81 protein-coding genes, 7 tRNA genes, 2 pseudogenes and 1 riboswitch are annotated in these 115,343 nt (G+C 42.0%); of the genes and pseudogenes, 47 read left to right on the top strand and 43 right to left on the bottom strand.

Going from position 1 to position 115,343, the window contains the following annotated elements; all coding sequences use genetic code 11:
• Positions 1-156: 156 nt before the first annotated feature.
• The gene (gene rsmF, locus GQA99_RS05470) at positions 157-1,611 is read right to left on the bottom strand and encodes a 16S rRNA (cytosine(1407)-C(5))-methyltransferase RsmF (RefSeq protein WP_160052885.1); all 1,455 of its coding nucleotides are present in this window, start codon (positions 1,609-1,611) and stop codon (positions 157-159) included.
• A gap of 123 nt (positions 1,612-1,734) precedes the next feature.
• Here rsmF and GQA99_RS05465 point away from each other — a divergent pair, with 123 nt between their 5' ends.
• The gene (locus GQA99_RS05465) at positions 1,735-2,961 is read left to right on the top strand and encodes a nucleoside recognition domain-containing protein (RefSeq protein ID WP_160052884.1); all 1,227 of its coding nucleotides are present in this window, start codon (positions 1,735-1,737) and stop codon (positions 2,959-2,961) included.
• Between the two features lie 125 nt (positions 2,962-3,086).
• Here the strand turns inward: GQA99_RS05465 and GQA99_RS05460 are convergent, their stop codons facing one another.
• From GQA99_RS05460 to GQA99_RS05450, 3 genes are read right to left on the bottom strand one after another with little or no spacing between them, the layout of a single operon-like run.
• Positions 3,087-5,729, bottom strand: coding sequence for a PqiB family protein (locus GQA99_RS05460; RefSeq protein WP_160052883.1), 2,643 nt, complete (start codon positions 5,727-5,729; stop codon positions 3,087-3,089).
• The gene (locus GQA99_RS05455) at positions 5,716-6,357 is read right to left on the bottom strand and encodes a paraquat-inducible protein A (protein ID WP_160052967.1); all 642 of its coding nucleotides are present in this window, start codon (positions 6,355-6,357) and stop codon (positions 5,716-5,718) included. Before GQA99_RS05455 ends, GQA99_RS05460 begins: the two co-directional genes overlap by 14 nt.
• 37 nt (positions 6,358-6,394) lie before the next feature.
• The gene (locus tag GQA99_RS05450) at positions 6,395-7,024 is read right to left on the bottom strand and encodes a paraquat-inducible protein A (RefSeq protein ID WP_160052966.1); all 630 of its coding nucleotides are present in this window, start codon (positions 7,022-7,024) and stop codon (positions 6,395-6,397) included.
• A 212-nt stretch (positions 7,025-7,236) separates the two neighbouring features.
• On the opposite strand from GQA99_RS05450, the gene GQA99_RS05445 reads away from it, so the two are divergent.
• From GQA99_RS05445 to GQA99_RS05380, 14 genes are all read left to right on the top strand, one after another.
• Positions 7,237-7,530 (top strand): YebG family protein, encoded by a 294-nt coding sequence (locus tag GQA99_RS05445; RefSeq protein WP_160052882.1) that lies wholly within the window; start codon positions 7,237-7,239, stop codon positions 7,528-7,530.
• A gap of 50 nt (positions 7,531-7,580) precedes the next feature.
• Entirely contained in the window at positions 7,581-8,054 is a 474-nt protein-coding gene (locus GQA99_RS05440; RefSeq protein WP_160052881.1) for a free L-methionine (R)-S-oxide reductase MsrC, read from the top strand.
• A gap of 260 nt (positions 8,055-8,314) precedes the next feature.
• Positions 8,315-8,935 (top strand): RNA chaperone ProQ, encoded by a 621-nt coding sequence (gene proQ, locus GQA99_RS05435; protein ID WP_160052880.1) that lies wholly within the window; start codon positions 8,315-8,317, stop codon positions 8,933-8,935.
• A gap of 21 nt (positions 8,936-8,956) precedes the next feature.
• A complete protein-coding gene (gene prc / locus GQA99_RS05430) occupies positions 8,957-11,002 on the top strand; it encodes a carboxy terminal-processing peptidase (RefSeq protein WP_170293509.1) in 2,046 nt (681 codons plus the stop codon).
• A gap of 168 nt (positions 11,003-11,170) precedes the next feature.
• Entirely contained in the window at positions 11,171-13,729 is a 2,559-nt protein-coding gene (pepN, locus tag GQA99_RS05425; protein WP_160052878.1) for an aminopeptidase N, read from the top strand.
• A 95-nt stretch (positions 13,730-13,824) separates the two neighbouring features.
• On the top strand, positions 13,825-14,040 hold the full coding sequence (locus GQA99_RS05420; RefSeq protein ID WP_160052877.1) for a DUF2835 domain-containing protein: 216 nt from the start codon (positions 13,825-13,827) through the stop codon (positions 14,038-14,040).
• 316 nt (positions 14,041-14,356) lie between these two features.
• The gene (locus GQA99_RS05415; RefSeq protein ID WP_160052876.1) at positions 14,357-16,405 is read left to right on the top strand and encodes a DUF1302 domain-containing protein; all 2,049 of its coding nucleotides are present in this window, start codon (positions 14,357-14,359) and stop codon (positions 16,403-16,405) included.
• Between the two features lie 13 nt (positions 16,406-16,418).
• On the top strand, positions 16,419-17,783 hold the full coding sequence (locus tag GQA99_RS05410; RefSeq protein WP_160052875.1) for a DUF1329 domain-containing protein: 1,365 nt from the start codon (positions 16,419-16,421) through the stop codon (positions 17,781-17,783).
• 52 nt (positions 17,784-17,835) lie between these two features.
• A complete protein-coding gene (locus GQA99_RS05405; protein WP_160052874.1) occupies positions 17,836-18,846 on the top strand; it encodes a WD40/YVTN/BNR-like repeat-containing protein in 1,011 nt (336 codons plus the stop codon).
• Between the two features lie 48 nt (positions 18,847-18,894).
• Positions 18,895-21,201 carry an efflux RND transporter permease subunit gene (locus GQA99_RS05400; RefSeq protein ID WP_160052873.1) on the top strand — a complete coding sequence of 769 codons (2,307 nt, stop codon included), beginning with the start codon at positions 18,895-18,897 and terminating at the stop codon, positions 21,199-21,201.
• 330 nt (positions 21,202-21,531) lie between these two features.
• Positions 21,532-26,376 (top strand): NAD-glutamate dehydrogenase, encoded by a 4,845-nt coding sequence (locus GQA99_RS05395; protein WP_160052872.1) that lies wholly within the window; start codon positions 21,532-21,534, stop codon positions 26,374-26,376.
• A gap of 60 nt (positions 26,377-26,436) precedes the next feature.
• Complete coding sequence (gene pyrD / locus GQA99_RS05390) at positions 26,437-27,456, top strand: quinone-dependent dihydroorotate dehydrogenase (protein WP_160052871.1); 1,020 nt, start codon at positions 26,437-26,439, stop codon at positions 27,454-27,456.
• Between the two features lie 171 nt (positions 27,457-27,627).
• A complete protein-coding gene (locus GQA99_RS05385; protein WP_160052870.1) occupies positions 27,628-28,161 on the top strand; it encodes a cell division protein ZapC in 534 nt (177 codons plus the stop codon).
• A 352-nt stretch (positions 28,162-28,513) separates the two neighbouring features.
• A complete protein-coding gene (locus GQA99_RS05380; protein ID WP_206194567.1) occupies positions 28,514-30,841 on the top strand; it encodes a putative bifunctional diguanylate cyclase/phosphodiesterase in 2,328 nt (775 codons plus the stop codon).
• Positions 30,842-30,924: 83 nt separating this feature from the next.
• Here the strand turns inward: GQA99_RS05380 and GQA99_RS05375 are convergent, their stop codons facing one another.
• The 5 genes from GQA99_RS05375 to GQA99_RS05355 all read right to left on the bottom strand — a co-directional run bounded on the left by GQA99_RS05375 (position 30,925) and on the right by GQA99_RS05355 (position 35,581).
• Entirely contained in the window at positions 30,925-31,674 is a 750-nt protein-coding gene (locus tag GQA99_RS05375; protein WP_160052964.1) for an SDR family oxidoreductase, read from the bottom strand.
• A gap of 73 nt (positions 31,675-31,747) precedes the next feature.
• Positions 31,748-32,449, bottom strand: a complete 702-nt coding sequence (locus tag GQA99_RS05370) for a histidine phosphatase family protein (RefSeq protein ID WP_160052869.1) — start codon at positions 32,447-32,449, stop codon at positions 31,748-31,750.
• Between the two features lie 2 nt (positions 32,450-32,451).
• On the bottom strand, positions 32,452-33,519 hold the full coding sequence (locus GQA99_RS05365; protein ID WP_160052868.1) for a phosphotransferase family protein: 1,068 nt from the start codon (positions 33,517-33,519) through the stop codon (positions 32,452-32,454).
• Positions 33,516-34,349: an SDR family oxidoreductase gene (locus GQA99_RS05360; protein ID WP_160052867.1), complete on the bottom strand. Its 834-nt coding sequence runs from the start codon at positions 34,347-34,349 to the stop codon at positions 33,516-33,518. Before GQA99_RS05360 ends, GQA99_RS05365 begins: the two co-directional genes overlap by 4 nt.
• A gap of 11 nt (positions 34,350-34,360) precedes the next feature.
• A complete protein-coding gene (locus GQA99_RS05355) occupies positions 34,361-35,581 on the bottom strand; it encodes an acyl-CoA dehydrogenase family protein (protein ID WP_160052866.1) in 1,221 nt (406 codons plus the stop codon).
• A gap of 173 nt (positions 35,582-35,754) precedes the next feature.
• Between GQA99_RS05355 and GQA99_RS05350 the strand changes: the two genes are divergently transcribed.
• Both GQA99_RS05350 and GQA99_RS05345 read left to right on the top strand, forming a co-directional pair.
• Entirely contained in the window at positions 35,755-36,699 is a 945-nt protein-coding gene (locus GQA99_RS05350) for a LysR family transcriptional regulator (RefSeq protein ID WP_160052865.1), read from the top strand.
• Between the two features lie 527 nt (positions 36,700-37,226).
• Positions 37,227-38,873, top strand: a complete 1,647-nt coding sequence (locus GQA99_RS05345) for a methyl-accepting chemotaxis protein (RefSeq protein ID WP_160052864.1) — start codon at positions 37,227-37,229, stop codon at positions 38,871-38,873.
• A 102-nt stretch (positions 38,874-38,975) separates the two neighbouring features.
• Here GQA99_RS05345 and GQA99_RS05340 read toward each other — a convergent pair whose 3' ends face one another.
• Positions 38,976-39,290, bottom strand: coding sequence for a hypothetical protein (locus GQA99_RS05340; RefSeq protein WP_160052863.1), 315 nt, complete (start codon positions 39,288-39,290; stop codon positions 38,976-38,978).
• A gap of 172 nt (positions 39,291-39,462) precedes the next feature.
• Between GQA99_RS05340 and GQA99_RS05335 the strand changes: the two genes are divergently transcribed.
• Positions 39,463-39,957 carry a putative 4-hydroxy-4-methyl-2-oxoglutarate aldolase gene (locus GQA99_RS05335; protein ID WP_160052862.1) on the top strand — a complete coding sequence of 165 codons (495 nt, stop codon included), beginning with the start codon at positions 39,463-39,465 and terminating at the stop codon, positions 39,955-39,957.
• A 25-nt stretch (positions 39,958-39,982) separates the two neighbouring features.
• Positions 39,983-41,827, top strand: coding sequence for an AsmA family protein (locus tag GQA99_RS05330; RefSeq protein WP_160052861.1), 1,845 nt, complete (start codon positions 39,983-39,985; stop codon positions 41,825-41,827).
• Between the two features lie 114 nt (positions 41,828-41,941).
• On the opposite strand, the gene GQA99_RS05325 is transcribed toward GQA99_RS05330, so the two are convergent.
• Together GQA99_RS05325 and gloB are read right to left on the bottom strand one after the other, a co-directional pair.
• Positions 41,942-43,495: a lytic transglycosylase gene (locus GQA99_RS05325; protein WP_160052860.1), complete on the bottom strand. Its 1,554-nt coding sequence runs from the start codon at positions 43,493-43,495 to the stop codon at positions 41,942-41,944.
• Positions 43,496-43,644: 149 nt separating this feature from the next.
• Positions 43,645-44,424, bottom strand: a complete 780-nt coding sequence (gloB, locus tag GQA99_RS05320; protein WP_160052859.1) for a hydroxyacylglutathione hydrolase — start codon at positions 44,422-44,424, stop codon at positions 43,645-43,647.
• 111 nt (positions 44,425-44,535) lie between these two features.
• Between gloB and GQA99_RS05315 the strand changes: the two genes are divergently transcribed.
• On the top strand, positions 44,536-45,270 hold the full coding sequence (locus tag GQA99_RS05315; protein WP_160052858.1) for a methyltransferase domain-containing protein: 735 nt from the start codon (positions 44,536-44,538) through the stop codon (positions 45,268-45,270).
• A gap of 37 nt (positions 45,271-45,307) precedes the next feature.
• On the opposite strand, the gene rnhA is transcribed toward GQA99_RS05315, so the two are convergent.
• Positions 45,308-45,781, bottom strand: coding sequence for a ribonuclease HI (gene rnhA, locus GQA99_RS05310; RefSeq protein WP_160052857.1), 474 nt, complete (start codon positions 45,779-45,781; stop codon positions 45,308-45,310).
• 77 nt (positions 45,782-45,858) lie between these two features.
• On the opposite strand from rnhA, the gene dnaQ reads away from it, so the two are divergent.
• The 4 genes from dnaQ to GQA99_RS05290 all read left to right on the top strand — a co-directional run bounded on the left by dnaQ (position 45,859) and on the right by GQA99_RS05290 (position 48,582).
• Positions 45,859-46,587 carry a DNA polymerase III subunit epsilon gene (gene dnaQ / locus GQA99_RS05305; protein WP_160052856.1) on the top strand — a complete coding sequence of 243 codons (729 nt, stop codon included), beginning with the start codon at positions 45,859-45,861 and terminating at the stop codon, positions 46,585-46,587.
• A 70-nt stretch (positions 46,588-46,657) separates the two neighbouring features.
• The gene (locus GQA99_RS05300) at positions 46,658-47,935 is read left to right on the top strand and encodes a TIGR03503 family protein (protein ID WP_229785845.1); all 1,278 of its coding nucleotides are present in this window, start codon (positions 46,658-46,660) and stop codon (positions 47,933-47,935) included.
• Positions 47,936-48,342: 407 nt separating this feature from the next.
• A tRNA-Asp gene (locus tag GQA99_RS05295) sits at positions 48,343-48,419 on the top strand.
• 86 nt (positions 48,420-48,505) lie between these two features.
• Positions 48,506-48,582: transfer RNA gene (locus tag GQA99_RS05290), tRNA-Asp, on the top strand.
• A gap of 355 nt (positions 48,583-48,937) precedes the next feature.
• On the opposite strand, the gene GQA99_RS05285 is transcribed toward GQA99_RS05290, so the two are convergent.
• Positions 48,938-51,001: a TonB-dependent receptor plug domain-containing protein gene (locus tag GQA99_RS05285; protein WP_229785846.1), complete on the bottom strand. Its 2,064-nt coding sequence runs from the start codon at positions 50,999-51,001 to the stop codon at positions 48,938-48,940.
• A 352-nt stretch (positions 51,002-51,353) separates the two neighbouring features.
• A riboswitch (TPP riboswitch) is annotated at positions 51,354-51,453 on the top strand.
• A gap of 209 nt (positions 51,454-51,662) precedes the next feature.
• Here GQA99_RS05285 and thiC point away from each other — a divergent pair.
• The 8 genes and pseudogenes from thiC (at position 51,663) to GQA99_RS05245 (ending at position 60,315) form a co-directional block, all read left to right on the top strand.
• Positions 51,663-53,630, top strand: a pseudogene (gene thiC, locus GQA99_RS05280) (phosphomethylpyrimidine synthase ThiC).
• A complete protein-coding gene (gene thiE / locus GQA99_RS05275; RefSeq protein ID WP_160052854.1) occupies positions 53,630-55,378 on the top strand; it encodes a thiamine phosphate synthase in 1,749 nt (582 codons plus the stop codon). The pseudogene thiC and the gene thiE overlap by 1 nt, the downstream one beginning before the upstream one ends.
• Positions 55,375-56,178: a HesA/MoeB/ThiF family protein gene (locus tag GQA99_RS05270; protein WP_160052853.1), complete on the top strand. Its 804-nt coding sequence runs from the start codon at positions 55,375-55,377 to the stop codon at positions 56,176-56,178. The genes thiE and GQA99_RS05270 overlap by 4 nt, the downstream gene beginning before the upstream one ends.
• A complete protein-coding gene (gene thiS, locus GQA99_RS05265; RefSeq protein WP_160052852.1) occupies positions 56,168-56,395 on the top strand; it encodes a sulfur carrier protein ThiS in 228 nt (75 codons plus the stop codon). The genes GQA99_RS05270 and thiS overlap by 11 nt, the downstream gene beginning before the upstream one ends.
• A 2-nt stretch (positions 56,396-56,397) precedes the next feature.
• Complete coding sequence (locus GQA99_RS05260; RefSeq protein WP_160052851.1) at positions 56,398-57,168, top strand: thiazole synthase; 771 nt, start codon at positions 56,398-56,400, stop codon at positions 57,166-57,168.
• On the top strand, positions 57,165-58,289 hold the full coding sequence (gene thiH, locus GQA99_RS05255) for a 2-iminoacetate synthase ThiH (protein ID WP_160052850.1): 1,125 nt from the start codon (positions 57,165-57,167) through the stop codon (positions 58,287-58,289). The genes GQA99_RS05260 and thiH overlap by 4 nt, the downstream gene beginning before the upstream one ends.
• A gap of 251 nt (positions 58,290-58,540) precedes the next feature.
• Complete coding sequence (locus GQA99_RS05250; protein WP_160052849.1) at positions 58,541-58,825, top strand: chemotaxis protein; 285 nt, start codon at positions 58,541-58,543, stop codon at positions 58,823-58,825.
• A 2-nt stretch (positions 58,826-58,827) separates the two neighbouring features.
• Positions 58,828-60,315 carry a putative metalloprotease CJM1_0395 family protein gene (locus GQA99_RS05245; RefSeq protein WP_160052848.1) on the top strand — a complete coding sequence of 496 codons (1,488 nt, stop codon included), beginning with the start codon at positions 58,828-58,830 and terminating at the stop codon, positions 60,313-60,315.
• 134 nt (positions 60,316-60,449) lie between these two features.
• Here GQA99_RS05245 and GQA99_RS05240 read toward each other — a convergent pair whose 3' ends face one another.
• From GQA99_RS05240 to cmoA, 8 genes are all read right to left on the bottom strand, one after another.
• Positions 60,450-61,352: a LysR family transcriptional regulator gene (locus tag GQA99_RS05240; protein WP_160052847.1), complete on the bottom strand. Its 903-nt coding sequence runs from the start codon at positions 61,350-61,352 to the stop codon at positions 60,450-60,452.
• 141 nt (positions 61,353-61,493) lie between these two features.
• Positions 61,494-62,669, bottom strand: coding sequence for a DUF3541 domain-containing protein (locus GQA99_RS05235; protein ID WP_160052846.1), 1,176 nt, complete (start codon positions 62,667-62,669; stop codon positions 61,494-61,496).
• Positions 62,647-64,425, bottom strand: coding sequence for a hypothetical protein (locus GQA99_RS05230; RefSeq protein ID WP_160052845.1), 1,779 nt, complete (start codon positions 64,423-64,425; stop codon positions 62,647-62,649). The genes GQA99_RS05235 and GQA99_RS05230 overlap by 23 nt, the downstream gene beginning before the upstream one ends.
• Complete coding sequence (locus GQA99_RS05225) at positions 64,388-65,344, bottom strand: alpha-L-glutamate ligase-like protein (RefSeq protein WP_160052844.1); 957 nt, start codon at positions 65,342-65,344, stop codon at positions 64,388-64,390. The genes GQA99_RS05230 and GQA99_RS05225 overlap by 38 nt, the downstream gene beginning before the upstream one ends.
• The gene (locus GQA99_RS05220; protein WP_160052843.1) at positions 65,344-66,852 is read right to left on the bottom strand and encodes an inactive transglutaminase family protein; all 1,509 of its coding nucleotides are present in this window, start codon (positions 66,850-66,852) and stop codon (positions 65,344-65,346) included. Before GQA99_RS05220 ends, GQA99_RS05225 begins: the two co-directional genes overlap by 1 nt.
• An 8-nt stretch (positions 66,853-66,860) precedes the next feature.
• Positions 66,861-67,634, bottom strand: coding sequence for an ATP-dependent zinc protease family protein (locus tag GQA99_RS05215; RefSeq protein ID WP_160052842.1), 774 nt, complete (start codon positions 67,632-67,634; stop codon positions 66,861-66,863).
• A 25-nt stretch (positions 67,635-67,659) separates the two neighbouring features.
• A complete protein-coding gene (cmoB, locus tag GQA99_RS05210) occupies positions 67,660-68,652 on the bottom strand; it encodes a tRNA 5-methoxyuridine(34)/uridine 5-oxyacetic acid(34) synthase CmoB (RefSeq protein ID WP_160052841.1) in 993 nt (330 codons plus the stop codon).
• A complete protein-coding gene (cmoA, locus tag GQA99_RS05205; protein WP_160052840.1) occupies positions 68,649-69,380 on the bottom strand; it encodes a carboxy-S-adenosyl-L-methionine synthase CmoA in 732 nt (243 codons plus the stop codon). The genes cmoB and cmoA overlap by 4 nt, the downstream gene beginning before the upstream one ends.
• A 484-nt stretch (positions 69,381-69,864) precedes the next feature.
• Between cmoA and GQA99_RS05200 the strand changes: the two genes are divergently transcribed.
• The 6 genes from GQA99_RS05200 to ruvB all read left to right on the top strand — a co-directional run bounded on the left by GQA99_RS05200 (position 69,865) and on the right by ruvB (position 77,638).
• Positions 69,865-72,654 carry a transporter substrate-binding domain-containing protein gene (locus GQA99_RS05200; RefSeq protein ID WP_160052962.1) on the top strand — a complete coding sequence of 930 codons (2,790 nt, stop codon included), beginning with the start codon at positions 69,865-69,867 and terminating at the stop codon, positions 72,652-72,654.
• Between the two features lie 177 nt (positions 72,655-72,831).
• A complete protein-coding gene (gene aspS, locus GQA99_RS05195) occupies positions 72,832-74,607 on the top strand; it encodes an aspartate--tRNA ligase (RefSeq protein ID WP_160052839.1) in 1,776 nt (591 codons plus the stop codon).
• 111 nt (positions 74,608-74,718) lie between these two features.
• On the top strand, positions 74,719-75,471 hold the full coding sequence (locus GQA99_RS05190) for a YebC/PmpR family DNA-binding transcriptional regulator (RefSeq protein WP_160052838.1): 753 nt from the start codon (positions 74,719-74,721) through the stop codon (positions 75,469-75,471).
• The gene (gene ruvC, locus GQA99_RS05185; RefSeq protein WP_160052837.1) at positions 75,468-75,986 is read left to right on the top strand and encodes a crossover junction endodeoxyribonuclease RuvC; all 519 of its coding nucleotides are present in this window, start codon (positions 75,468-75,470) and stop codon (positions 75,984-75,986) included. Before GQA99_RS05190 ends, ruvC begins: the two co-directional genes overlap by 4 nt.
• The gene (gene ruvA / locus GQA99_RS05180) at positions 75,983-76,600 is read left to right on the top strand and encodes a Holliday junction branch migration protein RuvA (protein ID WP_160052836.1); all 618 of its coding nucleotides are present in this window, start codon (positions 75,983-75,985) and stop codon (positions 76,598-76,600) included. The genes ruvC and ruvA overlap by 4 nt, the downstream gene beginning before the upstream one ends.
• A gap of 33 nt (positions 76,601-76,633) precedes the next feature.
• Positions 76,634-77,638 carry a Holliday junction branch migration DNA helicase RuvB gene (gene ruvB, locus GQA99_RS05175; RefSeq protein WP_160052835.1) on the top strand — a complete coding sequence of 335 codons (1,005 nt, stop codon included), beginning with the start codon at positions 76,634-76,636 and terminating at the stop codon, positions 77,636-77,638.
• Between the two features lie 332 nt (positions 77,639-77,970).
• Here the strand turns inward: ruvB and gloA are convergent, their stop codons facing one another.
• The 14 genes from gloA to GQA99_RS05105 form a co-directional block, all read right to left on the bottom strand.
• Entirely contained in the window at positions 77,971-78,381 is a 411-nt protein-coding gene (gloA, locus tag GQA99_RS05170; protein WP_160052834.1) for a lactoylglutathione lyase, read from the bottom strand.
• A 542-nt stretch (positions 78,382-78,923) separates the two neighbouring features.
• A complete protein-coding gene (nth, locus tag GQA99_RS05165; protein ID WP_160052833.1) occupies positions 78,924-79,565 on the bottom strand; it encodes an endonuclease III in 642 nt (213 codons plus the stop codon).
• 11 nt (positions 79,566-79,576) lie between these two features.
• Positions 79,577-80,272, bottom strand: coding sequence for an electron transport complex subunit E (locus GQA99_RS05160; RefSeq protein ID WP_160052832.1), 696 nt, complete (start codon positions 80,270-80,272; stop codon positions 79,577-79,579).
• Positions 80,265-80,888, bottom strand: coding sequence for an electron transport complex subunit RsxG (gene rsxG, locus GQA99_RS05155; RefSeq protein WP_160052961.1), 624 nt, complete (start codon positions 80,886-80,888; stop codon positions 80,265-80,267). The genes GQA99_RS05160 and rsxG overlap by 8 nt, the downstream gene beginning before the upstream one ends.
• 23 nt (positions 80,889-80,911) lie before the next feature.
• Positions 80,912-81,964, bottom strand: a complete 1,053-nt coding sequence (gene rsxD / locus GQA99_RS05150; protein WP_160052831.1) for an electron transport complex subunit RsxD — start codon at positions 81,962-81,964, stop codon at positions 80,912-80,914.
• Positions 81,965-81,966: 2 nt separating this feature from the next.
• Complete coding sequence (gene rsxC, locus GQA99_RS05145; RefSeq protein ID WP_160052830.1) at positions 81,967-84,333, bottom strand: electron transport complex subunit RsxC; 2,367 nt, start codon at positions 84,331-84,333, stop codon at positions 81,967-81,969.
• The gene (gene rsxB / locus GQA99_RS05140) at positions 84,327-84,905 is read right to left on the bottom strand and encodes an electron transport complex subunit RsxB (protein ID WP_160052829.1); all 579 of its coding nucleotides are present in this window, start codon (positions 84,903-84,905) and stop codon (positions 84,327-84,329) included. The genes rsxC and rsxB overlap by 7 nt, the downstream gene beginning before the upstream one ends.
• A 2-nt stretch (positions 84,906-84,907) precedes the next feature.
• The gene (rsxA, locus tag GQA99_RS05135; protein ID WP_160052828.1) at positions 84,908-85,486 is read right to left on the bottom strand and encodes an electron transport complex subunit RsxA; all 579 of its coding nucleotides are present in this window, start codon (positions 85,484-85,486) and stop codon (positions 84,908-84,910) included.
• Positions 85,487-85,625: 139 nt separating this feature from the next.
• Positions 85,626-87,524: an EAL domain-containing protein gene (locus GQA99_RS05130; protein WP_160052827.1), complete on the bottom strand. Its 1,899-nt coding sequence runs from the start codon at positions 87,522-87,524 to the stop codon at positions 85,626-85,628.
• Positions 87,525-87,873: 349 nt separating this feature from the next.
• A tRNA-Asn gene (locus GQA99_RS05125) sits at positions 87,874-87,949 on the bottom strand.
• A 28-nt stretch (positions 87,950-87,977) separates the two neighbouring features.
• A tRNA-Asn gene (locus GQA99_RS05120) sits at positions 87,978-88,053 on the bottom strand.
• Between the two features lie 27 nt (positions 88,054-88,080).
• Positions 88,081-88,156, bottom strand: a tRNA-Asn gene (locus tag GQA99_RS05115).
• 24 nt (positions 88,157-88,180) lie between these two features.
• Positions 88,181-88,256: transfer RNA gene (locus tag GQA99_RS05110), tRNA-Asn, on the bottom strand.
• 32 nt (positions 88,257-88,288) lie between these two features.
• A tRNA-Asn gene (locus tag GQA99_RS05105) sits at positions 88,289-88,364 on the bottom strand.
• A 1,872-nt stretch (positions 88,365-90,236) separates the two neighbouring features.
• Here GQA99_RS05105 and uvrB point away from each other — a divergent pair.
• Entirely contained in the window at positions 90,237-92,258 is a 2,022-nt protein-coding gene (uvrB, locus tag GQA99_RS05100) for an excinuclease ABC subunit UvrB (RefSeq protein ID WP_160052826.1), read from the top strand.
• Between the two features lie 147 nt (positions 92,259-92,405).
• The gene (locus GQA99_RS05095; RefSeq protein ID WP_160052825.1) at positions 92,406-93,179 is read left to right on the top strand and encodes an EAL domain-containing protein; all 774 of its coding nucleotides are present in this window, start codon (positions 92,406-92,408) and stop codon (positions 93,177-93,179) included.
• Between the two features lie 56 nt (positions 93,180-93,235).
• Here the strand turns inward: GQA99_RS05095 and asnS are convergent, their stop codons facing one another.
• Entirely contained in the window at positions 93,236-94,636 is a 1,401-nt protein-coding gene (gene asnS, locus GQA99_RS05090; protein WP_160052824.1) for an asparagine--tRNA ligase, read from the bottom strand.
• A gap of 259 nt (positions 94,637-94,895) precedes the next feature.
• Here asnS and GQA99_RS05085 point away from each other — a divergent pair, with 259 nt between their 5' ends.
• Complete coding sequence (locus tag GQA99_RS05085) at positions 94,896-95,231, top strand: hypothetical protein (protein WP_160052823.1); 336 nt, start codon at positions 94,896-94,898, stop codon at positions 95,229-95,231.
• Positions 95,232-95,243: 12 nt separating this feature from the next.
• On the opposite strand, the gene GQA99_RS05080 is transcribed toward GQA99_RS05085, so the two are convergent.
• The gene (locus GQA99_RS05080) at positions 95,244-95,819 is read right to left on the bottom strand and encodes a CoA pyrophosphatase (protein ID WP_160052822.1); all 576 of its coding nucleotides are present in this window, start codon (positions 95,817-95,819) and stop codon (positions 95,244-95,246) included.
• 410 nt (positions 95,820-96,229) lie between these two features.
• On the opposite strand from GQA99_RS05080, the gene malQ reads away from it, so the two are divergent.
• From malQ to GQA99_RS05050, 6 genes are all read left to right on the top strand, one after another.
• Positions 96,230-98,419 carry a 4-alpha-glucanotransferase gene (gene malQ / locus GQA99_RS05075; RefSeq protein WP_160052821.1) on the top strand — a complete coding sequence of 730 codons (2,190 nt, stop codon included), beginning with the start codon at positions 96,230-96,232 and terminating at the stop codon, positions 98,417-98,419.
• 13 nt (positions 98,420-98,432) lie between these two features.
• Positions 98,433-100,658: a 1,4-alpha-glucan branching protein GlgB gene (glgB, locus tag GQA99_RS05070; RefSeq protein WP_160052820.1), complete on the top strand. Its 2,226-nt coding sequence runs from the start codon at positions 98,433-98,435 to the stop codon at positions 100,656-100,658.
• 48 nt (positions 100,659-100,706) lie between these two features.
• Positions 100,707-102,806, top strand: coding sequence for a glycogen debranching protein GlgX (gene glgX / locus GQA99_RS05065; RefSeq protein ID WP_160052819.1), 2,100 nt, complete (start codon positions 100,707-100,709; stop codon positions 102,804-102,806).
• 3 nt (positions 102,807-102,809) lie between these two features.
• Positions 102,810-105,335, top strand: a complete 2,526-nt coding sequence (locus tag GQA99_RS05060) for a glycogen/starch/alpha-glucan phosphorylase (protein WP_170293508.1) — start codon at positions 102,810-102,812, stop codon at positions 105,333-105,335.
• A gap of 101 nt (positions 105,336-105,436) precedes the next feature.
• A complete protein-coding gene (glgC, locus tag GQA99_RS05055; RefSeq protein WP_160052818.1) occupies positions 105,437-106,696 on the top strand; it encodes a glucose-1-phosphate adenylyltransferase in 1,260 nt (419 codons plus the stop codon).
• A gap of 13 nt (positions 106,697-106,709) precedes the next feature.
• Positions 106,710-108,407 (top strand): glycogen synthase, encoded by a 1,698-nt coding sequence (locus GQA99_RS05050; RefSeq protein WP_160052817.1) that lies wholly within the window; start codon positions 106,710-106,712, stop codon positions 108,405-108,407.
• Between the two features lie 96 nt (positions 108,408-108,503).
• On the opposite strand, the gene GQA99_RS05045 is transcribed toward GQA99_RS05050, so the two are convergent.
• The 5 genes and pseudogenes from GQA99_RS05045 to GQA99_RS05025 form a co-directional block, all read right to left on the bottom strand.
• The gene (locus GQA99_RS05045; RefSeq protein ID WP_160052816.1) at positions 108,504-110,897 is read right to left on the bottom strand and encodes a TonB-dependent receptor plug domain-containing protein; all 2,394 of its coding nucleotides are present in this window, start codon (positions 110,895-110,897) and stop codon (positions 108,504-108,506) included.
• Between the two features lie 238 nt (positions 110,898-111,135).
• Entirely contained in the window at positions 111,136-112,857 is a 1,722-nt protein-coding gene (locus GQA99_RS05040; RefSeq protein WP_160052815.1) for a phospho-sugar mutase, read from the bottom strand.
• A gap of 258 nt (positions 112,858-113,115) precedes the next feature.
• The gene (locus GQA99_RS05035; RefSeq protein WP_160052814.1) at positions 113,116-113,793 is read right to left on the bottom strand and encodes a glutathione S-transferase family protein; all 678 of its coding nucleotides are present in this window, start codon (positions 113,791-113,793) and stop codon (positions 113,116-113,118) included.
• Positions 113,794-113,986: 193 nt separating this feature from the next.
• A complete protein-coding gene (locus GQA99_RS05030; RefSeq protein WP_160052813.1) occupies positions 113,987-114,478 on the bottom strand; it encodes an ankyrin repeat domain-containing protein in 492 nt (163 codons plus the stop codon).
• A 210-nt stretch (positions 114,479-114,688) separates the two neighbouring features.
• Positions 114,689-115,219: pseudogene (locus GQA99_RS05025) on the bottom strand (catalase); the annotation flags it as partial.
• Positions 115,220-115,343: the final 124 nt, after the last annotated feature.

The following is a 115,343-nucleotide window of genomic DNA, read 5'->3' as shown; positions in this document are numbered from 1 at the left end:
ACATTATAGTCATGCTTATTTTTTTTGCATAAATGAGATGAAATTTTTTTCAATCGATTTTCTTTAATCTATTCGCTTTAATCTATTCGCTTTAATCTATTCGCTTTAAGTCATTCGCTTTAAGTCATTAGCTTTAATTCATTAGCTTAAATTCGCTTATAAGCTTAAATTTACTTTGTCGCGTACCAGTTCCCTTGGCAAATTATTTTTAAGTCTATGACCTAAATGCTTAACCACGCCTAGCACAACGTCGTGATAACTCACTAACATTTCCCCATGGGCTGTATTGGCTAATTGCTGGTGTAATGTGCCTGTAAAAGAGTCGGTGGCAATATCCCTACCCATTAAAAAGTCTTGTGCTTGAGTGGCTGATAATGTCACCGAGCGAGGCCCAAGTGGTGCAGAAGTCGATAGTGCAATAATGGCTTCATGTTTGGCTTTATAGCCTTTTTTCATCGCATCAGCGAGCTTGAGTCCAATCCGCTGAAAGCGCATCTTGCCGATAAATGGCATAAACATGGCTGGGAATAACCAGTATTCATCGTCACGAAACATAATGATGTCATCTTCGGGCAATGCGATTGCAAAGCTGTCGCTAAAGTATTGTCTTAACTCTGCTTGTTGCTTCTCGCCAGCAGGAGTAAATGGGAAGTTTTTTTGTAACTTGGGCTGTTTCTTTATGCGCTCAACTGACGCTGTTTTACGTATTTTGGCGACAAAAAAACCTTCACTGTCGAATATTTGCGGCCAAACATGCAAAAAACCTTCTTCAGTACACGCTTTGCTCGCGCCATCAAACAGGTTTTTAAGTGAAACAAACTCCACGGCATTAGGGTAGGTTTGCTGTAAATGCTGACAAATGTGCTGGTTTTCTAATTGGCTTAATGTGCAGGTTGAATAAACTAAAGTCCCGCCGGGTTTTAAGGCTAAAAATGCGGATTCTATTAAGTCTTTTTGGGTTTCGCCAATTGCAGTAACATCTTCAATATTCCAATGTTTTAATGCAAGTGGGTCTTTTCTAACTGTACCTTCACCACCGCAAGGTGCATCCAATAAAATAGCGTCAAACGATTCATACAAATATTCGCCAAATACCCGGCCGTCAAAATGAGTCAGAGCAGTATGACTCGCGCCCATTCGCAGCACATTGGCATGAAGCACTTTAACTCTACTGGCAGAATATTCATTGGCTACTAATAAGCCATTATTTTTCATTAGGGCTGCTATTTGAGTGGTTTTAGAGCCTGGTGCAGAGGCCACATCTAAGACCAGCTCAGGTGGTGTTTGGTCTGCAAATAGCGCCGTTGGAGGTAACATCGAGCTGGCTTCTTGAATATAAAATAGGCCTTGGATATGTTCGATGGTATTTCCTAATTGCACATCATCTTTACCATCAATCCAAAAGCCCTCGGCACACCAAGGAATGGACTGCAATTGCCAACCCGCTTGAGTCATTATCTCAACAAATGTAGGGGGCGTGATTTTTAACGTATTAACCCTGATTGATTTGCGCAGTGGAATATCGCAAATGGCGATAAACTCATCCATAGATAAATGAGTTGGTAATTCTTTTTCGATGTGGCTGATAAAATTGGGGTTTAATTGGGCCATATTAATTATGTTAGATTATTTATTGCAAAATTAGCCTGATCATAACACGGAATTGTTGCCACCGTTTCGCCATGATTACTGTATATTAAACAAAAAACTCACTACTGAGTCACGGAGTTATGTGTGCTAAATAGGGTTTGGTTTTTATTTTTTATTGTTGCAGCACTATCAATCATTATTCAAATGATTGGCGGCAACACTGAGGTGTTAAGCGAGTCGGTTACGGCATTATTTGCCAGCGCTAAGCTTGCTGCAGATATTTCACTCGGGTTAATTGGCGTACTGGCTTTATGGATGGGCTTAATGCAGGTTGGCGAAAAAGCCGGCGTTGTCGGGCTATTTGCACGTGTTTTTGAGCCATTGCTGTCTAAACTAATGCCAGAGGTGCCACGCGGTCATGTGGCATATGGCAGTATTAGCATGAATTTAACTGCGAATATTTTAGGCTTAGACAACGCCGCTACGCCTTTGGGCTTAAAAGCGATGCACGATTTACAGAGTTTAAATCCAGTTAAAACGGTCGCGACCAATGCACAGATTCTGTTTTTGGTGTTAAATACGTCGTCGGTAACATTGGTGCCTGTGACTGTTTTTTTATACCGTGCCCAGCAAGGGGCCGCAAATCCTGCTGATGTGTTCTTGCCGATCTTATTGGCGACTAGTGCCTCAACCATTGTGGGATTATTAGTGGTCGCCACAGTGCAAAGGATCTCACTGTTTAATAGTGTTGTTTTAGCTTATGCAGGGTTAATTATTGGTTCGTTAATGGCGGGTGTCGCGTATTTAGTGACCTTGTCTGCAGAGGCTATTGGCCAAATGTCGATGGTACTTGGTAATGGCATTTTGTTGATGTTGATATTCAGTTTTATCCTTGTGGCGGGTTATCGAAAAATTGCCGTGTACGATGAATTTGTTGAAGGCGCAAAACAAGGCTTTAATCAGGCGATAACACTTATTCCATATCTCATTGCTATGTTACTTGCCATTGGTGTGTTGAGAGCTTCTGGTGCATTAGATTATGTACTACAGATGCTAGCATCCGTGGTGAGTGGTTTGGGTTGGGATACACGTTTTATTGATGCTATGCCCACCGCGTTTATGAAACCGTTTAGTGGTTCTGGCGCGCGGGCAATGATGTTAGAAACCATGGACCATCATGGGGTTGATTCATTTGCTGGACGTTTAGCGGCCATTTTACAAGGAAGCACGGAAACCACATTTTATGTATTAGCAGTATACTTTGGTTCTGTTGGTATACGTAATGGGCGTCACGCGCTTAGTTGCGGCCTTGCTGCGGATATGGCCGGTATTAGTGCGGCAATCGGTGTGTGTTATTGGTTTTATGGTTAATTAACTCGATAGTAAGTAATTTACAAATTGCTAATAAGTAATAATGGTTAACTTACTAATAACGATTAAATAAAAAGGCCGATAGTGATATCGGCCTTTTTGTCGTTTATATCAAACTAAACTTATCATTTGGTTTGCGTCGGTTGCCATTCAATCCATTCTTCAAGTTTGTTATGTTGCAATAAAATACGATCATTTTCTGACAGGGTGTTTGTTTCTGTCGTGACATCTCGTGTCGCTATGGCTATCCCGCCTGCCAGAATCGTTTCAAGTGATTGAGTTTCTAATTGTGCGCCAGAAAATAAGCCAACATCTAATTTGATCCCTGATGCATCCCAAAATTGACTGCTTTTGTTTACCAAATGAGCATATTGGGCGTTCACATGTGCAAATAAGGTAATATCAACACCGCTATCCGCTAATTGGTATCCATCAATCTGTCCGATATTAATGCCACGGAAAAACAGTGGTGTACCCACTTTAATTGAACCTAATTGCGTATCTACTAGCTGAAACCTTACAGCATCAACGGGGATGTTAGCATCTAAGCGCGCATGGCTTTTCGCTGTGAAGGCATCAGATGTTGATGTTTCCTTACCAGGAATTACCCCGATGTATGGGCCTGTTAGTAGAGTTTCAGGTGCGTTGATACCTGCAAGAGATATTTGCGCTTCTACAATAAAAAACTCACTGTCTATACGACTAAAGTGCGCTGCATAGTCACCATAAAGGTAAGCTTTAGCGTTAAGTGTTGTTAAAGTAGGGTCAAGTTTAACCTGAGATATTTCACCAATTTGATGGCCTTGGTAACGTATCGCCGCTTTAGGTGTCACTTTAGCGCTGACAGGTAAGGTGAGTTCAATCACTTTCGCCTGCATTAATGCCAACGACTGGTTATCGTATAAACGTAAATTCGTTTGGGTATCGCTTGCAATATTACTGTCCAAATGCCCAAGGGTTATACCGCCATTAATAGCACCTTTAAGTGGCGCGACATCTATATTCACACCAGCAAGACTTGCATTGATGGATACGGCATTATTACGCCAAAAAACAGTATTGGCTTTGATTAGCGGCGCAAACTTTTTGTCGATGTTAATATCGATATTGAACTTGTCTGTTTTAGCCTGCCAATTGATTTTTGCAACGGCTCCAATTTGCATTTTTTTATAGTAAATCGGTGAGCCTTCCAGTAAATCTGCACCATCAATGCTGTTTAAGGTTAGCTGGGTCATTTGTTGTTGTGCGTATAAAGCCTGTGCAGTTTCTAACGACTCATGTAAAGCTAAAATGCTGTTAGCTTTAACCAACTCACTGTTTTTAGACGGAACAAGGCTAATAGCACCTTCTAACATGGTGGTTAAATCTCGCGTTGTCACATTAACCCCATCGAGGGAAGCATTGATGGACAATGCACTTTCAGGCACAAAAAAACTGCCTTGGGTGACGAGGTTTTTAAATTCAGGCAAAATTTCAATTTGATACTCGACCTGAGCAAAATCATCACTTAAGTTGACGCTAAGCACTTGACCAATAGGTAATTGTTTATAACGAATTTGTGCTCCAGTACTGACCCCAGTATGCGTGGCAGCGACAACAGTTAACATCAGTTTATCTGCAATGAGAAGGTCTGGTGCATGTGATGCAAGTTCAAATTGCATTGATTCGGTAGGTGGTTGGGTACCGGGTAACACGCTAATGACACTGCCCGTGATTAAGCGGCCAACATTTTTCATGCCCTTAAGCGACAATTCTGCACCGCTTAACCAGAAACGGCTGTCAGGAGTGATAAGCGTTTTATAGTGATGCTCCACATGTGCAGAAAATTCAACACCATTTTTTGTGAGTTGTTTTTGATCGACATTACCGATAGTGATCCCTCTGTATACCAGGGCTGTGCCTTCACTAATAGCGTCAGCACTCTCGGCTGATAGCGTGAACATCACACCACCTATGGCAGTTTGTTCATCTTGAAATAATGGGTATGTGTCGCCATTGTTGGCTTTGGTGGTTTCTGAGCCACTGTCGAAACTGATACCCCCGGCTAAAATCGAGGCGATACTCTCAGTGTTGACTTTAATGCCCGCCAGTGAAGCATCAATCTTTAATCCAGAGACATTCCAAAAGCGTGAATCTTTGTGTACTAAATGAGTGTATTGTTCTTGTACAAATGCACTAATAATAATTTGTTTATTACCGTCAAGGCGGTAACTGACCACACTACCTACAGGAACTTGGCGGAAAAATACTGGAGAACCGACATCAATCGAGCCGAGTTTAGGTGATTTAAGTTCGACCATAATCCCCTCACTACCCGGCAATATTGCCGGCGCTTCTCGTTGTGCTTCAAACTCGGTTGCTGAGCGGCCATCACCGGGTTGAATGGCAATATAATTACCCGAAAATAAAGTATCTAGCCCTTCAACACCCGTAATGCTTGCCTTAGGTTTTACTAACCAGAATAAGGTATTTTGGTTTAAAAAGGGGTCGGCACGATAATCCATAACCACTTTAACGTTAACGCCTTTCAAATCGTCATCGATGCCAATGTCAGACACTTTACCCACAGTTAAGCCTTGGTATTTGACCAGCGTTTTACCTATGTCGATACCCGCAGCACTGGGAAAGTGAATAACAATCTCAATGCCAGACTCTTTAATGCTTTTAACCCCAAGCCAAGCGCCCAAAATTAACGCGACTACGGGCAATAACCAGATTGGCGAGAATAATTTTTTCTTCACAACTTTAGGTGATTCAATTTGTGTCATGTTTTTTTTCCAAGCGGTCCCAGAGTAAACGAGTATCAAGCACTTTAGCGGCTAATTGAGTGAGTAAAATCACCAAGGCAAAAGCCGTAGCTGCGGGTGCGGGTTTAGCATCAAGCAATTGCCCCATGTTAACAAGTGCAACCGTTAATGAAATAACAAATAAATCGAGCATCGACCAACGGCCAATCCATTCAATAATATGAAAACCAACCATGAGTTTTCTTTTTGAAATAGGCAGGTTAAAACTAATGGCTGCTAAATAAGTCGCGAGGCCAAATATTTTTAACCAAGGCACTAAAATACTGGCGGTAAATACGATAATGGCAATGGGAAACATGCCAGTTTGAACCAAATGACTGATCCCACTAAAGATGGTGTCATTAGTAACCACCCCGCGATTAGTCAGTAGGGTGATAGGGTAGATATTAGCTAACACCAACAAAATAGTGGCAGTAACAAGTAATGCCCAACTTTGTTGCACACTAGCATAATTACGTGTCGACAATGGGCTAAAACAGCGGCGACAATGACTATTACGAGTCACATTAAGCTTTTTACACACGGAGCATAAACATAAGCCTAACTGATTACCTTGCAAGTGTTTAGGAGGATTTTCACTGCGCGGCATTACCTGTGATACAGGTTTATTCGCTGCGGTTGATTGATCAATGCTCATCAACATAACTCCACATGTGTTCTAGATTATATTCTCGTTGTAAAAATAAAATAATGACAAACAACATAGTGAAACTAAATGTGCCCATGCCAAAGAATACATCTGAAAAGTCGGATAGTTGAAAGGCAGATACTAAAAAGCTAATGACATAAATTTCAAGCATGGTCATTTGCGCAATTAGCCCCTGATTTTTAAGCAATGTTGTGTACGTTCGCTGCCAAAAAGATCGTTGTAATTTTAGTTTGACGATAATTACTTGCGCTAAAATGGATAAAATGAGCACCGCAGGCGCGATGACCGCCGCGACTAATACGGCGAGTCCAACGACCCAATACCCTTGTGCCCATACGGCAATGGCAGCTTCGATCACTGTAGTGGTGCGAACACTGCCTAAAAAATGAATTTCTAATACGGGCAATAAATTTGCAGGAATAAAAATAATCAAAGCTGCAAGACACAAAGCAAGCATGCCATTAATAGAACAATAGGGTGAGTCGTAAAGCACGGTATCACAACGCGGACAAATTGCCCGTGCACTAGAGGGCAGTGCACGCTTTGTGACGGCCAAATCGCAAGACCGACATAAGATGATAGAGTCGTGGTCATCTAGTTCATGCATCAAAAGTGTTTAATCCATAGTCATACGCGAAGTGAAATACCATTCGGCAAACGCTTGCCAATTCATCTATTTTATTGATACCACAGTCGATAAAATATCACTGACAATCTATCTCTGTTACTTGATAATATCAGAATAATCAGAACACTTGCATCATAAGTTAATAGTATGAGATTCTATGTACTGTATATAAAAACAGTGAGGATAATATCATGGCAGTGATTACCCAATTTGTCGTGGTCAGAGAAGGGGTGGAAAAGATGACATTCACATCGAAAAAGGAGGCCGATGCCTACGATAAGATGCTTGATATTGCCGATAATCTACTTCCTTTTTTGACGCTAGCAGATTTAGGGCTTGATGAAAATAAGTGCGAACAACTCGCATTTTATCTAGCAAACAATAAAGATGAGCTTTCTAACTTGCTAAAAGGGACTGTACAGGTTAAAACCCCTGCAGCAGCAAAAGTAAAAAAAGCGTCTGCAAAAAATACATCAGCGGAATAACGACGTTTATGCCCATCGTGAGCATGAGACGCCAGAGTTAAGGAACGAGAATGAAAACCGAATTTTACCAAACATTAAACCGTCAAGCCCAGGCTTTATTAGAGGGTGAAGACGATTTAATTGCGGCCATGGCTAACTTTTCAGCATTACTTAATGATAATCTAGCCGATCTTAATTGGGCTGGTTTTTACATTAAGCGTGCAGACCAATTAGTATTAGGTCCATTCCAAGGTAAAGTGGCATGCACACGAATTGATATGGGTAAGGGCGTTTGCGGTACTGCCGCGGCATTGAATGAAACTCAACGTGTTGCTGACGTACATCAATTTGATGGTCATATTGCCTGCGATTCGGCGAGTAATTCAGAAATTGTTATCCCTGTTCGTCGTGGCGAAGAGGTGGTTGCCGTTTTAGATATCGACAGTCCATTATTAAATCGTTTCGATGAAGATGATCAAATTGGCCTAGAAATGATGGTAAAAAGTTTCGAATCTTGCCTATTTGCTCAAATAGCGAACAAATAAGACTAAATCATGGTCGCATTCGCTGTGGCGGGCTTTATAATACGCAGCTGCACGCATTTGTACTGGATTTCAGTGTCAGCGATGATTTAAGCTGATAGTCAATTCGGTTAAATTGTTAAGGTTTGTTTCAATGGCTTTAGCAAACTGGCGGATAGTGATAATTTGTACGTTGAGCTTTAACAATGAAGCTTGGCGAAAGATGAACGACTGCATGGCAATCAATGCCGCTGAACAGTCCCTTTATTAACGTGGAAGTAAAAATGGAATCAACAGACAAGTTGACCGACACCAACGCAATTTTAGCGTATTTATATGAAACCTTTCCTTTATGCTTTATTGCTGAAGGTGAAACTAAGCCACTAAAGATCGGCTTGTTTCAAGACTTGGCTGAACGGTTAGCTGATGATTCTAAAGTCAGTAAAACACAATTACGTGTTGCTCTTCGTCGTTACACAAGCAGTTGGCGCTACCTAAAAGGCGTAAAAGTCGGTGCCCAACGTATCGATTTAGATGGCAACGATTGTGGTGAATTAGAGCAAGAGCATATCGATCATGCTCAAGCGACGCTAAAAGAAAGCCAAGAAAAGGCTAAAGCTAAGCGTCAGGCTCAAGCACCTAAAAATGCCCCTAAAAAGCCAGTGAAAAAAGCGGCACCTAAACGTGCACCAGTGAAAAAAGAACGTCCAGCACCTGTCGCTGCGCCTGTTGTTAAACTTGAGCCTGCAAAGCTTGAAGAATTAAAACAAAAGCAACGAGTGAATGTTAAGTTAGGCGCAACACCGGTTCCTGGTGTTGTCACTGATATTAACAAAGAAGATGTGCATGTTCAGTTAGACACTGGCTTGACCATCAAAGTACGTGTAGAGCACATACTATTATAGAAATTTAAGGAGTACTTGTTGATGCGAAAACTTACCTTGGCCGTGTCGATTGCCAGCATGTTTGTCGGCTTTTCGGCGTGGGCAATATCACCAACGATTCAAATCAGCGAGTTACCCAAACTAGCACAAGAGCCACAACATAAAGTGGCTAGCAAGCGAGTAACGACTTTATTTACTCGCTCGCACTACCATCGTTTTAATCTTGACGACGCTTTTTCTGAACAAATCTACGCCCGTTTTCTCGAACAACTTGATTACCGCCGTAATGTGTTAACCGCTGAAGATATCGCTAATTTTGACCAATACAAAAATCAATTTGATAATATGGTGACCTCGGGTGATATCAGCCCTGCATTCACTATGTATGATTTGGTACAAAAACGTCGCTACGAGCGTTTTGCTTATGCGTTATCGCTTCTAGACAAAGAGTTTGATTTTACTCTAGCAGGTGATGCTTATCAGTTTGACCGCGAAGATGCAGCATGGCCAAAAGATGAAGCCGAGGTTAACGAGTTATGGCGTCAACGCGTTAAGTACGATGCGTTAAACCTAAAGTTAACCGGTAAAAAATGGCCTGAAATTGTTGAAGTGTTAGAAAAACGCTACAACAATGCGATTAAACGTTTAAGCCAAACACAAAGCGAAGATGTGTTTCAAAGTGTGATGAACGCCTTTGCCCGCAGTGTTGAACCTCATACTAGCTATTTATCACCTCGCAATGCTGAACGTTTCCAGATGGAAATGAACTTAAGCCTAGAAGGTATCGGTGCGGTGTTGCAGATGGATGATGACTATACCGTCATTAAAAGTCTTGTTGCTGGCGGGCCTGCTGCGAACAGTGAAAAATTGTCTCCCGAAGATAAAATTGTTGGTGTTGGTCAAAAAGGCAGTGACATTGTAGATGTTATCGGTTGGCGTTTAGATGATGTAGTAGACTTGATCAAAGGCCCTAAAGGCAGTGAAGTCGTGCTGCAGATTTTGCCTAACAAAGGTGGCGCTAATGCGAAACCTTTTGAAGTCACCATTACTCGCGACAAAATACGTCTAGAAGATCGTGCTGCAACCTCCAAAGTGGTTGAACCTAAAGAAGGTCAGTATGCTAACCGCAAAGTGGGTGTGATTCAAATTCCTGGTTTCTACATGAATTTATCCCAAGATGTCGCCAAAGAAATTGCCAAACTTGAGCAAGATAATGTTGAAGGCATCATTATTGACTTACGTGGTAATGGCGGCGGCGCATTAACAGAAGCCACATTATTAACGGGTTTGTTCATTGATATGGGGCCGGTTGTTCAGATCCGCGATGCCAATGGCGGTGTGAATCAGAATCGTGATAACGACGGTAAGAGTGCTTATAATGGCCCACTGACTGTGATGGTTGACCGTTACAGTGCCTCTGCTTCAGAAATTTTTGCAGCAGCGTTACAAGACTACGATCGAGCGCTGATAGTGGGTGAGTCAACATTTGGTAAAGGCACAGTGCAACAGCATAAAAGCTTAGGCCGAATTTATGACATGTACGAAAAACCAATCGGCCATGTGCAGTACACGATTGCTAAGTTTTATCGTATCAATGGCGGCAGCACCCAGTTAAAAGGTGTTACTCCAGACGTGCGTTTCCCAAGTGCCTTAGAGCCTGGTGAATATGGCGAGTCTGAAGAAAAAAATGCATTGCCATGGGACAAAGTACCTGTAGCGCAATACAGTACCTTAGGTAATATTACCCCTAGCTTAATCAGTAATCTCGATGCAAAACACAAAGCGCGTATCAGTACTGATACTGAATTTAGCTATATCTACGAAGATATTAATGAATTTAAAAAGCATCATGATGACAAAACGATTTCGCTGGTTGAAAGTGAACGTATTGCGTCACGTGAGTCTGATGATAAACGCGTTTTAGATCGTGAAAATGCACGTCGCACTCATCAAGGTTTAGCGGTTGTAAAGTCTCTTGACGATATAGAGACTACTGATGACAGTAAGATACCAGATGCATTTTTAGATGAGACTGCTTACATCACTTTAGACATGGCCGATGCTGAAAAACTGGCTAACGCTAAATAAACTGCAACATGACTAACAAAAACGCGCTTTAGGCGCGTTTTTTCTTAATCAAATTAATATCGTTTAGTTTTACTGTATATCTGACTGTGTCTATAGTTGGTTTTGTTGAACAGTGAACTGGACGATTCACACTGCGATATCAATGAGTTTGTTCGAAAAGGATCCTGTATGAGCCAAGCACAAGAAAAACACTTAAAAGATTATGCCAAGCCTGCATTCACTATTACCCATGTTGATCTTAATGTCATTTTAGATGGCAAAAACACCAAAGTGACGGCGACAAGTCACGTCACCCGTAATGGTGATCACCAACACGAGTTGGTATTAGAAGGTGAGCAAATATCATTAAGCTCGGTTAAATTGAACGGTGTGGCTGCAAATTATCGCCAGCATGATAACCAGTTGTTTATTACCACAGATCAAGCTGAGTTTGAGCTTGAAGTGATCACCTTGTTAGATCCTGAAGCCAACTCAAGCCTTGAAGGTTTGTACATGTCTGATGGTGCTTATTGTACTCAATGTGAAGCTGAAGGTTTCCGCCGCATTACCTACTTTTTAGATCGTCCTGACGTGCTAGCCATTTATACCGTTCGTATTGAGGCCGATAAATCAGCGTTTCCTTTTTTATTAAGTAACGGTAATTTGGTCGACAAAGGCGAAATGCCGCGCTCTGGACGTCACTTTGTTAAATGGCATGATCCATTTCCGAAACCGAGTTACTTGTTTGCCCTTGTTGCTGGTGATTTCGATGTATTAAATGACAGTTTCACCACGCAGTCAGGTCGTGAAGTAAAATTACAAGTCTTTGTTGATAAAGGTAACTTACACAAAGCAGATCATGCGATGGCATCATTGAAAAAGTCGATGAAGTGGGATGAAACTCGCTTTGGCCTAGAATATGATTTAGACATTTACATGATTGTCGCTGTTGATTTTTTCAATATGGGCGCGATGGAAAATAAAGGCCTAAATGTCTTCAATACTAAATATGTATTAGCAGATAAAGCCAGCGCTACTGATGATGATTATCACGGTATTGAGTCGGTGGTTGGCCATGAGTATTTCCATAACTGGACGGGTAATCGTGTTACGTGTCGTGACTGGTTTCAATTAAGTTTAAAAGAAGGCCTAACGGTTTTTCGTGACCAAGAATTCAGTTCAGATGTTGGTTCACGCGCAGTGAACCGTATTCAAGCGATTCGTGTCATGAAAAACCAACAGTTTGCTGAAGACGCAGGGCCAATGTCCCATCCTATCCGCCCAGAAAGCGTAATAGAAATGAACAACTTCTATACCGTGACTGTTTATGACAAGGGCGCTGAAGTCATTCGCATGATGCACACCATCCTAGGCGAAGAAGGTTTTCAAGCAGGGATGAAGTGTTACTTTGAGCGCCATGATGGCCAAGCGGTAACCTGTGATGACTTTGTCAATGCCATGCAAGATGCCAGCGGTAAAGATTTAACCTTATTTAGACGCTGGTACAGTCAAGCGGGTACGCCTGTGGTGACGGTAACTGATAAGTTTGACGCTGACAAAGGTGAATATCATTTAACAGTTGCTCAACAGGTTGTCTCTAAAGGAGTAAAAGGTCAAACGTTACACATCCCATTTAGTATTGAGCTGTTAGACAATGCTGGGGCATCAATAGTTAATAAAGTATTGGATGTCACTAAATCCATTCAAACATTTGTGTTCGATGAAATTAGCTCTGCGCCAACACCTTCTTTGCTACAGGATTTCTCTGCCCCTGTTAAATTAGTTTATGATTTTACCATTGAACAGTTAGTGCATTTAATGCGCTATGCAACAAGTGAAGTTGCGCGTTGGGAAGCATCGGTGCAATTAGTCAGTCAAACGATTTGGGCTAACATTACCCAGTTGCAACAGCAGCAAGTGATGACCGTCGACAGTCGAGTTATCGAAGCATTTAGAGGAATTATTTTAGATGTTAATATTGATAAAGCGCTTGTAGCCGAAATCTTATCTATCCCATCTGCTTCAGCGCTAATAGAACAAGTTGATAGTGTCGATTTAGACGCCCTGGCAAAAGCCAGAGAGTTTGTCGTCGAAGAATTAGCAACTGCCTGTGAAGATGAGTTTTTAGTACGCTATCGCGAACTGAGTAATATCGATGATGCAGGTGCTCGTGCATTTAAGAATTTAGCGCTAAGTTTACTGTGTCAGGTATCTGATGTGCATGAAAGCTTGGTCGAAAAGCAATATTATGCATCGCAAAATATGACGGATTGTTTAGGAGCGTTAAAAGCGGCTGCTAGTGCACAACTTGCTTGTTTGCCTGCTTTGCTAAGTGATTTTGAGTCTAAATGGCACTCTACGCCGTTAGTTATGGATAAATGGTTAAGCTTACAGGCTCTCGTAAATAGTGATGATGTGATTGAGCATATTAAACAGCTTACTAAACACAACAGTTTTAGCTTTTCTAATCCTAACAGAGTGCGCTCATTAATTGGTGCGTTTGCAGCATCGAATACGTATCAATTCCATCGCGCAGATGGTGAAGGCTATCGTTATTTGACTAAAATCTTAATCAAATTGAATAAGACTAATCCACAAGTCGCCTCACGGATGATCACCCCATTAATTCAATTTGCTAAATTTGATAAACAAAGGCAGGAGTTGATGAAGTTGTGTTTGCAAGAGCTGAAAAACTTACCCGATTTATCAAAAGATTTATATGAAAAAGTCACTAAATCGTTGGCTTAATAGTTGTTGTTTTACTGCTGCCTGATTAAGATGAAAAACGAGTAGTATCGGTGATGTAAAAGGAGAGCTTGCTCTCCTTTTTTGTGGAGAAAACAATGGAATTATACTTTTCTTTGAATGTAAGTTATGACGCTTTTTTACCGTACTACCAAGGGCTTGCTGAAAAAGTCGAAGTGCGTGATCAACAGGGAAGAGTATTGCATATCAATGGTAAGTATTTTAGAGCGTTTTTAACTCCCCAAGGTATCCAGGGGAGGTTTAAATTAATGTTAAATAATGATGGAAGCTTTAAATCACTGAATAAAATTTAGAGTATATACTCCAAACGTTTGATTGATTCATGTTATGGTAAAGTTAATAGTATGATTAATTATAAGTGCATGAAAATAAACTTTTTTCGTTAGAGCTTCATTCTTTGTAACCTTTATGTTTATCTCAATTCAAATATACCTCGCTTTTTTTCATTGTTATTTAGCTGAACATCGTTAATTTTCTTAAACATTTTCTTTTTTTTGACCTTGCTCAATATAGTTAAATGCTGTAACAATGGTGTTGCCTGTGGGCTAACAAGATGTTGGTTTTAATTCCTATAACAACTAATCCAACAGGTTACGGAGATGAACTAAAATGAATATTGTTAAAAAAAGATTTAACAAGTCGGCTATCGCTTTGGGGGTGGTGTCGGCATTATGTTTAGGTATGAGCACTTCAGCCTCAGCAGTTTCGTTTGATTGGGGTGATGTTCAAGGAACATTTGACTCAACATGGACAGCAGGTGCTAGTTGGCGCGTATCTGACCGCGATTGGAGTGGTCAAATTGGTAAGGTAAACCAACCTCAATTTGATTGGTCTGGTTATTCAGCTTTTGGTGGTGCATTTGGTTCAACCAAGTACACATCGGCTCAAATTTGGGACCAGTCAGGTTCATATTCGAGCAACAACGATTTAAGTAACTTATTGTATTCAAAAGGTGATACCACCTCTGAGATCGTAAAGGGTCTTCATGAGTTATCACTGAAATACGAAAATTATGGTTTATTCCTTCGTGGAATGTATTTTTACGACCGTAAACTCAATGACGGTAGCTATGATTTTAATGATCCGTTAACCGGGCAAAAGTTTGACCCGTGTGAAGACAGCGAAGCATCAGAAGTGCAATGTAAAGACATTCGCTTATTAGATGCATTTGTTTATGGCAACTGGGATTTAAATGACGGCGCCAACCCATTAAGCGTACGTGTGGGTAGTCAGGTAGTGTCATGGGGCGAAAGTGCACTTATCTCTCATGGTATTGCTGAAATCAACGCAGTTGATTTAAACATCCTTAATGCGCCAGGTTCAGAGCTTAAAGAAGCATTTCGTCCTCAAGGCATGGTTTGGGCTTCTTTAGGCCTAACTGAAAACCTTAACGTTGAAGCTTTTTACCAATATGAGTGGCAGGGCATTTGGGTTCCAACACCAGGCTCTAACTTTGCAACCAACGACTTTGCTGGTTTTGGTGGCTACGACCAGAATGCTCAGTTAGGATTTAACTCTAATCCTGATATCAACCAAGATTTTTTAATTTCTGAATATTCTCGTTTATACGAAGCGGCAGCAGCGACAGGGTTTAACTCGGCATATGCAGCTTACATGACAGCATATTCAACGAAAGTTGCGTTGGTGCAAGATGCAGCAGATCCAAGTGATGATGGCCAGTATGGTATTAAATTAGGTTATTACTCACCAGAATTAGGCGAAACTGAATTCGGTTTGTATTACATGAACTACCATAGTCGCCGACCTATCATCAGTGGTACTGCGTCAAACTTCACCGCAGAAGCGATTGGTCGTGATTATGGTCGATTAGCAGCGAGTGGTGGTAACATCGATCGCGATTTACTGCTGAGCATGGAAACCTTCACCAAATCACAAATTGTGTATCCTGAAGACATTCAGTTATATGGTTTCAGCTTTAACACATTAGTTGGTGACACATCTGTTGCGGGTGAAATTGCCCATCGTGTTGATGAACCATTACAAATCGATGATGTCGAATTATTGTTTGCTGCAATGCCTCAGCAGTTAGCCAATGCAGGTTTACGTCCTGATCTTGACGGCATATCTCAGATGGATGTTTATCCACCTGGAGAAACGGTTGACGGCTATATCACGCGTGATACCACTCAGGCACAAATGACATTTACTCATTTATTTGGCCCAACATTAGGTTTAGATAACTTAACTATGCTTGCTGAAGTGGGTGGTGTTTGGATCCACGACATGCCAGGCTTTGATGAACTGCGTTTAAGTGGTCCTGGTACGGCTCGTTCTGGCGGTAATCCAGATATGCCAGGTATTATTGAAGCATTACACAATGGTCCTGAAACTAATCCATTCCCAACTGATTTTGCCTGGGGTTATCGTTTAGTGGCGAAAGCTGACTTTAACAACGTGTTTGCTGGGGTAAACATGTATCCACGCATCATTTTCTCTCATGATGTTGACGGTATTACACCTGATCCTATGTTCCTATTTACCGAGGGCAGAAAATCAGTGGCAGTCGGTCTGAACTTTGATTATCAAAGTCGTTGGGGCGCGGACATTTCTTACAACAACTTCTTTGGTGGTGTAGGAACAACAAATGCGATGACAGACAGAGATTACATCTCTTTAAACGTCAAGTATTCGATCTAAAAGGATAATGATAATGAAGAAATTGACGATATTATCGGCAGCAGTGATTATGGCACTCGGTGCACCTGCTGCGCTGGCGAAAGTATCACAAGCTGACGCTGACAAATTAGGTACCACCTTGACTCCTTTAGGGGCTGAAAAAGCGGCGAATGCCGATGGTTCAATCCCCGCTTGGGATGGTGGTATTACTAAGCCTGTTGCCGGTTACACTAAAGGAATGCACCACCCAGATCCGTTTCCTGAAGATAAAATTTTATTTACTATTACCAATGCTAATAAAGCACAATATGCTGAATTTTTAACGCCTGGGCAAAACAAGCTATTTGAGCTTTATCCAGATACGTACCAAATGAATGTGTATCAAACTCGCCGTAGTGCATCTGTTCCTCAGTATGTTTACGATGCAACCAAAAAAAATGCGCTTAGCGCTGAGTTGGTGTCACAAGGTAATGGTATTTCGGGTGCAACAATTGGCGCGCCATTTCCTATCCCAGCTAATGGTTTAGAAGTCATTTGGAACCACATTTTGCGTTATCGTGGTGTGGATGTAGAAACTTACCGTAGCCAAGCAGCACCAACTTCTACTGGTTCTTATACCCTAGTTGAAAATGCTGAAGAAATTCGTTTTGAATATACTCGTCCAGAAATTACTCTAGACAAGTTGAAAGAAACCAATACCTTGTTTTACTTCAAACAAGTGGTTACGCAACCAGCTCGTTTAGCGGGTACGGCATTGTTAGTTAAAGAAACCATGGACCAAGAGGCTTTACCTCGCCAGGCATGGACCTATAACACAGGGCAGCGCCGCGTTCGTAAAGCGCCAAACGTAGCTTTTGATACGCCAGGCACAGTGTCTGACGGATTAAGAACCACAGATGACTTCGATATGTTCAACGGTTCTCCATCGCGTTACAACTGGGAACTCGTGGGTAAAAAAGAAGTTTATATTCCTTACAATGATTATAAGCTGCATTCAGACAAATTAAAGTATGACCAAATTTTAAAACCTGGCCATATTAACCCTGAATATGCGCGTTATGAAAAACATCGTGTTTGGGAAGTGAAAGCAACGTTGAAAGACGGTATGCGTCACATCTATAAATCTCGAGTGTTCTATATTGACGAAGATTCATGGCAGGTATCATTAACAGATATGTACGACAACCGTGACGAGCTATATCGTGTTGGTGTTGCACATACCATTAACTACTATGATGCATTAACAAATTGGAGTACGTTAGAAGTATTCCACGATTTACAATCACGTCGTTACTTAGCAATGGGATTAGACAACGAAGGCCGCATGTACAATTTTGATGCGTCACTTTCAGAATCTAACTTTACCCCAGATGCACTAAGACGTGCCGGTATTCGTTAATTAGCCGTAAAATTGGGGCGCTTAGCGCCCCTTCATTGTTAAGGAAGTTTGTATGACGTTTAGCATGCTTCGCAGTGCAGTGGCAATTGGGATTAGTGCATGTTTATATACTGCTTCAGTTAATGCCCAACTAGACCCACTCACTGTTCAAATTCAGCCTTTAGCTCAATCCTCTTTATTACTTGATATCGCCAATGCAGGCGACCATCTCGTTGCCGTAGGGCAACGTGGCAATGTGTTACTGCTTAAAAATGGTCAATGGCAACAAGTTGCCACTCCAGTATTAACTCAGTTAACCAAAGTGTTTTTTTTCGATGCGAATAAAGGCTGGGCGGTAGGCCATGATGCGACAATTATTCATACCGAAGACGGTGGTGAAACCTGGTCGTTACAAATGCAATCAACTGAGATTGAAAAACCTTTGTTAGATGTGCGTTTTTATACGGCTAATGATGGTATTGCGGTTGGGGCTTATGGGTTATTTTATCGAACAGCAGATGGCGGTAAAACCTGGACTGATGAGTTTCATCAAGAGCTACTCTTCGAAGAAGATATTGCTTATTTAAATGAGCTAAAAGCGGAAGATGAGGCTCTTTATTTATCTGAACGCTCGGCCTTATTGCCGCATTTTAATCGTTTGATCCGCTTAGCTGATCAACGTTTATTATTGGTAGGTGAATTAGGGATGGTTGCCGTTTCAGAAGACAATGGCCACACCTTTAGTAAAGTTGATTTTGATTATGATGGATCAATGTTTAATGCCATTCAGGTGGGTGACAACATCTACGTGATGGGGCTGCGTGGTCATGTGTTTAAATCAGATTTAAGCTTATCAGAATGGCAACAAGTTGACTTGCCCGTTGAATCGTCAATCAATGGGGCGCTTGTTACTGCAAATAATGAACTATACCTTGTGGGAAATGCTGGGGTTGTGTTGTCTGTTGACGATACCAAAGCAGAAATCGTCACTCGACGTCAAGGTGAAAACATTGTGGCAATTGCGAAGGACAGTAAAGGCCAGTTATGGTTTGCCGGTTCTAAGGGACTGTTCCAGCTTAACTAACCTCACGGTTAGATTGGATTATAAAACAACAATAATAGGGCCGATAAGATGTTAGAAAAACTGGTCAATGGATTCGAATCTCATTTATTCCGTAATCGGAAATGGGTCATTATTTCATTTATTTTTATTACCTTTTTTTTAGGTTACCAAGCCAGCCAATTAAAAATGGATGCGGCTTTTAGTAAAAATATTCCGCTAAACCATTCGTATATGCAAACCTACACCAAACACCAAAAAGATTTTGGTGGTGCTAACAGCATCATGGTGGCGGTTGAAGACACGAGTGGCAATATATTTAATCCGGTATTTTTTGATGCATTAAAAAATGTCCACGATCAATTATTTTTCATTCCTGGTGTAGAGCGCTCACAAGTTAAATCGCTTTTTTCACCTTCCACTCGTTTCACCGAAGTGGTCGAAGACGGCTTTGCCGGTGGTCCGGTGATCCCAGCAGATTTTCGTAATGATGATTACAGCTTACAAATTGTTCGCGATAACATTGAAAAAGCGGGCATTGTTGGTCGCCTGATCGGTAATGATTATACGTCTGCAATGGTGTCAGCACAGTTGATGGAGTTTGACCCACAAACGGGGAAGGCCATTGATACCATTGCGTTTGCCAACCAATTAGAACAAGAACTGCGCGGTAAGTTTGAAAACGATAAGATAAAAATCCATATTATCGGTTTTGCCAAAATGGCGGGTGATGTAGCAGAAGGCGCCAAAGGCGTACTGTTGTTCTTCTTAATCGCCATCGTCATCACAGCGGTCATGGTTTACCTGTTCTCTAAATCCATCATGTTAACCGTTTTGCCTTTAGTGTGTAGTTTAGTGGCGGTGTGTTGGCAGTTAGGTTTACTCACTGTGGTTGGGTTTGGCCTTGATCCCATGTCGATTTTGGTACCCTTTTTGGTATTTGCCATTGGGGTGAGTCACGGGGTACAGATGATCAATGCTGTGCGTCGCCGTGTACTTGACGGCCAAACGACTAAAGCAGCTTCAGCGTCAGCATTTAGAAGTCTGTTGGTGCCAGGTGGTGTTGCATTATTATCTGACACGGTTGGCTTTTTAACCTTGTTAGCGATTGATATCGGTATTATTCGTGAGCTTGCTATTTCTGCCTCGTTAGGTGTGGCAGTGATCATTTTAACCAACCTTATTTTGCTGCCATTGGTGATTTCCTATTTTGAATTACCGAATAAGCAAGACAATCCTGAAAAACGCCAGAAGATTGAAAATATGTGGCGTTGGTTATCAAACTTTGCCACGCCGAAATATGCTGTCATTGTGTTGATTTCAACTGCGGTGTTGTACGGTATTGGTTTTCAGCAATCGACAAAAATGAAGATTGGTGATTTACAGGGTGGCGCACCAGCACTTCATCAAGACTCACGCTACAACCTAGATACGTTCTTTATCACCGATCATTTTTCTATCACCACAGATGTGATGACCGTGATAGTTGAAGCAACCCCTGAAGCCTGTACCTACCACTCTGTATTGACTCAAATTGACCAATTTGAATGGATGGTTGCCAATACACCGGGTGTTGAATCAACGGCCAGTTTGGCTTCTGTTGCTAAAAAAGTGAATGCGGGCTTTAACGAAGGCAATCCACGTTGGGAGATTTTACCTCGCACGACCGCAAGTTTAGTGCAAGCTGTGGGACAGGTACCAACCACCTCTGGGTTGTTGAACGGTAATTGTTCAGTAATGCCAGTGTATCTTTTCCTAAAAGATCATAAGGCCGAAACCATTGAAGTTGTGGTTAAGAAAGTGAAAGCCGTTGCGGCGGAGCTTAATAGCGACACATTACAGTTTAAATTGGCTTCGGGTCCTGTTGGTGTTATGGCTGCAACGAACGAAGCGGTGAGTGAAGCGCAGCTTCCAATGATGTTGTACGTTTATGGCGCTGTGTTTGTATTGTGTTTAATTAGCTTTAAATCTCTAAAAGCCACCATTGCGGTCATCATACCTTTGTATGTTGTCTCTACGTTAGCACAAGCGTTAATGACCTTGCTCGACATTGGTCTTGCGGTGAGTACTTTACCGGTTATTGCTCTTGGTGTTGGTATTGGTGTGGATTATGGTATTTATATCCTATCGACCATGTCTAATAAACTCAGCAATGGTATGCCTGTACAACAAGCTTACTTTGAAGCGTTAGTTGAGCGTGGTAGTGCGGTTATCTTTACCGGATTAACACTAGCCATTGGGGTCAGTACTTGGTTCTTCTCAGATCTTAAATTCCAAATGGACATGGGAATTTTGCTTACCTTTATGTTTTTAGTAAATATGTTAGGTGCAATTATTATTCTACCAGCACTTTCGGCTATGTTCTGGCGAAAAAAGTAAACAATACATGCAATTAAAATAAAAAGGGAGCTTAGCTCCCTTTTTTGTTTTGCATAGTTACTCTGTGCAATCGACTTAAATGTCATTTTAAACACTAATCTATGCTGACAACTGGATTTATAGAGGATGTACCACTAAAATTTTCCTCGATATAGCAGCAATTTAGTAATAAACTTTGCAGCAGATCTCAGACATGGGATCCTTTTGTAAAACGCAAAACAGTTATTTACGTGATAAAAAATACCAATGAATCGGACCGACCGAATCAACAAGCCGAAGCATCCATATAATGATAAGAGCGCTGCCATAGACGCTTAAGGAATCTGCAACATGGCCTTGAAAGATGCAATGCCTTCTGTACTACTTGAAAATGTAGTCAATTTAATTCACACAAAAATCCCTAATTCTCAAGCCAAACAAGTTGAGCAATTTGCTAATTGCCTCTATGCCCATATGTCAAAAGACGATCTCAATGCGCGTAATGACAGTGATTTATATGGTGCAGTTGTGAGCCTGTGGAATGCCCTAAATAAAACATCAACAGACAAAACCCATATCCGGGTGTTTAATCCAAGCCAAGCAAAACATGGCTGGCAGTCAACACATACCATTATTGAAGTCATTCAATCTGATATGCCTTTCTTAGTTGACTCATTAACCATGGCGCTAAACCGCATGGGCATTACTGCTCACGTGATGTTACATACGCCATTAGCCGTGATCCGCAACAACAATGCTGTCACCGATGTATCATTTTTAAATGATGCAGCAGAAGACAGCGGTAATGTTGCGGTATTTTTGATTGAGATTGATAAGCAAAACAGCGATACCGACATTAAAATTATAGAAAAAGAAATACAGTCGGTACTTGCAGATGTTGCAGCGTCAGTCAATGACTGGCAGTTAATGACGGATAAATTAACTGACACGATTAAGCAATTGCCGTCACGGCCATTTCCGGGTAATAAAGCAGAATTACAAGAGTCGGTTGATTTTTTAAATTACTTAAACAATCACCATTTCACCTTGCTTGGCTACCGTTATTACGACTTAAAGCGCGTTGAAGGCGATGTTGAGCTGGTGCCTGATTTAGACTCAAGCCTTGGGTTAATGAATCGCTCTAAAGCATCTCACAGCGAACGAGGTCTTTTATTGTCGACCTTGTCTGACTCAGCGCGTAAAGAAGCCTTAGATGAAACCTTATTAGTATTGACCAAGAGTTCAGCTAAAAGCCGTGTGCATCGCCCAGCTTATGTCGACTATGTAGGCGTTAAGCGTTTTGACAAAAAAGGCAACGTGATTGGTGAAGACCGCTTTATTGGTTTATATGCCTCGAACCTTTATAACCGCAGCCCGCGTGAAATCCCATTATTGGGTGAGAAAGTGCAACGTATCCTTGATAACTCTGGGTTAACACCGCGCTCGCACGATTATAAAGCCTTGATGAACATTCTTGAGAATTTACCTCGTGATGAGCTAATCCAAGCTAAAGATCATCAGCTTGCTAATATGGCCCATGGCGTATTAGAAATGCAAGATCGCGACAAGCTAAAGCTGTTTGTGCGCAAAGACGGTTTTGGTCGTTTCTTTTCGTGTTTAGTGTACGTTTCTAAAGACCGTTACAACACTAAGTTACGCCAAGACACACAGCGTATTTTGGCACAACACTTCAAAAGCAATGAAGATGTTGAGTTCACCACGTATTTCTCAGAGTCGACTTTGGCTCGTACTCACTACATTATCAAAGTTGATAATAACGATATGGATGTTGATGTGGCCGCGATTGAAAAAAATCTTATCGAAGCAGCTCGCTCGTGGGACGATAAATTACACACCGCATTAAATAATGCCCTTGGTGAACAATCGGGTACTGGGTTAACTAAACGCTATTTAAATGCGTTTCCGCCAAGTTATAAAGACGATGTATTGCCAAGCTCTGCCGTAGTCGATATGCAACATTTAGAAGCATTAGACGACGACCATAAGTTGGGCATGTTGTTTTATCAGCCACAAGAGTCAGCGTTAAACGACAATAAAGTTCGTTTGAAACTATTCCATAAAGACGAACCAATTCATTTATCTGACGTATTACCAATGCTTGAAAACTTTGGTCTACGCGTGATTAATGAACGTCCTTATGAAGTGAAAACCAATGACGGCGCCACATTCTGGATTTTAGACTTCTTAATGACAGTACAAGGTGCTGCCACTGAGAACCTTGCCGACAGTCAAGACCGCTTCCAAACGTCATTGTTACAAGTGTGGCAAAAGAAACTTGAAGATGATGGTTTTAACCGCATGGTATTGTCGACAGGTCTTAGTGGCCGTGAAGTCTCAATTTTGCGCGCTTATGCCAAGTACATGCGTCAAATTGATGCAACATTTAGTCAATCATACATTGAAGAAACGTTCAGTCGTTATCCAAAATTAGCTGATTTACTGGTGAAAATGTTCATCCGTAAATTCAATCCAAAGTTAAAAACGCGCACGTTGAGTAAGTTTCTTGAACAAATCAATATTCAGCTCGATGACGTTTCAAGCCTAGATGATGACCGTATTATCCGTCGTTACCTAGATTTAATTAACGCGACTTTACGGACTAACTTCTATCAAACTGCCGTTGGCGGATTAGCAAAAGATTACATTTCGTTTAAGTTTGCACCAGGTTTGATTCCTGAGATGCCTAAACCGCTACCGAAATTTGAAATATTTGTCTATTCACCTCGTGTAGAAGGTGTGCATTTACGTGGCGGTAAAGTCGCCCGAGGTGGTTTGCGTTGGTCAGATCGCCGTGAAGATTTCCGTACTGAAGTATTAGGCCTTGTAAAAGCCCAACAAGTTAAAAACACCGTTATTGTGCCAGTTGGTGCTAAAGGTGGTTTTGTTTGTAAGCAATTGCCTACAGAAGGTGGCCGTGAAGCATTCTTTACTGAAGGGCAAGAATGTTACCGTATCTTCATCCGTGCATTGTTAGATATCTCCGACAACATCATTAACGGCGAAGTGGTTCCACCAGTCGATGTGGTTCGCCATGATGAAGACGATGCATATCTTGTAGTGGCAGCAGACAAAGGTACCGCTACTTTCTCTGATATTGCCAATGCCATCGCAATTGAATACAACTTCTGGTTAGGCGATGCGTTTGCATCGGGCGGAAGTAACGGTTATGACCACAAGAAGATGGGGATCACGGCTCGCGGTGCGTGGGAATCTGTTAAACGTCATTTCCGTGAAATTGGCGTCGATTGTCAAACAACCCCATTTAGTTGTTTAGCTATTGGTGACATGGCGGGTGACGTATTTGGTAACGGTATGCTGCTATCTGAACAAACTCAGCTTGTTGCTGCCTTTAACCACATGCATATCTTTATTGACCCAACCCCAAATATTGCACAAAGCTATATAGAACGTCAGCGCTTATTTGCCTTACCACGTTCAAGCTGGGAAGACTACAACGCAAAATTGATCTCTAAAGGCGGCGGAATATTCTTGCGTTCGGCTAAATCAATTAAGCTGACCCCAGAAATAAAGCAAATGCTTGCGACTGACAAAGACAGCATGAATCCTACTGAACTGATGAAAGAGCTGCTGAAAATGCCAGTCGATCTGATTTGGAACGGTGGTATTGGCACTTATGTTAAGTCGAGTAAAGAAACCCATGCAGAAGTGGGTGACCGAGCTAATGACGCATTACGTGTTAACGGTAAAGAAGTTCGCGCAAAAATCATTGGCGAAGGGGGCAATCTAGGTTGTACCCAGTTAGGCCGTATTGAATACTGTGCCAACGGTGGGCGCATGAACACCGATTTTGTTGATAACGTTGGTGGAGTCGATTGCTCAGACAACGAAGTGAACATTAAGATTTTCTTGAACACCTTGGTTGCAGAAGGTGAGTTAACGGTTAAACAACGTAACCGTCTACTGGAAGAAATGACTGATGAAGTCAGCGACATTGTGATTCAAGACTGTAAAGACCAAACTCGCACTATTTCGGTAACTCAAGTACATGGTGTGTCACAGCTTAAAGAGCAAATTCGTTTTATTCAGTACCTTGAGAAAGATGGCAAGCTTGACCGTGCCCTTGAGTTTTTACCTACCGATGATGACTTAGCTGAACGTTTAGCCAATGGTCGTGCATTAACGCGTCCAGAGCTGTCAGTATTAGTCGCTTACGCTAAGATGGTGCTTAAAGAGCAATTAGTGACGCCAGAAATCACTGAAGATGCCTATTTAAGTAAACTGTTAGTAGCGTATTTCCCTAAAAAGTTACAAGCCAAATATGCCGACAGAATGACGGCTCATCCACTGCGCGGCGAAATTATTGCCACTTCATTAGCTAATGAATTAGTTAACGATATGGGCTTTAATTTTGTACAACGTATGCAAGATGAGACCGGTGCAACAGTTGCCGAAGCGGCTATTTGTTATACTATGGCCCGTGAAGTGTTTGGCCTTGATGAATTAACAACATCAATTACAGACTTAAATGGCGTTATTCCTGCACACGTGCAAGGTGAGATGCTGCATCAGTTACGTCGTAATATGCGCCGTGCCTGTCGCTGGTTCATTCGTCATCGTAATCGTGCTCAGGATATTGTGCAAACAGTTGCTTTCTTTAAGCCAGTATTTGAACAGCTTAAAGCTAACGTTGACCAATATATGATTGCGGCAGAAGTGAAAGCCATTTCTACTGAAATCACTGCACTCACTAACCAGAATGTACCTAAAGCTGTCGCGCAAGTGGTGGCAAAAATGAGTACTTTGTTCTCTGCGTTAGATATTGCACAAATTGCTCAACTTGAGAATAAAACCCTTGAGTTAGTCTCTGAAACCTACTTTAAATTAGGTGCAAAAGTTGAATTACATTGGTTCTTAGAACAAATTAGTGCTCAACCTGTTGCAAACCATTGGCAAGCACTTGCCCGTGCTGCATTTAGAGAAGAGCTCGATTGGCAACAACGTGCGTTAAGTTCTGCAGTATTACGAACCTGTACTGATACCTGCGATGCTGACAGTGTGATTAATGAGTGGATGACATTAAACAAGCCATTGCTCGAAAGATGGTACCATATGCTTTCAGACTTCAAGGTCTCACAAACACATGAATTTGCTAAGTTCTCAGTCGCCCTTAGAGAACTGAACTTGCTGATTTTGCATTGCGAAGGTCAGAAGTAGTTTTATAATGTAAACAAGCCCTGGCGATTGCCGGGGCTTTTTTTAGGTCTAGGAGAAACCATGTTTTACACTATCGCACAAAAAGTCATGTTTCAGATGGACCCAGAGTTAGCACATAATGTCGCTATTGGTAGTTTGAAAATGACGGGGAATACACCGTTAAATTGTTTTTATCGCCAACACGTTAAGTCAGCCCCCGTGACCTGTATGGGACTGACATTTCCAAATCCAGTCGGTTTAGCTGCCGGAATGGATAAAGATGGTGAGTCTATCGATGCATTCCATGCGATGGGATTTGGCCATGTTGAAGTGGGCACGGTTACCCCACGCCCACAACCTGGCAATGATCAGCCTCGATTATTTAGGTTAAAGCCTGCTCAAGGGATTATTAATCGCATGGGCTTTAATAACAAAGGTGTCGATAACTTAGTACGTAATCTTATCGCTAAAAAAACTGACATTATGGTGGGTGTTAATATTGGTAAAAATAAAGATACACCAGTCGAGCAGGGTAAAGATGATTACCTTATTTGTATGGAAAAAGTTTATCAATACGCCAGTTACATTGCCGTCAATATCTCTTCACCTAACACACCAGGTTTGCGTTCGATGCAGTACGGTGAATTGTTAGACGATTTACTCAGTTCAATAAAAGCCAAGCAAACACAATTAGCCGAAAAATACGGTAAATATGTCCCTATTGCGTTAAAAATTGCACCTGATTTAACCTCAGATGAAATTCAAGCGATTGCAGACTCGTTAATCAGCAATCAATTTGATGGTGTTATCGCAACGAATACCACCTTAAGCCGAGATGCTGTGACAGGATTGTTACACGCAGAGGAAATGGGTGGCTTGAGTGGTAAACCTTTGACTGATTTATCGACCCAAGTGATCAAACAATTATCGATCTGTTTGCAAGGTAAGATCCCGATCATTGGTGTCGGCGGGATCAATAGTGCTGCTGATGCGCTGGCTAAATTTGACGCTGGCTCAACGATGGTGCAGATATACTCCGGTTTTATATATCAAGGGCCTAAATTGATTGATCAGATCGTCAACGCGTATTGTGTAAAATAACAGCGAAATTGCTAAGTGATTGATCAAAAATCATGCCGCGATCGAAATGAAGATCGTTCGATCGCGCTAACACCATGATACATATGTTATAATTTATAATTAAATTTTGATATTGCGTGAAAATTCATCTATTATGCACTGGTGTTCATTTCAATTTAGGTGCAGACAGCCATGTTATTAATGCCAAACAAGGACTGGCATTGGGAATACAATGAGACTTGCAAGCAGCTGAGTATTTCATTGGGTTCCGAGATGGAGTTCTTAACCCCATATAAGTCAAAACTACTCATTCCAGACGCACTTAATGCAGCTGAATTCAGCATTGAACACGCTAAATTCTATATCAAAATGCTAGATACCCTTCCTAGAGTGCTCCATATATCAGATGCTGGTATTGTGCAAACTGCACTAAATGCAACGGCTGCTCACTTTTTGTTACAATCACAAATGCCTAAATCGTGGTTTTTTGATGTCAGTGATGAATGTGTTTACTGCGAAGTGGGTAAGTTATTTCAATTAAATTGTGGCTATGCAAAAGTGCTAGCCTTAGTTATTGATAATGGCCTACAAGCCGCAACGGTAATGATTTTATCTCAACATTGCCCACTTTCAGACAGTAAATCGTTAGTCCAATTTGACACGATTAAAGTGATGCATAACCGCTTGCACCCCTTACGTAAGGCAAGACAAGTCGTAGCGGCTTAACAGATTGTAGGGCCATGGCTGCTTATCGATTGAAAATGCCATAGCTAACTTACAAGCGCTTCGCATCAGTTATACCAAAAATCTGCAATTTTAATAATCATGTTATCGGTGTTAAGCGAATAATCTGTATAAAGATATCATTGGCAAAAATTATCCAAATACAGATTAGTCCTGATCACTTTATTGACTCATTTCTCATTAACTTACTTGTTCAAAACGCTGAATGCGATCCACATCCTTCTTTTATCGCTATGTTGGGTATAATACTGATTTAAGTTTGATTTACACTGTTAAAAGTAGGGTATTAGCGCAATACTAATAGGGATTTAACTCGAATAGGACAGTCATGACTATGACGATAAAAATGGTTAACCGTACAATTGAAGAAAAAATATTGTTAGCGGTGACGGCAGCTGCAATACTAATTTTATCGCCATTTTTGATTATAAGTGTATTTGAACATAATCATCTGCGCACCCTTATCGATCTTGTTGCCGTTGGCGGCATTTCCGTGATTTTTATTGGTGTTTGGTTTACCAGCAGGGTTAAACTTTTTAGTGGACTGTTTGCTATTATCGCCCATGTGAATATTTTATTTGGTATTTATATTGTCGATAGCGATTTAATTTTCTGGTTGTTTCCGATTATCATCGCCAGTTTTTATTTATTACCGACTTTTATTGCTTGCCTACTCAATGCCTTACTCATCTCTATTGCCGGGGTATTAACCTATCAACAATTTGATGAGTTTTCCTTGCCGCTTATTTTGGCTTCTTTGATAGTCACCGGTATTTTCTCGTTAATTTTTTCAATATTTATGCAACGCAAAAACCGTCAATTATCAGAAAAAGATAAAATAAGTCAGCTACGTAACAATATTTTGGAATTGATAGCCAGTGCTAGCAAATTGTCCAAAGTGCTTTCAGCCGTTGTCGAAGGGATTGAAAATGAACTGCCACGGGCAATGTGCAGTATTTCATTATTAGATGACACAGGTAAGCAGTTAAGATTAGCTGCAGCACCGAGCTTACCTGGTTTTTATATCGAGGCCATCGACCTGGTCAATATTGATGATGGGACCGGTACCTGCACACAATCTGTCACACTCAGCAGAAGAATCATTGTTACGGATATTGCTCGCCACCCTAACTGGTTGCCATTAGCTCACTTAGCTAAGCAGGCTAAATTGGTGTCATGTTGGTCTGAACCCATTATTAGTCATCATGGTAACGTGTTAGGCACGATTGCAATCTATTTCGATAGGCCAACAAAACCGACAGACAATGAAATTAATTTGATTGAACAATTTGTTAACCTGACCCGAATTGCGATTGAGCGAGACAAAGCTGATAACATTATTTGGCATCAAGCGAATTTTGATAATTTAACCAATTTACCAAATCGACACTTATTACACGAACATTTAACCAATGCGGTAGTTAATGCAGAGCGCGATAATAAGCAATTAGTGATAGCGATGTTAGATTTAGATAACTTTAAAGACGTGAATGATTCTTTAGGACATGGCGCCGGAGATTATGTATTAATTGAGTGTGCAAATCGAATCAAAAGTACCATTAGAAGAAATGACATAGTCGCTCGCTTAGGAGGCGATGAATTCATTATTGCCTTTGTCGGTACTTCGGTTCCTGAAGACATCAACAAAATAGGTGAAAAACTGTTAAGCACACTTGCTCAACCTTACATCATAGATCATAAAAATGTTTATTGTACTGCCAGTATCGGTTTAGCGTTTTATCCCAATGATGCTTTGACCATTGAAGAGCTGCTTAGAAATGCAGATCAGGCGATGTACCGTGCTAAATCACGCGGGCGCAATAGCATCCATTATTTTACTGAGAATATGAGTACTGATTTCCTTAAACGTATGGAAATCATGCGTGATTTACGAATTGCCGTTGAACAAAAGCAGTTTTACATGGTTTATCAACCCATCGTTAACTTAACAACGTCACGAATTACCAAAGCTGAAGCGTTAATTCGTTGGCAACATCCTCAAAAAGGGTTGATTTCGCCATTAGAGTTTATTCAGATTGCTGAAGAAATAGGTTTGATTGTTGAATTGAGTGAGTGGATTTTTAACGAAGTTACACAACAGGTCGATATTTGGCGTAAACAATATTGCCCTGACTTAACAATTAGTATTAATACGTCGCCTGTACAATATAAAAATAATGGCGCACAAATTAATGCCTGGGCCGATTCGCTTATTTTACGAGATATTCCTTGTGAGGCGATTTCGCTTGAAATAACCGAACATTTATTAATGGAAAATCAACTTGAAGCGGTTGAGGCTCTAGATAAGGTTCGCCTTCATGGGATGTCTGTTGCCATTGACGACTTTGGTACTGGTTATAGCTCTTTTGCATACCTTAAAGACTTTGATTTTGATTACTTAAAAATTGACCAACGGTTTGTGCAAAACATGTCAGCCGATAATAAAGACACGGCCCTGTGTGAAGCGATTATTGCGATGGCCACTAAACTGAAAATGAGCGTGATTGCCGAAGGGATAGAAACCGAACAACAAAAGCAGTTGCTCATTCAAGCAGGTTGTACTTTTGGGCAAGGTTACTTATTTGCAAAGCCGCTTTCTGCGGCCAATTTCGAAGCGTTACTCATCGAACAAACACGCAATGATTCAATTATTGTAGGCTAGGATGACACTCCATTGTACGAGTTATCGTCAGTGATAACTCGTACAATGGCGGTGTAAAATACTCCGTGTTTGTTGCTACCGAGTTAACTCATTTTTCGAATAATGCTAATGGGGGCGATACGTAACACCCAGTGTAAAAATGCCCAAGGATAACTAGGCACAAAGGCGTTAGCTTTCTCTTTTTGAATGGCATTGACCATGGCTTTACAACCTGTCTCGGTGTCTACAATAAACGGTACCGTTTTGACTTTTTCATTAATTTCACTGCGAATAAAGCCCGGATGAACACAAGTGACTTTAATCGGCGTGTTCATTACATCAATTCGAATACCTTCTGTTAACGAGGTTAGGGCAGCTTTAGTGGCAGCGTAAACGGTCATTGCTCGTCTAAATCCACGCACGGCACTAATGGATGAAATCGTCACTAAATGGCCACTATTTTGTTCACGAAAAATAGCCATTGCCGCTTCACATTGGGCTATTGCGGCAATAAAATTAGTTTGCGCAGTTTGTAAATTAGCCGCAAAAAAGCCGGTTCCAATCGATGCACCTTTACCCATGCCCGCGTTGACGATGACTCTGTCGAGTTGTCCCATTTCTTGCTTAAATTGGCTGAATACTTCAAACACTTGCGGGTGGTCGTTTACATCAAGTGATTTAATCAGCACGGTAATATTGGGGTTGATACTCAATAAGTGATGTTTTAATTCTTCAAGGCGGTCTAGTCGTCTAGCGCACAAAGCTAAGTTATGATTTTGTTTTGCAAACTCAATAGCCATACCGCGTCCTAAACCAGAACTTGCCCCTGTGATTAATATGTTTGTCCGTTTCATCATCTACTCTTTATTATTTTTATGTGTTAATTACTCATGACGCTATTGCATCTCTTTGAGTGTTTATTGAAGGTTAAATTAAACTGTATAAATGTTGTTGTGTACCCTCAAAGAACCCATGTTCGTTTAAGGTTATCACACTCAAACGTTGCCGCTTAATGTGCAATTGTGTCACGCTGCAATTGACTAATTGTTTATTAATATTGAAAAACTGTGATTCAGGTATCGATAATATTTGCATTACAGCCGCACTTATTACCCCGCCAGAGGTATACACAAAGACCGTATCATCATCGTCGGTTTGTTCAATAAGCTGAGTTAACCCGTTTGCAATTCGTTGGCTAAATTGTTGCCAAGACTCACTGTATTGAGCGCTATTGTCAGCATGTTGCCACTGGTTAATCGCTTGGCTAAAGAGTTCAATAAAGGCTCTGGCCGGCGAGGGTTGTTGGCTAAGGTATTGCTTCATTGTGTCTGGATGAGCTAAATCAGGCCGATAAACGGCAATCACTTCTTCATGATTAAACTCATTCCAGTCGGCACAAATCTGTAATGAGTCGTGTAATAACGGGGGGGATAATGCCGCTAAACACGCATTACGAGTCTGTTGATGGCGCGCCATATTGCCACAAATAACATGATTAGGTTGAATACTGCGTTGGTTAAAGTGTTCCGCTAGGTGCCGAGCCTGGCTATGACCAAGAGTCGACAAGTTGTCGTAATTATCAGTACCGAAACTTGCTTGACCATGACGGATTAAATAAATGTTAGCCATGGTTATCCTTGTTGTTTCATTGCGCGATGACAACGCCACATTAAGTAATGTGAAAAGATCCAGAAGTGTTTAAATGCTGGGTTACGCGTTTGCTTGTGGTGATAGCGATAGTAAATTTGTTGCACAATGCCTGCTAAACGAAATAAACCAAACACCTCATAAAAACGAAAATCATTAATAGCGATGTCCATTTTGTCACAGTAATATTCGACCACTTGTTTACGAGTCAACATGCCATCAAGGTGTGTGGGTTGGCGCCGGGTCATTTGGGCTAAAAAGTCATCATCGGTTTCAACCCAGTAGGCTAGAGTATTGCCTAAATCCATTAATGGATTACCTAGGGTTGCCAATTCCCAATCGAGCACGCCATTAACTTTACTGATGTCATCTGGATCGAGTACCACATTATCAAAGCGAAAGTCATTGTGGGTTAAGCAAATCGTTTCTTGCGATGGTTTATGTTGCTGCAGCCAAGCCATGACTTTTTTGCCCGAGGGCACATTCCAGGTTTTAGCTTGGGTGTAGCGAAAGCTCCAACCGTCAATTTGGCGCTGTGTGTAACCTTCACCCTTACCAAGGTGATTAAGGTTCGCTGCGTCAATATCCACTTTATGCAATTCAATTAAACAATCGATGACATTAGTACACAGTGTGTTGGCCTGCTGTTTATCAAGGTGTAAGCCTTTGGGTAAATTTTGTCTTGGAATGATGCCATTGAGTTTTTCCATGACATAAAATTCAGTGCCCAATACGCTTTCGTCTTCGCAATGTGCCAGCATGGCAGGTACATAAGGGTACACAGGTTTTAGCGCTTGTTGTAAGCGGTATTCACGGCCCATGTCGTGGGCGCCTTTGGCTTTGGTTCCCATAGGGGCTCGGCGCAAAATGAGCTCACAGTTATCAAACGTTAGGCAATACGTCCAGTTAGATGCACCGCCGGTGTATTGGGTTATTTTAAGCTTACCTTCAAGTCCGCCGATATGTTGTGTTAACCAAGGACCGATAACATTTGGGTCGAGTTCTTCACCTGTGCGAACGGATTTCGCTTTATCTAAATACTGTTGATTCATTTAGTGTGCTCATCCTTTAACAATTGTCTTAATCTAAGCGTTTGCTTTAATACCAATTTAAAATACCAGCTAAGCGGCAGTAAACGTTTTAACCAATATAAACGTTTGCCCTGTTGGTGCGTTAATAACATAAACTGTTTATTTGTCTCACCTTGATAGGCTATGTCGGCTACTTGAGCAGCATTGATGGGAGACTTATCAAAAAGTTTACCTAACAGTTTTTCCATTGTAGGCAATTGAGTACGTAAGCTACTGCCTAGATTAGTTTTAAAAAAACCTGGGCATAACACACTGACATTAATATTGTCATCGGCAAGTTCAAGTCGTAATGTTTCTGACAATGACACCACAGCGGCTTTTGAGGCGTTATAGCTCGACATAAACGGAATAGGTGTCAAGCCTGCTTGCGAGGCAACATTGAGTATGCTGCCATAACCTTGTTGCTTAAAAAAGGGCACAAATTGCTGGCACATATTTACCATACCAAACACATTGATTTCCATTACCCAGCGCCATTGCAACATTGGCTCTGTTTCTATTTTATCTGCAGTGGCTACGCCGGCATTGTTGACCAATAAATCAATATGCTGCCAACGTGATTGCACGTTTTTCATCAGCGCAGTAATGCTGTCTGTATTGGTGATATCGCAAGGCACAAAAAATGCTTTTCCACCTAACGCGTTTATTTCCTGGCAGACTTGTTCGCCAGCGTGCTGATTAATATCGGCAACGCACACTTCAGCATGCTGACTTGCCCATTTAAGCGCCAATGCTTTGCCTAAACCTGATGCTGCGCCGGTAATAAGCACATGTTGTTGTTTTGTTTTCATTGTCATCACCGTTATTTGTATTTTGCTAATTCTAGGCGTGACACCATGGCCATGTGCACTTCATCTGGGCCGTCGGCTAAACGTAAACTGCGCGCCATTGTGGCAAAACCGGCCAATGGCGAGTCGTGATTCATCCCCGCGCCGCCATAGAGTTGAATCGCCATATCAACCACTTGGGTTAACATATTGGGTACGACCACTTTTATTGCAGAAATATCAGTCATAGCGTGTTTTACACCCAGATTATCGATTTTCCACGCGGCATTGAGGGTCAATAATCGTGCTTGTTCAATGCTCATACGGGCTTGAGCAATTCGCTCTAAATTTCCACCAAGCTTTATAATGGGCTGGCCGAAAGCAACGCGAGATAATCCGCGTTCAATTGCTAAGGCTAAAGCACGTTCTGCGGCGCCGATAGCTCGCATACAATGGTGAATTCGCCCCGGGCCTAAGCGGCCTTGTGCAATTTCAAAACCTTTTCCGAGTCCCATTATGACATTTCTTTTAGGTACACGGACATTAACGAGCTCCATTTCACCGTGTCCATAAGGTGCATCGTAGTCACCATAAGCGGTTAACATTCGAGTGATACTGACACCGGGAGTATTGATAGGCACTAATACCATACTGTGACGTTGATGCTTTGGTGCATCGGGATGAGATAGTCCCATAAATATCATGACATTACTGTTAGGATGACCTAATCCCGTAGACCACCATTTTCGGCCATTAACGATAACATCGTCGCCATCTTCAATGATGGTTGCCTGCATATTTGTGGCATCAGATGAGGCGACATCAGGTTCTGTCATGGCAAACACAGAACGAATTTCGCCAGTAAGTAGAGGCGTGAGCCATTGTTTTTGCTGTTGTTCATCCCCAAAATGATAGAGCACCTCCATATTGCCAGTGTCGGGGGCGTTACAGTTAAAAATTTCAGGAGCTAAAATAGAACGCCCCATTTCTTCTGCTAATGGTGCGTATTCAACACAGGTTAAACCTTGGCCGAGTGTGGCGTCGGGTAAAAACAAATTCCATAATCCAGCCGCTTTTGCTTGTGCTTTTAGTGCTTCTATTTGAGGTAATAACTGCCATTGAGTCCAATCACTACTGTGATTAATGCGTCTGTTTTCGGCGAGTAACTCTGCTTCTATAGGTAAAATCTGCTCATTTATAAACGATTTCACTTTCGCTAAATATTGTTGTGATTTTTCTGTAGCGTAAATATTCATCTTTATACCTTTGTATTCTCAGTGTAAAAGCCACTAATAATGTGATCTGTAAAACATATGTTGTCAGCATAACGTAGTAATCAATGTGAATGAAATGAAAAAATATGTTAGCTTGCGATGAATGGTGCTCATAGTTTTGGCGTGGCACATTGATTTTTCTTCTTGAGGTTAATATGGCGGATACAAAAGCAATTCAACAACTTGATTTAAATCTACTGAAGATTTTTGAAGCGCTGTACTTTGAGCAGAATATGACAACGGCAGCGAAATCGTTATTTGTTACACCATCAGCGGTCAGTCACGCCATAAAACGCTTACGTTTAGTATTAAATGACCCGTTATTTGTACGTCAAGGCCAGCAAATGCAACCTACAGCAGCTTGCCAGCGTATGGCGCCACAATTGATTAATGCGTTGAACCGGATTAGAGAGGTGTTGCAACAATGCGGCGAGTTTGACCCATTAACAACAGAGCAAACATTCACTATTGCTATTCATGAAGCATTAGAAAGCCAAATTATGCCGGCGCTCATTAATCACGTTGCTGAGTTAATCCCGCAAGCTAACATTGCCAGTATTGCACTCTCTAGAGAGCACATCGCACGACAACTTGCCAATGGTGAGGTTGATTTAGCCATTGATGTTGCACGAGCAGTCAATGCTCCTTTAATGCACATACAATTAGTGTCGGATCCATTTTGTGTACTCATTGATCCGCAACATCATCTTTGCAACAACGGCACTTTAACCCAGGAAGATTATTTGCTGGCGCAACATGTTGCGGTGTCAAGTCGTCCGACGGGTAGAGTGATGGAAGATTTATTGCTGCAACAGCAGGGGATTAATCGACATATTAAATACCGTTGTCAAACCTATCAAACAGCAGTCAAAATAGTCAGTAACACGGCACTGATGCTAACGTTACCACGTTCAATTGCTTTGCAGTTTTCGGACTCTAATTTAACAGTAATCCAGATACCATTTGCATTAACCGACATCGATACACATTTATATTGGCACAGTAATACTCAGTCAGACCATGCGCTTATTTGGCTTAGGCAACAAATTGAAATCGCAGTTGAACGATCAAGTTTAGTCAGCATTGAAAATGAACAATGAACTTTATTTCGCAGTGAGAAGGTTAAAATACACACCCTAGTGTTTACATCGTTAACGTATGTTATTAAATTTTGTCTTTTTGTTCATCGATTTTTCAATGAAATGTAAAAAGTTGGCCGATGTTATGGATGAAATGATTTTTTAATAAAAAAAACATAGCTTTAGTGTTAGTTAAGCTAAGCTTGTAGGTGAAAACCAAGTTGCAGTTCATGCAGTTGAAACTTTGACTCTAGGTCAGTATTTTCGATCAATAGCTCATCTCGTTTTACATGGGTATTGAACCGTCACCTACCTTATCAAATCCCTTCATTATTTTAGGCTTTCATGCCAGACCGAATAGCTTAAAAATATCGGGTTGTGAACGTTCAGTTATCACTACATTATCCGATAAAAATTAACCACCTTGATTGACAAATATACACTTAGGCACAACAGTTATTAATGCTTAAACAATATGCGTGTTAAAGAAAAAATTGTGTTGATAGATCAATAAAAAAAATTATAAATCACAAAGAGATGGTGCATGTATGAATACGTTTAATCAGTTGTTCCGTAAGACAACCATTGCCAATAGATTAATGGGCATGTTGGCATTAGCCATTATTGCCACTGTGATTGTGTTTTGGTTCTCATTAAATAGAGTTGAGTCTGTTTTAGTGGGGGAAAAAGAAGCCAAGTTACATGCACTTGTTGATGCAGCTGTCACCATTGTGGATAAATTTTACCAAGATAGCCAATCAAATCTGCTAACAGAAGCTGCAGCTAAAGCGATGGCTTTAGCAGCTATCGATAAACTCCGTTATTCGGGCAACGAATATTATTTTAGTATTGATACCCAAGGCACCATGATCCAACATGCATTTGCCAAACAATTAGTTAATACCTCGGTAAGAGGAATGAAAGATCCTAACGGGGTCGCTTTATTTGAATTGATGATACAAGGTACAGAAAATCAGGATGCTGTTCGTGTTGATTATATGTGGAATAAACCTCAGCAAGAACAACCCAGTCCTAAAATGTCAGTTGTTAAACGTTTTAGACCCTGGGGATGGATTATCGGTACAGGGATTTATGTTGATGATATTCAAACGGATAAACAACAATTTATTAGTGATTATTTACTATTACTTGTGTTGGTTTGGTTGCCTGTTATTGCGCTGTTGTATTTTATCATTCGCAGTGTTTCAGTGCCAATGCGAGAAACCATTAGCGCATTTGAAAACATCGCCAAAGGTGAAGGAGATTTAACATTACGTTTATCAGAAGAGGGCGATGATGAGTTGAAGCAAATCGCCCATCATTTCAACGTATTTACCAGTAAAATTCAAAAAGTCATTAAATCGGTTGGAGAGTCTGTCAACGAATCTGGCAGATTAGCAAAGGACATGGCTATTGTTGCCGAAAAGGCTAATCAAATATCGGTTAATGTACAAGCTGAGACAGAAAACGTCGCCACGGCGATTAACCAAATGTCGATGACGGCGGCAGAGGTTGCATCAAATGCTAAGTTGGCAGCTGACAGCACACATGAAGCAGACAGTGAAGCTGATATCTCTGCGGATGTCGTCGATAAGGCAATGAAAAAAATTACTGAATTATCAAATGAGCTTATCTCAACAGAGGAAGTGGCAAAAGGGCTGCAAGTCAGTTCTAGCAAAATTGGTCAGATATTAGATGTGATAGTAGGTATTGCTGATCAAACTAATTTATTGGCTTTAAATGCTGCAATTGAGGCCGCCAGAGCAGGTGAAGCAGGGCGAGGCTTTGCCGTTGTTGCTGATGAGGTTCGCACTTTGGCGAGTCGTACCCAGGCGTCCACCAATGAAATTAACCAAATTATTGATGCTATTCGTACCGCCATTAATACTGTCAATGCCTCTGTAGCTCGCGCTAAAACCAAATCAACCGAGACAGTAAATGATACCCAACAAGTGGTGGGCGCCTTGAATAATATCAAATTATCCATTGGACAGATTTCACAAATGAACATTCAAATTGCGACCGCGACTGAAGAGCAACATGCAGTGATTGCCGAACTCAATATGAATATCACCCGCATTAGTGATATGTCGTTAGACAACAGAACGCAAAATGAACAGATCAATAAAAGCAGTGTGGCTATTGAAAGGGGATCAGAGCGCCTTGATACTCTTATAGAGCAATTTAAAGTCTAAAGAAGATTGCTAATTGAGGAGGTTTCTCTGTTTTTACATTAGATTTAAGTCGTCATTGTTGTTAATTTGACGACTTAAATAATCTCAATAACAGGTTAATGATTATTGAGATAGCTGTACCATAATATTAATGACGTCTTGATATGAAATATTATATTGACGAGATAAATTAATGATTTTGGTTTTATAGGTTTGGATATATTCTTGTTTAACCAGATCCGATTGTTTTTGTTCTACAATCTCATTAACAGATTCTTGTAAAATCATTAAACGGCGCAAGCTGTAATCTAACGAATTGATGTATGCCGACATTTGTTGCTTATTACGGGCATTTTCAAGATTTGACGTCGTGCGTTGTTCAAAATCTAATTCATCAAACGCATTCATCATTTGTTGTAAATTTAAATCGTTGCTCATAAGTATGATTGTCTACGCTATTTTTTAGGATTATATTCATATTTGATGATTAAGTCACCTTTCGCATTGTTAAATTGTGTAAAAAGCATTCATTAGATTATCGATAATTAACAAAACTTGTTGAACAGTATAATTATCAGTAACCTAAGATTTTGATTCTCAAGGAGGACTCATGTTAGATCTATTACCTGATTTATTCGATCATTATCCCCAAAAACTGACTTTACTGTCTTCGCCTTGGCGCTCTTTTGGTGCAAAGCCGATATTTTTTGGTGAGGTAGTAACGGTTAAATGCTTTGAAGATAATTCAATGGTTAAATCTGAACTCGCAAAACCTGGCCATGGCAAGGTGTTAGTGGTCGATGGTGGTGGTTCAACTCGGCGTGCATTGCTGGGCGACATGATAGCCCTAAATGCGTATAACAACGGCTGGGAAGGCATCATTATTAATGGGTGCGTAAGAGATGCAGGCGCAATCGGAGCGATGCAAATTGGTGTACAGGCGTTAGGTACCACTCCGATTAAAACAGACAAAAAAGATGTTGGCGAAGTCAATGTCACTATTGATATTGCGGGCGTAAGCGTTGTACCTGGCATGATGATTTATGCCGACCTTAATGGTATTGCCGTGAGTCAGCAATCGTTAGATTTGTCTATTTTACAATAGAAAAACAACAGACAAGGAAGCAACAATGAAAGTAGTAAAGTGGTTATTAGCAATTGTGCTAACACTCGTTGTAGGCATTACCGTCTACTTAACAATGTTTTTCGACCTCAATCATTTTAAGCCGCAAATTGTCGACGCTGTGAAAAAACAAACCGGTCGTGATTTAGTGATAACAGATGATCTTAGTTGGAGTGTGTTTCCTTCATTAGGAATTAAACTGGGCGGTATTTCACTTTCTAATCCAGAAAACTTTACCCCAGCATCCATGTTAGATGTAAACGAAGCCGTGGCCAATGTGGCGCTAATGCCTTTATTGAGTCAGAAAATTGAAGTGGATTTATTAACACTCGATGGCTTAACGTTAAATTTAGTTACTCAAAAAAATGGCAAAACCAGCTTCGATGGTTTATCTGCAGAGGGAGCAAGTGGTGAGGCAAATGCCGCTGCAGAAATACCCGCAACAAACCAAAATAGTGACGCACAAGCAATAGCGTTACAAACATTAGATATCGGCGGAATTGAACTCACCAATACCAATATCAACTTAATTGATATGGCGAGCAATACCACTCAAACGTTCAGCTTAAAAAGCTTTACATTAGGGCAATTCAGCTTAGGGCAATTTGCTGATTTTGCTTATGAGTTTTCTGCGACTTTACCAGACATGTCTGTAGCATCTTCGGGTCAAGGCCAGCTTAAGGTTGACCAAGCGTTAACGCATATTACGATTAAAGATTTTACCATGAGCCATTCTGCGCAAGGCGACAGTTTACCAAATAAGTCGGTGAGTGCTGAAATGACAACCCAAATAGTCATGGCGTTAGATGCAAAAACCATTGAGTTACAGCTCACTAAACTTTCAGCGATGGATATTGCCGCAACCGGTGACATAAAAGTCAATTACGCAAACAGTATTCCTAAGATTGCAATGACTTTAGATGTGGGTGATATTGATGTTGATGCACTTTTTCCTAAACAGGAAGCCCCAGTAGAAAATAGCACTAATAACACAGAAACTGTGCCAAGTACTGAGCCGGATTTAACGGCACTAAACACCATTGATTTAAGTGTTAAAATGACGGCGAAGTCGATTAAAGTCAGTAATATGCTAACTCAAAACTGGCAGTTAACTATGGCCGTGAATAAAGGTGTGTTGACGCTGTCGTCATTAACAGCAGATCTATATGAAGGTAAGCTCGCGTTAAGCGCCAAACTCGATGGACGCAAATCAGTACCTACTTATCAATTTGATAAAAAGCTGACAGGGGTAAACATTAGACCATTATTAATGGATGCTGCCGAGATTGATTTACTGTCAGGTCAAGCAAGCCTTGAAGTTAAAGGCAGTGGCGCAAGTTTGATCCCTGATAACCTGAAAAAGAATCTTGATGCTGCGGGTAAATTTGATGTATCTGACGGTTCATTATATGGCGTTAACATTCCGCAAATGATCCGCAGTGCTCAACAAAAGCTGAAAGGTGATTTATCTGCAGACAGTAAAGAAGAGCTAAAAACCGACTTTACCAGTTTAACCGGTAGCTTCACCATGAAAGATGCAGTAGTGACCAATCCCGATTTAGCGATGGCTGCTCCCTTGATCCGCTTAAAAGGAAAGGGGACTGCGAATATTGCCTCTGAAGCGTTAGATTACACATTAACCACCAGTGTTGTCGGTTCGCTCTCGGGACAAGGTGATGCGGTAGATGAGTCACTCAAAGGGGTTGATATACCCTTAACCATTAAAGGAACGTTCCAAAAGCCTAAATTTGGTATTGATACAAAAGCGTTATTGGAAGGCCAATTCAAAGATGAAGCAGATAAAGCCAAAGAAAAACTCAAAGAGGGTTTGTTTAAAAAGCTGGGTATTTAACCCAGTCACTCAACACGAGATAATGAGTTGCAGTGATAAAACGTGAATACAATAATTGCGATAAACAAAAACGGACAAGTCATCACTTGTCCGTTTTTTATTGTGTCATAGCAATTAGCTATTAGTGACAATCAATTTCAAAATTTGCCCAGGTTGGATCAATTTACTGTTTTGTAAGCCATTCCATTCAATTAACTCTGCAACGGTAACATTATACTGTGTTGCAATACGAGCCAATGAATCACCCGATTTAACACGATAGTTAACCGTTTTCTCTTTACCTGTATTGTTGGCGGCGACTTCATTAGGGTAAATAACCAGATTTTTTCCCACCGTTAGCGTTGACTGTTGTTTAAGATTATTCCACTTCATTAGCTGTGCCACTGACACTTGTTGCGATTGGGCAATTTTCCATAATGAATCGCCAGACTTAATAGTGTAAGCCTGTTTATTTGGACTAGATTTGATCACCGCTTTACGTGCCAGTACTTGATCGGCTGTCATGGTCGCTAAATCAGGATCTTTTGCGGCAACTGGGATAATAAGAAATTTACCGGCAATAATGTTGTTACCTTTAATACCATTACTGCTGCGAATTAATGTAGCAGTCGTTTCAAATTGATCTGCAATGCGGCTAATGCTGTCGCCTGCTTTAATTTTGTAGCGTACCCAGTTAATCCGTGAGTCAGGTTCAACGGTTGCTAATGCGCGTTTAAAGGTAGCGGCTTTGTCGCTTGGTACAACTAACTGATGCGGACCCTGCGGGGCCGTCGCCCATCGTTTTAAACCAGGGTTTATTGCTTTTAAATCGACAATATCGACTTTAGCTAAGTCTGCGGCTAAGTTAATGTCGAGCTGACTTTCAATATTCACCACTTCAATCTGTGGTGAATTCTCAATAGGAGTTAAGGTAATACCGTATTTATCGGCATGTTTAATTACATCCGCTAACGCAAGTAATTGCGGCACATAATGCGCGGTTTCTTTTGGTAATGATAACGACCAAAAATCGGCAGGTTTACTGCGGTTTTGATTACGCTTAATGGCACTTAATAAACGGCCTTCACCTGAGTTGTACGCAGCAATGGTATATAGCCAGTTGTTATCCATTTTAGGATACAAGTATTGCAATAAATCCAGCGCCGCTTTCGTTGATGATGCGACATCTTGACGGCCGTCGTACCACCAGTTGGTTTTAACCCCAAATGACTGCGCGGTGGGTGGTGTTAATTGCCATAAGCCTGAAGCGTGGCTACTTGAATAGGCTAAAGGATCAAATCCACTTTCAACGATAGGCAGTAAAGCCAGTTCAATGGGAAGGTTGCGTGCTTCAAGTTGTTCAACAATATAGTATAAGAAAGGACTGGCACGTTGTGTCACAATTTCTAGATGCTTTGGATTGTCCAAATACCACTGTCGATATTGCGCAACCAGCGCATTGTCGGCTACTGGTAGCTGCATTTGATTGCTTATCCGCAACCATAAGTTATTGACTTCGGCAACTTGCTCTTCTATTTCATCGAGGGTGACAGTTGCAGATTTTTTGCTTTTAGCTTTAATGGCAACACTTTGTGGGTCATTGTCTGATTGCGGCTCAGTAGGCTGGAGCGTCTGGCACCCCGTTACCGCCAATATGCTGCCGGCAATAATGAATAAATATGTTTTCATTGAAGATACACTTCCTCAAGTTCTCAGGCCTTAAAATAAGGATCGAACACACCAAATGCCTATGAGACTCTTTTGGTCATGCTTTAGTTCAGTTTGGCATTGTAGATTAAATCATTTGGCTTGTCTTATTAAAGTGTTTTCATGTTCATCTAAAAGTGATTCTTCCACTCTCTTAATAAAGTAAATGTTTGTATTTCATCAATATTAGTAATGTTGTAATGGTTTGAAATTGCGACTTGAGTCTCATTTATATGACAACGTAAGAAGGGGTTTATGGCTTTTTCTATTGCGATTGTGCTAGGGATAGTCGGTTTGTTTTGTGAACGCAATTGATCGACTTTTATTGCGTATTCATTCAATTTTGGGTTGTTGGGGGTGACGTGTTGAGCAAAATCGAGATTGGCACGAGTATACTCGTGAGCACAAAAAACCTGTGTGTTGTCGGGTAAATTGGCCAGCATGTTCAACGATTGCAGCATTTGAGTTGGTGTACCTTCAAATAATCGACCGCAACCACCACTGAATAATGTGTCACCGCAAAATAGCTTGTTATCAATATAATACGCGATATGACCTAAAGTATGCCCAGGTACCGCCATCACTTGGGTTTGGCCTAGGTGAGGGAGTTCAATGGTCGAGGTTATGTCTATGTTGAGCGGTTTTGTAAGCCCTACGATGCCTTCATTGCTTGGGCCGTAAACATCAAGCTTTCCAGCAAAATGTTGCTGCAGTTGTTTAATGCCGCCAGTGTGATCATTATGGTGATGCGTGATTAAAATACCCACCAAATTTAGCTCAGTAGTGGCTAAATAATCGATAACGCTGGTTGCACAACCTGGATCGACAACATAAGCGTCAAAGCTGTCAGTTTGATGCACTAACCAAAGGTAGTTGTCATTAAATGCGGGAATAGTATGAACGTTAAGCATAATCTGGCTCGAGTGATATTGAATTATCTGTTAGGGTAACGGATAAAACCGAATCACATCAAGTGTAACGCAGTGAAAGTCGGTAAGGTTATAGGGATTGAGGAGTGAGGCGTGGCAAACTCAACGTTAGTACCACAACATTGGCATGACTTACCGTTTGGTGACATATTGCAAGCTGAGATTGAAGCCGCCCTTGCGCCTTGGTGGCCGCGTATTTTTGGTTATCACTTATTAAAGGTGGGTGCACTTAGTAGCCAAATCAACAGTTTACAATGTTCTATTGCTCGTCACTTTTCATTATTTGATGGTCATGGTGCTAATATACAAGCCGAACCGCACTATTTACCCGTACAACAGCATACGATTGATGCCGTGGTTAGCTGTTTTTTATTAGAATTTGAACAAAATCCCTATCAAATTTTACGCGAGTTTGACCGCGTTCTTATTAGTAGTGGCTATGTGTTTATTGTTGGTTTTAATCCCGTTAGCCCAGTTTTTGCGGGTAAAATCTTACCTAAATACCAAGGTAAACTGCCCTGGAATGGACAGTTTTTTATGCCGTCACGGGTAAAAGATTGGTTGGGCTTACTTGGGTATCAAGTGCTGGCAGACGAGCGTTTAATGCATCATTCATTATTGGGGCCCGTTGGGCGTCAAGCTGAGCATCAGCCTTGGTGGCAAAAAAGTTTAGCCAATTGGTTGCCAAGTACAGGCAGTGTTTACGTCATTGTGGCTCGTAAACTCACGGTGCCATTAACACCCATAAAAGATAAATCTAAAATCAATGCACCAACATGGTCAACGGCGCCGAGCGCAGGGCGTACTGGCTTGTCAAAAAACAATTAACTGATATGTGGCTAACCAGTCAGTGCTAATGCTTACTTTATTCCGCTTGATAACCGCCATCAACTTGTTTAGGTTTTGCTTCAGCAGCATTTCTGGCTAAGGTATCGCAGCGTTCATTTTCAATATGCCCGGCATGACCTTTAACCCAACGCCAATCAACCTTGTGTTTTTGGCTAACCGCATCTAAGCGTTTCCATAAATCAACATTCTTTACCGGTTGCTTAGTCGAGGTTATCCATCCTTTCTTTTTCCAGCCATGGATCCAAGAAGTGATACCTTGACGCATGTATTGGCTGTCGCTGGTTAAGATAATATTACAAGGTTCGAATAATGCTTCCAGTGCGATGATGGGGGCGAGCAATTCCATGCGATTATTAGTGGTGAGAGCAAAGCCATCGGCCAGTTCATGCGTTTGATGTTGGTATTTCATCACGACGCCATAGCCACCAGGACCCGGGTTGCCTAAACATGATCCATCAGTAAAAATATACAGCTGTTTGAGTTCGGCCATCAAGTTGTTACCATAGCAAAATATTCGCGCCAGTATACTCAATTTCTCTGGGGGCGAGGGCTAAAAGAGTAAAAAATATGAACATTATTTCAAGTGCAAGTCGTCAAGTTATTCTCGATACCGAAACCACAGGTATGAACCAAGCGGGAGGCCCAGTTTTTATTGGTCATAGGATCATTGAAATTGGTTGTGTCGAAGTGATCAACCGCCGTTTAACGGGGAGGACTTACCATCAATACATTAATCCTGGTCAAGCAATTGATCCTGAGGCTATTGAGGTTCATGGTATAACGAATGAACGCGTGGCAAATGAGCCGCGGTTTCATCAAATAGCGCAAGAGTTTATCGATTTTATTGACGGTGCAGAGATTGTTGCACACAACGCAAACTTTGACGTGAGCTTTATGGATCATGAGTTTTCAAAACTCAATCCAGTTGGCCCTAAAACCAAAGACATATGCAGTATTTTAGACAGTTTAGCCATCGCCAAACGATTACACCCAGGGCAAAAGAATAACCTGGATGCTTTATGTCGTCGTTATGGTATTGATAATGGCCGTCGAACCTACCACGGCGCTTTACTCGATGCTGAAATCCTGGCTGATGTTTATCTAATTATGACTGGCGGACAAATTAAGTTTAATTTGTCTAATGAAAAAGCAGGTCAAGAAGGTGGAGGCATAAAAAAAATCGACACTTCAGCGTTTAATCTTAAAGTCGTCGGGGCATCGGCCGATGAAATAGTATTACATGAACAACGACTTGACCTCGTAGCCAAGTCCGGAAAATGTCTCTGGAGAGGGTAAACCCACCTTTATGACTGCTAGCCTTTCACGCCGCACGACCTTTGCTTGTTTATTATTACTATGCCCAATCATGGCATGGCAATCTGTGGTATTGGCCGCACCGGTTAAAGCATCACAAGCTGCAGAGCTTAAGAATCGATTTCGCATTGATTATATGGTCGATCACTTAACCTTGGTTATCCAGCGAGATTATGGTTCAGCGCCTGTCGTTGTAGTGCTACCTGATGGCAGTAAATGGTATTCAACACGCCATCCACAATCGGTAAAATGGGTTGATGGTATTGCCGCTGACATGATTCAAATTGAAAAGCCGATGGCCGGTCCATGGCAGTTACTCGGGCAAGTCACTGAAGGTTCAACCATTCAAAAAGTCTCTAAACTCGACATTGAAGTACAACCTTTACCCCAACCGCTGTTTCAAGGTGAACGCCTTAAGGTTACTGCACGCCTTTTGGGCGACAACTTAACCATGAGAATGCCAGGGTTAGAATACATGGTGGAGTGGACCTCGCGCTTTACCAGTCAGCACATAGCCGGTGATGACAATTTTGCGACGGGTACCATTATTGTTGGCGCCTACAAAGATAACGGCGAAGATTTAGACGAAGCCCCAGATGATGGTGTCTTTACCGGGGCTCAAAACTTAGAACAACCCAGTGGGCATTATATTTTAAATGTGACAGCTCGCAATAATGTGTTTGAACGCGAGTATGTGATGCCGTTTGAGTTGTCTAAACAGCCCATAAAAGCGGAAATGGTGCCCAACAACGACCCATTAAAAGGTATTTGGCAAATCCAGTTATCGGTAGATGAAACTCAAGTCTTGCTTGACGAAACCCATTTTGAATTTGAACTGGTCGGCCCGGCAGGTCTGCAAGTGCCCATAACCTTGCAAGAACTTTCCAGTGCAGATCAAATTTTATATTTACCCAAAGTGACTGAGTTTGGCAGTTATCGAGTGAAGGGGACCGTAGTGTCAACTGCTGTGGGTGGACGTGAAATTGTTTTGAATTTGCCGGAGATGTTTTTTAATTTAATTGAGCCACCAAAGCCAGGGCCCACAGCAGAAGAGCTCGCCGAAAAAGCGGCTGTGCAAGCAGCAATTGAAGAGCAACGCGCTAAAGATGATGCGATATTTTGGATAATCACTGTTAATGGTGTTTTATGCTTACTCGGTATTATCGGTTTTATTGTGTGGCGTAAAAGGCAAGCGTTAGCGAAAGCCATGGCTGCGGCAGAAGAGCGTTTAAAGCAAAATCCACCAAAAGAAGAAAAACAACCAGACAATGAACTTGAAAGTTTAGATCTCGACGATATTGATTTAACAATGCCAGATGATAAAAGCTAATTGATTGTTTTTACCGTCGATTAATACTTTAAAGTGGTCCTTATACCATTGTGCATTAATAAGTCACCACTCAGAATGCGCCCAGCGGTTTTTGATTAAGACGTCGCTATATAGTTATGGTTGTTCCCTTTCAAATAGCGAGAACGCAGTGCAAAAGCGGCTGGGGCTTTCCTTTCAGGCGAGTTTTAAAAGGGCTTACACTGCGTTGCATGACTTCGAAAGAGAACAACTATTCATTCAGTCATACGCCTTGTTTAAGCCCTTTTAAATTCTCGCTGAGAGATCATTTACTAACGCACAATGGTATTAAATACAATTATTGTGCATTTTTTAGCTAATCGAGTTAAAACCGTTAAAAAATAGTTGACGATTAATTATCACAACTTTATTATTCAACGCACTTGTGTGGAGCGGTAGTTCAGTTGGTTAGAATACCGGCCTGTCACGCCGGGGGTCGCGGGTTCGAGTCCCGTCCGCTCCGCCATTCAAGTGACTGTTTACATTTAATAAAATTAATATTTATGCGATTTTTTTCAAGTTTAATTTTATTAAGTGTAAGCAAACCGTTTTGGAGCGGTAGTTCAGTTGGTTAGAATACCGGCCTGTCACGCCGGGGGTCGCGGGTTCGAGTCCCGTCCGCTCCGCCAAATAGATAAGCCCTTACAGTAATGTAAGGGCTTTTTTATTATTTTTAATTTTCAACATCTTCAAAATTCGACCACGGCACTGGTCGCGGGTTCACTTATTCAAGGTCAGCATTCGCTGTGCCAAATAGGTAAGCCCTAATCTATTTGCTTAGTATTTCTATTGCCAAAGCATCCAAGCACTTGAAAATATAAGATTCTAGATAAAGCCTGTCACGCCGCGTATCGCGAGTTCACTCACTCAAGGTCAGCGTCCGCCGCACTAAATAAGCCCTTACAGCAATGTAAGGGCTTATTTTAGATTATGTGTTGCTTATCAGTACAAAAAAGCAATGATCCCTTGGTTGGGCAGGTTGCGTTAAAACGCATAGTTGACACTGAGCTCTACTGAACGGCCGGCGCCATTCATTTGGGTGAAGCCTTGGGTATTATTTTGCTTATATTGCGCAATACTCACCCCACCTAAAGGCAGTTGGTAATATTCATCAAGTAAGTTGTTTACTGCCAGAGTCATGGTTGCACCTTGCCATTCTATACTGCTTGAGATGTTAAGTAGTGAATAACTGTCAGTGGTGTTTTCAAGGCGATTATTGTCGACCCGATCCTTTGTCGCCACCCATTGCCAGCTAATACTATTACTCCAATCACCACGTTGATGCTGAAGTGTTAACTCGCTCTGTAATGGCTTAATTTGATATAGAGGCGCATTAGTATCGTTTCTTTCGCCATGAGTGGCACTGATATTAGCTGCAACAACCCACTTACCATTATCGTTTTCGGTTAACAGGTAACTCGCATCTGCACGACTGCCATAAATTGTCGCATCGACATTGCTAAATTGTAAAATATTACGGCGGTTTAGCTCGATGCTAGTGCTATTAACGCTACCAATAACATCAGCATCAATATAGTCATTGATATCGCTATACCACGCCGTAACAGAGGCCGTGAAATCAGTTTGCACTAAGGTATATGCGGCGCTAAGAGTGCGAGCCGTTTCATGGTTTAAATCCGGATTACCCACATAGCCGTTAGCATCGCCATACCAACCTATCATGGTTGTCGCCATCGTACTTTGGCCCCAGCTGTAGCGTTCATATAAGTTTGGTGCACGGCCTTTTTGAGCTAAACCAAATTCGATGATTTCGGTATCGCTTAATTGATATCGTGCTAATAATGTGGCATCAATAATATGGTCATGTCGTGGTCGATAAAGCTGATTAAACTCGTCTGCTGCCAACGCATTAACGTTACTCATGCCCATCATACTCATGCTGTTATAAGGTTGCACTTCACCAGTAGTGGTCGTGACATATTCATAGCGAACACCCGCTGATATCCACCATTGTGTATTTAGCGTTTGTTGCCATTCTCCGTAAACCGCAGCGCGTTTGCGTTTACCGTCATTAATATTGACGTAATCATTTGGGCCCATCATGGATGAGCCTTCAATAGCAGGCCAGGTATCATCAAGTTGATACAGATAATATTCTTGTCCAAGCAATAACGTACTGTCATTACTCATAGGGAGTTGCCAATGCAATTGGTAGCTAAAATCTTTACCTGTGGTTTCCATCGGCATCATGCCGGTTTTTTCTGGCGTGAAGAAGCCCATATCATGCTCGACACTATGCCAATTCGCTTGTGCACTAAATTGACCTTCGTTTTCAAGCGCTAATTGATAACGCAAAATGGCACCATAACTGTCGTTGTTAGTCATATCCATATATTGATTAGCGAAACCCTGATATGGAATATGTTGATGAGTTAACTTTATGGCAAGTTGTTGGGTATCATCTTGCCATGCTGCAATTAAGGCATGGTTTTGTGCTTGATATAGCGTGTCTAAAACGGTGTCGCCATTTCCATCGGTATAACTGTTGGCGTCTTCAAAAGCGCCCTGGTAGCTAAAACTCAGTGCTTTACTGGCGACGGTGGCATTGACACTAGCTAAAGTGGTATCGCTAACACTTCGATAACCAGCAGACACATTACCGCTATGCCATGTGAGTTGGTCTGTTAAGGAAAACTCTGGGTTAAAACTATTGATTTTAATCACACCGGCAATGTTATCTCCACCAGCACTGACAGGCGACACACCTGCAACCACTTGAGCTGAGGTAATTTGACTTGCTGCCACGTAAGATAGCGGTGGATTCATGTGATTGGCACATGATGAAGTAATGTCATTGCCGTCGATAAGTACTTTAATGCGATCGCCCATCATGCCGTTCAAAATAGGTAAGGCTGAAACACCGCCCGCTTGTGAAAACTCAACACCTTGTTTTGACAGTAAGCGTTCAGCTGAACCTAATAAATCTTTATTGCCGTTTTGTTGGCCGTGAACTTCAACTCTTTCAATGTCTGAATGTGTGTCTTGTGTGGATGGCTGTGCTGCAACAGGTGCTGACAACACTACCATTATGGCGAAAGATATTGATGAGTAAGCAGCGTTAATATTATGATTAGATTTAATGCTTTGTGTTTTTAATGTGGTCAAAATCATCACCGTATTTATTGTATTGTAAATTAGGATGAATATATTTCATCGCTATTTTTTTGTATTAGAAAATTATAACCTACTAATAAATCGATGGAATGCGACATATTGCCGCACCTAGAATGATGACTTTTCTGCAGTGTGGATCAGCTTGTGTGAACTCAGCCGCAGCGTCATGGTTTGGGATATGACAGCTCTGTTTTAGAGTGAATAAAGTGAAAGACGTGCGAAATTTAGTGCTTGTTTTTTTATTGTAAGCTTGCTTATACTGCGAAACATCTTGTCGGAGTGCCATTATGGCTGAGACCGTTTATTCGGGATCCGTTGAACCTGATCAGGCTAGAACCTGCGAAGGAAACAAGCGTAATAATCATTTTTTATTACGGCATCATGTTGATCATTTAGCGTTATGGTTAATGGGTTTGTATCATCCCTTTACTCACTAAATATTAGCCTAAATCGTTACCAACAATGTCATTTTAACCGATTGATTATAATATGAATCACGATATCTCTTTGTGTTCATAGCTTTGCTCAACACCTCTCCTGACAAGCAACTCTACTCTTATTAATGAGGTTGCTAATGTCACATTCAAATCGTCGTCAGACACGAGCGAAAGCTCAACAATTTATCGATACCCTTAAACCGTTACAACACCCAAATTCTAAAAAAGTCTATCTGCAAGGCAGCCGTCCCGATCTGCTGGTGGCCATGAGGCAAATCCATCAAACCAGCACTCGAACGGGGGGCACAGATAAGCATCCTATCACTGAGACAAACCCCGCCATTATGGTTTACGACTGCGCAGGGCCTTATTCCGATCCCCATGCTGATATTGATGTCCGTCGTGGTTTAGTTCCATTACGTAGAACCTGGATTTAAGAGCGTCAAGACACTGAGCAATTAACTCATGCAAGTTCTGGCTTTACTCAGCAACGTTTAGCAGATGATGGCTTAGAACATTTACGATTTGACGGACTTAATGCGCCACGACGCGCCACTGCTGGCAAACGCGTCACGCAAATGCACTACGCTAGGCAAGGGATTATTACCCCAGAAATGGAATACATTGCCATTCGTGAAAATATGGCGCGCGCTGATGTGCATGATAGCGTACTCACACAACACGCTCCCGGTGAAGCATTTGGGGCGCACATTGGCCAACTGATTACGCCAGAGTTCGTGCGTGATGAAGTGGCAAGAGGTAGGGCCATTATACCGCTTAATATTAATCATCCAGAAGCTGAACCCATGATTATAGGGCGGAACTTTTTGGTTAAAGTGAATGCCAATATTGGTAATTCAGCCGTAACGTCATCGATTGAAGAAGAAGTAGAGAAGTTAGTGTGGTCAACGCGTTGGGGAGCCGACACCGTAATGGACTTATCCACGGGGCGATATATTCATGAAACCCGTGAGTGGATCATTCGTAATTCTCCCGTGCCAATAGGTACTGTGCCGATTTATCAAGCGCTTGAGAAAGTTAATGGGGTTGCTGAAGATCTAAATTGGGAAATATTTCGCGACACACTCATAGAACAAGCTGAGCAGGGCGTTGATTACTTTACCATCCATGCCGGCGTGTTATTACGCTATGTGCCGATGACGGCTAAGCGTCTTACGGGCATTGTTTCTCGCGGTGGTTCCATTATGGCCAAGTGGTGCTTAAGCCATCACAAAGAAAGTTTTTTGTATGAACACTTTGAAGACATTTGCCAAATTTGTGCCCAATACGATGTGTCGTTATCGCTTGGTGATGGTATGCGCCCAGGCTCTATTGCTGATGCTAATGATGAAGCGCAATTTGCTGAATTAGCCACTCTAGGGGAGTTAGTCAAAATAGCCTGGCAATATGATGTGCAAACCATAATCGAGGGCCCCGGACATGTGCCGATGCAACTGATTAAAGTCAATATGGAAAAACAGCTTAGTCTGTGCGATGAAGCGCCATTTTACACATTAGGCCCACAAACAACGGATATTGCTCCCGGTTACGATCACTTCACATCTGGTATTGGTGCGGCAATGATGGCGTGGTATGGCGTGGCGATGTTGTGTTATGTCACTCCAAAAGAGCATTTAGGCTTACCTAATAAAGACGATGTAAAACAAGGGCTAATTGCCTACAAAATTGCAGCTCATGCCGCGGATGTTGCCAAAGGACATCCCGGGGCACAGGTTCGTGACAATGCGTTATCTAAGGCGCGTTTTGAGTTTCGTTGGGAAGATCAATATAACCTAGGCTTAGATCCCGACACCGCACGTGCGTATCACGATGAATCCCTACCGCAAGAATCAGCAAAAGTGGCTCACTTTTGCTCTATGTGCGGGCCTAAATTTTGTTCAATGAAAATCACCCAGGAAGTGCGTGATTACGCTAAATCTCTTGAAGATGCTAACACTCATGCCAAAGTGCAACACATTGAATTAACCACGGCGACTGATTATAACACCTTGGCTATGAAGCAAAAATCGGCTGAATTTAAAGCATCGGGTTCGGCTATTTATCATGAAGTCTCTGCGCCAAAGGCTAAAGAAGGGGTTGAGTAATGGCGACAGGTACGCACGCTAAAATCGATAACCTTATGCCTAAACCCATTGTTTGGACCATTGCGGGTTCTGACAGTGGCGGCGGCGCGGGTATACAAGCTGACCTACTGACAATGCACGATCTTCAATGCCATGGTTGCAGCGTGATTAGCAGCATTACTGCGCAAAATAGCGTGAATGTGACTCTCGTTGAAGCCGTTTCTGAGCAGATATTAATTAAGCAGTTAGATACTTTATGGGCTGATTTAACGCCGGTTGCGATTAAAATTGGCTTATTGGCCAATCAACAACAAGTTGATATCGTTGCAAAATGGTTATCGCGTTTAAGCCGGCTTTGCACATTACCTTTTGTGGTACTCGACCCTGTGATGGTGGCCAGCAGTGGCGCGCAATTTTGTCAGCAAGCTATCAATTTTACGCCATTTGCAGGTTTAATCAGCTTGCTCACACCAAATCAGCATGAATTGTTTCGTTTAAGCTCGACATTATTATTGGAAAATACCAATCCAGGTAATACCGATCTCAGTAATAAAAAGCCTAGGCATAGAGATTCTGGTCACACATTAACAAATCAACAAATTTCCAATACCAATACCAATACCAATACCGATATCAACACGGATAACGATGAACTGAGCATGATAATGGCGGCTAAATGGCTTGCTAATCATTATCGTTGTCATGTACTTGCTAAAGGTGGTGATGCTGCTTGGCAGCAGCAACAAGCCACAGATGTTTATGTGACACGAAGTGTGGTGGGGGCGAGCCATATTCATGATAATCAAGTGTTTAAACTCACCAGCCCCAGAGTGAATACTAACAATAATCATGGCAGCGGTTGTACGCTGTCATCGGCAGTAGCGTGTTTTGTGGCGCATCAATTTGTGATTCATGACGCGATTGTGTTGGCAAAAGCTTATGTCAATAAAGGCTTAAGCGGCAGTTATGCTGTTGGCGCAGGGCCTGGCGTATTGGCACGTTCTGGCTGGCCTAACGAATTAAGTATGATGCCGACCATTACAAACGTTAAGGATAATAGTGCTTATCGTAGCAATAAAGCCTTTCATCCTGTGGTGACGCCATTAGGTATTTACCCCGTGCTGGACTCGTTAACCCTGTTACATTCAGTTCTCGAGGCCGGCTGTCGTACAGTGCAGTTTAGAGTTAAATTATCTCAACCTATTAACGAGTTAACGTTACAGGCATTAGAGCAAAATATTATTGATGCGATTACTCTGGGGCGCGATTTTAACGCGCAACTGTTTATCAATGATCACTGGCAATTAGCCATAAAACACCGTGCATTTGGGGTGCATCTTGGCCAGGAAGATTTAGCCAGTGCAAATCTGGAGGCAATAGCTGATGAAGGTTTGGCTTTAGGCATATCGAGTCATAGCTATTTTGAAGCCTTGTTAGCCCACCAATGTAAACCGTCATATATCGCATTGGGTCATATTTATCCCACCACGACCAAGCAAATGCCATCAGTGCCTCAAGGGCTGGCTAAATTAACGCACTATGTGAATTTATTGGGCAAACATTATCCCACAGTAGCCATTGGCGGCGTTGATGTTGAGCGTCTTGAGCCTCTAGCCAGCAGTAAGGTGGGAGATGTTGCCGTTGTCAGGGCGATTACTCAAGCGAGTCATCCCAGTGAGGCATATCGTTTAATGCATCAACGTTGGCTGCAACTCACTCGAGGCCATCAAGTGCCTAAGGTTTTGAGTGCACTTAAGGAGGCGATATGAATGCGTTAACGGATAAGCAATATATACAGTATTCGCGCACCATGTTGCTTAACGATATTGGTGAAACAGGGCAGTTGGCAATTATAAATAGTCAGGTGGCCATTATTGGTTTGGGTGGACTGGGTCAGCTGGTGGTGCAATATCTTGCTGCCGCAGGCGTTAAGCACTTTATGCTAGTCGACCATGATGTGGTGGCGCTCGATAATTTACCAAGGCAATTATTATACAGTGAGGCCGATATTGGTCAGCATAAAGTCAGTGTCGCTAAACGCACACTGAGTCGTTTGTACTCAAATGTTTATGTCAATGCGATTACCGATAAGTTAACCGAAACTAACGTCATTGAGTTTAGCAAGCGGTTAAATACTGAGACATTAGTGTTTGATTGCACCGACAATTTTGTCGCTCGTCATGTGATTAATCAGCTTTGTGTTAATCAAGGTTTAACTTTAATTAGCGCAGCGATCAGTGCGTATCAGGGGCAATTATTCTGTATCGATTTTGGCGCAAAATTATCCCATGAGAAGCAACATGGTTGTTATCGCTGTTTATACCCAGTAGATATCGACATTAAGCAAACCTGTTCGCAGCAAGGTGTACTTGGGCCAGCGGTCGGGGTTATGGCCAGTATGCAAGCGTTAGTCGGTTTGCAGCATATCTGCAATACCTTCACTCAGTACGGCGTGTTACTCAGGTTTGATGCGTTAACGCTACAGTGGCATCAGGCCAAAATGAACCGCGATCAGCAATGTACTTTATGCCAACAGGCGCAATTGCAGGGGTATGCACATGAATGTTAATCAGCCATCTCAATCTATCAATGTGATGATAAATGGCGTTGCAGAAACGTTGAAGGGGCATGTGATAATCTCTGAACTGTTGATATTAAAGCAGCTGCCGATTAACGCTGTCGCTATCGTAGTTAATGATGAAGTGCTACCGCGCAGCCGCTGGAACCATGTTATGTGTCAGCATGATGACTCTATTTGTGTGTTTTCTGCTGTGGCAGGAGGGTAGCTATGTTAACGATTTCCGATCATCAATTTACCTCTCGGTTATTTACAGGTACCGGTAAGTTTAGTCATCAAGACATTATGTTAGCCGCAATCGCGCAGTCTCAATCACAGTTGGTTACATTAGCGATGAAGCGTATTGATTTACATGCTAACCACGACAACCTGTTAGCGCCATTGCAATCATTAGGAGTGAAATTGATGCCCAACACGGCAGGGGCTCGCAATGCCAAAGAAGCCATTTTTGCGGCGCATTTAGCCTATGAGATGTTAGGGACCAAATGGATAAAATTAGAAATCCATCCCGATCCTAAATATTTGATGCCCGATCCTATTGAAACATTACTGGCCGCAAAGCAGTTATGCGATGACGGTTTTGTGGTGTTGCCTTATGTGCATGCCGACCCAGTGTTGTGTCGACGTCTTGAAGATGTTGGTTGCGCAGCTGTTATGCCATTGGGTAGCCCAATAGGCAGCAATCAAGGGCTGGCAACAGAAACCTTTTTAAACATCATTATTGAGCAGGCACAAGTGCCGGTGATTATTGATGCTGGTATTGGCTCACCTTCACAGGCGTGCCGCGCAATGGAAATGGGCGCCGATGCCGTATTGGTTAACACCGCAATTGCCAGCAGTGCCCAACCTGAAAAAATGGCACAGTGTTTTGCTCAGGCCGTTATTGCAGGCAGACAAGCTTATGAAGCGGGGCTGGGACGCGTCAATCGTCAAGCTTTAGCGACCAGTCCTCTAACAGGCTTTTTGGGGCTCAATGTATGACTTCATTTGTTGATGAATTTGTATCACTCAATGCCGATGCCATGTCACTGAAACTGTACTCAACGACAGCGCAAGATGTTGAGCGAGCACTATTAAAGCCCACGGGTAACTTATCGAGTTTAATGGCACTGTTATCGCCAGCGGCAATGGCCTATTTAGAACCCATGGCACAACAAGCCGCGGCATTAACTCGGCAACGCTTTGGTGCTAACCTTGGTTTGTTTCTGCCATTGTATGTATCGAACTTATGTGCAAATGAATGTGATTATTGCGGCTTTAGCATGAGTAACAAAGTTAAGCGTAAAACACTGAGCCAAGATGAGTTAAATCAAGAGATGGCTATTATTAAGCAACGTGGCTTTGATTCTGTATTGTTGGTGTCTGGTGAGCATGAAACCAAAGTCGGCATCGATTATTTTGCAGCCATTTTACCGCAGGTTAAAGCCAAGTTTAGTCACGTGGCTATGGAAGTGCAGCCACTTGAAACGGTTCATTATCAGCGTTTGGCCAAGCTTGGTCTCGACGCTGTCATGGTGTACCAGGAAACCTACCGGCCGTACACCTATGCTAAACATCATACTCGAGGGAAAAAACAAGATTTTAACTACCGATTAGCCACAGCCGATCGAATTGCTAAAGCGGGTATCGATAAAATAGGATTAGGGGTGCTATTAGGCCTTGATGATTGGCGTCTCGATGCACTCTTTATGGGACATCATTTACAGTATCTCGAACAAACCTATTGGCGCACTCGATACAGTATTTCATTGCCAAGGCTTCGGCCATGCACCGGAGGCATAACACCCAAAGTCGAGCTCAGTGATGCCGGTTTAGTTCAGTTGATTTGTGCCTTCAGATTATTTAATCCCCAAGTCGAAATTAGCTTGTCGACAAGAGAGTTGGCCAGTTTACGCGATAATTTATGGGCCTTGGGGATTACTCACTTAAGTGCAGGAAGCTCGACGCAACCAGGAGGATATGTACACCCTAGCAGTCAGCTCGATCAATTTGAGATCAGTGATGATCGCTCAGTTGAACAAGTTGTTTCTCGGCTTAAACAGCTTGGTTTCAATCCTTTATGGAAAGATTGGGAGATGGCCTGGATAAATCAATCTCCTTAACTGTTTGCCTTGCTTAAAAACTGTACATTTAAAGGTGTTTACGCCATAATAAATTGTCAGCTAATTTATAATTGAATTGCATATTTTGGAGCAACGTAAGGCTTTATCTTAGGATTAAGCTTCAGCTTAGGATTAGGGATTAATCTTGCTTTAAGTTAAATGTTTTTCTATACAACGTATTTTAGCTTTTGAATTCAATGCTAATATTCACAATGCACCTTTAGATTACGGTTAATAGCCAGGAGCGTATTATGCAAGTTCAATCAGCGTATGCATCAGGTATGCAGGGATTGCAAAGTGCACAACAAGGTTTAGCGCAAGCTACCACGTCTGTGGCGATACCAGATCAACAAAAACCAGCAGTGCCGACATCAACTCAAGATACAGTTACCTTAAGTTCGCAAGCGGTGGCACCTAACGATCAAGCTTCGGCATTAATTTCGGCTACTGAATCGGTAAATCAAGGTCAAGCGTCAGTCAAAGTGATTGAAGCTGCATCTGAAACCATTGGTAGTTTGATAGATATTGAAGTGTAACAATGAGCGCGGCAATCAGCTCCGCATCAATAAGCGTTGCACCATCCGCGACGCATAAAAGCGGAAGTGGTCACACTTCCGTAGTGAGTTTTCACCGCACAGGCTCACATACCGGTGTTAGTAACAGTGCGGTTAATGTTCAAACAAGTTCACCGTCATTTAACTCGGTAAAATCACTACATTCAAGTACTGCATTTTCTAATGCAGCAATTTCAGACACATCGCTTGTTAACACCGCGCCAGTCACATCATCGGTTCAATCTAATCGCCCATTATCGACAACGGCCTTGTCATCATCTGCAGCATCAGTCACGCCCGTGGTTGGAAGTTATAGCTTAAAAAGTGGTCCGATGAATATTGCGTCGGTATTACAACAAACGTCTGTTTCAAATAGTGGTTCATCGAATTCATCTGCTCATTTAAGAACGCAAACGGCTAATATTCAAGCTAACGCTGTTGAGCCGCAAACCATTTATACGCCTACCAGTTCTCAGCAGGCAACGCCATTTCAACCAGTGGGATTTAATGATGTTAATGATCAATCAAGTACAGTAAACCCTTTTGTTGCCACGACTGAACAACCAACAGATAGCCAGCCGATTGGCAGTGATGGTGTTACAGCGCCCAAGGGGGCTGAAGTCGCGTTAAGTGATGTTGATGTAGAGCAAGCCGCGGATGAGCAGACTCAACAAGATACCGAGGCAGCTAAAGAGCAAATTAATAAACAAATAGAACAAAAACAGCAACAGATTGAACAAGCAGAAGCGCAACAGATCTCTGAACTGACTCAACGTGATAGAGAGGTGAAAACTCACGAGCAAGCTCATGCTGCGGTAGGGGGAAGCTTTGCGCAAAGCCCGAGTTACGAATATGAAAAAGGTCCAGATGGCAGACGTTATGCCGTTGATGGTGAAGTCAGTATTGATGTTGCTCCTATCAGTGGCGACCCACAAGCAACGCTAAACAAAATGCAAAAAGTCTACGCTGCAGCAATGGCGCCAGTTCAACCTTCTATGGCCGATATTCGTGTTGCTGCACAAGCCGTTCAGTATATGAATGAGGCCAAGCAAGCTTTAGTCGTTGAGCGTCAACAGTCAGTGTTAAGTGCACAAGACAGTGAGCATTTGACTGAGTTAGGTAATATCTTTAAACAAGCTGATAACAGCGATCCTCTTGCTCCTTTTATGCAAAAACAATCCAATAGTGACAATACCATTGCCATCGAGGTTGCCTCAGCGACTCCCGATACCAGCTCTATTGAGGCGCTAAACTCCCAATCAATTGCCTCTAAGCCAATTGTTAACGCAACACTCACAGCTTCGCAAATATCCTCAAGTGCTACCTCGAGGGATGCTGATATCCAATCTGATTCGGCAAATGGCATTAATCAACAATCCAATTCCGCTAGTCGTTATAATCCTTATCAAAATCAACTTTTACAACAAACTTCCTCCCAGTCGCAGCAACAAGGTTTTGAATTTTACGTATAATCAATCTTGTATTCATTTGCTGAGGCATGCCGCGGCAGCTTTTGCTATTTGAAAGGCAACAACCACGACTACAGAGTGACCCTTTAATCAATAACCGCTGAATGACCAGAAAATTAATGGAATTGGTATGATTACTAGTGTGGATTCATCGGTAATTTATGCTGCTGCAAAATGAGGTTTTCCAGTAACTTTGATGCTGGGCCTTGTTGATCTCTATTTGGGATGACAAGATTTAAAATGACTTTACGTTGAGTGCTGCCACGTAAATGCAAGCGAGTCAGTTGCCTAGTGGCTAATTCTTGTTCAACCACAAAACTTGGCATCCAGCAAAAACCTATGTTGCGCAGTAAAATCGTTTTCGCTTCGTGAAAGTTAGACACTGTCCAACGCTGTTCTGCTTTTAGCCAACCAATATCATTATTTGATTTAAGTCCGGTGTCTTTTATGACGATTTGCAAGTGTTGGGCAAGTTGTTTGTCATCATCAATATAATCGAGTCGAGCAAGAGGGTGTTCTGGGTGGCAAACTAATTCAAATACCGCTTCGCATAAAGGCTCTGAAATATGGCCTTTGGGTGATGTTGCACAAATGGCGATATCAACTTGATTATTTTGGATTAGCTCCTGGGTTCCGGTGATCACTGAGTCGAGTATGGTGACTCGTGTACCGCGACTTTGGGGTAAAAATGCATTAAGTGCTTCAACGAGCGTGTCTATTGGGTAGATTATCTCGCGAGCAATGGTTAAATTTGGTTCCCAGCCTTGGCCTAAATTCGTTGCAAGTTGCTCAAGTTCGTCAACTGACTGAGTTAAGTGACGTGAGCGACGAAGTAACACTTCGCCCTGTTCTGTGAGATAGGCTTTTCGTCCCTTCACTTCAAGTAAATTAATGCCGAGTTGATGCTGTAATTTTGCTACAGCATGGTTAAGCGATGACTGGCTTTTATTGAGTTGTTCAGCAGCTTGAGCATAACCACCAAAATCAACAACTGCTTGCACGATGCGCCATTGCTCTAATGTTGATTTTGCTCGGCTCATTAATGTGTCCTAATGCAATAATAGAAAGAATATTTTGACATATAAAAAAGGCAAATGCAGTGCATTTGCCTGTGATTTATTACGATGAATGGATTAACCCGTTGGCTTTGTTGCACATCAAACTGTTACATGAACCACAGATTAGTGAACATTCGCCTTAGCTACATTCGTCATAGTTACATTATTCATAGTTACATTGGCCTCAGTTGTAACATCTTTGGGTGTTACAAGCTTAGGCAGATAACGTTTAGTGCTTGAAATATTGTTCAAATATGGCCCTTTATGTAAGGTGTCAGGCCAATGCAGAAGCATCATGGCTAATACGTTTCGGTGTTCGCCAGAAGACAAATTAGCTTCACCTTTTGGTGATGGGATCATCTTAAACTTGGGATTGTAAGCCGCAATCACGTGTTTTTTGACTTTATCAACGACAGGATTATTGCCATTGCCGGTGATTAAGAAACCAATTCCCACTTCAGTAATAATATCTTCTGTGGTGTCTTTTAAAATGCGATCAATGTTTTTTTCAAAATAAGTCAAAATCCATTGATATTCTTTGGCATTGACAGGGCGTTGATAGTATCCGCTGGCGGCAAAAATAAAGTGGGTCATGCCGTATATTTTATTTTTATACTGGCTCTTGTCTAGGCTGGCATCTTCATTATCAGGATAGGCGTTGATAAACGCTTTTTTATAGGCAGAGTAATAATCACCTACGCCCATTTGTTTGGCCCAAAAAACATAGTTAATTAATTGTGCGGCCCAGGCTTTGATCATTTTTTTGTCTGTTAACGCGGGAGCTAAATCGGCATTTTTAAGGGTTTTTATCATTAAATCATGACATGGTCCTTTAAAGCCAAACTCATCCACACGACTTGCGTAGCGCAGTAATATGTCGCTATAAAACATAAATTCAGGGTAGGGGGCAATGGCTAACTTGCGCGCATCGCCTCGTATTCCCGATTTGATTTTTGCCACTTCTTTTTGAGATTCAGCCTTACTGAAACCGGGCTTATCTAAATTACAATTATAAAAAGCTTGTTGTTCGGCAATGGTTAGCAGATCAATTAACGAGCCATTGGCATATTTAGCTTCACCGGTCATACGATATTGACGTATCGCATAGTGGCCTTGTACTCGAGGCGGTAGCGAATAAAGATTGCTTTCTAAGTTTGTCTTAATTCCTTGATAAACCTGGTCTGCGGTTAAATTGTGCGGGACAGTTTCAATCGACTCTTTTGCAAACGCCACACTACTTAATAAGCTAGCTGACAATATTAGATACGAGAGTGTTTTACTCTTGCGCAGTACTAGCATGTTTAAATCTCCAAATAAGTGAATGTGGGTCTATTGGTGAGCCGATAAGCTGTTCAAGTTGATCGTTAAAAGGTAAATACGCTTCATTAACAATCAACAGATTAAAAATATCTAGGCTCGAATGTTGGGCTGCACTTTGGCTAATAATCAATTGCGCCACTGCATCTTGCCATAATGGAAGATAATGGCTAATCCCTTCATTAGCAATAGCTTGGAAGCTATATATTGCATCTGTGGCACTCGGCCACGATTGGCCAAAACTGTCGGCAAACGCTGCTGACAATTCAGTGTTGTATGCTAGCCAATCACTGTTATCTAAATTACCTGAAAATTGATAATAATGGAGCGCGACTTTAGATCTAAACACTCTCATTTGTTGTTGATATTGAAGTGCGAGTTGTTCTCGTTCTGAAGTGGCTGAAAATGGTTGTAATTGAGTCAGATAATGGCTTAACCATAAACTTGCAATCGCGTGCTGTTGTTTATTTTGAGTTTTATGGGCGAGCAAATAAAATTGTCCACCTTGCGCCAAAGACACAATGGCATCGCTAAGTGCTGCAATCAGTTTTTGTTGTTGTTTTTGTGTCGTCAATATTGCAGGGAAACTCAGAGCATATTGGCCAAATTGATGACCGATTACAGTTTGCTTGATGAGCTGGCCGCTAATGGATAAGGCTGATTTCGATGACTGCTGAGGTTGCTGTTGCGAGAGCGGGTAAGTGTATATCTCACCTAACAAACGTTGCTGATGCCATATTCTAATAATATTGATGTTATCGGTTTTTGAATCACTTACAGTGTCTTGCTGAGCAATATATTCAATGCGAATTCCCAGTGGTATTAACTGATCAAATAATTGCGATAAATAATCTTGGCTAGACACCACTTCAATCGGGGCCGCTTTTTGAGTGAGGAATAAAGCCTGCGCTATATCCCAGGGCGCTATGCCGATTGACTTGGTTTGCGTATCCAAAAATCGATTAAGCATTGCAGGCGTGAGATCATAGGGCGCTAACGCAAGTTCTGCCGCGTTTAGATAACCTTGTTCGATTGCTCTTTGCTGCTGTAATTCATGAATGTAAGACATAGCGGTAAGTAATTTGGATTTAGCGCGCAATTGATAAGCAACCCAAGCTTGTTGACGACATTTTGCGTTAGGTTGTTTAAGTAAATATTTAGCAATGTGGATATCAATGTTGGTGCTAGCTTGTTGCGTATTCTCATCAATGACAGACTGACTGGCTAATAAGCATTGTTCATCGTTGAATTGCATCTGTAATTGACGTTCGGACAACGCTTGATTGACGGTAGCCTGGGCGCTGTGCAGTTTTGATTTTTCAGTCAAACTCCACTGGCTGTCTTTGATGTGTTTGAGTTGCTCAGCCAATTGATTATAAGGTGCTGATTGGTATTGCAATACGTCAATAAGCTGTTGAGTTTGCTTGGCTGTAGTTAATTCATAAAGCTCATCGGCTAAATGCAATTGGCACCACAATAAGCCTTGTTTGCTCAATGAGTCAGTAGCAAAAGGGCGGTAGTATTGAATACGGTCGTTAATGTTATTCAGGGCAAGGGTTTGTTTTTCAAATTCGACGGCGTTGACTACACTTGAGGAAACAGGTTCTTGTTTTAAAGAGGTTAAGTCAGGTTTGTATTGAAGGCACTGTTCTACAAACAGTGCCAACGGATTGGCCACAGCATTTGCTGTGGCCAATAAACTAAAACTTAGGATTACTAGAGAAATGCTTTTTAGCATAAGCCACGCGTTCTTCAACTGACATCGCAGGGCCTTTCATGGCTTCTACGTGTTTAAGTCGAGGTAAAATGCCTCTACCGTTAGCAATTTGAATGGTTAACCCTGGACGGGCATTTAATTCAAGTAGTAAGGGTCCTTTGTTTTTGTCTAACACCATGTCGGTACCAAGGTATCCGAGCTCACACATTTCATAAGCACTTGATGCAGTATGAAGCAAGGTTTCCCAATGTGGAACAGTCATGTTCGACAGCGGGAAGTGGGTATCCGGATGCTTATCAACAGGGAGGTCAAACTGCACAGCATGCAAGCTTTTGCCCGTAGCAATATCTAATCCAACGCCCACAGCGCCTTGGTGTAAGTTCGCTTTACCATCTGATGCTGCAGTTGATAAACGTAACATACCCATCACAGGGAAACCTTTAAATACGATTAAGCGAATGTCGGGAACGCCTTCATAACTGAAGCCCTCAAATACCGGGTCGAATTCAATTAAGCCTTCAACAATCGCCACATCAGGCTTACCACCCAGAGAAAACAATCCACTGAGAATGTTAGACACATGTCGGTAAATTTCACTGTGAGTCACTTCGTGGCCATTAGGCTTGTAATAACAGCCATTGTTCACTTTGGTGATCACCAAAATACCTTTACCGCCAGAACCTTTAGCTGGCTTGATAACAAAACCAGTACGGTCACTGACCATGGCTGGAATTTCTTGAATTTTGTGTTGTTCATGGACAACACCAATCAGGTCAGGAACCGCAATGTTATTGGCAAGCGCAAGCTGCTTGGTGATCAGTTTATCATCAACGCGTTTGTAAAATTTACGCTGATTATACCGACCAATATAGCTAATATTGCGCCTGTTCATATTCAGTACACCGCTACGGCTCAATTCCCAAGGCCAGGCGTACTTCATTATTTCTCTCCAACCAATGGTTTAAAGCGCTTTAACTCTGTTAAGCGGTAACCTGTGTATTGGCCCATGACTAATACAAGCGCCAAAATCACTAGGTGAATACCTAAGAAGTTAAATACCCAATGTTGTACTAATTGATTGTCCATTGCTAGGTAGGCTAGGGTTGCAACAAATAAACTGCCGCCACCAGAAACGAATACCTTTTTAGGACCTTCTTCTTCCCACAGGATGGACATACGTTCGATAGTCCATGCCAAAATGATCATCGGGAAGAAGGTAATGGTTAATCCTTCACTTAAACCCAACTTGAATGAAATTAGCGTAAATAAACCAATAATAAATATCACCACAATAATAACCGCGGATATTCGGGATATGAGCAGTAAATTGAGGGTGGACAGATAGGAGCGGATCATTAATCCAAATGCCACAATCAGTAAGAAACCAATCAAGCCAGTCAGTAACGTTGTTTGAATAAAGGCTAGGGCAATAAGAACGGGCATAAACGTTCCCGATGTTTTAATGCCGACGATGACGCGCAAAAACACCACCACTAGCACCCCGATTGGGATTAACAAAATGCCTTTAAATAAACTTTGCTCTTCAAGTGGTAATTGATATAGCGAGAAATCCCACGCGTTATCATTCATCATCATGTCGATTGAGGTCGCTAATGCTGAACGTGTGTCTTGTAGCATAGAGAAATTAACTTGCGAGTTAATACCACCCATTACATCCAATACTGAATGACCTGAGTATTCCCATATCACTAGAGTGTTATCACGGCCTTGTTTGTTATTAGGAACGTCAAATAACACCCATTCGCCTTTGTTGTACACTTGTACATAAGAGGTTAATTGCTGACGACGACGTTGATCTTCTAGTTGTAAGCCGTTAACAATGCGCGCAGGCACACCTTTAGAATGCAGCATGTGTAAAAACAAATCAGTAGACGTGTTTGCCGACAAAAGCAATGCCATGTTTTGGCTTTGCTGTGTGTCATTGATTAACGTCATCAGTTGTTGGGCAAAAGATAAGTTAGTTGCACTGCGGCCCCATACTTCTTCGGTGATCTGTTCTGCGGCTGATTTCTCAGTTGCTGGCCATAAATATGCATCAGGCGCAACAGGTTCCTCAGTTGCTTCAATGTTTAATTTACCGGTAGGGACTAAAGTCACTCGGTAATATAAAGCTTGTGGCCCTGAAGCTTCACGAATTGACCATACAGCACGACGATTAGCCACATCGTTAGAAATGGTTAAGCCGTAACCTGGAGATGTGGCGTTTTCAACAAGCACGTCAAACGCAGGATCGTTAGGTAACGAAAAGTTCACTTCGGCCGGTTGATTGCTACCCACAAAGCTGACTTTGGCGTCTACAGCCCAACTTTGAACCTGTTCACCAGGCAAGAAAGGCACATTGTGCTCAATTCCACGATAAATACTTGTGCTAATGCCAATGATAAATAGCAGTGCAACAAAGATGTAAAACGGTTTACGAGAATGCATTACTGATCCTATTTATTTAACGTGGTGATTTGGTCTTTTGCTTTACCGTGGATATAGATTTGGCCTACATCAACGACAGCAATATCTTTCATAAACTTGCGACCTAGTAATAATGGATAGTCTAGGTGGCTTCGATCAACAAGGTTTAAATCTGTTTCTGCTGAATATTTACCTATTTTTAAATGCGCGTGGATGACTGGGCGACGATCATCTTCTGAATCAACGTCTTGTTTAATACGAACAAATTTTTCTACTTTTGATTCGAAGGTATTAGGCGGTTGGTCAATACCATTGGTCATCACATCATAACGAGCCCATTGTACGCCGTCGCGCTCGAATAATACGATATTTCGTGCATCTAACGAAGATGACTCTGCTCCTGTGTCAATACGGGTAGCAAACTTGGCTTTGACTTCGTCAACATAGACGCTTTCGACTTCACCTAATAAAAACTTTTCACCAATAGTGGCTTCAGAACATTGGTCTGGTATGGCAATGGGTCTGGCTACCGGAGGGGGTGGCATAACGATGGTTTTTGGTCGTTCAGCCATTGCGGTGCTGACTTGCGTTTTTAATTTTCTCATTTCAGCAGACAACGCACTAATCTCAACGCTTTGTTGAGAACATTGAGCATTAATGGCATCAATTACGACAGTTTGTGAATTCACTAAACTGCTATTCAACTCAGCATTAGTCAGTGGTGGTGTCATTGGTTTTTGAGTCGCTGTACAACCTGATATTAAGGCCGCAGCAACGGATAGAACAAGTACCTGCTTTAACATGTCAATTCCTGTTGAATAGTAATCGTTAAACTAAATCGTGATTCGGTTGGTTCTTAGTCGCAATAATGATGGCCCGTTTGGGGGCAGGATAACCTTCGATGGTTAAACTGGCATCATTGGGGTCGAGATAATCGACGAGTGATTCATTTTTCATCCACTGGGTGCTGCGTTGTTCATCTAGTGAGGTCACATCAATATCCACACAACGGATATCAGTAAACTCACATTTCTTTAACCATAACATTAAGGCCGCAACAGAGGGAATAAACCACACATTATTCATTTTTCCATATCGGTCTAACGGCACAAGCACTGCGTTTTCATCGCCATCAATAACCAGTGTTTCTAGCACTAATTCACCGCCCATTCTCAATTGATCACGCAGTTGTAATAAATGATCTATTGGCGAGCGACGGTGGTACAACACACCCATTGAAAATACCGTATCAAATGCATCTAATGGCGGTAACTCTTCTATACCTAATGGTAATAAGTGGACAGGGTGTTGATTACCGGCCAAGCGTTTAATGGCTTCAAACTGGCACAGAAATAAGGGGGACGGGTCAATACCGACCACCCTTGCAGCACCTGCGCCTAACATACGCCACATGTGGTAACCACTACCACATCCCACATCTAATACGGTGCGGTTCTTCAGTGGTGATATATGTTCTTTTACTCTATCCCATTTCCAGTCGCTGCGCCATTCTGTATCAATTTCAATACCATGGACGGTAAACGGACCTTTACGCCATGGTTGAAAAACCGCCAGTAAATTGCTGAGTTTCTCTGTTTGACCTGGACTGAGTTGCTCACCAGTGCCAATTGTTACGCTGCTCGTGAGTTCAACATGATCAGGTTGTGGATAATTGAGCTTATTAAGCACTTTTTCCCACTTAGGTAAATTGCCATGCTTATGGTCACGTTGCCATTGGCCTAATATTGACGGCAAATTTTCTAACCAATGTTGCAGGTTAGAATCGGCGATGTCTTTGTAAAAAGAGCTAAAACTAATCATTTAATCGCTACCATTGATGCAAAATTGAAGCATTGGAACCACACTGAAAAATGCGAGAAACCGTTTGCTGTTAATCGCTGTTGATGGACCGTTAAACTGTCTGGGCGCATCACATTTTCAAGGGCGCTGCGTTTTTGACTAATTTCAAGTTCGCTGTAGCCGTTAGCGCGTTTAAAGTTTAAATGCTGGCTGTCTAATAAGTGTTGAATTTGATTGTCTTCAAAATACAATTTTTCAGATATGACTAATATCCCACCTGGCAACATGCCATCATAAATACGCTTAATTAGTGCGTCTCGATCGCTAATGGGTAAAAACTGTAGCGTAAAATTAAGAACCACCATTGATGCATGTTGAATCTCGATGTCTCTGATATCGGCACATAATAAATTAACTTGGGTGTCGCTGACATAAGCCGCTAGATTTTCTTTACAGCGCTCAATCATTGACTGGCTATTATCAATAGCAAAAATTTGACACGCACGGCCTTCAATTTGACGACGAATGCTCAATGTTGCAGAACCTAACGAACTTCCTAGGTCATAGACATTACTTTTTGGGACCACAAAGCGATCAGCGAAATCACCAATCGTATTGATGATTTGAGCGTAGCCAGGGACAGAACGACGGATCATGTCATTAAATACACCTGCAACTCGCTGATCAAATTGAAAATCTGCGATTTGATCCGCGGCGTGAGCGTAAATCGTATCTTGTTGAGAGTTCATGAGCTGTTATGTGAAAAAATTCAGCCTGTATTTTAGCTAATCATGGTGAATGGCAGCAAGCATCCTACTGGTATTTTGTGAGTTTTTTTTCAAATAGTTCATCATTGTGTTAATACTTTTGGTTTAGGCTGATATTTATTGCTGTTAATATGAACAGCAAACACTCTTTTCTTGCCTTAAGTGATTACAGTGTGATTTTAAATCGCTTATTAAGCATTCGCGCGAGATGTTAAAAACAGCAAAAACATATTTAGTCGAGATAACTAGCGCGAACATCGATTAAATAATGATATTATTTAGTTACGTCACATAAACATAACAATTGGATTGTCGTGACAGTATTCAGAAAAAAAATAAATGGGCATATCTGAGTGAGCAGACGGGCGACTTCACCGCATAACCAGCAAGCTTGTTGAGTGATCAACACAGAAAGTATTAGGGAAAAAACTTGAAATTAATATCTTGGGTGCTGACATTTATCGTCATGCTATTGTGTCAGCCTGCAATTGCAGTGCATGCGGATTCGGAAACAACAACGCATTCTTCTGAGCCATTAGTGATTGTCATGGGCGAAGACACTTATCCTTTTGAGTATTTAGATGAGCATGGTAATGCCGCTGGGATTTTAGTTGATATGTGGCGTGAGTGGTCAACGATCACCAATACCCGAATTCAATTTGTTGCCCGTAATTGGCAAGCATCGTTAACACAGCTAGAACAAAAGCATGCTGATGTACATATTGGCATGGCAGAAACCGCAGAGCGCCAAAGCGTTTTCGATTTCGCAAAACCATTTACAACCTTAAATACCTACCTATACGTGCACAAATCCCTTAACAGTAAAAAACAAATAAGTGACTTAATTCCTTATCAAATTGGTATCGTTGATGGCTCTTCACATGAGGTGATGCTCAAGCAACTTGAACCAAGATTAAGTTTTAAGCGTTATAAAAACCGCGAGCAATTATTACAGGCTACGGCAAATGGTGATTTATTTGTTTTTGCAGGGATTGAAGGTTACCAACGCAATGTGGCATTAGAGCAAGATATTGCCGCTAATTTTTACAGCTCATCTCGTATCCTGATTAAAAAGGTGGGCTTGTCACCTGCGGTGAGTAAAGGCAATCAAGCACTTATCGATAAAATTAATCAAGGTTTTGAACTCATTTCACCTAACGTGATTAAACAAATTGAACGACGCTGGCTTGGGTATCATAAGCAAACCTCTGGAGTGGTCATCGCCATGCAAAATGGCGTAGAGCCCTATGCTGACGTTGGCATTGATGGTATGCCTACAGGTATGTTAGTGGATTTATGGACACTGTGGTCTAAAAAAACTGGCATTAATATCGACTTTATTACTGGAGACATGAATACCACAATTGATGATGTTAAAAACGGTATTGCAGATGTGCATATTGGCTACCCTGAAAGTAAAGAGATGCGTTCTGGGCTGAAACAAGCGTGGCATATTACTTCGGTTAAAAGCCGCTTTTTCAGTCGTAAACAAAATATTGATCATATTGAGCAATCCACCATGCGGATTGGCGTGTTTCCTACCGCACCTTATATTGCCCAGGTCAAAAGTGCATTTCCAAAAGCGCAACTACGTTTTTACGATTCGTTAGATGCAATGGTTAAAGCGGTACATAACGATGAAATTATCGGCTTTGTGTCTTCATCCGCCATGACCTCCCATTATTTACTCGCCAATAAGCTATGGGCTGAGTTTACTCAATATACTAATATCGAATTTAACACCGACATATATACGCTCACGCGCATTGACGACAGTGGCCTAGCTGATCGAATTAAAGCAGGCTTTAATTTAATCTCAATCGAAGAGCAAATCCAAATTGAACGTAAATGGCTGATAAACCCCGACGATAGATTCTTTGCTGCGGGGGCCAGTAAAATCAAATTAACGACTCAACAGAAACAATATATTAGCAGCCTTGGAGCCATTAAAATGGGTTACCTGAAAAACTGGGCGCCGATGGAGTTTCAAGGTAAAAATGGCCAGTTTTTGGGGGTCAATGCCGACATTAAGAATTTATTGGTTAAACAACTTAATCTCACCATTATCCCTGTGGCTTATGATGATTTTGGTCAAATGGTGAATGATTTAAAAAAAGGCGAAATCCATTTGGTTGCCAGTATGGCTCAAACACCGTCAAGGGAAAACTCGCTTCTTTTTTCATCTGCTTATTGGCCATCACCCTGGGCTATTGTGACCTCATTAACTCAGCCGCCTATTTTTAATATTTCTCAAGTCGTGGGCAAACGGCTAGCTGTTGTTGATGGTTATCACATAGTTGATCATTTGCGTCAGCAATACCCAGGTATAACATTGGTCGTAGTAGCCGACACCAACGAGGGTATTAATGCGGTGATTAATGGCCGAGCCGATATGTTTGTTGAACAAGTTGCCACCTTAGCGGCAACTCTAAAAGGTGGCCAATACCCCAGCTTAAAATTGTCTTTGGTGGCGGAGTTAACCGAACAACACAGCAGAATTGGTTTATTTCCTGGTGTTAAAGAGTTGGTGCCCTTGATTGATCGCGTTCTTGCCACAATGGATGAAAACGTACAGCAAAATATTTATCAAAAATGGGTTGCTCTTGACTTAAACAGTGACACGTTGCGCTATGAGCGTTGGTTGAAAATACTCATTGTTGGTTTTCTTATCTTATCGTTTATTGCTCTGGTTATTTTCATGTCTAATCGACGTTTAAATATCGAGATTGATAAAAGAATTAAAGCCGAAGATAACCTTAAATTTATGGCAAATCATGACAATGTGACGGGGTTGCCTAATCGCAGTTTGCTCGATGACCGACTCCAGCAAGCGGTATTAACACATCAGCGAGATAAATTAAGTTTTGCATTATTATTTATTGATTTAGATGGATTTAAAGCTGTTAACGACCTTCATGGACATCATGTTGGTGATAAACTTTTACATCGGGTAGGGATATTATTATCTAAGTGTGTTCGAGAGTCAGATACGGTTGCCCGATTCGGTGGTGATGAGTTTGTATTACTGCTCAATAACATCGACAGTAAAGGCAGTGCACGCCAAATAGCAGATAACATACTGTTAAGCTTAAAAAAGCCAACAATGATAGATGGTATTACTGTCAATATTTCAGCCAGTATCGGTATCGCTTTTTATGCCGACGATGCCGATACGGCTCTGTCGTTACTTAAGATGGCAGATCAACTAATGTATCAAGCTAAAAAAATTGGTGGCCATCAATATAAAATGAATTAGGCTGAAAAGTTTTGTTGATTTTTCAGTCAGTCAAACGGGTTTATTCACTGCAGGTATGGTTAATTCACATAAACTGACTGATACTGCAATGCATAAGTTTGAGTCACGGTATATAATGCCGTTTTTATCGTTTTCGATTTCCAAAAATACCGCTTTGTGGATAAAGGATAGAGTTCAATGCGCAGTCATTATTGTGGAGACATTAATAAGTCTCATCTTGATCAAGAAGTTACTTTAGTCGGTTGGGTTAACCGTAGTCGTGATTTAGGCGGAGTTGTGTTTTTAGACTTACGCGACAGAGAAGGACTGGTACAGGTTGTTTATGATCCAGACTTAAAAGAAGTCTTCGACGTTGCAAGCACACTGCGCAGTGAATTTTGTGTCCAGGTCAAAGGTTTGGTTCGTGCACGTCCCGATAGCCAAATCAATGCCCAAATGAAAACCGGCGAAATCGAAATTCTAGGTAAGCAATTGACCATTATCAATGCGTCAGCACCTTTACCGTTGAGCATGGACAATTACCAAAACAACAGCGAAGAGCAACGTCTTAAATATCGCTACTTAGATTTACGTCGTCCAGAAATGGCTGAGCGTTTAATCTTTCGCGCTAAAGTGACCAGTGCAGTGCGCCGTTTCTTAGATGGTAATGGCTTTTTAGACATTGAAACGCCAATTTTAACTAAAGCGACGCCAGAAGGCGCACGTGACTATTTAGTGCCTAGCCGTACATACAAAGGTCAGTTTTTTGCGTTACCACAATCGCCACAGTTATTTAAACAATTATTGATGATGTCAGGTTTTGACCGTTACTATCAAATTGTTAAATGTTTCCGTGACGAAGATTTACGCGCTGACCGTCAGCCAGAATTTACACAAATCGATATCGAAACCTCCTTTATGTCTTCAGAACAAGTGATGGAAAAAACTGAGCAAATGATGCGCGGTTTATTTCAAGACTTACTCAATGTTGACCTAGGTGAGTTTCCGCGTATGTCTTACGCAGAAGCCATGAAGCGTTATGGCTCAGATAAGCCAGATTTACGTAACCCTCTTGAATTAGTCGATATTGCTGACCTAGTAAAAGATGTAGAGTTTGCGGTATTTAATGGTCCTGCTAATGATGCAGAAGGTCGCGTCGCGGCGCTGCGTATTCCAACTGGTGCATCATTGTCTCGTAAGCAAATTGATGATTACACTAAGTACGCCGGCATTTATGGTGCTAAAGGTTTAGCATGGATGAAGATTAACGATTTAGATGCGGGTATGGACGGTATTCAGTCTCCTGTACTTAAGTTTTTATCTGAAGACATCGCTAAAAACATCATTAGCCGCACCGGTGCACAAACTGGCGACATCATTTTATTTGGTGCCGACAAAGCCAACGTGGTTGCCGAAGCCATGGGTGCATTGCGCTTAAAAGCGGGTGAAGACTTTGATTTACTTGAAGGCCAATGGCGCCCAATGTGGGTGGTTGATTTCCCTATGTTTGAGAAAATCAATGGTGGTTTCCATGCCGTTCACCACCCATTCACAGCACCACGCGGTATTAGCGCAGCAGAATTAGCCGCCGATCCTGCGGCGGCTATTTCTGATGCATACGATATGGTACTAAACGGTTGTGAATTAGGCGGTGGTTCTGTGCGTATTCACAATGCTGAAATGCAAAGTACGGTATTCAGTATTTTAGGTATTGAGGCAGAAGAAGCGAAAGAGAAATTTGGCTTCTTATTGGAAGCATTACGTTATGGCACGCCGCCACACGCTGGTTTAGCATTTGGTTTAGACCGTATCATTATGCTAATGACGGGTGCTACATCCATTCGTGATGTGATGGCATTCCCTAAAACAACCACAGCAGCGTGTCCGTTAACGAACGCTCCAGGTTTTGCTAACCCTGTTCAATTGACTGAGCTAGGTATCGCTGTCATTGAAAAGGCAAAAACTGAAGAATAGTTAATATTGTTCAGCATTACTCGCTCTTAAAGGGCACCACATACCGAGGCTGTTGCCTCGGTCTGTTTTTTACAAGTATGATTTTGTACTTGAATGAAAAGGGAGCTTAATATGGCAGGACACAGTAAATGGGCCAACATTAAACACCGCAAAGCAGCCCAAGACGCAAAGCGCGGTAAATTATTTACTAAATTTATCCGTGAACTCACCGTTGCGGCTCGAGAAGGTGGCTCAGATCCCGATGCTAATCCAAGATTACGCGCCGCCATCGATAAAGCCTTATCAAATAACATGACTCGCGACACCGTAGAACGTGCCATTAAACGCGGTGCGGGTGAAGTCGACGGCCAACAACTTGAAACCATTATCTATGAAGGCTATGGTCCAGGCGGCACCGCCGTGATGGTTGAAACCATGACAGATAATCGCAACCGGACAGTGTCTGGTGTACGTAATGCCTTTAATAAATCGGGTGGTAATTTAGGTACCGACGGTTCAGTAGCGTATTTATTTACTAAATCTGGTGTGATTTCATACGACAATGATACTGATGAAGACACATTGATGGAGCTAGCGCTAGAAGCGGGCGCTGAAGATGTGGTCACACACGATGACGGTGCTATGGATGTATTCACCAGCCCAGAGACGTTTGGCAAAGTAAAAGATGCACTCGACAGCGGCGAACTTGAAGCTGTTAACGCGGAAGTGACCATGGTTGCTTCAATTAAAGCGGAATTGGATATCGATACCGCAGAGAAATTTTTACGGTTAATAGACACGTTAGAAGATCACGATGATGTACAAGAGGTATATCATAACGCTGAGATTTCAGATGACGTCATGGAAGCATTAGATAATCTATGATCATATTAGGGGTCGATCCTGGCTCGCGTATTACCGGTTATGGCGTGATCCAATGCCAAGGTAGACAACAAATTTATTTGGGCAGTGGTTGTATTCGCACATCAGCCGATGATTTACCCCAACGCTTACAACAGATTTATGCAGGTTTAACTGAAATTATCACGCAATACCAGCCTAATGAATTTGCAATAGAGCGAGTATTTATGGCAAAAAATGCCGACTCGGCATTGAAACTGGGTCAGGCACGTGGCGCCGCCATTGTGGCTGCAACCTGTGCTAACTTACCTGTGGCAGAGTACAGCGCGACTCAGATTAAAAGTGCCGTTGTCGGCACTGGTCGAGCTCAAAAAACACAAGTACAACACATGATAAAACAACTGTTAAAATTGCCCGCCGCGCCACAAGCCGATGCCGCGGATGCGTTAGGGGTCGCAGTATGTCATTTTCATACTTATCAAAGTCTTATTGCTATGGGCGGCAAGGCGAGTAGCAGAACTTACGGAAGATACAAATGATTGGTCGTCTCAGTGGGATATTAGTTGAAAAACAAGCGCCAGAAGTGGTGCTCGACGTAAATGGTGTAGGGTATGAGTTACAAGTGCCGATGACCAGTTTTTATGAACTCCCTGAGCTCAATCAGCAGGCGATGTTGTTTACTCATTTTGTGGTGCGTGAAGACGCGCAGCTGCTGTATGGTTTTATTACCAAACAAGAACGAGCATTATTCAGGTTATTGATTAAAACTAATGGTGTAGGCCCTAAATTGGCGTTAACTATTTTGTCAGGAATGACCGCTTCAGAGTTTGTCTCTTGTGTTGAACGTGATGATATTGTGACGTTAGTGAAGTTACCCGGTGTAGGTAAGAAAACCGCTGAGCGATTAGTGATTGAAATGCGCGACAAACTCAAAAGTTTACTCGAAGCATCTGTTGGCTCTGAGCGCGAGTTTATGTTGCAAAGTAATTATAAACCCACACCGATAGCTGACAGTGCAGAAGAAGATGCTATATCGGCGTTATTGTCATTAGGTTATAAACCCGCGCAAGCCAGTAAAGCGGTTTCTGCAGCATATACAGATGGCATGAGCTCTGAAACGCTGATTAAAGCAGCATTAAAGTCGATGTTATAACACCTTGAATAGACAGACTAGGGTATCTACATAATGATTGAAGCTGATCGCCTGATCCAACCGCAAGTACAAGGTCAAGATGAACAAATTGACCGAGCAATGCGCCCAAAAATGTTGGATGAATACACCGGGCAAGACGATACACGCGCCCAGCTGAAAGTGTTTATTCAAGCTGCAATCAATCGCGGTGAAGCATTAGATCATATGCTTATTTTTGGCCCGCCAGGTTTAGGTAAAACCACCCTCGCGATGATTGTGGCGAATGAAATGGGCGTGAATATTAAATCGACATCAGGTCCCGTGCTTGAAAAAGCGGGTGACTTAGCGGCGTTATTAACCAACCTTGAACAAGGCGATGTTCTGTTTATCGATGAAATTCATCGATTGAGTCCGGTTGTTGAAGAAATTCTGTATCCCGCAATGGAAGACTATCAACTTGACATTATGATTGGTGAAGGCCCTGCTGCACGTTCAATTAAACTTGATTTACCGCCGTTTACCCTAGTGGGGGCCACCACTAGAGCTGGAGCATTAACCTCACCACTGCGGGCACGTTTTGGCATTCCTCTGCGGTTAGAATTTTATAATGTAAACGATCTCACCACCATTGTGACTCGTTCTGCCAAAGTGATGGGATTAGAAATTGATCAGCAAGGTGCTATCGAAATTGCTACCCGTTCACGCGGCACGCCACGTATTGCTAACCGTTTACTGCGCCGTGTTCGCGATTATGCTGAAGTGAAACATGACGGCATTGTGACTCAAGAAGTGGCTGAATATGCCCTAGATTTACTTGATGTTGATGAGCAAGGTTTTGATTACTTAGACCGTAAACTCTTATTAGCGATTATCGATAAGTTTATGGGCGGCCCAGTAGGATTAGATAACGTTGCCGCAGCCATTGGCGAAGACAGAGAAACCATTGAAGATGTGCTTGAGCCGTTTTTAATTCAACAAGGCTTTATTCAACGCACGCCAAGAGGCCGAATAGCAACGCAGCGGGCATATGACCATTTTAGTATGGTTAAGCCAGAGTAATACCAATTCCATTAATTATCTGGTCATTCAGCGGGAGTTCTGTGCCTTCTAGGCAAGTAATAGAATTGTAGGCATAGTTGCTCTACGTCAAAATGCTATTAAGCAGCATAGAAGGCACAGAAACCCGCCTTGTAGGAGGCACTCAGACTGTCCATTTCTTTGTTGCATTGCCTTAGAAGGGAATAACCATTATTTCAACAATGCGCCTCAAACTGAACAATCTGAGTGACTCTGATTGGTCACATAATTAACGGAAATGGTATAATAACCTGAGTTTAGATTAAATAACAAAGCCAGCATTTAGCTGGCTTTGTTTTGAATTGATAAGGTGGTTAACCCAACGCAGCAGTCGCTGATTTTTTCTGGATCAATTCAATTTTATATCCATCAGGATCTTCAACAAAAGCGATTTCAGTCGTGCCGCCAGCGACAGGACCTGGCTTGCGAGTCACTTTGCCGCCTGCAGCAGTAATGGCCTCACAACGGGCATAAATGTCTTCTTCACCTATGGCTAAATGGCCAAAACCATTGCCCAGGTCGTAGCTGTCTACACCCCAATTATAGGTTAATTCAATCACAGCTTGGCCAGTGGTTTCTTCACCAAAACCCACGAAGGCGAGGGTGTATTTGTATTCAGCGTTTTCAGACTTGCGCAGTAATTTCATCCCCATTACGTCAGTGTAAAACGTGATGCTGCGGTCTAAATCGCCAACGCGGATCATAGTGTGAAGTAATTGCGACATAATGTTCTCTCTTAAATAAAAATAAATCTGACTGTATCAAGCTCAGATGACAATGAAAAGATGCGCAGCTGTTGATCTGTAACAATTTATATTTTACAAGCTTCAACAGAGTACGATTGAAAATACGCTGATAACTATCTTTATCCAGCAAAAAACGTAATAACATGAGCAAGTAAATAATACGAATAAAATGAATACCGGTAATTTTTTGCTTTAGCTCACATTTGTGATGATATTTTTTGGGTTCATAAGCAAAAGGCGTTATTCTTCTTTTATACCTACATGGAGGCAAGACAATGACAACAGAATTAAAAATGGCCTTAGGCACTACCGTAGTAATCGCAATTTGTTTTAGCGCTTTTTTTGTGGCGATGTTTTAAATCATAAAACACAACGCTGCACTGTAAGCAATATCGCTCCACCAGGGAAGTATTCAATCCTTTCTGAACACGAGTTTATTGCACGTTAGTTGATGAGTTAACGTACAATGAATTGTAAAAAAATGACCAAAGCACATTATGTGTATTGGTCATTTTTTGTTGCTATTCTTCAGGATAAATCTTTTCAGAGAACTCGCACAAATCTTCTATCATGCAACTGCCACAACGAGGTTTACGTGCTAAACAGGTATAGCGGCCGTGTAAAATAAACCAATGATGCACATCCACCTTAAACTCGCTTGGCACCACTTTTAGCATTTTCTGTTCTACCTGATCGACATTTTTACCGGGTGCGAACTTGGTACGATTTGCCATGCGAAAAATATGCGTATCAACCGCAATGGTTGGCCAGCCAAAGGCGGTGTTGAGAACCACGTTAGCGGTTTTACGGCCTACTCCGGGTAATGCCTCTAATGCTTCACGGTTTTCAGGGACTTCGCCGCCGTGTAAATCGATTAACATTTTACAGGCGTTAATGACATTGATGGCTTTATTGTTATATAAACCAATGGTTTTAATGTATTGTTTGAGCCCATCAACCCCTAAATCGTAAATCGCCTGAGCGGTATTGGCTACCGGAAATAACTTGTCAGTGGCCTTATTCACACTCACGTCAGTTGCCTGTGCTGATAATGTCACTGCGACCAGTAATTCAAATGGGCTGGAAAAATTCAACTCAGTTTCAGGCTTAGGATTGTTATCTCGTAATCGCGTTAAGATCTGAATGCGTTTTTCTTTATTCATAATAATGTCTATTAACTTACCTTGGTGATCCGAGCTCGAGTTACCCCAACAGATTCTACTTTAGGTTGTCTGGCTTTAATTCTAGTGTCGATCACATTTTTAAGGGCGATGAGTAAGCCCATGCCGATAAACGCACCTGGCGGTAACATGGCGAGTAAAAACGGAGTATCAACTTGCCACACGTGGATCGTTAATATGCTGGCCCATTCGCCTAATAATAAATCGGCACCATCAAATAACGTACCTTGGCCTAATAGCTCACGGCTTGCGCCTAATACCATTAATACAGCGGTAAAACCCAATCCCATCATCAAACCGTCAAAGGCTGAATGAGCGAGAGAGTTACGCGACGCAAATGCTTCAGCACGGCCGATGATAACGCAGTTAGTGACGATAAGCGGTAAGAATATCCCTAATGAAATATACAAATTATAGGCATAGGCATTAATCAGTAATTGCACACAGGTCACCAAGGCTGCAATGATCATGACAAATACCGGAATACGGATTTCTTTAGGTACATAATCACGCACTAGTGACACTAAAATGTTTGATCCCATCAATACAAGTAGGGTCGCTACACCTAAACCCAAGGCGTTCGTGATGGTTGCAGTGACTGCCAATAATGGACATAAACCCAGTAACTGGACAAGTCCTGGGTTGTTTTTCCATAAACCTTGGCTCGCTATTTCGCGATAGTTACTCATGGCTGCCCTCACATTTCACATGGCTTTTATACAAATTTTGGCGATGTTGTTCTACAAAACTTAAGGCTTTACTAATGGCTTTAACATAGGCTCGTGGCGTGATGGTGGCGCCAGTGAATTGATCAAATTGCCCGCCGTCTTTTTTCACTTTCCACAAGTCAGTATTATCTTTAAACAGTTGGCCACTAAAGTGAGTCACCCAATCTGATTTACGTAATTCGATTTTATCACCCAGGCCAGGTGTTTCTTGATGCGATAGCGTGCGCACCCCCAATACTTGACCGTCGTTATCGATACCAATAATCAGTTTGATTTCACCGTTATAGCCATCAGGGGCAATGGCTTCAATGGCAATTGCGACAGCCTGTTGATTTTTATAGGCTAAATAAGCGGGCAATGCATCTTTACTGCCCAGTAACTCTGGTGAGTGGACTAAAATACATTGTTCAAATAACACATTGTCATGCAAATTTGCTGGGATCACTTGAGTTAAGGTTTCGGTTAATTGCTTTTGTTGTTGCAGCGCAATAGTGTCATGGGTGAGGGTATTAACGAGCGCGACTAGTCCCGTGCAACATAAAGCAAACAAGGCTAACAATAAGCCATTTTTAATCATCGGATTATCATTTATTGGCATGGTTAACTTCCTGTGCGATGACCGTAACTGCGTGGGCGCACATAGTAATCAATGAATGGCGCGCACATATTGGCCAGTAATACCGCAAATGCCACCGCATCAGGGTAACCGCCAAAAGTACGAATAAGGTAAATGAGTACACCAATCATGGCACCAAATAGTAATCGACCTCGCGGGCTCGTTGCCGCGGTAACTGGATCGGTTGCAATAAAGAATGCCGCTAGCATGGTGCCACCACTAAATAGGTGCATTAACGGACTAACAAAGGTATCTGGACTGATTAAAAAGCCGAAACTGGCGCACACAAACAAACTGGCGATAATGGCACCGCTAATATGCCAACGGATCACCTTAAGCTTTAACATGATTAACCCACCAGCAAGATAGGCCATATTAACCCAAAACCAGCCTTCAGCTCCCATGCCTGAGAAAATAGGTTTCGTTAAGCTCTCGGTAGTGGTTAATCCCATGGATAAATCGGTTTTGAGGGTATCTAATGGCGTTGCCATGGTAATGCCGTCGATACCTAAACGAAAATACTCAGCCGCAAAAGATTGATTGATTTCAAAAATAGTTTGCACACTGGTAAACAAAGAGGCGTGATTCATCGCAATGGTTTGCGGTGCAACCCATGAGGTCATTTGAACTGGAAATGAAATAAGCAGTAAGACATATGCCGCCATTGCTGGGTTAAATACGTTATTACCCAAACCACCATAAAGCTGTTTGACGATGACGATGGCAAAAAGGGTCCCGATAACAATAAGCCACCACGGTGCTAAGGGCGGAATCGCAACGGCAAGTAATGATGCCGTGACCAATGCGCTATTATCACTCAACGTCGCTTTAATGTTTTTATGACGTAGCTTCATCACCGCAGCTTCAGCAAGGTACGCCACACTGACAGCCAATAGTAATTGGATTAAGGTACCTAAACCAAAATAATAGCTTTGTACTGCAATACCCGGAATAAGACACAAAGCCACCCGTTTCATCACGGTATTGGTGTGCAAACTGGTACTGACATGGGGTGACGAGGCAATTTTAAATGCCATGATTATTGTTCCTCTTGCTCAGCACTGTTGGCGAGCTTTTTCGCTTTTGCTTTGGCAATCGCCGCTGCGACTTTGGCTTTTTTTATTTGCTCAGGGGATAACTCTGCTGAGTCCGCCGTGGCTGTCAACGCTACGTTTGGCGCTATTTCGGCGGTAGACTCGACACCAACTGTAGGTCGAGACACAGCTTCGCCGATATCGATTTGACTGGCTTGAGCCAGTTTTTTTGCCTTGGCTTTAGCAACTGCTGCGGCAACACTGGCTTTTTTGTCGTCAACTCTATCTGTTGTCGGCTCTACTGCAACAACCGTGTCATCAGTTTGATTAGCTTGAGCCAGTTTTTTTGCCTTGGCTTTAGCGACTGCAGCGGCAACACGGGCTTTTTTGTCGTCAACTGCATCTGTTGTCGGTTCTGTTGTAACAGTCGTGTCATCAGTTTGGCCAGCTTGAGCCAGTTTTTTTGCTTTGGCTTTAGCGACGGCTGCTGCAACACGGACTTTTTTGTCGTCAACTGTGTCTGCTGGCGGTTCAGTTCCTGCTACTGAAGTTTCAGCTGTGTTGGGTGTTTGAACCGTTGATTCAGCATTTACTTGTGCGGCTTTCTTCGCTTTGGCGCGTGCAACAGCGGCGGCAATTTTAGCTTGTTTGTCGTCAACATTAACCTCAGCGGTATTTTTGTCGAACTCATCATCACTAACGGTATTCGCCTGAGCCGCTTTTTTAGCTTTAGCACGTTCAATAGCGGCATTAACAGCCGCTTTTTTCGGGTCAACGACGGTTTGGGGAACTTGTGTCGTACTGCCAGCTGTTGGTGCAGAAGAGGCGGCCGAATCTTGCGCTTTTTTAGCGGCAATCCTTGCCATCGCGGCTGCAACAGCATCTTTATCGGTAGACTTCATGTTTGCTTGACGCTTAGCGGCGGCTTCTTTCGCTTTAGCTTCACGTGCATTCTTTTCGTCTTCTAAGCGTTGTAGGCGTGCTTCGAAGCGTATTTTAGCCTGTTCAGCTTGACGCTTTTCTTCGGCTTCAATTTTTAAGGCCGATTTTGCGACGCGATAATACTCAACAAGTGGAATATCACTTGGACATACATAGCTGCAGCAACCACATTCAATGCAATCTTTTAAATTATAACTGGCGGCTTTGTCGTATTCCTCGGCCTTAGCGTGCCAAAAGAGTTGTTGTGGCAACAATAATGCCGGACAGGCGACTGCGCATTCACCGCAACGGATACAGGCTTTTTCGTCAACATCGGCGGCTATTTCGTTGTGACTAGGCACGAGTAAACAGTTTGTGCCTTTTAAAATAGGCACATCTAACTCCGCTAAGGCGTAGCCCATCATGGGGCCGCCTACGATCACCTTTTGTTCGGCAGATTCGATAAAGTGGACAGATTGCAATGCATCAGCCACTGTAGTCCCTATGGGTAACCAATAGTTGCCTGGTTGGCCAATCTGTTCACCGGTTAACGTGACAACACGCTCAATGAGAGGTTTACCTTGATAGATTGCCTCTTGAATGGCAAAAGCTGTGCCCACGTTGTGCACCACAATACCGAGTTGGGCAGGAATTGCGCCACTGGGAACTTCTTTACCAGTAATAATTTGGATTAACTGTTTTTCGCCGCCAGAAGGGTACTTAGTCGGGATGACTGTGACGCGCGCGACGCCTTTAGGTAGGTTGCTTCTATTAAGCGCCGCTTGCATGGCTTGCGCCGCTTCAGGCTTATTATCTTCAATTGCAATAATGATCCGCTGCGGATTGAGCAAATGGTTAATTACGCCAACACCAGATACAATTTCGTCGCTGTGATCGCGCATTAATCTGTCATCTGAGGTGATATAGGGTTCACACTCGATGCCATTGATAATAACTAAATCGATTTCACTGGCTGGATTGAGCTTTACATGGCTTGGAAACGCTGCGCCGCCCATGCCTGCTATACCTGCTTGCTTGATTTTGTCTAATATCTGCAGCTTTGACAGTTGCTCAAGGCTATTAGGGATTAAATCACACCAGGTATCTTGGCCATCTGACTCAATAATACAACTTAAGGTTGGCAATGAAGAAGGGTGATTCGTTGCGTGCTGCTCTATGGCAACAATTTGTCCAGAGGTAGGGGCATGCACCGGCAAATAGGTGAAACCTGCTCCTTCTGTCAATGACTGACCTTTTAGTACTTTATCGCCCACGCCAACGGATAACGTCGCTTGTTCGCCCACGAGTGGCACAGGTACAATAAAACGCGTTGCTAGGGGTAAGCGCGCAATAGCAGATTGATTAGAAAGTGTTTTTAATTGTGGAGGATGTATCCCGCCAGGAGATTGCCACAACGATCCTTTATCCAGTTGTTCTAATAACGTTAGCACGCTTGTTCCTCTGGCTCAGAATGAATCACCTTGACTGGGATTGTGTTTAATTTCCAATCCCAATTTTGCAGAGTGGTTTCAACAGGGATCATGTCAATACAATCAACAGGGCAAGGTTCTACGCATAAATCACATCCCGTACAGTCTTTTGCGATGACGGTGTGCATAAGCTTACCCGCGCCTAAAATGGCATCAACTGGGCAGGCTTGGATACATTTTGTGCAGCCAATACATTCATCTTCACGAATGTAAGCCACTTTTTTTACAGTCGATTGAGCTTCTGCGTTTAATGGTTCTTGATCAACGCCCATTAATTCAGCAATTTTTTCCATAGTGGCAGTGCCGCCAGGAGGGCATTTATTGATATGGTCACCATTGGCAATTGCTTCAGCGTAAGGCCGACAACCTGGGTATCCACATTGTCCGCATTGCGTTTGCGGAAGTAGGGCTTCGACCTGATCAATAACAGGATTACCTTCGACTTTAAATTTCTTTGAGGCAAACCCTAAAATCACCCCAAACACTAATGCCAGTAAACTGAGTACGGCAACGGCAATAAATATGCTTGTCATAATTAGTTAACCAGCCCCGCAAACCCCATAAATGCTAACGACATTAACCCGGCGGTGATCATGGCAATTGCGCCTCCTTTAAAAGGAACTGGCACATCGGCAGCTGCTAAACGTTCACGCATAGCAGAAAATAAAATCAATACTAATGAAAAGCCGACCGCGGCTCCAAAGCCATAAATTGCTGATTGAATAAAGTTATGGTCTTCGTTGACATTGAGTAACGCGACGCCCAATACTGCACAGTTAGTAGTAATCAGTGGTAAATAAATCCCTAAGGCACGATGCAGTGATGCACTGGTTTTTTGTACGACCATTTCAGTAAATTGGACCACCACGGCAATGACCAAAATAAAACTCATGGTACGCAAGTAGCTTAAGTCGAAGGGCTGTAGTAAAAATTCATTGGTGAGATAGCTTAAAATTGAGGCTAATGTTAATACAAACGTGGTTGCCATTGACATGCCAATTGCAGACGCCAATTTACTCGACACCCCCATAATAGGGCATAGACCTAAGAATTTAACCAGGACGAAGTTATTAACCAGTACTGTACCGATTAATAAAAGAAGGTACTCTGTCATTGCTACATTTTCTTGACCAATAGATCCTAGTATTATCTAAGGTTTAGCGCTGAGAAACAACGGATAAAAAACAAGGTTAAACATAAAATGCTTAACCTTGTGATAAAATGCTCGATTTTACATTTTAATAACCTAATGATTACTGTTTTTTGACTAAAACTTCAGGCTTGGCAATGTAATACCCTTGCAGGCCGTCAACCAGTAACTTTTCTAGGGTGAGCTTTTCGTCTTGTTTTTCCACGCCGGTAGCTATCACCCGAATGCTAATACGTTTAGCGATATCAACCATCATGCGAACAAAAAACTTATTATTATTATCTTGTTCAATATTGTCGCTGTAGCTACTGTCGAGTTTGATAAAATCTGGACGTACTTCTCGGAAGAATTTAAACGAGGTAAAGCCCAAGCCAAAACGCTCAATAGCCACTTTAGCACCGACTTTATGCATTTCGCTGACAAATTGACGGCTTGATATTAAATTTGCTTGCATGCCTGACTCATTGAGTTCGAATATCAATCGAGAAGCTACATGGCGGTGTTTGGTCAATAGGTCTTTTAACCAGGTGGTAAATCCATCTTGTAACGCCGATAATGCACTAATGTTGACACCCATGTTACCGATAATGCTTGGGTTTTCACTCAACACTTTAATCGTTTGAATAACGATCATTTTGTCCAGTTCAATATTCAGCCCATAACGCTCAGCCATGGCAATGACTGTGGTTGTTGGCAGGTATTTACCTTCAGCGTTATAAAAGCGTGCTAATAATTCGCGATAAACATCGGTTTGATTATTACACGGTTGAATAGGTTGCTGATAAAAATTAATGCTGCGGCGATTAATTAAATCGTCAATTGTGAGTTTCCAGTGGTCATCACCAAATTGTTCATCCCCTGAGAGTTTCTCAAGTTGATAATAACGATTAGGGCCCAATGTTTGCGCAATACTGACAGCGGTATCAGCCAATGCCATTAACGCTAACGGTTCACAACCTTCTTTATAAGGCACCATCCCTGCATGGGCGATAGAATCACTTCGGGTACTTTGGGCGTATTCATCAAGGTGACGTTTGAGCTGTTCTAAACATTTCTCACCTTCTTTAAGTGTTATGCCATCAATAAACACCGCAAAATCACCACTTGAAACCCTAAAGCATTCATTTACTCCCAATGATGAAACCGCTTTACGAATACAATTAGCCAGTTTCGCTAAATAATCATCACCGGCCGCTCTGCCATGCAGTTGGTTAATGCTCGCAAGTTCTGCGGCTTTTACCATGATCAAAACGCCATATTGCTGCTTATTTGATTGGCTTAAGTCTTCTAAAAATTGAGTAAAACGTTGCCGAGTAGAGAAGCCACTGACAGGATCTTGATAAGCCGCCTTTGTCAGTAATTCGTTTTCTTTTCGAACATGGTCTAGGCTGAGCTTTAACTGGCCACGGCAGGTTTCAAGGGCATTACCTAATGGGCGCAATACCCCAGGGAAACGGGAGCGCTCAAGTGCTAAAAAAGACAAATCAGGAATGTGTGTGACGTACTCTGCAGCATAACGAATACGTTTTCTGTGTAATTGCACTAATGCGGCAAACAACAACATTAATACAATGTAGGCACCAATTAGCAGGGTGGCAGTTTCTTTTAGATCGGCAATGTTACTAGACAATACGCTAGAAGTATCTAAACGCACTTGTAATCGTGCTTGAGGAAACGACTGAATGTGGCCAAGTTCGATATTGAAAATTTGACTAGCAAAATCATCACTGGGTCGCTGTAAGCTGCCATGAGTGAAGTTTAAATTGCTATCAGTATTGTGAATAAATTGAAAAAACTGAAAAGTAAATTTTGCCGACATTTGTTGATACAGGGCTTCGCCATCACCATCCCATGTGCGATAAGTTTGCACGTATTGCAAATATTGTGCGCGTGCAATTTCACCTTGTTCTTGTACTTCATTATTTTCAACAGACCAGATCCGAAAAATCAACAGGCCGAAAACAATGAAAAGTACCAGCTGAAAGGATTTTGATAAGCCCATAAAACATCCATTCCTTACGAGTTGTCAATATTAGCCATTTCAGCCAGATGCTTGCAGCAAAGGCTGTGCCATCTGAATGGGCATGACGATTAAGGTGTTATCACGATAGTTTATATAATAACCAATAATATCATAGCAGGTATATTATTAAATTATTATTAACCTAAAGCATTATAATTACTGGAAAAATAGATTTGTTGTTAGTGGGTGAGTCAATAAGCATAGCAGACGCAGTAGTGAGTAAAATATCAAGCAACAATTAACTACGGAAATAATAGGGTAGAAGAAAGTGTGTAAACTAATGAATTGAATAATTAGTACTTAGAGGGGAATTTGATGCTAATGATGATGGCTCCCCAGACTGGACTTGAACCAGTGACATACGGATTAACAGTCCGCCGTTCTACCGACTGAACTACTGGGGAATTGATCATTATTTTGGACGGTTTGAAATGGCTCCCCAGACTGGACTTGAACCAGTGACATACGGATTAACAGTCCGCCGTTCTACCGACTGAACTACTGGGGAATTGATCATTTCAAATTGTTATCTCGATGGCTCCCCAGACTGGACTTGAACCAGTGACATACGGATTAACAGTCCGCCGTTCTACCGACTGAACTACTGGGGAATCGATTTCGATAACATTAAGCGTTGGCTCCCCAGACTGGACTTGAACCAGTGACATACGGATTAACAGTCCGCCGTTCTACCGACTGAACTACTGGGGAATTACGCTTACGTTCTTAACAGTATACTAAATTGGCTCCCCAGACTGGACTTGAACCAGTGACATACGGATTAACAGTCCGCCGTTCTACCGACTGAACTACTGGGGAATCGTTTTTAGCAATGTATTGCTGAGAACGGAGCGCATAGTAAAACGCTCTGGTAACTGAGTCAACTCGAGTTAGAAAAAAAATCGCATTTATGTGACTAATTGGTTACCAAATACACATCGTGCACGACTTTTGGGCATTTATGTTGATTTTTGAACAATGAATAGAAAATGAAATACTTAGATAAAATCAAATCATGAACGGTAGAACGGCTCTTTGATAAAAAAGAGTAATACATGATGCGTTTTCTATTGTTGAGGTACTGTCAATCAATTAGCGGCTGCGATTCACTTTGTCATTGAACGCGAGAAAGCATTTAAATATTAATCGGCTTTGAGTGGAACGAATGATTGAATATGCCGGCTCTCAATCAACTTGATGAACGTATTATTGTTTTTTGTTTACCAAGCCCTGTTAAGCTTTCAAAGTCGTTTTACAGAGAATCGTTTCCCATTTCACATATACCCAAACAACCTGAAGATGCTCGATTTCAGCAAGAATTTACACGCGTTTAGGCAAGGCATTGGTTGCGGGTAATGGTTATTCCCCTTCTAAAATCAGCTAAATTAACAAAAGCCGCAGCATAAACGCGTGTAACACTTGCCCCTTGGGAGCTTCATCGTGTTCCCCTTATTATTAAATCAAGAGCGTTGTTGCGTTAATTTATAAGGTACCTACATTACTGCATTAACGCGCCTAGTATTGAAAACACGGTGAAGCTCTGAAACACGTCTCTCCAAGTTGATTGGGTATATACAGCAGCGCGGCAGAGACTTTGATATGTCGTTATGCTAGATAAACTGAGCTAGATAATAAACGCCTCTCAAACAGTCCATTGCCTTGCTTTAATCGACTTACGATAGGCTCGCTTTTGACGCATCAATTCGCCTTGGTTAGCATAACAAACCACAAGCTTGAAAAAGAGGAGGGTTAACATGCTGATTTTAAATCGCATAAGTGTATCTCTTATCCAGAGAACAGGTCAGACAAAAGTCGATAACATCTTAAAAAGAGGGGACTACAGATTCTGTGTGACTGGGTGAGTGACATTGCGTTGATCAAACCAAATATTATCATTTATGCCCAATACTTTATTAGCAACTCATGATCCGATTGTCTTTTTGTTCCGTATTGAATATCAAATGTAATTAAATTTCATCAAAACATTCTTACGTTTTTATGAATCCTGCCATCGCGGTATCCCGCACCCACATTGGAGTTTAGTGACTTATCCACTAAATCTGTGGATAAACTTGTGGACTTCTACTGTAAATTGCCTCCAATCCCTTGCTGAGTATGGTTTGGAGTTAAAATGCACTTATTCATTAGCAATAAATTAACTTGTTTATATTCATATGCATACAAAAATCAACTGTTTTGTTTTTTGACTGTTCTGTGAATTGCAAAATTGTAATTCGATTGCATTGATGATTGTGTATTAAATTGCAGTTTAGTTTAGTTTTTCACCGATTTAAGTGCTGTTTTTAGGATAAAACGGTTTTTGTTAATCTGTTTCATTTCAGGATCGCTCGGTTGTCATCTTCAAGATTAAATGGCCTTAAACGATCGTAATCGTCCGATATATTTTATACATGGCAAACCATGGCTGTGATTAAAAACATGGCATTGATTGTTTACGATCTTGCTCTGGTCACGCTCAAGCATATTCGGGCGCGAATATTCTGCTAAGCGAGCTAAGTAAAAGAGATCATTTTAGTTACCAATGGATAAACAAATATTGCACAGCACAAATGAATTCATCTGTTTGACAGTATTGTGATGACGAATCATTGCACTTCTTCATATTTACTGTCGCAACATATTAGCGTTTAGGTATATCATTAACGGTTCAATAAATAAGGAAACCGCCCAGTGTCAGAGTCTGTTTTTACCTTAGAGTCCAAATTTGAACCTGCGGGCGATCAGCCCACTGCAATTAACCAACTTGTCGATGGTTTACAGTCTGGCATTGCCAGCCAAACCTTACTCGGGGTGACAGGATCAGGTAAAACTTACACTATTGCCAATGTGATCAAACAAATGGGTCGGCCAACCATTATTATGGCCCCCAATAAAACCCTTGCTGCCCAGCTTTATGGCGAAATGAAAGAGTTTTTTCCTCACAATGCGGTTGAATACTTTGTTTCTTATTATGATTATTATCAACCAGAAGCATACGTTCCTGCGTCAAATACTTTTATTGAAAAAGATGCATCTGTTAATGCCCACATCGAACAAATGCGATTGTCAGCAACTAAAGCGTTATTAGAGCGCAAAGATGTGGTACTGATTGCTTCAGTTTCAGCTATTTATGGTCTGGGCGATCCTGACTCATACATGAAAATGCTATTGCACCTACGTCAGGGTGACTTTATGGGGCAACGTGACATCTTGATCCGCCTCAGTGAATTACAATACACCCGCAATGACATTGAGCTGCAACGCGGTACATATCGCGTGCGGGGCGAGGTGATTGATATCTTTCCTGCTGAATCTGAACGTGAAGCCATTCGTGTTGAATTGTTCGATGATGAAATTGAACGTTTAAGCGAGTTTGATCCACTGACAGGACAAATTAATAAGCGCATCGTTAGAACCACTATTTATCCTAAAACGCATTATGTCACGCCACGTGAAAAAATCTTGGCGGCAACAGAAGAGATTAAAGAAGAGCTGAGAGAACGCCGGCAATTTTTGCTCGACAATAACAAGTTGATAGAAGCACAACGGATCACTGAACGCGTTCAATATGACGTCGAAATGATGGTTGAATTAGGCTATTGCTCAGGTATCGAAAACTACTCGCGTTATTTGTCGGGGCGGGGCACCGGTGAAGGACCTCCGACCCTTCTTGATTATTTACCTGCTGACGGTTTGTTAATTATTGACGAGTCTCATGTGACCGTTCCGCAAATTGGTGCCATGTACAAAGGCGATCGTAGTCGTAAAATGAACCTAGTTGAATATGGTTTTCGCTTACCTTCCGCACTCGACAACCGACCATTAATGTTCGAAGAGTTCGAGCGCTTAATGCCACAAACCATTTTTGTATCCGCCACACCAAGCCAATATGAGCTTGATAAAAGTGATGGCGAGGTTGCTGAGCAGGTAGTACGGCCAACTGGATTGCTTGATCCTGTACTTGAGGTACGTCCTGTTGGGATCCAGGTGGATGACTTATTATCTGAAATTCATAAACGCGTTGCGGTTAATGAGCGGGTATTAGTGACCACGTTAACCAAACGTATGTCCGAAGACTTAACTGAATACCTCGACGAACATGGCGTTAAAGTGCGCTACTTACATTCAGATATTGACACTGTTGAGCGAATTGAAATTATTCGCGATCTTCGCTTAGGTCATTTTGATGTACTCGTTGGGATTAACTTATTGCGTGAAGGGTTAGATTTACCTGAAGTGTCGTTGGTGTGTATTCTTGATGCAGATAAAGAAGGCTTTTTACGTTCTGAGAGGTCACTTATTCAGACAATTGGCCGCGCCGCCCGTAATGTTAACGGTAAAGTGATTCTTTATGCCGACAGAATTACCAATTCAATGGCTAAAGCCATGGGTGAAACGGAACGTAGACGCGAAAAACAACACCAGCATAATCTTAAACTCGGTATTGTGCCCCGTGGCGTGGTTAAAAGTATTACCGATGTGATGGATGTTGGCGATCCTAAAAAAGCCAAAGGTCAGCAAAAGCAACAAGGCAAGTATGCACACGTGGCAGACAGCCGTGCTACCTATACCAGTGTTGCCGACTTAAGCCATCAAATTGATGCGCTTGAAAAGCAAATGCACGAATTTGCCAGAAACCTTGAATTTGAACAAGCTGCCGCATTGCGTGATGAAGTGAAACATCTACGCGAACAAATTATTTTAAACAGCTAATTTATCTTACTAGGGCGTGTTTATCTTTGCTGATAAAAAATAAACAAATATACACACGCCCTAGACTACACTTTATGTAAAGTGCTTTAATTGAATAACTTGTGACGCATTGATGCGAAATATACAGAGAATAAACTGGTAAAAAATATGAAATCAGACGATATAAATTGCGACAAAGTAGTGTGTAATCATTGTATCGATGATAATAAGCTCGACTTTGATTTTACCATGGCATTCCAACCCATTATCAATTGTCAAACCATGGACGTTTTTGGTTATGAGGCGTTAGTGCGTGGAGTGAATAATGAGTCGGCTTATTCTATTATCGCTAAGGTTAATGATGATAACCGCTACTTGTTCGATCAACTTTGCCGCATTAAAGCAATAGCTTTAGCTGCAAAGCTGGGTATCGACTCAATGTTGAGCATTAATTTTCTACCCAATGCCATTTATAAGCCAGAGCGCTGTATTCGTACCACACTTGAAGCTGCAAAAAAATATCAATTTCCAACAGAACGCATTATGTTTGAATTTACTGAAGTTGAAAAAATTGAAGACAGTGAACACATCAAAAAAATCGTTAATTATTATCAAGCATTAGGATTCAAAACGGCCACAGATGATTTTGGTTCTGGGTTTTCTGGGTTGAATTTACTCGCAGATTTTCAAACTGATATTATTAAGCTCGACATGGGGCTTATCCGCAATATTAATTTAAATAGTACTCGTCAGGTCATCGTCAACCACTGCTTGAATATGATGCAAGAACTTAACATCACAGTGTTAGCCGAAGGGATAGAAACCATGGAAGAGTATCTTTGGTTAAAAAATGCCGGTATCGAACTGATGCAAGGTTATCTTTTTGCTAAACCCGGTTTTGAATCTTTGCCCGAAATTGATTTTGAGTTGCTCAAGGCATAATAAAAAACGCGCCATCAAGGCGCGTTTTAACATCAATAGATTGGGTAGGTCGGATACTAGAAGTTAGCCGAACGTGGTGCACGTGGGAACGGAATAACATCGCGGATGTTGTTCACGCCAGTCACGTAAGACACTAAACGCTCGAAACCTAAACCAAAACCTGCGTGAGGTACTGTGCCATAGCGACGTAGGTCACGATACCACCAGTAATCTTCCTGGCTTAGTTCCATTTCAGCTAGACGGGCATCTAATACATCTAAACGCTCTTCACGCTGCGCACCACCGATGATCTCACCAATACCAGGTGCTAACACATCCATCGCAGCAACGGTCTTACCATCATCGTTTAAACGCATGTAGAAGGCTTTAATGTCTTTCGGGTAGTTTTTCACTACAACCGGTGCTTTAAAGTGTTCTTCAGCTAGGTAACGCTCATGTTCAGATTGTAAATCGATACCCCATTCAACTGGGAATTCGAACGTCTTACCACAGTTTTTAAGAATTTCGACGGCGTCTGTGTAATCAACCTGAGCGAAATCGCTGCTCACAAACGATTGCAAACGCTCAACTACGGTTTTATCCACTCGTTCGTTGAAGAAGTTCAAGTCGTCCATACGTTCTTCAAGCACGGCGTTAAATGCAAACTTAAGCATTTTTTCAGCAAGCTCAGCCGCATCATCTAATGTTGCGAAGGCGACTTCAGGCTCAACCATCCAGAATTCTGCAAGGTGGCGGGTTGTGTTTGAGTTTTCAGCGCGGAAAGTCGGGCCAAAGGTATACACTTTAGACAAGGCACAAGCATAAGTTTCAGCGTTTAACTGACCAGATACCGTTAAAAATGATTCTTTACCGAAAAAGTCTTTGTCGTAATCGACTTTACCCGCTGGAGTGCGTGGCAGGTTTTCCATGTCTAATGTTGATACACGGAACATTTCGCCTGCACCTTCACAGTCAGAAGCGGTGATTAATGGGGTAGATACCCAAATAAATCCTTCTTGATGGTAGAAACGATGAATTGCTTGCGATAAACAGTTACGCACACGCGCAACTGCACCAATAATGTTGGTTCGCGGACGTAAGTGGGCTAGTTCACGTAAATGCTCGATAGAGTGGCGCTTAGCGGCCATTGGGTAGGTATCTGGATCATCAACAAATCCGGTAACATCTACTGCAGAGACTTGCAGTTCAAATGCCTGACCAGCACCCGGAGATGCAACCACTTCACCCGTCATTACCACAGAGCAGCCGGCAGTCAATTTCAATACATCGTCATTGTAATTGGCTAGGCTATTTGGCACGACACCTTGAATAGGGTCGAAACATGAACCGTCATAAACGGCCAAGAAAGAAATACCCGCTTTAGAATCACGGCGAGTTCTCACCCAGCCACGAACCGTGACTTGCGAACCGATGGCGTGTTCACCTTTAAATACAGAAGCGACAGATGTAATGCTCATTGTTGCTTAATTCTCCAACGTATCGAATTATGAATATAAATTTGGGTTTATCTTACCTTGCTGGTGGCTTTTCTCAAGCTTAAAACGCTATTCTATAATGATTATTGTGTTACTTTTGATTAAGTCGGTTAAATATTTGGCAAATGAGCGAGTTAAGCCAAAGCCGATTATCAACATCACGCCTACCTTCGTTAATTATCTGAGTGAAAAGTTATGGTGAAGGATGAGGGTGCATATTGTGTAAACCAAGGAATAGGACATGTCTCGATTAGGTATTTTGCAAGTCGTGTTGACGGTATTATCGATTTTAGGTTGGAGTTTGGCCATTTATGCATTGATTATATTTGGTGAGGCAAGACCGGATCGTGCAGTAGGGTATTTTTTGAGTAAAGGTGTGTCTGTGCGTCTTTATTGGGAACCCGATCTGACGGTTAAGTTAGAGTATTTAATTTGGTGTTGTGCTGGCGTGAGTTTTTTAAACTTGCTTGTTAATTTTTATGCAAAAACCACCACCAGAATGGGTTTTTGGGTCAATATCCCTTTGCTATTAGTGGTGTCATTATCTGCTGGGTTATACATTCGCTACATTATTTAAGCTATAAAAAAATCAGTTTTGCGTGACATGGCGGCATAATAAATCAATGATTGCTGCCGTTACCCCCCAAATAAAACGGTCTTCAAACGGCATAAAATGAACGTGATAACGTTTGCCATGCCGATAATGAAATACCTGATGCCGATTATCCCTGTCTATAAAAAAACGAAGTGGAACCGTAAAGCAGTCTGCCACTTCGCCAGGATCAATGACTAACTCAAAATGCTGTTTTACAAAAGCCACCACTGGAGTGATTTCAAACCCTGTAAAAGTTTTGTGTGGTGGAAATAAGCCTAATACTTCGACGTTTTCAGCATGTAAGCCTATTTCTTCATGGGCTTCACGTAATGCAGTATGAATGGCGTTTACGTCGTTAGGCTCTACTTTGCCACCCGGGAAACTGATTTGCCCAGGATGATGGCGTAAATGCATTGCTCGCTGGGTCAATACAAGGTGCAGTTGTTGATCTATTTCAATAATAGGGATCAATACTGCTGCTTGACGGCCTAAATATGCCGTGGGTGCAGACGCAATTGCAGCACTCAGCTGATTAAAATTGTAGCGTATTGTAAATTCATGTTTATTCAAAAGGCGGCTCTTTCTCAGAGAATGCAGATAGGTTGATTTATCATAACAGGGCCTAATTAACAGACAAAGCATATTGCGCTTGTAAAGGGCATTTAGGCGTTCGTTTTCTGTTCAATAATCCATTGTTTTTACGCCTAATAATGACTGCGCTATGTTAACGCAACAAAACTGTTTTTATGATCAATTATTGCACTATCTTTGTTTGTTTTGCGCTGATATAGTGCAAGAAGATAGTTTAAAGCGTATGTTTTATATAGTTGTTTTATTGTGTTATATCTAATTAAGATTATGATTTATAATGGTTTATTCTTGTCATTTTTCTGCCATTAATTTGTCGCTATATTGTTACGATTAACTGGCATGATAACTGCTGGAATTAATGCAGTTAATAATCGCGAGGGAAGACAAATATGGGACTGGAGAAGTTGCTGTATTTGCAAGGCGTTGGAGCAGAGTTTATCGATTGTATCGGTAAACTGGTTCACATACCTGCTAAGGATAGGCAGGGTATATTAACCACGATGTTAATACCCACATCATTCAATCAACATCAATGTGATCCGTCCGAATATCCGCATTTACTGACCGAACATAACATGGCTCAACGTATTGAGCAGTTAGATGTCGATCCCTGGTTGGTGCCATTACACCGTTTTCAATGGTGTGAAATCGATAAGCCACACATTGATGTGCAATTACCTGACAATTATCCTTTTGCGTTCAAAGTCACCATTTATGGTGAATGCATAGATACCTTAACGGTGACCGCTCGCTGCCAAGATTGTAATGTCGTCGGTGAATACTATTATGGTGGACAACGTTACTGTCAGTATCGTTTGGTGTTAGACAAACCCAATCTACATTTAGGTTATCATCATATTAGCTTAGCGTTTATTGGTGATTCTACGCGGGTGAACACCTTGTACGGTCAAATTATGCTGGCACCACAAACGGCATATCAAGGTCGCCTCGCGGCGCACTCTCAAGCGCAAAAACAGCTATGGGGCTTAAATGCGCAATTGTATGCCATGCGCAGCGATGAACAATGGGGAATTGGCGATTTTGGTAACCTCGCTGAACTTATTGACTATGCCGCTCACGGCGGAGCCGATTTTATTCTGCTTAATCCACTGCACGCGTTAGACATCAGCCAGCCAGAAAACCCCAGTCCTTATAGTCCGACCGATCGCCGCCGTTTAAATCCTTTGTACATTCAAATTGAAGCGGTTTATGAATATAAAGCGGTGCAAAAAGAGCTCACAACTCAACAGTGGCAACAAAAAAAGCAAGCGTTAAATCAAGCTCAATTGATTAACTATGAAGAAGTACAGCTGCTCAAATACGCAGCGTTTGAAAAGTTGTATCAAATATTTTGTCAGCAACATGTAAAGAATGAAACCGCCAGATATCATGCTTACTTGCATTTTGTTGAACAGGATAAAATTGCATTGATGCAGTTTGTTCATAAAGAGATTGAATTAGCTTCAAAATATTTCACTCAGGAAGAAGGCTTTTATTTGTACTTGCAATTTGTTGCAAGTGAACAATTAGAAGCATGTCAGCTTAACGCAAAACAATGCGGTATGAGCATTGGCCTTATACGTGATTTAGCCGTAGGTGCAGTGAGCCATGGTGCTGAAGTGAGCGCAAATTTAGCGTTGTTTTGTGATAACGCCAGTATTGGTGCACCACCGGATCCCTTTGCAGAGCAAGGGCAAAATTGGGGGTTAACGCCATTTGACCCGGTAAAATTAAAACAACATGATTTTAGCCATTTTATCCAATTAGTGCGCAGTAATATGCAACATTGCGGTGCATTACGCATCGATCATGTTATGGGCTTATTACGTTTATGGTGGTGGCCACTTAATCGCGAGTTAGGCGAAGGCAGTTACGTTTATTACCCGGTTGAAACCCTATTAGCGATTGTGTGTCTTGAAAGCCAACGTGCCCGCTGTGTTGTCATTGGTGAAGATCTTGGCATTGTACCGCCAGAAATTGTATCGCGCTTAGCGCAAGCAGGGGTGTTCTCTAACGAGCTTTTTTACTTTTGCAAAGATTACGATCGCTTTAAATATCCTAAAGATTACAAACATCAAAGTTTAATGATGCTCGCCAATCATGATGTGCCCACCATTAAAGCGTGGTGGACGGGTGATGATCTTAAATTACGACGACAGCTGCAATTAATCGATAACGACGAACGATTACTTCAGGTTTTGCATATTCGTCAGCTTGAAAAACAACAGTTAATTCATTTATTGGTTGAGCTGGGGGCGATTGAACCTGTTGCAGATGACTATATTGATCAAGTTGATTTTGATGTGTTGTTACTGGCGTGGATATCGGTGGCAGCGAGAGGCAATGCACAATTATTCAGTGTGCAATTGAGTGATTTAGTCGCAGATAAACACGGCGTTAATATTCCTGGTACGTGGAAAGAGTTTCCAAACTGGCAACGTCGTTTGCCATTGAGCATTCAACAAATGTCCCAAAGCGTTAAAGTGCAGCAAAGGTTGAATGCAATTAAACAATCAAGACAAGCTAGCGGCCAGCAATTTGCTGCCAATATGTCTTCATCCAACAATTCAGAACAATAATGGATCATTGTATATGACTGTAGCGACTGCATATTTTCATCAAGGTAGCGATATTGCGTTATTAAATGGAGATTACACTGATGTGTTTTCATTGCTTGGCATGCACAGTAGTAGTGACGGCAAAGGATTAATTGTTCGTTGTTATCTACCCGGTGCGATATCGGTCGATGTGATTAGCCTTAAGGATGGCCGTAAAGTAACGAGCCTTGAGCAGCTTAATGAACAGGGTTTATTTGCCGGCAAAATGGGCCGTAGAGTGAAACCTTTTACTTATCAACTGCGGGTACAATTTCCTCTTTGTGAGCAACTGATCAGTGACCCATATCAATTCGACAGTTTATTAGATCCACAAGATGTGTATTTATTTGGTGAAGGTAGCCAGTTACAGGCATACCGTTTTCAAGGCGCTAACTGGCGTGAACATGAAGGTGTCACTGGTGTGCATTTTTGTGTGTGGGCGCCAAATGCAAAAAAAGTCGCATTAATGGGTGATTTTAACGCATGGGATCAAAAACGTCATATTCTGCGTTTTCACCCAGCGAGTGGTTTGTGGGATATTTTTATCGTTGAAGTCGAAGCCGAGCAACATTACAAATTTGCGATTACCGATGAGCATGGTCATGTGGTCGTAAAGTCAGATCCTTATGCCGTATCGATGCAGCCATCGCCACATAACGCCTCTAAAATTCCTTCACCTGCATTATATCAATGGCAAGACGAGCAATGGCTCAAAGAACGTAGCCAAAGCCACAGTCATAATCAGCCAATGTCGATTTATGAGGTGCACTTAGCGTCTTGGCGCAGAACCGGCGAGGAAGGCCAAGAATATACTGATTATGTGCAGTTAATTAACGAGTTGGTGCCCTATGTAAAAGAGATGGGGTTTACCCATTTACAATTGATGCCAATTAGCGAGTTTCCCTTTGACGGTTCATGGGGGTATCAACCCGTAGGTCTGTACGCGCCGACTTATCGGTTTGGTGATGCTAATGGCCTTAAAGCGTTTATTGATGCGTGTCATCAACAAGATATTGCCGTGTTGCTCGACTGGGTACCGGCGCATTATCCTCGCGATCCCCATGGTCTGGTGCGTTTTGATGGCAGTTGTTTATATGAGCATCAAGACCCACGTAAAGGTGAGCACCCTGATTGGGACACGTTAATTTATAACTATGGCCGCGCTGAAGTGCGCAGTTTTTTATACAGTAATGCCTATTATTGGCTCGATGAATTCCATTTTGATGGTCTGCGTTTAGATGCGGTGTCATCGATGTTATACCTTGATTACAGCCGTAATGCTGATCAGTGGGTACCCAATGAATTTGGCGGGCGTGAAAACCTGCAAGCCATTCAATTTTTACAAGAGTTGAATGCACGTATGTACCAGTGTTTTCCGGGTATTAATATGATTGCTGAAGAATCCACCGCATGGCCAGGTGTCACTCAAGCAACTGATCAAAATGGTTTAGGTTTTGGCTTTAAGTGGAATATGGGCTGGATGAATGACACATTACGTTATATCAGCTGCGATCCACTTTACCGTCGTTTTCATCATGGAGAGCTCACATTTAGCTTAGTCTATGCCTTTACCGAACAATTCATTTTATCGTTAAGCCATGATGAAGTAGTGCATGGCAAAGGGTCTTTACTGCACAAAATTCCTGGTGATGACTGGCAAAAATTTGCCACACTACGCACTTACTATGGTTTTATGTGGTCGCATCCAGGTAAAAAACTGCTGTTTATGGGCAATGAGTTTGCTCAACGTAATGAATGGAATCATAACCAAAGCCTTGATTGGCATTTACTTGAATACGCACCGCATCAAGGTATGCAAGATTGGGTTCGTGACCTAAATCAGCTTTACCAACAAACCCCCGCGTTATACGAATGTGACCACCAAAGTGACGGGTTTGCCTGGCTTGATTGCAACAATGCTGACAACAACATTTTGGTTTACTGCCGCTACGCTAAAGCCAAACAGCAACACGCAATCATTGTAGTCAATATGTCACCGCAAGTGCATCACGGCTTCCGACTTGGGCTACCTAGTGCAGGGCAATATACCGAAGCACTCAACAGCGATCACCACTATTACGGTGGCAGTCATGTGATTAATGAAGGCCCATTTGAAACACAAACCACGCCATGGCAGGGTATGGATAACAGTATCGTGATTACTGTTCCCCCTCTAGGTTGTACTATTTTTGTGCCAGAAGCATTCGAACTTGCTGAGTAATATTTGCACTTAAAAGTCTTTAAGCTTATTTATATGTAGGGATTCATTATGGATATGACCAGTGGTTACCCCTATCCTTTAGGGGCAACAATTGATGACAACGGAGTCAACTTTTCGTTGTTTTCAGCCCACGCTACCAAAGTGGTGTTATGTCTATTTGATCCTAGCGGACAAGTTGAAGTAGCACAGTATATTATGCGAGACAGCACCCGCCAAATTTGGCATTGCCATCTTGCGGATGCTAAAGCGGGCTTGTTATATGGTTATCGCGTGTTTGGCCCGTATCAGCCTGAGCTCGGGCATCGATTTAATCATCATAAATTACTACTCGACCCTTACGCAAAAAAATTGGTCGGTGAGGTCATCCAACATCCCGCGTTATATGGCTACGATGTTGACGCCCCTAATGAAGACTTGTCATTTGATACCCAAGACAGCGCGGCTTATATGCCCAAATGTCAGGTGGTCGCGTGTGATTTTGTCGCCGACATTCCCATCGTACCTTTGGCCAATCCATTACATAAAAGTGTGTTATTTGAAACTCATGTAAAAGGGTTTACCAAACAACATCCTCAAATCGATTTCAACGAGCAGGGCACGTTCGCCGGCCTTGCCAGTCAACCTGTCATTGACTACTTACAAAACCTGGGTATTACCTGTGTTGAGTTGTTACCCATACATGGCTTTTTTGACGAACCTTTTTTAACTGAAAAAAGCCTCAACAATTACTGGGGCTACAATAGTATCGCCTTTATGGCTCCACATAGCGGCTATTTAGCCAATAAAAACGGCGATATTGCCGAGTTTAGACACATGGTATCTCGTCTTCATCACGCCGGCATCGAAGTGATACTTGATGTTGTATTTAACCACACAGCAGAGGGAAACCATCTTGGCCCCACATACAGTTTTCGTGGCATAGATAACGCCAGCTATTATCGATTATTGCCCAATGATAAGCGCTTTAACATTAACGACACTGGCTGTGGTAACACCTTCAATTTAAATCATCCCCAAGTGCTTATGTTAGTCATGGACTCATTACGATATTGGGTTGAAGTGATGGGCGTTGATGGTTTTCGTTTTGACCTAGCCAGTTGTCTTGGCCGCGAAGTTTATGGTTTTGACCCTGGAAGCGGTTTTTTTGATGCCATAACTCAAGATCCCGTATTGTGTAAGGTCAAATTGATTGCTGAACCGTGGGATATTGGTCCTGGCGGTTATCAACTGGGTAACTATCCTGTTGCCTTTAGTGAATGGAATGATCGCTACCGTGATGCAATGCGCCGTTTTTGGCGCGGTGACAGCGGCATGTTGCCAGAGTTTGCCAAACGTTTTCATGGTTCTAGTGACTTTTTTGAACACAATGGCCGTGGTCCCTCAGCCAGTATCAACTTTATCACCAGTCATGACGGCTATACCTTGCATGATTTAGTGAGTTATCAGCAACGACATAATCTAGCCAATGGTGAAGAAAATCGCGACGGGCACCAAGAAAATTGCAGTGATAATTACGGTGTTGAAGGTGAAACCAATGACCAAGAAATTAACGCCATTCGTGAACGTCAAAAACGCAATTTACTCACCTGTTTATTGTTGTCTCAGGGTGTGCCAATGTTGCTTGCAGGTGATGAGTCTGGCCAGAGCCAACAAGGTAACAATAACGCCTACTGTCAGGACAATCCGATAGGTTGGTTTGATTGGGATGTGATTGACTGGTCATTGGTGAGCTACACTGCAAAGCTGATTAGCTTACGTAAACGCTTTCCTATGTTATGTCACCAGGCGTTTATTCATAAACCAGAGGCCCTCTTTGACAATGGCCTAGCCTGGTTTAATCGCCAAGGCGAAGTGATGACCAAATCTCATTGGTGCGAACATCATACACGCACACTCAGTGTCATTATTACCGGTAATTTAGGCCATGCCGATATTGGCGCAGGGCCAGAAAGTACCGAAGCCTTATTGCTACTCATCAATGTAGATTATCAATCTCATACGTTTACCTTACCGCAACTCGCTCACCTTAAGCATTGGCACTGTTTATTACACACCCAATCCTCTGAGCCTGCCGTTGATAACAATCAACAAGTGAAGCTAATCGATCGCAGTTTAATATTATTTCATACCGAATTTACCAAGGAGTGATGGATGACCACAGCTAAAGAAAGTGCCGGTGCAAAGAAAGCCCCAACACCACGTAAAAAAAACGCTAAAACTAAAGCTGAGCCTGTCATGGAGACTGCCGTGAAAGGGGACACGTGTGAACCCTGTGATACGTTAGGTGCATCACTTGCGCGGCATATTCGTTACGGTTTATGTCGTGATGATCATGATCCTGAAGAGCTTTTTACCGCAGTGGGTGAAAGTGTAAAAGAACAAATGTTAGATGATTGGCGACAAACGCGGATTAAAGACAACCAATACCAGCAAAAGCAAGTGGCCTACTTATCGCTTGAGTTTTTAATGGGCCGAGCGTTAGGCAATGCGTTATTGAGCTTAAATTTAACCGACGAAGCTAAAGCCGTATTAACTGATTACGCAATAACCTTAGAAGATATTGAACAAGTTGAACATGATGCCGGTTTAGGTAATGGTGGCTTAGGGCGCTTGGCAGCCTGCTTTTTAGACAGTTGTGCCAGCCTTGATTTATCGGTTACAGGTTATGGTATTCGCTATCAATATGGCATGTTTATGCAAAAAATTGTTGACGGTTACCAAATTGAACAACCCGATCGTTGGTTACGTCATGGTAATCCATGGGAAGTCAGGATTGCCCATAAAATTGTTACTGTGCCATTTTTTGGGCATACCGAAAATTATGTGGATAAACACGGACGCCGGCATCATGTATGGACAGACACCCAAAATGTATTGGCAGTACCTTACGACGTGCCTATTCCCGGGTTTAATAATGGCCGGATCAATACGCTACGGTTATGGAAAGCAGAAGCAAACGATGAGTTTGACTTAGCCGAATTTAATGAAGGTGATTATGCTGAAGCGGTTGCCACCAAAAATTTGGCTGAGCAAATCACCATGGTGTTGTATCCAAATGATGCCAGTGTGAATGGTAAAGAGCTTAGATTAAGGCAACAGTATTTTTTATCGTCAGCCAGTTTACAAGATTTGTTAGCGCGTTATGTTGCCCATTATGGCAAAGATTTCAACCAATTTAGCCAGCATAATGTTTTGCAGCTTAACGATACACACCCAAGTATTGCGGTGCCTGAGCTCATGCGCCTACTACTCGACCAATACGAACTCACCTGGGATGAAGCCTGGGCTATTACGAGTCAGTCTATGGCCTACACTAATCACACTCTACTGCCTGAAGCGTTAGAGCGATGGTCAGTGCCGATGATGAAATACATGTTGCCACGTATTGTTGAAATCATTTTTGAAATCAACTCACGTTATCTTGAACAAGTGGCACATCACTGGCCTGGAAACATTGAAAAATTGACGAGTATGTCAATTATTGAAGAAGGACCAGAGCAACACATCAGAATGGCCTACCTTGCCATCGTCGCGAGTTTTTCTGTCAATGGCGTAGCGGGTTTACATACGCAATTATTAAAAGACGGTCTCTTTAGTGATTTTTACCAATTATGGCCAGAGAAATTTAATAATAAAACCAATGGTGTTACCCCAAGGCGTTGGCTTGCGTATTGTAATCCGAAGTTGGCAGACTTAATTACTCGTCGCTTAGGCAAAGAGTGGATCACCGATTTATCACGACTTTCCGCCTTAAATGCCTTTACCAGCGATAAAGTGTTTGTGAAGGAATGGGCTGAAATTAAGCTTGCGAATAAACAAGCGTTAAGTGAATTTGTATATCAGGAGTGCGGGGTTAAATTTGACCCAAGCATGATGTTTGATGTGCAGGTTAAGCGCATTCACGAATATAAGCGCCAACTGTTAAATATTTTGCATGTGATTCATTTGTACCGCCGTATTTTAAATGGCGATACCGAAGGCATGGTGCCGCGCTGTGTATTAATTGGCGGTAAAGCGGCGCCGGGTTATGCCATGGCGAAACAAATCATCAAATTAGCCAACAATGTTGCCCATATGGTCAATTCAGATCCATTAGTGACGCCTTATCTGCGGATGGCATTTTTACCAAACTATAATGTCAGTGCAATGGAAAAAATTTGTCCTGGTACCGATTTATCTGAACAAATTTCTACCGCAGGTAAAGAAGCCTCGGGCACAGGTAACATGAAATTTATGATGAACGGCGCATTGACCATTGGTACGTTAGATGGCGCAAACATTGAAATGTTAGAAGAGGTGGGGCACGAAAACTTCTTCCTGTTTGGTTTAGACGCTGCTCAGGTTGCACAAGCCAAAGTGAATTATCAACCACAACAAATAATTGCTCAATCTGAAGCCCTCAGTGGGGTAATGAGCATGCTTAAAAGTGGTCACTTTAATTTGGTCGAGCCGGGTATTTTTGATCATATTATTGCTTCAATTATCGACCCATACGATCAATGGATGACCGCAGCAGATTTTGACAGTTACCGTATTGCACAAGAAAAAGTCGCGCAAACCTATTTAGACCAGGACACCTGGCAACAAATCAGTATCAGAAACAGCGCCGCCAGTGGCCGTTTCTCTAGTGATAACACCATCGCGGGCTACCGCGACGATATCTGGATGAAAAAGTAAACTTAAAACCGATAGTGTTCGCACCGCGAAATACACACAGTAAACGTGGATATATGCTTAATAATCGTGGCTTTTGATTAAAAGCCGAATGGAGTCTGTTTATGAGTAATGTTCGTTATATTAGTAATTTAACCCGTGATACCTATGCAATTATTCTTGCAGGTGGCCGTGGTTCGCGTTTGTATGAGTTAACCGATTGGCGTGCAAAGCCTGCGTTGTACTTTGGGGGTAAATTTCGAATTATTGATTTTCCGCTATCAAACTGTATTAACTCAGGCATTCGTCGTGTGGGTGTGGTGACACAATATAAATCTCACTCATTAATACGTCATATCACACGTGGTTGGGGCCACTTTAAAAAAGAGTTGGGTGAATCGGTTGAAATTTTGCCGGCTTCACAACAAACATCAGGTAATTGGTATCAAGGGACTGCCGATGCCGTGTTTCAAAATATTGATATTATTCGTCATGAAATCCCAAAATACGTGATGATTTTATCCGGCGATCATGTTTATCGTATGGATTATGCCGGTTTATTGGCTGCACATGCAGAGTCGGGTGCCGATATGACGGTATGTTGTTTAGAAACGCCGATCGCTGAAGCCGCTGGGGCATTTGGGGTAATGGAAGTCGATGAAAATATGCGGGTGATTGGTTTTCAAGAAAAACCTGCTCACCCAAAACCGACACCCAATGACCCTGAAAAGTGTTTAGCATCAATGGGTAATTATGTATTTAATACTAAATTTTTGTTTGATCAATTAAAAAAAGATGCCGCTAACGCAGACTCTGATCGCGATTTTGGTAAAGACATTATTCCATCCATTATTGAACAATTTAATGTATTCGCTTTTCCATTTACCAGCGCGGTACCTGAGCAGCCTGCATACTGGCGAGATGTGGGTACCCTTGACTCATTTTTCCAGGCGAATATGGAGCTATTGTCACCTACGCCACAGCTCAATTTATATGATGCAAAATGGCCTATTTGGACTTATCAGGAACAATTACCACCAGCTAAATTTGTCTTTGATGATGACGACCGCCGTGGGATGGCTGTTGACTCTATCGTGTCAGGTGGTTGTATTATTTCTGGTGCAAAAGTTAAACGCAGCGTATTGTTCGATGAAGTGCGTGTATGTTCTTACTCATCGGTTAAAGATTCGGTACTACTGCCAGACGTTGTGGTATTAAAACATTGCAACATTCAAAATGCGATTATCGACCGAGGTTGTATCATTCCTGAAGGCACCGTCATTGGACATAATCAAGAGCACGATAAAGCTCGAGGATTTAGAGTGTCAGAGAAAGGTATTACCCTGGTGACCCGCAAAATGCTTGGTTTACCCGAAGGTTACTAATAAGGAACCCTGAATGACCCAAAAAAATGTCAACCGCGTTTTGCTGGTGGCAGCAGAAAACGATGCATTGTATGGGGCGAAAGTTGGCGGGATGGCGGATGTAATCCGTGATCTACCGCCAGCATTAGCACAATGCGGAGTCACTGCTGATGTTGCAATGCCAAATTATGGTTTTTTGGCTGCTTACTACCATGCGAAGCATTTTGCTAATATTTCGTTAGATTTTGCTGGATCAAAACACACTGTTAAAGTGTTTTGCATGCCAAGACCCTCACATAAATCGAATATCTCTGCCATGAGTAGTATGTCAGATGCAGATTTACAGCCTCAGCAGCTGCAAACTAATCCGCCTATGGTGTATCTATTTGACCATCCATTATTTAATCATAATGGCCAAGTGTATTGTAATGGTGCTCATGATCGTCCATTTGCAGAAGATGCAACCAAATTTGCCTTGTTTTCGCTCAGCGTTGCTACGTGTTTAGTCGACAATATTTTACCGCGTTATGATGTGCTTCATTTACATGATTGGCATGCTGCCATGGTGGCAATGCTCAGAAAATGTGTCGATTACTTTGATAGCCTCAATTCAATGGTGTGTATTTACACTATTCACAATTTGGCCTTGCAAGGCGTTCGGCCTTTTAGTGGTGATTATTCATCGTTTCAAGCTTGGTTTCCGCAATATGCGAGTCAGCTTAAACCTGTCGCTAACCAAAGTATTTACGACCCGCGTTATTCCAATTGCATTAACCCAATGCGTATGGGGATTGTATTGAGTGATAAAGTGCATTTAGTGTCACCGACTTATGCCCAAGAGGTATTATTGCCGTCCGATCATCAAAAGGGCTTTTTTGGCGGTGAAGGATTAGAAGCCGATTTAGCGCTTAAAGCTGAGCATCAACAATTAATCGGCATTATTAATGGCTGTATGTATGACGACAGTCCGCACGCGGTAACCGCGGCAGAAAACACAGTATTGGATTTACTCACGTTAGCTGAAAATGCCGTTTTATCATGGCAAGCAAAAGTAGAGCATGTGTCGGTGTTAGACAGCATTGCATTATCACGCATTTCACAATTAAAACTGGCAAATAGTTTGGCTGAAAAAGCTGCTCAAACACCATTTTTATTGACCTCTGTCGGCCGCTTAACAGAGCAAAAAGTGCTGCTATTGCTACAACCCTATGACAGCCCTAATGGCCAATCTGATATCACCGTACTTGAAGCATTGCTGCAAGCATTTAAGCAACTGCAACCTAATGGGGTATTATTGTTGTTAGGCAGTGGTGACGATCAAATTGCCAAGGATTTGCAAACGGTCGCGGCGCGATTTGATAATCTGGTATTTATGCACGGTTATGATGAATTATTGTCTGAGCGTTTATATCAACAAGGTGATTTGTTTTTAATGCCAAGCTCATTTGAGCCTTGTGGAATTAGCCAAATGCTGGCGATGCGCGCAGGGCAGCCATGTTTAGTGCATGCTGTGGGTGGGCTCAAAGATACCATTGAAGACAATGTCAGTGGTTGGGCATTTACGGGTGCATCTTTACCAGAGCAAAGTGAAGCATTGGTTGAGCGCTTTAGACAAGTGCTGGCTTTGTACGGTACACCGACATGGCGAAAGGTGGCGAAAAATGCGGCTAAACAACGATTCACTTGGGACAGTGTTGCGAAAGACTATATTGAGAAACTCTATCGGCTCTAGGTTATAAACATTACTGAAACATAACCTTAAAAACAGCTAAATAAAAAGCACCGACGCATCGGTGCTTTTTCGTTTTAACCTAATCTCAAAGTGAGTTTAGTAAGTGTAACGTAGATCTAAGTAGTAATAACCGCCGTTAAATCCAAATGGTGTATTGGTTAATGGGTAAACAAAAATACCATTGAAGTTATTGTCTTCAGGACGTTTCTCTGGGTAGGTATCAAACAGATTTTGCACACCAAGTGTTACCGCAAGTGAATCAGTGGCTTGATAACGGGTACTTAAGTCTGTGGTCCATTTGGCATCGTATTCCACTTCACTTGACGAATAACCTACCGTGTAATCACCAAAATAGCTGAAACGTAAGTTAGTGGTAAAGTCATCATAATGATGGGTAAAACCAATGTTACCAGAATGCTTAGAGGTCGCTTCTGTCATACGAATTTCTTCGATGCGATCAAATAATTCACTTTCTAAACTATCCAGAATAGTCGGTAAATTAACTGACTTAATTTCGGTTTCTTTGTATGAATAAGCAAGGTTAGCTGACACATCACCAAACTGACCGAGGTCAAATTGTTGCGTCATAACCAAATCAACACCCTGGGTTTCAGTGTCTACTGCGTTCATAAAGAAACGCGCAGATTCTGCATTGGTGCCAGCAAGTGCTGCAGCAATAACAGGTGAGCTTTCTTGATCAACAGAGCCAGACAAAATAATCCGATCATCAACATTAATTTGATAAGCATCTAATGTCGCCGTAAAACCATTGTCGCCGTTGTACACTAAACCTGCACTGTAAGAGTGTGAGATTTCAGCTTTAAGATCAGGGATCTCTAACGCTTCTTTAATTGGCGATAACTGGTTAAAGGTACCTGATTCACGCGGTACAAATTCGCCAGTGACTGGATCTGGGTCAAAAAAGGTCGAGACGTTGGTAAAGTATAACTGTTGCACGCTTGGTGCACGGAAACCTGTGTCAGTGGTTAAACGAAACGCTAACTTATCGGTCAAATCATAACGACCCGACAATTTCCAGCTGGTGTTACTGCCAAAGTCTGAATAGTCTTCGTAACGTATCGCCGCCGCCCAATAAAAGTCGCTGGTTAATTGGTTCTCTAGTTCGATGTATAACCCCATGTTTGTGCGGTCTTCATCGACTTCAGACTCTTTGGTAAAACCACCAAAGCCCTGGCTACCACCGGCTTTATTTTCGTAGTCACCTAAAATATAGGACTCTTCTTGACCCGCTTCAATTTCATATCCGCTTTCACGGAAGGTCACACCGGTAGCGACCATGATTTCTGAATCATTATAAAAATCATAATAGCTTGATGCATCTAAGGTGAGATTTAACTCACTGTTAGACAGCGTACCTGCATAAAAATCAGTTGGACTTGTTGGGCCTAAAGAAGCATTTATGGTGTTTTCAACGTTATATTCAAAGCTATTGCTACCATAGCCAGCAGATGCATCAATGGTCCATTTTCCGATTTCAAAGTCGTAACCGACTAAGAAAGAAAAATCGATAATTTCTGGGCTAATTTGTGGTAAATAACCATCAGGGTACACTTCAATGATGTTACGCGAATCTAACGCGCGACGGTAAAAAGCACCTGAGGTTGATTCGCGTTGGCTTACGCCACCAAAAGCATAAACTTTACTGGTGTCATTAATGGCTTGTTCAGCATTAACAAATAAACCATAGTTATCGTAATCGCTGTCGCCTACATGGTGGTTTTGACGGTCAAAGGTTTCTTCACGAGGGTCTAAACTGCCATCAGCTAGCGTTGGGTACTGTTGACGAGAATCTAAACCGGCGCGGTTGGTTGAATTCTTTTGATGTGCTTCTAATGATACATTAACAAAGCCGTCGTCACTGATACTAAAGCCCTGGTTAACACCCACACGTACTTGCTCGCCATCACCTTCATAGGTTTGGCCAACTTGAGTTGAAATGCTGCCGCCTTCGTCGCTGTCTTTGAGTACAACGTTAATCACACCGGCAATGGCATCTGAGCCATAAAGTGCTGATGCGCCATCACGCAAAATTTCGATGCGCTTAATCGCAGTCATTGGGATGGCATTTAAATCAACGTTAGAAGAGCCTTTACCGACAGTGCCCGACAAATGAACTAACGCAGAACCATGGCGACGTTTACCGTTAACTAACACTAAAGTATGGTCCGGTGACATGCCACGAAGACTAGCCGGGCGAACCGCATCACTGCCATCAGTAATGGATGAAAACGGAAAACTGTAGCTAGGTGCAGCAAACTGCAGCGCTTTTGCGGTTTCGGTAATCCCGGTCGCTTCAAGTTGCTCAGAGGTAATAATATCAACAGGTGTTGGGCTGTCAGTTGCTGTGCGCAGGGCAATACGTGAACCAATGACCTGAATACGCTCAAGATTGAGACCTTCCTCTTCAGCCATAGCGGCTGGGGCGGAAATACTGGCGATGACCGCCAAAGATACGAGACTTTTATACATTAGCAATCCTGCGATAACGTTAATAGAAATTATGTAACATTATAGATCAGTTTTGCTGGAGTTTAGATCTGTTTAATATATGGTGAGTTAGTTTAATACGGCATATGTAATGACACACAGGTATAGTGAAATTTACTAATGCAAACAGTTTGTTAATTTATTTTTTAAAACAAATAAAAACACCTGTTAAATTTAACAGGTGTTTAACAATGTGGCCGGTGTCGCTCACGCTAATAGATTAGCTAGGCAAACTTGCCTGGTGAGCTTTAATAAATTTATCCATCGTCTGTTCGGCTCGTTGTTGCGCAGCGGCCCAAGTGTCAGTTGTTGTCATGGTTTCAACGACTTCGTAATAACACTTAATTTTAGGTTCAGTGCCTGAGGGTCTTACGATGACTCTGGCACCATTTTCTAAGCAGTAAATCAATACATCACTTTTAGGTAAGTCAATGACCGCAGTAGAACCATCGGAAAATGTCCGTAAAGACTGTCTTAGATCATCGCTTGACGTTACCGCCAAACCGGCAATACTGACTGGTGGTTGTTGGCGTAAATGCTCACCAATGTTTGGCGTATCAGGTTTTAGGGCAATACTGACTTGCGCATTAAGGTGAAAGCCATGTTGACGGTAAATTTGTTCTAGCTTGTCCCACACAGTTTGATTTTTAGTGGCTAATTCAGCGCACAACTGTGCAAACGCGACTAATGCAGATAAGCCATCTTTATCCCACACCATGCTGCCCACGGTATAACCCAGCGCTTCTTCATAAGCGAACAAGAATTGGTTATCAGCCTCGCATTTGTTTATTCCTACATTCATCAACCATTTAAAGCCGGTGAGAGTGGTATAACATGTTGCTTGCATCGATTGTGCAACTTTAGACAACAAACTTGATGACACGATGGTGGTGCCCACCAGGCGTTGGTGAGCTGGGGCGTGTGATAATAAATACTCGCCAAACAATACGCCGACTTGATCGCCTGTCAGCATTTTATAGTCGTTTTCAGCGGTACGCACTGCCACAGCAAAACGGTCGGCATCAGGATCGTTGGCACATGCAAGCATGGCTTGATGCTTTTTTGCTTCAGCAATGACTAAATCCATTGCGCCTTTCTCTTCAGGATTAGGGAAATTTACCGTAGGGAAATCGCCGTCCGGTTCACGTTGTGCCGCGACAGAATAAACTTGGGTAAACCCTGCATCTTTTAATACGGCTTCAGCCATGTCGGCGCCCACACCATGCATGGCGGTATACGCTAAGCTTACCGGTTGGGTATTAGCATGTTGTTGCAATACACTCGATGTATGAATGCCTTCGCGGTAGGTGTGGTAAAAATCATCTTCAAGCCAAATCAACTTAGCTTGTTTCTGGGCATCATCGAGCGAGATAAACGGGATACTTTGGCTGGCGGCATGTTGAATTTGCGCGGCAATACCTGAGTCATGTGGTGGAATAATTTGCGCACCATTTTCCCAATACACTTTATAACCATTGTATTGTGGTGGGTTGTGGCTTGCTGTCACCACAATGCCAGCGGCGGCGTTAAAGTGTTTTACTCCAAAGGCCACCAATGGAGTGGCGGCAACCCGAGTGGTTAACCGAACGGTTATGCCCATTGCAGTCAGCACGCTGGCAGCATCGTGAGCAAATGCGTACGAATCATGACGACCGTCATAGCCAATAATCACGCCTCGACTGGCCGCATCATTAATTTGTGCTAGTAAATAGGCACCTAGACCTGCCGTTGTTTGTCTAACAACGAGGCGATTCATTCCCATTGGGCCTGGGCCCACTTCACCACGAAGTCCTGCGGTGCCAAAGGCTAAACGACCTGAAAACATGGCGGTTAAAGCTGTTTCGTCTTGATTGTCGAGTAATGTTTGTAATTGAGCTTGAGTGCTAGGATCGGGGTCTTGTTGTAACCATTGATGAATTTGATGCTGTAAGTGGGTATTCATGATCAACCTCATTGATAATCATTTTCAATTGCTGCATTAACAGTAGAAAAATAACGGCATAAGAACAAGTAAAATTACGATATTTACTGGGTAAATAACCAAATCAATACATATTAATAACCTATTAATGCCATTAATATACGACCGTGAAGAGGGGATCAGTCATATAAAAAAACGCGCACTACTGAGTAATACGCGTTTGTTGCCCTAAAGCTGTCTTAAAGCACTTAACTAATAGTATGTTATGGCTTTTATTGTTTAAGCTTTTGGAAAGTTCTGTGGGAAAAAAGCCCGTTTTGCCTCATCATCAAATTCGCCTTTAAAGGCAACATCTTTTCCAAAGTTACGAGCCGTTTCAATTGCAGGGCGTGCACTTACGCTGTCAAACCAACGTTGTAAATTAGGGTATGGTGCTAAACCTTCCTCACCAAGCACAACCGTTGCTTTATCAATCCAGCCCCAGGCTGATACATCTGCAATGGTGTATTCATCACCGACTAGGTATTCACGACTTGCTAAATGATCGTTTAATACTTCGTAATGGCGCTGTGCTTCACGTAAATAACGGTTAGTGGCATAGGCGATTTTTTCAGGAGCATGGTGTCTAAAATGAACGGATTGACCAGAAAAAGGACCCAGGCCAGTGGCAATAAACATTAACCACGACAACAACTCACCGCGATCTTCTGCTTTACCCAAAAGCTGACCCGTTTTTTCTGCAAGGTATAATAATATTGCGTTTGAATCGAATACTCTTACGCCATTGTCATCAATAGCAGGGGTTTTTGCATTCGGGTTAATCGCTTTAAATTCAGCAGTATGTTGCTCTCCTTTAAGAGTATCTACAGGCACAAGCTCGAACGGTAAACCGGTCTCAGCAAGGAACAATGCAACTTTCATTGGGTTTGGGCCTGGGTGGAAATAAAACTTAAGCATGGGTCACTCCTTTTCTGTTAAGAATGATATTGAAACAGATTTTGAGTGAATGCTCAAGTTGTATTTGAGCGAATGGTCAATTATTGCATTAAGGAGTTATCGATGCTCGGTCATCTATTTTTGTTGGAGAGGGTAGATTCTCAATGTATCCCAAATAGCCTTGAATGATACGTGCCCAAGGCTATTTGTGATGTTATTGCTTGTTAACTTGAGATAACAAATCAAGCACCTTTTGCTGGCCAAAAGTTTGTGCAAATTGTTCAGCGGTTTGTCCCGCTTTATTTTGATGGTTATTGTCGCAATCAAGTGACACTAAGGTTTTCGCAATGTTGAACTCGCCTCTAAAGATTGCGGCCATTAATGCCGTGTTACCGCGGTTATCTTCTAAACATGCATTAGCTCCCAATGATAATAAGGCTGTAACCGTGCTTGTATTGCCGTGATAAGTGGCAATCATCAGCGCGGTATAACCTTTTTCATTGTAGCTATCGATAGGAATACCAGCATTCACAAATTGTTCAATAATTTCAGTGTCATTGGTTCGTGCTGCAGCAAAATAATAATTCAGTAAGCTCTGATATTGTTGTGCTGTTGACTGCTCAGTGTTTGATGCGCTGGTATCAATTTCGTTAGCTTGGCCAGTTAAGCTAATGCTGACCAGCAATATAAATAAAAGTATTCTCATAATCTGTCCATTCATCGTTTGATAACGTTATTTAACTCGAGCTCAGGTTATTTAACACTTAGGCGATAGTGTCTAGGCAATATGGTTTGATAAATGTTGTGAGATAGTCATCTTTTGCAGGTACCAATGCCGCGTAATCAACATTTGGTGCTCTATTAAAAACAACTCATCTCACAACTTATCGAATGTTACATACCGCTATTTACTGTATTACAGCTTGCTGGCAATTTGTTTGACTAAATCGATATCACCACCAACTGATTTTGTTAAACGAGTACCGTAATCAACATCTGCCTTATAGAAGTGGCTTAGCATTTTGTGTTTCACATCCTTGTTTTGCACCTTTGACAAATCGCCCGCTAAATTACTGATTAAGTTTGTCTGCTCTTGCTTAGTGAAACCGCGATATAACACTCCGGCTTGCTCAAAGTTTTGCTGTTTCTTAATTGCTGCTTGCTGTACGTAGCCTTTAAGTTCAGTTTGGCTTCTGCGTGCAATTGGGTCTTCAACCACATTTTCATGACTAGGTTGATAATTCACGTTGCTTGTCGTACTGCCATAATTCATTGCGCCATCTTGATTGTAATTAACCACGTCAACTTTTGTGCGGTTAATTGGCAGCTGTTGATGGTTAGCCCCTAAACGGTACATTTGTGTATCAGAATACGAAAATATTCGACCTTGAAGTAATTTATCTTCAGAAGGTTCAATACCCGGGATGATATTGGCTGGTGCCATTGCAGGGCGGGATTAAGCTTTGTTAAATCTTTTAACCAAAGAAAATCTCGCTCCTAAAATCACCATTCCATGCTGCCTTTCTTATTTTGGTTGGTTTACTGGCTTTTAGCGGATGCTGCTCTAAAAG

The organism is Shewanella litoralis (genome assembly GCF_009828585.1).
Taxonomy (GTDB): Bacteria; Pseudomonadota; Gammaproteobacteria; order Enterobacterales; family Shewanellaceae; genus Shewanella; species Shewanella litoralis.
The sequence above is the reverse complement of the archived record's forward strand: the minus strand, read 5'-3'. Positions and strand labels throughout refer to the sequence as shown.

Coding starts and splice junctions, on each gene's coding strand:
- cmoA (WP_160052840.1), bottom strand. CDS start 69,380: ATGAACTCTCAACAAGATACGATTTACGCTCACGCCGCGGATCAAATC.
- GQA99_RS05225 (WP_160052844.1), bottom strand. CDS start 65,344: ATGAAGTACGCCTGGCCTTGGGAATTGAGCCGTAGCGGTGTACTGAAT.
- GQA99_RS05330 (WP_160052861.1), top strand. CDS start 39,983: ATGAAAGTAGTAAAGTGGTTATTAGCAATTGTGCTAACACTCGTTGTA.
- GQA99_RS05365 (WP_160052868.1), bottom strand. CDS start 33,519: ATGAATCAACAGTATTTAGATAAAGCGAAATCCGTTCGCACAGGTGAA.
- thiE (WP_160052854.1), top strand. CDS start 53,630: ATGGCGACAGGTACGCACGCTAAAATCGATAACCTTATGCCTAAACCC.
- GQA99_RS05420 (WP_160052877.1), top strand. CDS start 13,825: ATGGAATTATACTTTTCTTTGAATGTAAGTTATGACGCTTTTTTACCG.
- proQ (WP_160052880.1), top strand. CDS start 8,315: ATGGAATCAACAGACAAGTTGACCGACACCAACGCAATTTTAGCGTAT.
- GQA99_RS05240 (WP_160052847.1), bottom strand. CDS start 61,352: ATGAGCCGAGCAAAATCAACATTAGAGCAATGGCGCATCGTGCAAGCA.
- asnS (WP_160052824.1), bottom strand. CDS start 94,636: ATGAGCATTACATCTGTCGCTTCTGTATTTAAAGGTGAACACGCCATC.
- GQA99_RS05300 (WP_229785845.1), top strand. CDS start 46,658: ATGGCATGGCAATCTGTGGTATTGGCCGCACCGGTTAAAGCATCACAA.
- GQA99_RS05095 (WP_160052825.1), top strand. CDS start 92,406: ATGAAATCAGACGATATAAATTGCGACAAAGTAGTGTGTAATCATTGT.
- cmoB (WP_160052841.1), bottom strand. CDS start 68,652: ATGATTAGTTTTAGCTCTTTTTACAAAGACATCGCCGATTCTAACCTG.
- GQA99_RS05340 (WP_160052863.1), bottom strand. CDS start 39,290: ATGAGCAACGATTTAAATTTACAACAAATGATGAATGCGTTTGATGAA.
- GQA99_RS05045 (WP_160052816.1), bottom strand. CDS start 110,897: ATGTATAAAAGTCTCGTATCTTTGGCGGTCATCGCCAGTATTTCCGCC.
- GQA99_RS05130 (WP_160052827.1), bottom strand. CDS start 87,524: ATGGGCTTATCAAAATCCTTTCAGCTGGTACTTTTCATTGTTTTCGGC.
- glgX (WP_160052819.1), top strand. CDS start 100,707: ATGGATATGACCAGTGGTTACCCCTATCCTTTAGGGGCAACAATTGAT.
- GQA99_RS05345 (WP_160052864.1), top strand. CDS start 37,227: ATGAATACGTTTAATCAGTTGTTCCGTAAGACAACCATTGCCAATAGA.
- GQA99_RS05060 (WP_170293508.1), top strand. CDS start 102,810: ATGACCACAGCTAAAGAAAGTGCCGGTGCAAAGAAAGCCCCAACACCA.
- rsxA (WP_160052828.1), bottom strand. CDS start 85,486: ATGACAGAGTACCTTCTTTTATTAATCGGTACAGTACTGGTTAATAAC.
- GQA99_RS05200 (WP_160052962.1), top strand. CDS start 69,865: ATGCTATTGTGTCAGCCTGCAATTGCAGTGCATGCGGATTCGGAAACA.
- GQA99_RS05050 (WP_160052817.1), top strand. CDS start 106,710: ATGACCCAAAAAAATGTCAACCGCGTTTTGCTGGTGGCAGCAGAAAAC.
- GQA99_RS05355 (WP_160052866.1), bottom strand. CDS start 35,581: ATGAATATTTACGCTACAGAAAAATCACAACAATATTTAGCGAAAGTG.
- pepN (WP_160052878.1), top strand. CDS start 11,171: ATGAGCCAAGCACAAGAAAAACACTTAAAAGATTATGCCAAGCCTGCA.
- GQA99_RS05160 (WP_160052832.1), bottom strand. CDS start 80,272: ATGAGTAACTATCGCGAAATAGCGAGCCAAGGTTTATGGAAAAACAAC.
- GQA99_RS05445 (WP_160052882.1), top strand. CDS start 7,237: ATGGCAGTGATTACCCAATTTGTCGTGGTCAGAGAAGGGGTGGAAAAG.
- GQA99_RS05035 (WP_160052814.1), bottom strand. CDS start 113,793: ATGCTTAAGTTTTATTTCCACCCAGGCCCAAACCCAATGAAAGTTGCA.
- GQA99_RS05400 (WP_160052873.1), top strand. CDS start 18,895: ATGTTAGAAAAACTGGTCAATGGATTCGAATCTCATTTATTCCGTAAT.
- glgC (WP_160052818.1), top strand. CDS start 105,437: ATGAGTAATGTTCGTTATATTAGTAATTTAACCCGTGATACCTATGCA.
- GQA99_RS05375 (WP_160052964.1), bottom strand. CDS start 31,674: ATGAAACGGACAAACATATTAATCACAGGGGCAAGTTCTGGTTTAGGA.
- thiS (WP_160052852.1), top strand. CDS start 56,168: ATGAATGTTAATCAGCCATCTCAATCTATCAATGTGATGATAAATGGC.
- GQA99_RS05395 (WP_160052872.1), top strand. CDS start 21,532: ATGGCCTTGAAAGATGCAATGCCTTCTGTACTACTTGAAAATGTAGTC.
- malQ (WP_160052821.1), top strand. CDS start 96,230: ATGGGACTGGAGAAGTTGCTGTATTTGCAAGGCGTTGGAGCAGAGTTT.
- GQA99_RS05230 (WP_160052845.1), bottom strand. CDS start 64,425: ATGCTAAAAAGCATTTCTCTAGTAATCCTAAGTTTTAGTTTATTGGCC.
- prc (WP_170293509.1), top strand. CDS start 8,957: ATGCGAAAACTTACCTTGGCCGTGTCGATTGCCAGCATGTTTGTCGGC.
- GQA99_RS05440 (WP_160052881.1), top strand. CDS start 7,581: ATGAAAACCGAATTTTACCAAACATTAAACCGTCAAGCCCAGGCTTTA.
- GQA99_RS05250 (WP_160052849.1), top strand. CDS start 58,541: ATGCAAGTTCAATCAGCGTATGCATCAGGTATGCAGGGATTGCAAAGT.
- GQA99_RS05085 (WP_160052823.1), top strand. CDS start 94,896: ATGTCTCGATTAGGTATTTTGCAAGTCGTGTTGACGGTATTATCGATT.
- GQA99_RS05325 (WP_160052860.1), bottom strand. CDS start 43,495: ATGAAAACATATTTATTCATTATTGCCGGCAGCATATTGGCGGTAACG.
- GQA99_RS05190 (WP_160052838.1), top strand. CDS start 74,719: ATGGCAGGACACAGTAAATGGGCCAACATTAAACACCGCAAAGCAGCC.
- GQA99_RS05270 (WP_160052853.1), top strand. CDS start 55,375: ATGAATGCGTTAACGGATAAGCAATATATACAGTATTCGCGCACCATG.
- ruvC (WP_160052837.1), top strand. CDS start 75,468: ATGATCATATTAGGGGTCGATCCTGGCTCGCGTATTACCGGTTATGGC.
- GQA99_RS05405 (WP_160052874.1), top strand. CDS start 17,836: ATGACGTTTAGCATGCTTCGCAGTGCAGTGGCAATTGGGATTAGTGCA.
- rsxG (WP_160052961.1), bottom strand. CDS start 80,888: ATGATTAAAAATGGCTTATTGTTAGCCTTGTTTGCTTTATGTTGCACG.
- GQA99_RS05030 (WP_160052813.1), bottom strand. CDS start 114,478: ATGAGAATACTTTTATTTATATTGCTGGTCAGCATTAGCTTAACTGGC.
- rsxD (WP_160052831.1), bottom strand. CDS start 81,964: ATGGCATTTAAAATTGCCTCGTCACCCCATGTCAGTACCAGTTTGCAC.
- GQA99_RS05040 (WP_160052815.1), bottom strand. CDS start 112,857: ATGAATACCCACTTACAGCATCAAATTCATCAATGGTTACAACAAGAC.
- GQA99_RS05385 (WP_160052870.1), top strand. CDS start 27,628: ATGTTATTAATGCCAAACAAGGACTGGCATTGGGAATACAATGAGACT.
- GQA99_RS05410 (WP_160052875.1), top strand. CDS start 16,419: ATGAAGAAATTGACGATATTATCGGCAGCAGTGATTATGGCACTCGGT.
- rsmF (WP_160052885.1), bottom strand. CDS start 1,611: ATGGCCCAATTAAACCCCAATTTTATCAGCCACATCGAAAAAGAATTA.
- aspS (WP_160052839.1), top strand. CDS start 72,832: ATGCGCAGTCATTATTGTGGAGACATTAATAAGTCTCATCTTGATCAA.
- GQA99_RS05450 (WP_160052966.1), bottom strand. CDS start 7,024: ATGCATGAACTAGATGACCACGACTCTATCATCTTATGTCGGTCTTGC.
- rnhA (WP_160052857.1), bottom strand. CDS start 45,781: ATGGCCGAACTCAAACAGCTGTATATTTTTACTGATGGATCATGTTTA.
- gloB (WP_160052859.1), bottom strand. CDS start 44,424: ATGCTTAACGTTCATACTATTCCCGCATTTAATGACAACTACCTTTGG.
- GQA99_RS05235 (WP_160052846.1), bottom strand. CDS start 62,669: ATGCTAGTACTGCGCAAGAGTAAAACACTCTCGTATCTAATATTGTCA.
- GQA99_RS05360 (WP_160052867.1), bottom strand. CDS start 34,349: ATGAAAACAAAACAACAACATGTGCTTATTACCGGCGCAGCATCAGGT.
- GQA99_RS05460 (WP_160052883.1), bottom strand. CDS start 5,729: ATGACACAAATTGAATCACCTAAAGTTGTGAAGAAAAAATTATTCTCG.
- GQA99_RS05415 (WP_160052876.1), top strand. CDS start 14,357: ATGAATATTGTTAAAAAAAGATTTAACAAGTCGGCTATCGCTTTGGGG.
- pyrD (WP_160052871.1), top strand. CDS start 26,437: ATGTTTTACACTATCGCACAAAAAGTCATGTTTCAGATGGACCCAGAG.
- GQA99_RS05380 (WP_206194567.1), top strand. CDS start 28,514: ATGACGATAAAAATGGTTAACCGTACAATTGAAGAAAAAATATTGTTA.
- rsxB (WP_160052829.1), bottom strand. CDS start 84,905: ATGACAAGCATATTTATTGCCGTTGCCGTACTCAGTTTACTGGCATTA.
- GQA99_RS05335 (WP_160052862.1), top strand. CDS start 39,463: ATGTTAGATCTATTACCTGATTTATTCGATCATTATCCCCAAAAACTG.
- ruvB (WP_160052835.1), top strand. CDS start 76,634: ATGATTGAAGCTGATCGCCTGATCCAACCGCAAGTACAAGGTCAAGAT.
- glgB (WP_160052820.1), top strand. CDS start 98,433: ATGACTGTAGCGACTGCATATTTTCATCAAGGTAGCGATATTGCGTTA.
- GQA99_RS05215 (WP_160052842.1), bottom strand. CDS start 67,634: ATGTTAAAGCAGGTACTTGTTCTATCCGTTGCTGCGGCCTTAATATCA.
- GQA99_RS05455 (WP_160052967.1), bottom strand. CDS start 6,357: ATGCCGCGCAGTGAAAATCCTCCTAAACACTTGCAAGGTAATCAGTTA.
- GQA99_RS05285 (WP_229785846.1), bottom strand. CDS start 51,001: ATGGTAGTGTTGTCAGCACCTGTTGCAGCACAGCCATCCACACAAGAC.
- gloA (WP_160052834.1), bottom strand. CDS start 78,381: ATGTCGCAATTACTTCACACTATGATCCGCGTTGGCGATTTAGACCGC.
- ruvA (WP_160052836.1), top strand. CDS start 75,983: ATGATTGGTCGTCTCAGTGGGATATTAGTTGAAAAACAAGCGCCAGAA.
- GQA99_RS05220 (WP_160052843.1), bottom strand. CDS start 66,852: ATGCATTCTCGTAAACCGTTTTACATCTTTGTTGCACTGCTATTTATC.
- GQA99_RS05350 (WP_160052865.1), top strand. CDS start 35,755: ATGGCGGATACAAAAGCAATTCAACAACTTGATTTAAATCTACTGAAG.
- GQA99_RS05245 (WP_160052848.1), top strand. CDS start 58,828: ATGAGCGCGGCAATCAGCTCCGCATCAATAAGCGTTGCACCATCCGCG.
- GQA99_RS05370 (WP_160052869.1), bottom strand. CDS start 32,449: ATGGCTAACATTTATTTAATCCGTCATGGTCAAGCAAGTTTCGGTACT.
- nth (WP_160052833.1), bottom strand. CDS start 79,565: ATGAATAAAGAAAAACGCATTCAGATCTTAACGCGATTACGAGATAAC.
- dnaQ (WP_160052856.1), top strand. CDS start 45,859: ATGAACATTATTTCAAGTGCAAGTCGTCAAGTTATTCTCGATACCGAA.
- thiH (WP_160052850.1), top strand. CDS start 57,165: ATGACTTCATTTGTTGATGAATTTGTATCACTCAATGCCGATGCCATG.
- GQA99_RS05260 (WP_160052851.1), top strand. CDS start 56,398: ATGTTAACGATTTCCGATCATCAATTTACCTCTCGGTTATTTACAGGT.